We start from the raw sequence: 113,634 nt of genomic DNA on the forward strand, positions 1-113,634 counted from the left end.
TGCGCGGCATCAGCTTGTCCTGGCAGTAGGCGCTGGCGGCGTCGCGCACCATGCGCTCTTCGTCGTTCAGCTGCGCGTTCAGCAGCAGCGGGTCATCCCAGTGAAATTGGGCTTTTTGTTTCATGATGTTTTCTTTCTCGTGTGCTCGCTTCAGTCGGCAGTCGCCGTGAGGCGCTCGGCGTTCTCGTGGCGTTGCTGCTCTTCCATGACCAGTTCGCCCAACATGCGTTTGATGCGGTTGAATTCCGGATCGGCCGGGTCGCGCGGACGCTCCAGCGTGATCGGCACATCGCGCTTGATGGTGCCGGGGCGGTAGGTCATGACGATGGTGCGGTCGGCCAGGTAGACCGATTCTTCGATGCTGTGCGTGACGAACACGATGGTGGTGCCGAATTCTTTCCAGATCTTCAGCAGCTCGTCCTGCAGGTTGCGCCGGGTGAGCGCATCGAGCGCGCCGAAGGGCTCGTCCATCAGCATGACCGGCGACTCCAGCGCCAGCACGCGCGCGATCGCTACGCGCTGGCGCATGCCGCCGGACAGCTCCTTCGGAAAACGCGCGCGGAAATCCTGCAGCTTGAGCATGTTCAGCAGGAAGTCGACGCGCTCCTTGATCTGCGCGGGGGAACGGCCCGCCACTTCCAGGCCGAAGGCGATATTCTTCTCGATCGTCATCCAGGGAAACAGGGCGTACTCCTGGAACACCATGCCACGGTCGGGGCCGGGGTCGACGACCGGCTTGTCGCCGGCCAGGATCCGGCCCGAGGTCGGATGCGAAAACCCGGCAATCGCGTTGAGCAGGGTCGACTTGCCGCAACCTGACGGGCCCAGCAGGCAGATGAACTCACCGCTGGCGATCTCCAGGTTGATATCCCTGAGCGCGACGACCTCGCCGCCCTGGCTGGCAAACACCTTGTTGACTGCGTTGATATGGATGGCTGTCATGCCGTCTCCTTTAATGATTGTCGAGACCGCGATGCCACTTCAGCAAGTGGTTGTTCAGCGCACTCATGCCGGTGTCGATGGCCAGGCCCAGCAGTCCGATGGTGAACATGCCGGCGATAATCTTGTCGGACCAAAAATATTCGCGAGCCTCCAGGATGCGGAAACCGAGACCGTTGTTGACTGCAATCATTTCCGCAACGATCACGACGATGAAGGCGGTCCCCATGCCGATGCGCGCGCCGGCCAGGATGTACGGCGTGGCGGCGGGCAGGATGACGCGCCGGAACATCGTCATGCGCCCGACGCCGAGGTTGCGCGCCGCCCGGATATAGATCGAGTCGACCTGGTGCACGCCGGCGATGGTATTCATCAGGACCGGGAAGAAGGATCCCAGGCTGATCAGGAAGAACGCCGGCGGGTTGCCGAGGCCGAACCAGAGGATCGACAGCGGGATGTAGGCGATCGGCGGAATCGGACGCAGGATCTGCACGAGCGGGTCGAACAGTTTATAGACGCCCCGGTTCGTGCCCATCAACAGGCCGAGCGGCAAGGCCAGCCCAGCACCGATCGCGAAGCCGACCAGCACCCGCGTCAGGCTGCCGTAGGCGTCTTCCAGCAGTTCGCCGGACACCAGCCAGCGCAGGTAGCTGCCATGGGCCGGATCGTAGGCGCTGAGCGGCAGCAGGTACTCGCCCCATTTATGCAGCACGGCCAGCGGCGACGGCAGCACCTGGGGGTTGACCAAGCCCAGCGACGAGGCGGCCTGCCATAGCAGCAGCGCCGCCAACGGGACCGCGGCACCGTGCACCAGGCGCCGGAGCGACAGAACATTCATCCCGTACTCCTTATTTTGCGGCCGATTTCTTGGCTGCCTGCAGCAGATCGAGCTTGACCCAATCCTTCGCGGCCGGCGGGTTCGCCATGCGGCCGACACCATACTTCATCATGTAGTCGGTGGTCAGCTGGACGTGCTCGACCGAGATGTCTTCGGTGAACTTGGCATTCTCCATCGCGTCGCGGTAATCCTCGGAAGACACCTGGTTCTTGAACATCGATTCACGCACATACTTCTCGGCCAGCTTGGGATCGGCGATGAACTTGCGGGTGGCATCCACGAAGCACTGCATGAAGCGCTGGGCGACGTCGCGGCGTTCCTTGTACAGCTTTTCCGACATCACCAGGGCACGGGTCGGCTCTTCCAGTGCGGTGTCGTAGGGCTTGATAATTTCGGTGCCGTATTTCTTGTTGATGGCCTGGGTCGAGTACGGCTCGGACTGGCTCATGGCATCGATATTCTTCGTCAGCAGTGCCTGGTTCAGGTCCGGATAACCCATGTACATGATCTGCACGTCCTTGCCCGGCTTGTCCGACCAGGTCATGTTGTGCTTGGACAGTTCGGCAAACAGCAGGATTTCCTGCGGACCGCCGCGGGTGACGCCGACCTTCTTGCCTTTCAGATCGGTGATCGAATGGATGTTCAGGTCGGGGCGGCCGACGATGCGCACGCCGCCCTTGGCGAAACCGGCGACCAGGTAGACCGGCACGCCACTGGCGCGGCCGGAAATCGCCGCTTCGAGCGCACTGGCGGACACATCGACTTCGCCGGCGATCATTGCTGGAACGATATCGAGGCCTTTCGCGAAGACACGCTCTTCGATCTTGAGGTTGTATTGCGGCGCGATTTCCTTCATGTAGGCAACGGCGCCGTAATGCGCAAACTTCAGGTTGCCCAGCCGCACCAGGTCGGCCGCATGCGCGGCCAAGGGGAATTGCACGGCGGCGGCCGTCGCCAGTGCGACTGCCAGTGTTTTAACGTTAACGAATGCCTTGATACGCTTGGCGAATGCCATTTGTCGTCTCCTTGATGATTGATGTGTTATTCGTACTCTTCGGTACCTTGTTACCGGATTATCAGCACTTTCCATGCCAACCATCAAGCTCTTTATCGCCGGGCCAAATCCTTGTTTTGAAAAGGAAAATCGCGCAAGGCCTGGAGCGCGGCGTGCGCCGTTCCGACAAACCGCACAAGCCGCGCCAAAATTGTCCGGATTGCCGCACAGCGGGGCTCGATCCGATGCATAACTTTTTCACATAGCCTCGGCGCATTCTTTCATCCTTGCAGTTTGCTCTGCGCCTATACTCTCCGCTGCACAATCGAGCGCTGGCTCGCCCTGACGACATCACATGGCTCTGAATTACATCTGGATCGGCTTTTTCCTGGTTGGCTTCCTTGCGGCGCTGGCTCAGTGGATCTTTCTCGGGGATACCGAGATCTTCAAGCGCATCATCGACGGCACCTTCGATTCGGCCAAGATGGGCGTGATGGACATCGCCCTGCCGCTGGCCGGCGTGATGACCTTGTGGCTGGGGATCATGAACATCGGCGAAAAGGCCGGCGCGATCGGCTGGCTGGCGAAACTCATCTCGCCCTTCTTCTCGCGCATCTTCCCGGAGGTGCCGAAGGATCACCCGGCCACCGGCCACATGGTGATGAACTTTTCCGCCAACCTGCTGGGCCTGGACAACGCCGCCACGCCTTTCGGCCTGAAGGCGATGGAAAGCCTGCAGACCCTGAATCCGCACAAGGACACGGCCAGCAACGCCCAGATCATGTTCCTGGTGCTGCATACCTCGGGCCTGACCCTGATTCCGCTGGCGATCATGGCCCAGCGCGCCATCCTCGGGGCGAAAGACCCGTCGGACATCTTTATTCCCTGCATGATCGCGACCTATGTCGCCACCGTCACCGGCATCATCGCGGTGTCGATCCGCCAGCGCATCAACCTGCTCAACGGCGTCGTGCTGGGCTGGCTGGGCGGCATGACGGCCGCCATCGCCGGCTTCATCTGGTACATCACGACCTTCCTGACCAAGCCGGAAATCGAAACCTTCTCCAAGGTCGCCAGCAACCTGATCCTGTTCGCTATCATCGTCGTCTTCATCGTCGGCGCGCTGCGCCGCGGCGTGAACGTCTACGAAAGCTTCATCGAGGGCGCCAAGGGCGGCATCCAGACCTCGCTGACCATCATCCCCTACCTGGTCGGGATGCTGGTGGCGATCTCGGTGATCCGCAATTCCGGCGTGCTGGGCTATATCGTGCAGGGCCTGGAGTGGCTGATCCGGCTGGCCGGCCTGGACACCGCCTTCACCCCGGCGCTGCCGACCGCGCTGATGAAGCCGCTGTCCGGCAGCGGCTCGAAGGCGATGATGATCGACGCCATGAAGACCTATGGCGTGGATTCCTTCGTCGGACGCCTGGCCTGCATCTTCCAGGGCTCGGCCGACACCACCTTCTACATCGTCGCCCTGTACTTCGGTTCGGTCGGCGTGCGCAAGACCCGTTACGCCATTTCCTGCGGCCTGATCGCGGACCTGGCCGGCATCGTCGCCGCCATCGCGGTGGCCTACGTGTTTTTCGGATAATTTTAGTAAAGGACCAGCATGTTCCGCATCCGCTCGCTTGCCCTCGCCGCCGCCCTCGCTGCCCTCGTCCCTGCGCTGCCCGCCCACGCCCAGTTGCCGGAACCGGTCAGGCAAGTGCTGCGCTCGACCGGCATCGCGGAAGACGCCGTCAGCGTGCTGGTGCTGCGCGACGACCGCACCGTGCTGTCCCACCTGGCCGACCGTCCCATGCAGCCGGCCTCGACCATGAAGCTGGTCTCCACCCTGGTCGGCCTGGAGACCCTGGGCCCCGTGTTCCGCGGCCGCACCGAGCTGCGCACGACCGGAGAACTGCAGGGCGAGACGCTGAAGGGCGACCTGGTCCTGCGCGGCGGCGCCGACGTCGACCTGTCCAGCGAGGCGCTGGAAAACATGCTGCGCAGCCTGCGCTACCAGGGCATCCGCAAGATCGAGGGCAAGCTGGTGGTCGACCGCCAACTGTTCAATCCGGCACGTGCCGACCTCGGCGTGCAGCCCTTCGACGAGTCGCCGGAAGCCTATTACAACGTGGTCCCCGACGCGGCCATGATCAACAAGAACATGCTGCAGCTCGACATGCGTTCGACCGGTTCGCGCCTGAAGCTGGCGATGCAGCCGGAGCTGCAGGGCGTGACGATCGGCCACGACATGAAGCTGGTCAACGCCGATTGCAAGCAGTGGGAAGACGGCTGGAAGCTGCCGGAAGCGGTGCCGCAGAAGAAGGGCGGCATCAAGGTGATGCTGCACGGGACTTTCCCGAAGAATTGCAACCAGAGCTATTCGATCAACGTGGTCGACCGCCAGGACTATGTGGAGCGCCTGTTCCGCGCGACCTGGAAGCGGCTCGGCGGCACCATCTCCGGCACGGCCATCGAAGGCGCGACGCCGCCGGACTCACGCCTGCTGGCCGAGCACGTCTCGCGCACGCTGCCGGAAATCGTGCGCGACACCAACAAACCGTCCGACAACCTGCTGGCGCGCCTGATCTTCCTGAGCCTGGGCGCGCTCGAAGCGGACCCCGTACTGGGCAGCCACCCGCTCGCCGTCGGTGCGGAGACGACCCTCTCGCGCAGCGACGCGGCGGTGCGCAACTGGATGCGCGCCCACGGCATCATGGACACCGGCCTGGTGCTCGAAAACGGTTCCGGCCTGTCGCGCACCGAGCGGATCACCCCGGTGCAGATGGGCGGCCTGCTGCAGGCCGGGCTGCGCAGCAACTGGGCGCCCGAGTTCCAGTCCAGCATGCCGATCGTGGGTGTGGACGGCACCATGCGGCGGCGCCTGCAGAACAGCCCGGCGGCGGGACGGGCGCGCATGAAGACGGGCACCCTCAGCAACGTGGTGTCGCTGGCCGGCTACGTGCCAGACGCCAGCGGCAAGCCCCTCGTCGTCGTGGCCATGATCAACAGCAACTCGGTCAGTAACGGGCGCGGGCGCGCCGTGCTCGACACCCTGATCGACTGGGTGGCGCACCTGAACGGCCCGGCCCAGCCGATTTTGACGGTACCGGGACAGCCGGCAGCGAACCAGCCGACGCCGGGTCCGGAGCCGAGCCCGCAAGGCGTGCTGGCGACGCCGCCGGCCCAGCCCGAGCAGCCCTTGCAGCCGGCCCAGCAGCAGCAGCAACCGCAGCAGCAAGGCCAGGACGGCATGCAGCGCCAGCCTGTGCCGCAACCCGTCGGGGCCGGTCGATGAGCGAGGGCGAGCGTTCGCCCGCCGGCCTGCGCATCCGCCGTTTCGCACCGCAGGAGTGGCCGGCCTACCGCGCCTTGCGCCTGCGCTCGCTGGCCGACGCCCCCGGCGCCTTCGGCAGCAGCCTGGCCGCCGAGGAAGCATGGGCGCACGAGCTCTGGATGGCGCGCCTGACTGCCGCCGCCGTGTCCGGGCGTGATTGCCCGCTGGTCGCCGAGTCGGCTGAAGCGACCGACGCGGACGGCGCCATGCTCGGCCTGCTCTGGGCCAAGTGCGACGCCGAGGATGCCGGCATCGTCAACCTGTTCCAGATGTGGGTCGCTCCGGAAGCGCGCGGCCGCGGCGTGGCGGCGGCCCTGCTCGACGAAGCCGTGGCCTGGGCGCGTTCGATCCAAGCCCGCATCGTCCAGCTGGGCGTCGTCTGCAGCAACGAGCCTGCGATCCAGCTCTACCTCCGCAAAGGCTTTCGCAATGTCGGCGTACCCGAACCGATCCGGCCGGGCTCGGCGCTGCTCGAGCAGACCATGCACCTGATCCTGGCGGGCTAAGGCAATACAGCGCTAGTCCGGCTTGCTGCCCCCGGCCGCACTACTACCCTGCGCCGGCGGTGGCGTCCCGGCGCCTGTGCCGGCACCTGTGCCCGCCGCCGTGCTGGCCTGCGCCGTCGCATTCGCGCCCGGTTCCAGCCACGGCGTGCCGGCCAGGTTCGGCTTGGCTTCCACCAGCGAGACGGTGGCGCCCGTGCCTTCGCGGATCGCGCGCACCACGTCCATCATCGTCGACTCGGTGAATTTTTCCGGCGTGCCCAGGAAGACATCGCCCAGGCGCCGCGGCCACTGCATCAGGCCGCCCTCGGGCTTGGTGAACACGGCGACCATGTCGAGGTGGTAGCCGCTCTTGTAGGGGAACAGGCAGGCGACCAGGTTCATGTCCTCGGTGCCGCGCACGCGCGGGGTCGCCTTGGCCGTCCACGCCGCGCCGTCGCAGCTCGGGCCCTTGGCGACGGGAGTCCCCGGCGCGCTGGCCGGATCGGCGATCTTGAAGTGGCCCGGCAGCTCGGTCGCCTCGGCTCCGGGCGGGATCGCCACCACCGCATCCTTGAGGTTGCGGTTGATGCCCTCGGTGGCCGCCCTGGAGACCGTCTGCGCGGGAACATCGGTCTTGATGTCGAACACCCGGTAGTACTCCACCGTCGTGCTGCGCGAGGCCAGCGGGTTGCTGCCGCCCTCGGTGCTGCATCCCGCCAAGGCAGCCGTCGCCGCGGCCGCCACCGCGCAAGCCCTCATCGTGCCTCTCATCTTGCACCCCCTGTTGGTTGGACGTCTGTGACGCTCCGATTGTCAGGGCCGCACATGCAGAGCGAATGAGTTGGCTCAAGCGTGCGGGGGCGCCGTCAGCATGGCGCCACAGGAATGCGGGAATGCGTCAGAGCACGCGGCGGAATGTCTGGCGCACCAGGTTGCGGTCGCCGCAATCGAAGTGCCACCACTCGGTGTTGATGCCGACGAAGCCGGCCTGGAACATGGCCTCGCGCAGCAGGCGGCGGTTCGCCACCTGGGCCGCCGTCAGCGCGCCGGTGCGCAGGAAACCGTCTTCCAGCTTCGGGTGCGAGAGCTCGGTCATGTCGTCGAAGCCGGTGCCCATGTCGAGCTCGCGGCCCTCTTCGTCGAGGATGGTGATGTCGAGCGCCATGCCGTAGGAGTGGATCGAGCCGCGCGCCGGATGCGCGAGATACATCTGCAGGCCGGTGCCTTCGAGGGCGTCCCACAGCTGCTGCTGCACGCGCTGCGGGCGCAGGGCGTCCAGCACCAGCGGCGTGCAGCCGGGGCGGCGGCCGGCCAGCCAGACCACCACGCGCGCCAAAGCCGCGGCGGCATCGACGTGCAGCCAGGCGCAGTCGTAGGGCGAGTACAGGTCGCGGCCGATGAAATTGTTCGGCGTGGCGTAACGCAGGTCGACGGCGATGCCGGCGATGGTGGAGAGGTGGCGGAAATCGGGATCGCCGGCGATGTCTTCGCTGGCAACCGTCAAGGGCCCGGTATTACTGGTTGTCATTCTTCACCGAGGTGGTTTGTCTAATAAAGCGCGGGCGGTCGCGCCGATGCAGTTGGCCAGCTCGCGCGCGCCATGCGATAGCGGCGCGTGGCTTGCGGTCAGCAGGTACAGCTGGACCGGAATCGCCGGCGCCCACTGGCGGCACTGGACCTTGTCGCGCGCCGCCGAGGCCGCCGTGAACGGATCCAGCACCGCGCTGCCGGCGCCCGCCTCGACCAGCGAACGGGCGATCTGGTAGGTCTGCACCACGGTGTGGAACACCGGATGCACGTCCTGGGCTTCGCAGGCCGCCACCACCATTTCGCCGAGCGGGTCGCGGTCGGCCAGGCCGATCAGCTCGCCGGACAAGGCGCTCGGCGTGATCGGTTCGCGGCATTCCTCGTCGCTCCAGGTGCCGCGCGGGGCCATCACCATCAGGTTGCCCTGGGCGATCGGTTCGGCCTCGATGCCGGGATGGCGCGGGTCCTGCAGCGACAGTGCCAGGTCGGCCTCGCCGAGGCGCAGCGCGTTCACGATCTCGCTGGTGTGGAAAGTGGCCAGTTCGCAGCGGGTCTGGGCGAAGTCGCGGCGCCACACCGTCAGGGCGGACGGCAGCACGCTGACCGCGATGGTCGGCGTCGAGACCAGGCGCACGGTCTCGCTGGCGCGGTTCTTCAGGCTGGCGGCCAGGCGGCGGATGCCCTGCAGGTCGCGGTTCAGCTTTTCGGTCTCGGCGAACAGGCGATGCGCTTCCGGCTTCGGATACAGCTTGCCGCGCACGCGCTCGAACAGCGGCATGCCCAGCTGCAGCTCGGCATGCTGGAGCACCTTGGTCACCGCCGGCTGCGAGATGTGGAGCACCTGGGCGGCACCGCTGATGGTGCCGACCTGCATGATGGCGTGGAAAACTTCGATATGGCGCAGGCGCATCGCTTCATTCCTTCAGGGTGAAAGAAGAAGGATACGAAAATCTGGCGCTGCCGCAAAGCATCAGTGCTGATCTTTTACCGGCGGTGTTGCGGGAACGGCATTCGGATCGATGGCCGTGCCCGGTACCGGTGCCGGCACCGGCTCCGCCGGCGGGATCACCGGCGAAGTCATCACCGGCGGCGGCAGGATCTGGGGCAGCGGGCCGGCCGGGTTGGTCAGCGCTTCCAGCAGGGCGGCGGTCTCGACGTCCGGCATGCCGTCGATGTTGGCCGGTCGGTATTTCATCTGAAAGGCCGACAGCACGGCGCGGGTCTGCTCGTCCAGGATGCCGGACTGGACCAGGCCATAACCCCAGGTCGCCAGCTTCTTCTGGTACCAGGCCACGTCCGGCAGCTGGGCCTGGAACACCGGCGTCACGACGGCCACGCGGGTGGCGTCCGGCCAGGTGACCAGGCCGGCGGCGGCCAGCTGCTTCCACGGGAACATCGGACCCGGATCCTGCTTGCGCAGCGGGGCGATGTCGCTGTGGCCGAGCACGTTCTCCGGCGCGATCTGGTTGCGGGTGACGATGTCGCGCACCAGCGGGATCAGGGCGTCGATCTGGTATTGCGGGAACGGCGCGTAGACGCGGCCGTTCGGGGTGTCCTTCCAGCCCGGGTTGACGATCTCGATGCCGATCGAGCTGTTGTTCAGCTGGGTGAAGTTCTTCCAGCTGGAATTGCCGGCATGCCAGGCGGCGTTCTTTTCGTCGACCAGGTTGTAGATGGTCGGATTCGGCTCGTCGGTGAGCAGGTAGTGGGCGCTGACGTCCTGCTGGGTCAGGATCTTGATCGAGGTCGGGCGGTCGCTCACGGTGTAGTGCAGCACCAGGAAGCGCGCGCGCGAGCTCTGGCCCTTGGCCGTGTAGGTCTTGTCATACTGCGGTCCGGTGGCGCAGCCGGCCAGCAGGGCGATCAGGAGGGTGGCGGCAAGGGTCTTCATGGGTCGGTTCGGTCTCGTTGGATGTTCAATATTTGTATTATGCCGGGGTGCGCGGCGGCTCGAGCGCCATGCGCGCCGCGGCGTAATGGGCGCCGCCGGCGGTCTGGGTGAATGCCAGCCCGGCCGGCAGCAGCGCGCGCATCGCCGCCACGATCGATGGGTGCAGCTCGGCCGCGCGGCCCGACACGGCCACCGGACGCGGACCGAAGCGCGTGATGAGGGCCTGCGCCAGGCGCGCCAGTTCGGTGCCGGCATTGCAAAGGATGGCGGCGGCGGCCGGGTCGCGGTCCGCGCTGGCGGCCACCGCGAGGGCCAGCTTGCCGACGGCGCCGCGTTCCTGGCCGTAGATGAACTGGCGCGAACAGGCCCAGTCATCACCGCCGACGTAGTCGAACACGGCCTGCGCCATGCTCGATGCGCGCCAGGCGCCGGGCGATTCGTCTTCGAGCCGCCAGATGTGGCGCAGCGCTTCCTTCGCGATCCAGAACCCGCCGCCACCGTCGTCCAGCACCACGCCGCGTCCGCCGGCGCGGTGGAACTGGCCGCCGGCGTCGATGAAGGCGCCGATCGAGCCGGTGCCGGCGTACACCAGGTAGCCCTCGCCCGGCGCGAAGCTGGCACGGTAGGCGATTTCCATGTCGCTGCAGAAGTGGACGTCGGCCTCCTGCATGTGCAGCAGCTCGGCCAGCCAGCGCTGCAGCAGTTCGCCGTCGCCGCCGAAGCCGGTCAGCCCGGCCTGCACCCGTGACGGCACCCCGTGCAGCAGCACGGCGGCTGCCAGTTCGGCGAAGGTGGTGCGCACGGTGTCGCACCCATGCGGGCTGCCCATCTGCAGGGCCGACAGGCCCGCCACGGTGCCCTCGGCCAGGATGGCGCCGTCCGGCGCCGCGAGCGCCCAGCGGGTCTGGGTGCCGCCGGCATCGATGCCGAGGCCCAGGTCAAGCGTGAAGGATGGGGGTTGGATCATGGTGTGGGCGAAGTGTACCCCCTCCAGGCTGGGCACGCGAATGAAAGGGGGGCGTATACGCATGAGTAAAGGTTATGGAGAGCTCATGCGACGATCAGGACTTTTTCCAGGCGTGTATGCGGGCACTCTCGTTCCCCAGCCGGTCGACCGCACTGATTACCACCAGGTCGGCGGCGCCGAGCGTCGCGTCGTCCGCCACATCCCACTCCGCGCGAGACGCGGGCACCACCGCGAAGCGCCACTGCCCGCCGTAGCGCGACCACACCGCGTACAGCACGTCGGCCTTGCCGGCCGCCAGCTTGAGCCGCACCGCAGCGCCCTTGCGGGTAGCGGCCACCGAAGGCGCTTCCGGCACCGCCTTGCCCAGCCAGGGCGTGGCCGGCACCAGCGCCGGGGTGGCGTAGGAGATGGTGCGCAGCTGGTCGCCGAGGCCCTTGCGGTTCTCCATCAGTGCGGCCATGCTGAAGTGCACGTGGCCGCCGGCCGTCGGGCGCGAGCGGGTGACGGCGATCTGCTCGATGATTTCCTGCGGCGGATAATCCTTGGCGGGCGGGGCGATGCCGACGCGGCTGGTGTACAGGCCCGGCCAGATGTGGCGGCCCCGGGTGTTCTGCCCGAGCCAGTAGTCGAGCAGCACGTCGTAGGCCTGGCCCGGCTGCTTGATCGACCAGTACAGCTGGGGCGTGAAATAGTCGAGCCAGCCGTTCTGCAGCCAGGTCTCGGCGTCCGCGTACAGCTTGTCGTACTGCGAAAAGCCGACGATGCCGGGCGGGCGGCGGTCCGGGCGGCCCAGGCCGAAGGGGCTGATCCCGAAGCGCACCCAGCGCTTTTCCTTGTGGATGCCTTCGTACAGCGCCTCGATCAGGTGGTTCACGTTCTGGCGGCGCCAGGACGGGCGGTCCAGCTTGCCGCCGCCGGCCAAGTAGCGCTGCCAGGCCGGATCGTCCGGGAAGTCGAGTTCCGCCTTCGCGACCTTGCCGTCCAGGGCCGCGCCTTCGGCGCCGGTGACGGTCGGCGCTTCGATCGGGTAGGGATAAAAATAGTCGTCGATGTGGACGCCGTCGATGTCGTAGCGGCGCACCACGTCGAGCACCACGTCCAGGGTCTGCCGGGCGGCGGATTCCTCGCCCGGGTCCATCCACTGGTACTTGCCGTAGGTTTTGACGGCGGCCGGGTTGGTGCGGGTGATGTGGTTCGGCGCGGCCGGCGATTTCGCATTGTTGTGGCGCGCGCGGTAGGGATTGAACCAGGCGTGCAGCTCGAGCCCGCGCGCGTGCGCCTGCTCGACCCAGAACTTCAGCGGATCGTACCACGGCTGCGGCGGCTTGCCTTGGGCGCCGGTGAGGTATTCCGACCACGGCTCGATCTGCGAGGCGTAGATGGCGTCGGCCGAGGGCCGCACCTGCAGCACAATCGCGTTCAGGTTCAGCGCCTTGGCGCGGTCGAGGATCGCGATGGCCTCCGCCTGCTGCTGGGCGGCGCTCAGGTTCTGCTTGCTGGGCCAGTCGATGTTGGCGACGGTCGAGACCCAGGCAGCGCGGAACTCGCGCGGCGCGGGGGGCGGCGTGTTGCCGCCGCCGGCGCCGCCGGCCGCGATGGTGCCGGCGCCCGGGGTCGTGGTACAGGCCGAGAACAGGCCACTCATCGCCAGCGCGCCGGCCACGCCGGCCAGCGCGAACGCGCGTCGTTTCCGATCAGGATACACAAGCACTCCGCATCATAGTCAAACCTTTACAAACCATTTTTTGCGCCACATGGCCCAGGCCACCGCGAACATGCAGGCGTTGAACAGCACCGCGTGCAGCAGCGAGGTGTTCACGGGCCCGATGGGCAGCGCGGCGATCGGCGCATACAGCGTCTTGCCCAGCGAACGCAGGCTGCCGTCCGGCTGGGTCAATTTGATGTAAGCGAACATCTTGGCAATGAAACCCGACAACGCGAAGATGAACAGCGCATTCATGCCGTAGATGACGAAGGGTTTACTCCAGCGCGCCGCGGCCTCGCGCACGCTGGCGTAGGGGTTCACGTCCAGCAGCCAGTAAAAGGCGGAAAACACGATCAAGGCCCAGCCCGTCATCAGCAAGCAATAGGACGGGGTCCACAAGCTCTTGTTTATCGGCATCAGCATGGTATCGAAAATCACGCCGATCCCCAGGCACGATAGGCCGGCCAGCAGCATCCAGACGGTCTGCTCGGTGCGGTTCACCTTCGTTGCGAGCCAGCGTCCGGCCAGCACCCCGAACAGCTGGCTGCACAGGGCGGGCAGGGTCGACACCAGCCCTTCCGGGTCCCAGGTTTTACTCTGCACCCACAGGTGATTGCCCAGCAGGGCGTGGTCGATCCAGGCGCCGAAGTCCTTGCCCGGCTCCAGTACGCCGGCGCCGATGCCGGGCACCGGCACCAGCAGCATCAGCACGCTGTACAGGACCAGGAGTCCCGCGATGATGGCCAGCTGCATGCGCCAACCGCAGTAGACCACGATGGGCGCGGCCAGCAGCGTGCACAGGGCGATCCGCTGCAGCACGCCGGGAATGCGCACCTTCTCGACATTAAAATAGGGCATGAAGTTGAGCAGGAAGCCGATCAGGAAGATCAGCGCGGCGCGCTTGGCCAGTTTCATCAATAGGCGCGGCCGGTCGGCACCCAGAGCGGCCAGCCGCCCCAGCGACAGCGCCATCGCGACGCCGCCGATGAACAGGAAGAAGGGGAAGATGCAGTCGGTGAAGGTCCAGCCGTTCCACTTGGCGTGTTCGAGCTGGGAGTACAGCTGGCTCCAGTCGCCCGGGTTATTCACCAGCACCATCGCGGCGATCGTGAAACCGCGGAAGGCGTCGAGCGAAGCCAGGCGGCCGCTAGCGTCACGCATCTTACTTCTTCCCGAATTCCGGATCGACCTTCACCAGCGCCGCCATGATAAAGGCCGGGATGGTCGCCAGGCAGGTCCAGATGAAGAAGTGCTGGTAGCCCAGCATCTCCTGCAGCTTCCCGCTCCACATGCCCGGCACCATCATCCCCAGCGCCATCAAGCCGGTGCAGATCGCGTAGTGCGCGGTTTTATACGGGCCGTCGCAAACCATGATCATGTACATCATCATGGCGGTGAAGCCGAAGCCGTAGCCGAACTGCTCGATCGCCAGGAAGCCCGAGATCACGGCAAAGCTTTGCGGTTGAAACGAGGACAAGTAGACGAACACCAGGTCCGGCAGATGCACCGCCGCCACCATCAGCCACAGGCAGCGCTTCAGGCCCAGGCGCGAGATCAGCCAGCCGCCGAACAGGCCGCCGATGGTCAGCGCGATGATGCCGATGGTGCCGTAGGCGGTGCCGTACTGCGCGGTGGTCAATCCCAGGCCGCCCTGCTCGACCGGGTCCTTGAGGAAGGGCGCGACCAGCTTCAGCAGCTGGGCCTCGCCCAGGCGGAAGGTCAGGATGAAACCGAGGATCAGCCAGATGTCGCGCTTGCCGAAGAAGCTGCCGAAGGTGGACAGGAAGGCGCGCAGCGGGTTCGCGGTGTTATTCACTGCGTCGGCGGCCTTATGGTCGGCATCCGGCCGCGGCAGCACCGCCTGGTGCCCGGCGAACAGCGCGAAGAACAGCCCGGCCAGCACGAAGAACACGATGGCCCAGGCCTGGTGCACGTCGCCCAGCGACACCGCCAGGGTGCCGGCCAGGATCACCAGCGGGCCCTGCCCCGCCAGCGATGCGAGCCGATAAAAGGTGGAGCGCACGCCGACGAAGGCCGCCTGCTGCTGCTGGCGCAGGCCGAGCATGTAAAAGCCGTCGGCCGAGATGTCATGGGTGGCCGAGGCGAAGGCCATGAGCCACATCACGGCCAGGCTGACCATGAAGAAGGCGGGCAGGTGGAGCGTCGCGCCGACCGCGCCGAGGCTGGCTGCGATCGCCAGCTGAAGCGAGACGGTCCAGCCGCGCTTGGAGCCGAACATGTCGACCAGCGGCGACCACAGCGGCTTGATCACCCACGGAAGGTACAGCAGGCTGGTGTAGAAGGCGATGTCGGTGTTGGAGATCCCCATGTCCTTGTACATGACGACCGACAGGTTGTTGGCGACGATGTAGGGGATCGCCTGGCCGAAGTACAGGGAGGGTACCCACAGCCATGGGTTCTTTGCTTGCGATGTCTGCATAACTCTTTCGTGATCCCAGGCCGGCTACCCGCCGCACAGCATCAGCCAGCGCGTATCAGCTGGACAATGCAGCGCGCACGCTGCCGTTCGCGCTGTCCAGTAAAGCGCGCGCCTGCTCGACCTGGATGTTCTTGGACAAGGCCACGATCGCAACCTTGACGTGGAAGCCGCATTGTTCCAGCGCCTGGCGCGCCGTGTCGTCGTCGGCGCCGGTAGCGAAGGTGGTCAGGCGAATCGCCCGGCGCACCAGCTTGGCGTTGGTCGCCTTCAAGTCTACCATCAGGTTGCCATAAACCTTGTTCAAACGCACCATCAGGGCGCTCGAAAAGGCGTTCAGGGCGATCTTTTGCGAGGTGCCGGCCTTCAGGCGGGTGCTGCCCGAGATGGCTTCCGGACCGGTGTCCAGGGTGACGCCGATCTCCGCCTCGTTCGCGACCGGCGCGTCCGGGTTGTTGGCGAAGCCGACGGTCAGGGCGCCGGCCGCGCGCGCGGCGCGCAGGGCGCCCAGCACGTAGGGCGTGCCGCCCGAGGCCGCGATCAGGAGCACGACGTCGTCGTGGCCCACGTTCACGCTGCGCAGGTCGGCCGCGCCCTGCTCGAGGTCATCCTCGGCGCCTTCGACGGCGACGAACATCGCGTCCGTGCCGCCGGCCAGCAGCGCCACCGCGCGGCCGTGCGGCCAGGAGAAGGTCGGATACAGTTCGACGCTGTCGAGCACGCCCAGGCGGCCCGAGGTGCCGGCGCCGACGTAGATCAGGCGTCCGCCCGCTTCCATGCGCGGCAACGCGGCCGCGACGGCGGCGGCGATGCGCGGCGCCGCGGCGCGAACCGCCTCGACGGCCTTGAACTGGTCGTCGACCAGCACGTTCACCAGCTCGGTGGTGGGGTATTGATCCAGGGAAGCGTGTTGCGCGGCGGGGGTTTCGGTATTCAGCATAGTAAAACCAGTGTAATACCAATCAGAACGGCCTGCCATGAAAGGATCAGCCGTTATCATTCCGAAAAGTTATGTACAGGTGAGGCCTATTCATTGGCACCGCCTGCGGCGACTCCGTATGCTGGACATCATAAAGACAAGGGGATGGAATGAACCACGGCAGACGCAAGGTACTCGGCATGGCTTTGTTAGGCTTGATCGATCCGCTGACGGCGGCCACGCCCGGCCCGGGTGGCGCAGCGGGCGCCATGCCGGCCGCGCTGAAGGCGAAGCTCGACCGGGAACTGGCCGCGATCGCGTCGAACCCGGCTTGCGAACTGGCCAGCCTGTCGGTACTGGCGATCCGCAATGGCCGGATTGCCTACGAAGGCCAGTTCGGCCAGCGAATCATTGCCGCCGGCGGCCTGGCGGGCAAGCCGGTCGACGCCCATACGCTGTTCCGCATCGCCTCGATCTCGAAGATGATGACCACCCTCGGCCTGATGCGCCTGGTCGAGGAGGGCAAGATCGACCTGGATGCCGACGTTTCCGGCTACCTCGGTTTCAGCTTGCGTAATCCGCACTTTCCGGACCAGCCGATTCTTCTTCGCCACCTGCTGACCCACACGGCGTCCCTGCGCGACGAGGCCGGCTATTCCTGGGGCGTGGACACGGCCCTGAAGGACGTGCTGGTGCCCGGCAGCCGGTTGTACGGCGAAGGGAAGATGTGGGCGGCGAACGCCGGCGCGGGCGCGTATTTCACTTACTGCAACCTCGGCTGGGGTGTGATCGGCACCGTCATGGAAAGGGTCACGGGCGAGCGCTTCGACCGCCTGATGCGGCGCCTGCTGGTCGAGCCGCTCGGCCTGCGCGCCGGCTACAACCCGTCCGAACTGCCGGCCAGCGAGGTTGCCGACATCGCCACGCTGTACCGCAAGCGCACCGTCGACACCGAAGTCTGGGATGCGAACGGCCCCTGGATCGCCCAGGCCGACGACTACGGCAAGGCGCCGCCCGCTCCACCGCCCGGCATCGAACGCTACGTCATCGGCAGCAACGCCACGCCGTTCAGCCCGACCGGCGGCCTGCGCATCTCGGCGCGCGACATGGGCACGGTGATGCGCATGCTGATGAATGGCGGGATGCACGAGGAGAAACGCTTTTTGCGGCAGGCGACGCTGGACCGGATGTTCTCGCGCCAATGGACCTACGACGGCAAAGGCGGCAACGGCGACAGCCTCGACGGCCTGTTTAATTGCTGGGGCCTGGGCAACGAGCAGTTCCCGGACGATCCCGCCACCCGCACCCGCCTGGTCGAAGGCGGCGGCTTCACGGCGGTCGGCCACCTGGGCGATGCCTACGGTCTGATGGCGGTATTCGCCGCCGACCTCCAGCACCGCAACGGCATGATCGCGCTGGTGGGCGGCACTTCGACCGATCCGCAGGCGTATCAAGGCAGGTATTCCGCGCTGGCCCGGTTCCAGGAACAGATCCTCACGGCGATGCACCGGCGCGCCATTCTGGTGCGCGCATGACCGGCGGTTATGCCTGCCTGCGCTACATTCATTAGCGAAAGCCGGGGCCAGCCCCTAAGCTCTCACGTCATCATCGAAGAAAATAGTGTGCACGGATGCAAGAAATACTCGTGATCGGCGGCGGGGTGGTCGGCCTGAGCTCGGCCTGGTGGCTGCTCGAGGCGGGCCACAAGGTCACGCTGCTCGAACGTGCACCGCAAGTGGGCACCGGTACCAGCTTCAGCAATGGTGGCCAGCTCAGCTACCGCTATGTGTCGCCCTTTGCCGACGCCGGCGTGCCGCTGAAAGCGCTCCAGTGGATGTTCCAGGAATACGGCCCGCTGCACTTCAAGCCCCAGTTCGACGCCCAGCAGTGGCGCTGGCTGGCGGCCTTCCTCGCCAACTGCCGCGCCGACGCCAACCGGCAGACCACGCATAAGCTGCTGGAGCTGGGCGAACTGTCGCGCCGCTCGATGGTCCGGCTGGAAGCGGTGGTGCCGCCGGAATCTTTCCAGTGGCGCGAATCCGGCAAGCTGGTGGTCTACCGCACCCGCAAGGCCTTCGAGGCCGCCACCGCGAAACCCGATGCCTCCCCCACCCGCCAGGTCTGGAGCGCGGCCGAGTGCGCCGCCCACGAACCGGCGCTGGCCTCCGTCGCCGATCAACTGCAGGGCGGGATCTACAACAGCGGCGAAGCGGTGGCCGACTGTTACGCCTTCTGCGTGGCGCTGGCCGAACGCATCGCCGCGCACCCGCGCTTCACCGGCTTCGTGCACGGCGCCGCCGCGCGCCTCGTCAGCGCCGGCAACAAGATCGCCGGCGTGGAAACCAGCACCGGGCTGGTGAAAGCCGACGCCTACGTGCTGGCGGCGGGCATGCAGAGCCGCGCACTGGCCGCCAGCGCCGGCATCTCGCTGCCGCTGTATCCCCTCAAGGGCTATAGCCTGACGGCGCCGATCCGTCCGGACGACGTGGCGCCGGAAATCAGCGTCACCGACTTCGAACGCAAAGTGCTGTATGCGCGCATCGGCGCTAACTTGCGGGTGGCCGCCATGGTCGACATGGTCGGCGAAGACCTGAGCCTGGACGCGCGCCGCCTGGCCAGCCTGACGCGCCAGGTGCGCGAGACCATGCCGCACGCGGCCGACTACGGCAGCGTCACCCCCTGGGCCGGCCTGCGCCCGGCCACGCCGAACAGCGCCCCGATCGTCGGCCCGTCGCCGTACGCGAACCTGTGGCTGAACGTCGGCCACGGCCCGCTCGGCTTCACCTTCGCCTGCGGCACCGCCAGCCTGCTGGCCGACCTGGTGCAAGGAAAGGCACCGCCGTTCGCGCTGGACGGCCTGACCCTGCGCTAACGCAAACCGGGGTCAGAGCCCGTTTTTGGGCAATTGCTCGGCGGTACCGAGCTTGGGTCATCCGCCGATCAATATGGCGAAGTCTCCGTTCTTGATTTGGCATCGTTGCCGGGATTTGTGCGTGACAGTCAACAACCCCTGATGCGTTAACAGAACGGGAAATTTGCTCTGGCCCCAAATTAAATCAGAACGCGCGTATGGGGTCCCGCCTTCACAGGGACGGCGTAAATTTTTTTCGTGTGGGTTGAATTTATTTTCAGCAAAAGATCTCCGAAGATGAGGCAATTGCATCCAACGTGCCGTCTTCTCTGAAATTCCAAACAGACACGCCCTCTCACCGAGCCCCTGAAATGGCGGATAATTGCCGCCATGCTTACCCCGCCGACATCCGGCTGCCCCTGCGGCAGCAACCTGCCCATCCTGCGATGCTGCGGCCCCTACATCGCCGGCGCCGCGCTGCCGCCGACCGCCGAAGCGCTGATGCGTTCGCGCTACACGGCCTATGTGATGCAGGTCGAGGACTACCTGCGCGCCACCTGGCATCCCAGTACCCGGCCCATTGATCCCATCATCGACAAAAATGAAAAGATTCAATGGCTCGGACTTGAGATAAAATCTGCTTTACGTTTACGTCAACGTAAAGCAGATCTGCCGGAACAGATAGACCAGGACACCGTCGAATTCGTCGCCCGCTTCAGGGTCAACGGCCGCGCGCAGCGGCTGCACGAGATCAGCAACTTCGTGCGCGAACCCGAAACGCCCGGCGGCGTACCGCGCTGGTTCTATGTGGACGGCAGCTTCCCCGAGCAAGGTACTAAATAGAATACGCAGGAGACGCGATGCCCCAGATCGACAGCAAACTCAATTTACGTAGCGAGGATTTCAAGGCCAATACCGCGGCCATGCAAGCCCTGGTCGACGACCTGCGCGCGAAAGTCGCAGCAAGCGCCAAGGGCGGCGGCGAAGTGGCAAGCAGCCGCCACGTCGCCCGCGGCAAGCTGCTGCCGCGCGACCGTGTGCAGATGCTGCTCGATCCGGGTACGCCCTTCCTCGAGTTCTCCCAGCTTGCTGCTTATGAAATGTATGACGGCGCCGCCCCGGCCGCCGGCATCATCACCGGTATCGGCAGGGTCAGCGGCCAGGAATGCGTGATCGTCTGTAACGACGCCACCGTCAAGGGCGGCACTTATTACCCGATGACCGTCAAGAAGCACCTGCGCGCCCAGGAGATCGCCGAGCAGAACAATCTGCCCTGCATCTACCTGGTCGACTCGGGCGGCGCCAACCTGCCGAACCAGGACGATGTCTTCCCCGACCGCGACCACTTCGGCCGCATCTTTTACAACCAGGCGAATCTCTCAAGCAAAGGCATCCCGCAGATCGCCGTGGTGATGGGTTCCTGCACCGCCGGCGGCGCCTACGTGCCGGCGATGAGCGACGAGTCCATCATCGTCAAGGAACAGGGCACGATCTTCCTGGGCGGCCCGCCCCTGGTCAAAGCGGCGACCGGCGAAGTGGTGAGCGCCGAAGACCTGGGCGGCGGCGACGTCCACACCCGCCTGTCCGGCGTGGTCGACCACCTGGCGCAGAACGACACCCACGCGCTGTCGCTGGCCCGCACGATCGTCTCGAACCTGAACCGCGTGAAACCGGTGCAGGGCGCGCTGCGTGAAGCCCAGGAGCCGAAGTACGCCCGCGAAGAGCTGTACGGCGTGATCCCGGTCGACACCCGCAAACCCTTCGATGTGCGCGAAGTCATCGCCCGCATCGTCGACGGCAGCGAGTTCGACGAGTTCAAGGCCCGCTACGGCACCACGCTGGTGTGCGGCTTCGCCCACGTCTATGGCATGAAGGTCGGCATCATCGCGAATAACGGCATCCTGTTCTCGGAGTCGGCGCTGAAGGGCACCCACTTCATCGAGCTGTGCTGCCAGCGCAAGATCCCGCTGGTGTTCCTGCAGAACATCACCGGCTTCATGGTCGGCCGCAAGTACGAGAACGAGGGCATCGCCCGCAACGGCGCGAAGATGGTGACGGCGGTGGCGACCGCCTCGGTACCGAAATTCACCGTGATCATCGGCGGCTCTTTCGGCGCCGGAAACTACGGCATGTGCGGCCGCGCCTTCTCGCCGCGCTTCCTGTGGATGTGGCCGAACGCGCGCATCTCCGTGATGGGCGGCGACCAGGCGGCTTCCGTGCTGGCCACCGTCAAGCGCGACGGCATCGAGGCCAAGGGCGGCCAGTGGTCGCCCGATGAAGAAGCCGCGTTCAAGCAGCCGATCAAGGAACAGTACGAGCACCAGGGCCACCCCTACTACGCCACCGCGCGCCTGTGGGACGACGGCGTGATCGATCCGGCCGATACCCGCATGGTGCTGGGCCTGGGCCTGTCCGCCGCGCTGAACGCGCCGATCGAAGACACGAAGTTCGGCGTCTTCCGCATGTAAGGAGAGAACATGGATACCTACGACAGCCTCGAGATCTCCGTTGCGGACAAGGTCGCAACCATTACCCTGAACCGTCCGGACGTACGCAACGCCTTCAACGAGACCGCCATCGCCGACCTGACGATGGCCTTCGACGAAGCCGGCCAGGACGCGGATATCCGCGCGATCGTGCTGGCCGCGAACGGCCCGGCCTTCTGCGCCGGCGCGGACCTGAACTGGATGAAAAAGATGGCCGGCTACTCCTTCGATGAGAACGAAGCCGACGCCCTGCGCCTGGCCGACATGCTGCGCACCATCTACTTCAGCCCGAAGCCGGTGGTGGCGAAAGTGCAGGGCGACTGCTACGCCGGCGGCATGGGCCTGGTGGCGGCCTGCGACATCGTGGTGGCGAGCGAAGGCGTGAACTTCTGCCTGTCCGAAGTGAAGCTGGGCCTGATCCCGGCCACGATTTCGCCCTACGTCATCAAGGCCATGGGCGACCAGGCTTCGCGCCGCTACTTCCTCACCGCCGAGCGCTTCGACGCTAGCTGCGCCAAGCGCCTCGGCCTGGCCCACGAGGTGGTGCCGGCCGAAGAGCTGGACGCCACCGTCGCCGGGATCGTCAAGGCGCTGGTGAACAACAGCCCGAACGCCGTGCGCGAAGCGAAGAAGCTGGTGCGCGACATCGCCGGGCTGCCGATCGACGACGTGCTGCTGGCCGATACCGCCGGCCGCATCGCGCACATCCGTGCATCCGCCGAGGGACGCGAAGGGGTCGCGTCCTTCCTCGAAAAGCGCAAACCCTCATGGCTGGAATAAAATTTTGAACCGTAATACCTCGTCCGACTGGATCGCGCGCAGCCTGCGCAGCGTCTGGCACCCATGCACGCAGATGCAGCACCACGAAGAGGTGCCGCTGATCGCCGTCAGCCACGCCAAGGGGCCGTGGCTCTACGACCATGAAGGCCGGCGCTACCTGGACGGCATCAGCTCGTGGTGGGTCAACCTGTTCGGCCACGCCAACCCGCGCATCAACGCCGCCCTCAAGCAGCAACTCGACCAGCTGGAACACGCGATGCTGGCCGGCTTCACCCACGAGCCGGTGGTCGAACTGTCCGAACAACTGGCGGCATTGACCGGCCATGCGCTGGGCCACGCCTTCTATGCGTCGGACGGCGCCTCGGCGGTCGAGATCGCGCTCAAGATGAGTTTCCATTACTGGCGCAACGCCGGTTATCCGAACAAGCAAGAATTCGTCTGCCTGCAGGGTTCCTACCACGGCGAGACCGTCGGTGCGCTGGCCGTCACCGACGTCGCCCTGTTCAAGGATGCCTACGGCCCGCTGCTGCGCGCCTCGCGCACCGTGGCCTCGCCCGATGCCCGTAATGCCGTGGACGGCGAATCGGCCCAGGACGTGGCGCGCCGCGCGATCGAGGACGTCGAGCAGCTATTTGCCGAGAACGGCGACACCATCGCCGCCATCATCGTCGAGCCGCTGGTGCAGTGCGCAACCGGCATGGCGATGCACGACCCGCTCTACCTGCAGCGCCTGCGCGAGCTGTGCGACCGCTACCACGTGCACCTGATCGCCGACGAGATCGCGGTCGGCTGCGGCCGCACCGGCACTTTCTTCGCCTGCGAACAGGCTGCCATCTGGCCGGATTTCCTGTGCCTGTCGAAGGGGATCAGCGGCGGCTACCTGCCGCTGTCGCTGGTGCTCAGCAGCGACAGGATCTACGAGGCCTTCTACAGCGAAGACATCACGCGCGGCTTCCTGCACTCGCACTCCTACACCGGCAACGCCCTGGCCTGCCGCGCGGCGCTGGCGACCCTGCAGATCTTCCGGGACGACGACGTGCTGGTCAAGAACCGCGACACGGCCACGCGCCTGATGCTGGAAATGGCCCCGCTGCTGGAACACGAGCGCGTGACCAACTTCCGCCAGCGCGGCATGATCCTGGCGTTCGACGCCGTCGAGCCGGACGCTCCACGCGCTTCGACCTTCGCGCGCCGCTTCTTCAGCACCGCGGTCGAGAACGAACTGCTGCTGCGCCCGATCGGCCGCACCGTGTACCTGATGCCGCCCTATGTGCTGGACGAGGAAGAGATCGCCGGGCTGGCGGCGCGCACCCGCACCGTATTCGAAAAGGTGATCGCCGAATGACCATCGACCTCATCGCGGGCCTCGAGCGCCAGCTGGACGCGCTGGCGGGCCAGAGCCTGACGCGCCGCCGCCGCACCGCCGACACCCCGTGCGCACCGCGCCAGGTGGTCGATGGCCGTCCCATGCTCGCCTTCTGCAGCAACGATTACCTGGGCCTGGCCGCGCACCCGCGCGTGGTCGCGGCCCTGCGCGAAGGAGCGGAACTGTACGGCGCCGGCAGCGGCGCCTCGCACCTGGTGTCCGGCCATAGCCGCGCGCATGCGCTGCTGGAAGAGCGCCTGGCCGCCTTGGAGTCTCCGCACCTGGTCGATGCGAAGGCGCTGTATTTCTGCACCGGCTACATGGCCAACCTGGCCGTGCTCACGGCGCTGGGCAACGATCCGGACGCGGTGATCTTTTCGGAAGCGCTGAACCACGCGTCCCTGATCGACGGCGCACGCCTGGCGCGGGCCGGCGTCACGGTCTACCCGCATGGCGACGTGGCCGCATTGGAAGCGAAACTCGCGGCCAGCAAGGCCACCACGAAAATCGTCGTCACCGACAGCGTATTCAGCATGGACGGCGACCTGGCCCCGCTGCCCGGGCTGCTGGCCCTGTGTGAACGCCACGGCGCCTGGCTGGTGGTCGACGATGCCCACGGCTTCGGCGTGCTGGGAGAGAACGGCCGCGGCGCGCTCGAGCATTGCAAGCTGCGTTCGCCCAACCTGGTCTACGTCGGCACGCTGGGCAAGGCCGCCGGCGTCGGCGGTGCCTTCGTCGCGGCGCATGCAGCCGTCATCGAGCTGATGATCCAGCGTGCCCGCCCCTACATCTACACGACCGCGGCCCCGCCCGCGCTCGCGCATGCGCTGCTGGCCAGCCTCGACATCATCGAGGGCGAGGAAGGCGCCGCACGGCGCGCCCACCTGGCCAGGCTGATCGCGCTGCTCGACCGCGAACTGAAGCTGCAGCGCTGGCAGCGTCCCGTCTCGCACACGGCGATCCAGCCGATCGTCATCGGCGCCAACGACGAAGCGCTGCGGGTGGCGAGCCGCCTGCACGAGCAGGGCCTGTGGGTGCCGGCGATCCGCCCGCCGACCGTGGCGCCGGGCACGGCGCGCCTGCGCGTGACCCTGTGCGCCGCGCACACCGAGGAAGACGTCGCGCAGCTGGCCGCTGCGCTCAACAAGCTCGAACATGAGATGGAAAGGACCGGAACATGAGCCTCAACGATCCTGAACAACCGGGCGGCACTTCCGCCCAGCCCGACATCGGGTTTGCCGAACCGATGACGGCGACCGCGCCGGTGCCCACCGCCGTGCCGGCGCCGCTGGCGGCCGAAGGCGTGCCGATCCGCTTCGCCTGCTTCGTGACCGGCACCGATACGGAAATCGGCAAGACCCTGATCAGCGCCGCGATCCTGCACAAGCTGGTGCAGCACGGCCAGCGCGCCTGCGGCATGAAGCCGATCGCGGCCGGCGCCGAAGAGCGCGACGGCATGCTCCACAACGAAGACGCCGCCATGCTGCGCGCCGCCGGCAACGTCAACCTGCCGCAGCACATCACCACGCCGTTCATGCTGCGCGAGCCCTGCGCGCCGCACATCGCGGCCGAGCTGGAAGGCGTGCGCATCGAGCCGGTGCCGATCATGACCGCCTATGCCGAAATACTGGGAGCGTCCGACGCCACCGTGGTCGAGGGCGTGGGCGGCTTCTGCGTGCCCTTTTCCGACGATTTCGACAGCGCCGACCTGGCGGTGCAGCTCGGCCTGCCGGTGATCCTGGTGGTCGGCCTGCGCCTGGGCTGCATCAACCATGCCCTGCTGACCGCCGAAGCGGTCGTCGCGCGCGGCCTGGTGCTGGCCGGCTGGGTCGCCAACCAGGTCGATCCCGACATGCGCTTCGCCGACGAGAACGTGGCCGCGCTCGAAAAACGCATGCCCGCGCCCCTGCTGGGACGCGTGCCGCGCCTTGAACAACCATCGGCCGCCGATGCGGCGGTCTATATCGAGCTCGCGGGCGTGCCGGGATGGCCGTCCGCACGCTGCTGAAATACCCATAAAGGAAACACCATGTCCCAAGTCGTTACCCTCCACCCGCCCGCTACCCAAGCTTCGCTGCCGAAGGACGCCACCTGGCCGCTGGCCGAGGTCAAGGCCCTGTTCGAGCTGCCGCTGCCGGAGCTGATGTTCCGCGCCCAACAGGCGCACCGCGCCAACTTCCCCGACGGCGACGTCGAGCTGGCCACGCTCCTGTCGATCAAGACCGGCGGCTGCGAGGAAGACTGCGGCTACTGCCCGCAGGCGGCGCGCTACGACACCGGCGTCGAAGCGAAAAAAATCCTCGAACTGGACACCGTGCTGGCCGCCGCGGCCGAGGCCAAGGCCAAGGGCGCGACCCGCTTCTGCATGGGCGCCGCCTGGCGCAGCCCGAAGGAGCGCGACATGGAGAAGGTCGAGGCGATGGTGCGCGGCGTGAAGGCGCTGGGCATGGAAACCTGCGCCACCCTCGGCATGCTGGAAGAGGGACAGGCCGAGCAGCTGAAGCAGGCCGGCCTGGACTACTACAACCATAACATCGACACCTCGCCCGACTTCTATGGCGACGTGATCTCGACCCGCGAATACAACGACCGCCTCGACACGCTCGGCCGCGTACGCAACGCCGGCCTGAAGATCTGCTGCGGCGGCATCGTCGGCATGGGCGAGACGCGCGAACAGCGCGCCGGCCTGATCGCCCAGCTGGCCAACATGAACCCGTATCCGGAATCGGTGCCGATCAACCACCTGGTGCAGGTCGAAGGCACGCCGCTGCACGGCCTGCCGCCGCTGGACCCGATCGAGTTCGTGCGTACCATCGCCGTGGCCCGCATCACCATGCCGAAGGCCCGCGTGCGCCTGTCGGCCGGCCGGCGCGAGCTGGGCGAAGCGGTGCAGGCGATGTGCTTCATGGCCGGCGCCAACTCGATCTTCTACGGCGACAAGCTGCTCACCACCGACAACCCGGAGGCGGATGACGACCGCAAGCTGCTGGAGAAGCTGGGCCTCAGGACGCGCTCGGCGATGCTGGAGTCGGTGCAGAAGGAAAGCTGCGGGTGCTGATCCACTAACTTTATAAACAATATAAAAGACGAGACACCACATGTTCACCAAGATCCTCATCGCCAACCGTGGCGAAATTGCCTGCCGTGTCGCCGCCACCGCGCGCCGCATGGGCATCCGTACCGTTGCCGTCTACTCGGAAGCCGACGCCGGCGCGAAGCACGTCGCGGTCTGCGATGAAGCGGTCTTGATCGGCCCGGCCGCGGCCAAGGACAGCTACCTGCGCGGCGACAAGATCATCGAGGTCGCCAAGGCCACCGGCGCCCAGGCCATCCACCCGGGCTACGGCTTCCTGTCCGAGAACGCGGAATTCGCCGAAGCTTGCGAGGCGGCCGGCCTGGTCTTCATCGGCCCGGCGGGCTCCTCGATGCGCGCGATGGGGTCGAAGTCGGCCGCCAAGCAGTTAATGGAGCAAGCGAACGTGCCGCTGGTGCCGGGCTACCATGGCGACGACCAGGATCCGGAACTGCTGCAGAGCGAGGCGAACCGCATCGGCTATCCGGTGCTGTTGAAGGCCAGCGCCGGCGGCGGCGGCAAGGGCATGCGTGTGGTGGAACGTTCGGAAGATTTCCAGGCGGCCCTGGCTTCCTGCAAGCGCGAAGCGATTTCGTCCTTCGGCGACGACAAGGTGCTGGTCGAGAAATACCTGACCCGCCCGCGCCACATCGAGATCCAGGTGTTCGCCGACAAGCTGGGCAACTGCGTCTACCTGCACGAGCGCGACTGCTCGGTGCAGCGCCGCCACCAGAAGGTGCTGGAAGAAGCGCCGGCGCCCGGCATGACGCTTGAACGCCGCGCCGCGATGGGCGAGGCGGCGGTGGCGGCCGCGCGCACGGTGAACTATGTCGGCGCCGGCACCGTCGAATTCATCGCCAACCAGGACGGCTCGTTCTACTTCATGGAAATGAACACGCGCCTGCAAGTGGAGCATCCGGTCACCGAGATGATCACCGGGACCGACCTGGTCGAATGGCAGTTGCGCGTGGCCTTTGGTGCGCCGCTGCCGAAGCGGCAGCACGAACTGGCCATCCACGGCCACGCGATCGAGGCGCGCGTCTACGCCGAGAATCCGGAAAAGGGCTTCCTGCCCTCGATCGGCACGCTGCGATTCATGGACGTGCCCTCGCATGTGTCGTTCGAACTGGGTGGCTCGGCAGCCGCCCCGGCCGGCGTGCGCATCGATTCGGGCGTGCGCGAAGGCGATGCCATTTCTCCGTTCTACGACCCGATGATCGCCAAGCTGATCGTGTGGGGCGCGGACCGCACCCAGGCGCTGTCGCGCATGGCGCAGGCGCTGTCCGAGTTCCACATCGTCGGCCTGGCCACCAACATCGCCTTCCTGAAGCGCCTGGTGGAGGGACAAGCCTTTGCCAGCGCCGACCTCGACACCGGCCTAATCGAGCGGAACAACGCTTCCCTGTTCCCGCCGGCCGGCCCGGCACCAAAAGGAGCGCTGGCCCTGGCCGCCGTCGCGCTGGCGGATGCCGAACAGGCCTTGTCCGTATCGCGCAATCCGGCCGACCCGTGGACCAGCACCCACGGCTGGCGCATGAACGGCAGCTACCGCCGGGTGCTGGCCTTCAGCGACGACTACAGCGCCGCCCTCGACGCCAAGGCGTATGACGTCGCCCTGGCCTACCACCCGCACGGCTGGGTGCTGGAGCTGGACGGTGTAGCCCACCCGCTGGCGCTGGTGTCGAAGCGCGGCGGAGACTATGCGATCCGGCTCGACGGCACGGCCCTGCACGGCACCGTGCGCCGCGACGGCGAACTGCTGCACGTGTTCAGCGGCGGCCTGCACACCACCCTGCACTACGCCGACCCGATGGCGCATGCCGGTGAGGTGGAAGCGGCGGGGGGCCGCCTGACCGCGCCGATGCCGGGCAAGGTGGTGGCCGTGATCGCGAAGGACGGCCAGAGCGTGAAAAAGGGCGAGCCGCTGGTGATCATGGAAGCGATGAAGATGGAACACACGATCGCGGCGCCGAGCGATGGCCTGGTCGAGGAGATCCTGTACCAGGTCGGCGACCAGGTGGCCGACGGCGCGCCGCTGCTGGCCTTCAAGGCCGCGGCCTGAGGAGGCAGCTTGCGACTCCTCCTGTACCGTGGCGACGGCGTGATCGAGCCGTGGGCACGCGATTTCGCGCAGGCGCTGCCGCAGGCCGAGACGGTGGCGTGGGAAGAGGGACGGCCTCTGCCCCCCTGCGACTACGCCGTCCTGTGGGCGCCCACCCCTGCCCTGCTCGACCAGCTCGCGCAGGTGAAGGCCATCTTCCTGATGGGCGCGGGCGTGGACGCCATCCTGAAATTCGGCGAATCCTTGCCCGACGTGCCGGTGATCCGCCTCGGCGACGCCGGCATGGGCGAGCAGATGGCGGAATACGTGGCATATGCCGTGCTGCGCTACTTCCGCCGCTTCGACGAATACGAACAACAGGCGCGCCAGGGCGTGTGGCATCCGCTCGCGGCGCGCAGAAAAGACGCGTTCACGGTCGGCGTGCTGGGACTGGGCAAGCTCGGCATCCCGGTGGTGCAGGCACTGCGCCAGCTCGGCTTTCCGGTGCGTGGCTGGAGCCGCACGGCCAAGGACCTGCCGGGCGTGGACTGCTACGCCGGCATGGCGTCGCTCGACGATTTTTTACGAGGCACGCGCGTGCTGGTCTGCATGCTGCCGCTCACGCCGGAGACGAACAACCTGCTGGACCGCGCGCGGCTGTCGAAGCTGCCCGAGGGAGCCTACCTGGTCAACGTGGCGCGCGGCGCCCAGGTCGCCGAGCCGGACTTGCTGGGCCTGATCCGCTCAGGCCACATCCTGGGTGCCACGCTGGACGTGTTCCGCAACGAACCGCTGCCCGCGCCGCATCCGTTCTGGAGCGAACCACGCATCACCATCACGCCGCACATCTCGGCGCTCACGGTCCGCGAGGAAGCCGTGCGCCAGATCGCGCACAAGATCAAGCTGCTCGAACAGGGTGAACACGTCGCCGACGTGGTCGACCGCAACCGGGGATATTAATAATGAATCTGCCTGCACAAGTAAAAATCGTCGAAGTCGGCCCGCGCGACGGGCTGCAGAACGAAAAGGAAGCGGTGTCCGCCGCCGTGAAGATCGAACTGGTCGACCGCCTGTCGCGCGCCGGCTTCCCCAACATCGAGGCCGCGTCCTTCGTCTCGCCGAAATGGGTGCCGCAGATGGCGACCAGCGCGGAAGTCATGGCCGGCATCACGCGCCGTCCGGGCACGATCTACTCGGCGCTGACGCCGAACATGCAAGGTTTTGAAGCGGCCCTGGCAAGCAGGGCGGACGAAGTCGTGATCTTCGGCTCGGCTTCGGAAGCCTTCTCGCAAAAGAACATCAACTGCTCGATCGCCGAATCGATCGCGCGTTTCGAGACGGTGGCGAAGGCCGCCAAGGAACACGGCCTGCGCCTGCGCGGCAGCATCAGCTGCGCGTTCGGTTGCCCCTACCAGGGCGAAGTGCCGCTCGAGGCCGTGGCCGACGTGGTGGCGCGCATGCGCGAGCTGGGCTGCGACGAGATCGACATCGCCGACACGATCGGCGTCTCGACCCCGAGAAAAACCCAGGCCGTGATGGAGACGGCGGCGCGCGCCTTCAGGCTGGAGGGCATCTCCGGCCATTTCCACGACACCTACGGCCAAGCCCTGGCGAACATCTACGCCAGCCTGGAAGTGGGCGTGGCGATCTTCCACTCGTCGGTGTCGGGCCTGGGCGGCTGCCCGTACGCGAAGGGCGCGACCGGCAACGTCGCCACCGAGGACGTGCTCTACATGATGAACGGGCTGTGCATCGAGACCGGCATCGACCTCGACCAGGTGGTGGAGGCCGGCCACTTCATTTCGCAGCAACTGGGCCGCAAGGGCGTGAGCCGGGCCGGGAATGCACTGCTGGCCAAGCGCGCGGTCTGATTCGGCGTGATCGTGGGCACCCGTGCCCACCATGTCGCTTGGCGGAAATGAAAAAGGCCGACAGCTTTCACTGTCGGCCTTTTCGTTATACTGGTCGGAGTACAAGGATTCGAACCTTGGACCCTCTGGTCCCAAACCAGATGCGCTACCGGGCTGCGCTACACTCCGAAGACAGCCATCATAACGTCCGCGGAGCCCCCGGTCAAGGAAAGCACTCGTGAACGTGCGCAAATGCGCGCAGTTGAGGCTTTCCGGCACAGAATCGATGGGAGTCGCTTATGAATGCCGTCATCGACCATTTCCCGGGTCCGGGCTTCGATGCCCTTCCCGACCGCAAGCAAACGACACGCATCGCGGCGGGCATCGCCATCTCGCTGGCCGTGCATGCGCTGCTGTTGTCGATCTATCGCCAGCCGCGGCCGGCGGCCTTGCCCGCCACCGTCACCGAAACGCTCACCGTGCGCCTGCAGGCGGCGCCGGAACATCCGCCGGTAGCCGAGCCCGCCCTGCCTGCAGCGCAGCCCGCGCCGCGCAGCAAGCCGCCAGCACACACCCGCCCTGCCCGCCGCATCATCGCCGTGCCGCCGCCGGCGGCGCCATCCGAGGAAGGTTTCAAGGTCGATACCCAGCCCGCCGCGCCGCCCGCCGATGCGGCACCTGAGGCCACGCCGCGCTTCAACCTGGACGCCGCACGCAAGCTCGCGCGCCAGGTGGCGGACGAGCCGGACCCGGCCAAGGTGGGAACGGCGCTGGAACGGCTGCCGCCTCCGCCTTTGCAGACCGAAAACAAATTCGAACGGGCCATCAAGGGAGCGAAGCGGGCGGACTGCAAGGATGGCGTGCCGGGTGGCCTACTGGCGCCGATCTTCCTGGCGATGGACAAGAAGGACAGCGGCTGCAAGTGGTGACCGTGCCCAGTGCTTCAGCATGGGGCTAGCTGGAACGACGGTTCAGGCTTCACCCTTGATCTGCAAGGCCCGCTCGTACAGCGCATTCTTCTTGCGCCCGGTAATCTGCGCCGTCAGATTCGCCGCCTGCTTCACCGAGCACTCCGTCAGCAGGATCTGCAGGATCCGCTCCGCTTCCGCATCTCCCTCGTCGCCGGCCGGTGCCGCGCCTTCGACCAGGACCACGAATTCGCCGCGCTCGCGGTGCTGGTCGGCCTTGACCCAGGCCAGCGCCTCGTTCAACTGGCAGCGGTGGATCTCTTCGAACATCTTGGTCAGCTCGCGCGCGAACACGACCTGGCGCGTCGGCTCGAACACGCTGGCCAAGGCCTCGACGCAGTCGGTGATGCGGTGCGGCGCCTCGTAGAACACGAGGGTCGAGGTTTCAAGCTTGAGCCGGGCCAGTTCCGTTTCGCGCTGCTTGGCCTTGGCCGGTAAAAAGCCGACAAAATGGAAACGGTCGTTCACCAGGCCGCTCGCCGACAGCGCCGTGACCGCCGCCGAGGCGCCCGGCACCGGCACCACGTTCAGGCCGGCGTTGCGCACCGCGTCGACGATGCGGGCGCCGGGATCGGAGACGGCCGGCGTGCCGGCGTCCGACACCAGCGCCACGCGCTCGCCCGCGCGCAGGCGCTGCACCAGCTTGTCGGCCACCTCGCGCTCGTTGTGCTGGTGGGCCGCCACCATCTGCTTGTTCAGGCCGAAGCGCGTCAGCAGGGCGCCGGTCTTGCGCGTGTCCTCGCAGGCGACGACGTCGGCGATCATCAGCACGTGCAGGGCACGCAGGCTAATGTCGGTGACATTGCCGATCGGTGTGGCCACGACGTACAGCGTTGCGGTAGGATAGGACTGCTGGGCTGCCTCGCCCAGGACGGGCAATTGGGCGATCTGGCTGGACTGGGTGACGGTCATGTGGGGATCGAATGCTGATTAAAAATCTCAAAGCGCTGGGTACAAGCCTGGCGATGGTGCTGCTGGCCGGCTGCAGCACGGTAAGCCTCGACGAGCCGCAGGGATTGTGCGCGCCCGGGGGCGCAAACACAAGTCCCAGGAGCGGTGACTATGCCTGCCCGGAGCGCGCGCCCGCGCCGCCACCCAGCTATGTGCCGCCGCCACGCGAGCCGGAAGCCGCGCCGGTCCAGACCAGGCCGATCCAGCTGCCGGGCCGGGAGCCGCTTGAACCGCGCGCCAACGCCGCGCCCGCAGCCGGGAACGCCGGCCAGGTCCGCGTCGCCCTGCTGCTGCCGATGAATTCCAGCGCGCTGGGCGCCGCCGCCGATTCCGTGCGTGCCGGCTTCATGGCCAGCGTCGAGCGCGACGGCGCCGGCGTCGAGGTCGAACTGGTCCCCACCGGCGACAGCGCCGACGATACCCTCTCCGCCTATTCCCGGGCCGCCGCTTCGCACGACGTCGTGGTCGGACCGCTGGCCCGTCCCGCCGTCAGCGCGCTGGCCGCCGGCGGCACCGTGAGCCGCCCGACCGTTGCCCTGAACCATCCCGAACCGCGCGGTAACTTACCGCGAGGCATGGTGGTGGCCGGCCTGTCGATCGAGGACGAGGCGCGCCAGGCCGCCGACTGGGCGGCGCGCGAGCATCCGCACGGACGGGTGCTGATCCTGACCAGCAATGCCCCCTGGGCCCAGCGCGCGGCCGCCGCCTTCGAAGCGCGCTGGAACGAACTCGGCCATACGGGCCAGCGCTTCAGCGTCCCGTCCACCGGCGGCCGGATCGACCCTGGCGTCATCTCCGAGCTGAAGATGCGGCTGGACGTCGATCCGCCCGGGCTGCTGTTCGGCGCGCTCGACGTGGTCGAGCTGCGCCAGGTGCGCGCCCAGACCGGCAACGCCATCCCCTGCTACGTCGGCAGTTCCGGCAATCCCGGCCGCGCGCCCGGCATGGGCCTGCCGGAGCTGGACGGCCTGCGCGTGGTCGACCTGCCGTGGATGATACGGCCGGACAACCGCGCGGTGATGATGTATCCGCGTCCGCTCGACACCGAACAGGCGCTGACCATGAACCGCCTGTACGCGCTCGGCATCGACGCCTTCCTGGTCGCGCGCGAGCTGGCCCTGCGTCCGGGATCTCCCTTCGTCATCGACGGCGTCACCGGCCATCTGGAGGTAGACGCCGGCGGCAACCCGCGCCTGCGGCGCCGCGAATCCATGGCCGTCTACCGGGGCGGCGACTTCGAACCGGTCGACGCGAGCCCCTGAGATGTGGCCGGCCCGCCTGTCACCAAAGCAGGAACTGGGTCGACAGGGAGAAGAATCGGCGCTGGCGTATCTTCAACGCCACGGTTTGGTGCTGATCGAAGCGAACTTCCGGTGTAAATTGGGAGAGATCGACCTCGTCATGCGCGAGGAACAGACCCTGGTCTTCGTCGAGGTGCGCCAGCGCGCCGACCGTTCGCGCGGCGGGGCCGCCGCCAGCATCACGCCGGCGAAAATCCGCCGCATCGTGCGCGCCGCCCAGGTCTATCTGCAGCGCTTCCAACGCCTGCCGCCCTGCCGCATCGACGTCGTCGCGATCGACGGCGGCCAGCTCGAATGGTATCGGAACGCCATCGAATCCCATTGAAGTGTAAGCATTTTTTACCCCACTTGCGCGGTAGACGTTGCCGCTGCACTATAATCTTCGACCATGAATACTCAACGCATCCTCGCTCATTTCCAGGAAAGCGCCGAACTGAAGCTGAAGTCGGGCCAGCTGCTGGCACAACCCATTTCCCAGGCCATCGAACTGATGTTCAATGCCCTGTCCAACGGCAACAAGATCCTGGCATGCGGCAACGGCGGTTCAGCCGGCGACGCCCAGCACTTTGCTGCCGAGCTGGTCGGCCGCTTCGAGCGCGAGCGTTTTCCGCTGCCCGCGATCTCGCTGAGCACCGACACCTCGATCATCACGGCGGTCGCCAACGACTACAGCTTCAACGAGATCTTCAGCAAGCAGGTCCAGGCCCTGGGCCAGGCCGGCGACATCCTGCTGGCGATCTCGACGTCCGGCAACTCCGCCAACGTGCTGGCGGCCGCCGAAGCGGCGCTCGAGCGCGAGATGCGCGTGGTCGCCCTGACCGGCAAGGATGGCGGCAAGCTGGGCCAGCTGCTGACCGATGCCGACGTCCATATCAACGTGCAGCACGCACGCACCGCGCGCATCCAGGAAGTGCATCTGGTGGCGATCCACAGTATCTGCGACGGCATCGATGTCGCCCTGTTCGGAGAAGAAGATGCAAGTTAAGAAAGTCGTTCTGACCGCCGCCGTGCTCGCGTCCTTGATGGCATCGCTGCAAGGTTGCGTGGCCGTGGTGGCAGGCGGCATGGTCGCCGGCGCGGTGGCAAGCACCGATCGCCGCACCCTGGGCGCCCAGACCGAAGACAAGGCGATCGCCGTGAAGGCCGAGACCCGCATGCCGCAGATCGTCGGCGACGCCGGCCACGTCAGCATCAACAGCTATAACCGCAAGGTGCTGCTGACCGGCGAAGTGCGCGATGAGGAAATGAAGCGTGCCGTCGAGAACGAAGTGCGCGGCATCACCAACGTCGACAACGTGATCAACGAACTGGTGATCGCCGGCCCGTCGAGCTATACCTCGCGTTCGAACGACGCCCTGATCACCAGCAAGGTCAAGCTCAGCCTGGCCGACAAGAAGACGGTCTCGGCCAATTCCTTCAAGGTCGTGACCGAGCGCGGCAACGTCTACCTGATGGGCCTGGTGACCCAGCGCGAAGGAAATATCGCGGCCCAGGTGGCACAAGGCGTGTCCGGCGTGATCCGCGTCGTCAAGATGTTCGAATACATCAGCGAAGAAGACCTGCGCACGATGCAGCCGCAGCAGGCATCGCAAACCCAGTAAGCGCAAGGAAAAGGCGGCGAGCCTATAATGGCTTGTCGCCCGTTCACGGATGAGATGAACTCATGACCGCTCCTGCCTCAAACCCTTCCTGGATCAAGCCGGCCGCCATCGGCGCCACCGTGCTCGCGATCGCCGGCATCGGCTTCGCCGCCTTCAGCCAGCAGCCGGCCGCCCCGGACGTCACCTTCATCAGCATCGACGGCCAGAAGATCAGCTCGCAAGATTTGCGCGGCAAGGTCGTGATGGTCAATTTCTGGGCAACCTCCTGCGCCACCTGCGTGAAGGAAATGCCGCAGATGGTCGCGACCTACAACAAGTTCCGCAACCAGGGCCTGGAATTCGTCGCCGTCGCGATGAGCTACGATCCGCCGAACTATGTCCTGAACTACGCCGAGACCCGTAAGCTGCCGTTCAAGGTCGCGCTCGATTCCGGCGGCGACCTGGCCAAGCAATTCGGCGACGTGGCGATGACCCCGACCACCTTCGTCATCGGCAAGGACGGCAAGATCCTCAAGCGCTACCTGGGCGAGCCGGATTTCGCGGCGCTGCACACGCTGTTGCAGAAGTCGCTGAGCGCCAGCTCATAAGTTCGCCCCCCTGAGCTCCCGCAAGTCCTGCCCGTCTGCCTGGCCCAAGCTTGATGCGTTCGCTGGCAAAGGAGATTCTAATGCGTAAGCCATTCAAGTCCGCCCTCCTGCTCCCGCTCCTGCTGGCGGGCTGTACGAGTGCCGACCCCGGCTTGCGCGATACCGTCATCCTGCATTACCAGCACGTTGCGAACGTGCACCGGATCGACTTCAGGACGCCGGTAGTGCTGCGCCGCAACGAGGCCGTCCATTTCGTGCTGCCGCTCGAGTCGCAAGGCTTCTGGGCCGTGTTCGTACTGTGCAGCGTGGACGCCACCGGTCCCGGGGTGCCGGCCTTCTATTACGACGTCGACCGTTTCCGGGTGCAGTTTGACGACCGTCACTTCGGACCGCTGCGTCCCTACACGCTGCGGCTCGAGGATTCGATCGACCTGAACACGCGCACCGATACCGCCGCCATCGTCGACGCCATTACGGCAGAGATCCACCAGGGGCCGCCCAGCCAGGTGTTCCGCCACGGCTTCTATCCGAACCTCGACTACCGCTTCGCGATCTACGTGCCGCAGGGCCTGGCCGACTACGCCGGCGAGGAATTGCCCTTGCGCTACGTGGGTGGCCACACCATGGTGTCGGGAAATGGCACGCCGCCATCCGACATTCCGGTGGCGGGCGGAAACGGCACCGGCATCACTTCGCGCTGCCGGCCTTGAATCATCGGCCCTGAATCATCGGCCTTGAATCATTGAAGGGAGAACAGCATGAGTGCAGCAAACGACACGATGACGGTCGAGCAAGCCTACCGGGCCATGCTGGCCTTCCTCGAACGCGAGGTCGACCTGACCGAATCCAGCGACCTGGCCGACCTGGTGAGCGAATACAAGCTCGGGGCCGACGGGCAGACCCGGGATCCGGCGATCTGGGAAGAATGGCTGGAGGCAGTGGGGAAAGTGGTCAAGCAAGAAAAGGCCGGTTGAGGCACGCAGCGTCTAGACGTCGCTCCCGCGAAGTTTTACCAACGCCCTCTTTCCTTTTTCGACTGCCGCTTGCGCGCCGCCGCGTTCTGCTGCTGCAGCAGCGAATCGACGCGCTCGGAGGCTTCGCGCGCCAATTGCTGGGCCAGCTCGATGCTGGGGAAGAACTCGGGCATCCGATAACCCAGCCAGGCATAGGCCGAGTACATGCGGCAGGTGTCCTCGACTTCCTGCAGGTTCTGCCAGAACAGTTCCTGCGGATGCGGCTGCAGCTTGCAGATCTTCTTCTTCGCCAGCGACTGCGCCCAATGGCTCCAGGCGCTCTCCAGGGTCGGCACCCGGGTCGAGATCGGCACCAGCGACATCGTGAATTTCTCGGCCACGCTCAGGTCGAGGGTGTCGAGCCATTCGGCGCGCTCGTTCTGCTCTTCCGTAATGCGCGGGTAGAAAAAGCCGTCCGGCACGTCGATGTTGTGCACGAAGCGCCGCAACAGCTTGACCAGGGAGGTCTCGCCCGTCACCGAGGCGATCCGGTGTAATTGCTCGAGCGAAGGCGCGACCGCGAAGCCGGTGGCCGGCACCGGCGGGATCTTTTCCTTCATCAGCGAGCGCATGATGTCGTGGGTATCGTCGTCGTAGCCGGCGACAAAACCTTCCTCGTGCACGCCGTAGCGCCCTGCCCGTCCGGCGATCTGCTTGGCCAGCGCGGCCGAGATTTCTTCTTCCTCGACGCCGTTGTACTTCACGGCCGTGGTCATCACGATGCGCTGGATCGGCATGTTCAGGCCCATCGCCAGCGCGTCGGTGCCGACCACGATGTCGGCCTGGCCCTCGCGGAAGCGCTCGGCCTGGGCGCGCCGCACTTCCGGAGACAGATTGCCGTAGACCGTGGCCACCGACAAGCCCGTTTCCGTGATCATGTCGCGCCACATCAGCACGTCGCGCCGCGAGAAGGCGATGACGGCGTCGCCGCGTTTCAGGTTCCTGATCTTGCGCACCGCGCCGGGCTCCATCGACAGCGGCGCTTTCCTCTTTAACACGTGCACCTCGAGCGGACACTCCAGGCGCTCGGCCAGGGCCTCGATCGCGCGCCGCGCTTCGGGCGCGCCGACCAGGTAGACGACGGAGGCCGGCGCACCGCACACGGCCGCGGTCCAGGCGGCGCCGCGGTCGCGGTCGGCCAGCATCTGGATCTCGTCGATCACCGCCACCTCGACCTTCGTCCTGGTGTCCAGCATCTCGACGGTGCTGGCGACGTGGGTCGCGTTCTCGGCTAGGCGCCGCTCTTCTCCGGTGACCAGGCTGACGGCCAGCGGTTCGCCGTCTTCCCTCACCACGCCCTGCAGGCGCTCGTAGTTTTCCAGCGCCAGCAGGCGCAGCGGGGCAAGATAGACGCCGCTCTCGGCCTGTGCCAGGTGTTCCATCGCGCGGTGGGTTTTACCGGAATTGGTCGGCCCGAGCAGGGCGATGAAGCGGCGCGCCATCTTGCTGGCGACCTCGAAGGATTGCGGGTACTCGGCCAGGTTGATGCTTTCCTTGGTGCGCGCGGCGTGGCGCTCTTCCTGGTCGCGTTCGACGGCGTGGTCGAGGCGCTGGCGGATGCGCTCGAACACGTATTCGGCCGGCTCGGACGTTTCCAGTTCCTCCAGCACGTGCAGGAACAGCATCGGATCGAAGCCGGCATCCTCGCAGCGGTCGGCAATGTCTCGCACGAATTCCTCGACGTCCTGGTTCAGGTCGTCGATGGCGTCGCGGGTGGCGCGCTCTTCGATGAGCTCGCGGCGCGCGCCGAGGTCCATTTTTCTCCACTTGCTGGGCTTGGCCAGCACGCCGCGCGCCGGCACCAGGCGGTAATCGACGTGCAGGCCGTCCGCGCGCACCGCGCCACTGAAGCGCAGGAACACGCGCCCTTCCATCTTGACCAGCTCGACGCCGCGCTGGCTCAGCTTCAGGTCGTGTTCGAGGAAGGCGTCATCGTCGCCCAGGTTGGTGTCGGCGGCGTCGTTGGCGGGATAACGGGAATGGTGTTGGCTCATGTTTTTTTATGCACGGGCTTGGGTTGTCGCCAATATAGCGCGCTTGGCGCGCGGGCTACGTTCGGCAAGCCACGTGCGGGATCAATCGGTGAAAAAAGCGTGGGCGGAGGCCGCCCACCCTACGCCGAATCACGGTCCCGTAGGGTGGGCGGCTTCCGCCCACCATGTACTGCTGATCGAGGAAAGACTGGCTTACGCAGCCACGCCCGCCTCATGCGCCTGCTGGTCCGCGTGGTACGACGAACGCACCATCGCGCCCACGGCCGCGTGCACGAAGCCCATCTCGTAGGCCTTCTCTTCGAACATTTTAAAAGTGTCAGGGTGCACGTAGCGGCGCACCGGCAGGTGCGAGTTCGACGGCGCCAGGTACTGGCCGATGGTCAGCATGTCGATGTCATGTGCGCGCATGTCGCGCATGACTTCGAGGATTTCCTCGTCGGTCTCGCCCAGGCCCACCATCAGGCCGGATTTGGTGACGGCATTCGGGTACTTGGCCTTGAAGTCGCGCAGCAGCACCAGCGAGTGCTGGTAGTCGGCGCCCGGGCGTGCTTCCTTGTACAGGCGCGGCACGGTTTCCAGGTTGTGGTTCATCACGTCCGGCAGGCCGTCGGCGAAGATGTTCAGCGCCTTTTCCAGGCGGCCGCGGAAGTCCGGCACCAGCACTTCGATCTTGGTGTTCGGCGACAGCGCGCGCGTCTTCTGGATGCACTCGACGAAGTGGCCGGCACCGCCGTCGCGCAGGTCGTCGCGGTCGACCGAGGTGATCACCACGTAGGACAGGCGCAGGTCGGCGATGGTCTTGGCCAGGTTGCCAGGCTCGTTCACGTCCAGCGGGTCGGGACGGCCGTGGCCGACGTCGCAGAACGGGCAACGGCGGGTGCACTTGTCGCCCATGATCATGAAGGTCGCGGTGCCCTTGCCGAAGCACTCGCCGATGTTCGGGCAGCTCGCTTCTTCGCACACCGTCACCAGGTTGTTGGCGCGCAGGATGTCCTTGATCTCGTAGAAGCGTGACGACGCGGTGACGGCCTTCACGCGGATCCAGTCCGGTTTTTTCAGGCGCTCGTGCTGCTCGACCGGCACGATCTTGATCGGGATGCGCGACGTCTTGCTCGCGCCCTTTTGCTTTTCGCTGGCGTTGTAGGCAGCTGCTGCGGCGGTGCCGGTATCGATTTCGGAAGTCATGTGCTCTTTACCCCGATAGGGTTTCAGTTGGTTTGATCGTTGCGGACAAATGGCCGGCCAGGGCCTGCGCCAGCGCCTGCTGCACATCGTGCAACGGCGCTTCCACGCCCATGGTGCGCATGTCCACCGTGGCCAGCCCGGAATAGCCGCACGGGTTGATCCAGGTGAAGGGAGACAAATCCATCGCCACGTTCAGCGAGACGCCGTGGTAGGTGCAGCCGTTGCCGCGTACTTTCAGGCCGAGGGCCGCGATCTTGGCGCCCTTGCGCGGCCCCTCGGCGATATAGATGCCGGGAGCGCCTTCGACGCGTTCACCCGCCAGATTATACGCCGCCAGCACATCGATGACTGCCTGCTCGATCTTGTGGACGAACTGGCGTGCGTACAGCTTGCCGCCTGGCTTGTTGCGGCGCAGGTCCATCAGCAGGTAGATCACGACCTGGCCGGGACCGTGGTAGGTCACCTCGCCGCCGCGGTCGGTCTGGACCACCGGGATCTGGTGCGCGTTCAGGACATGGCCGCGGTCGGCGCCCAGGCCGAGCGTAAACACCGGCGGGTGCTCGACGATCCAGAGTTCGTCGGGGGTGTCGGGCGTGCGCGCGTCCGTGAAGGCACGCATGGCGGCGAAGACGGTATCGTAATCGGCGCGGCCGAGCTCACGGATGGCAGGGCGGTTCGCTGGCATGGAAACTGTGGGAACGGGAATGGAATGCCTCGACATTATAAGCCAGGCCCATGTCCCGTGCCCGCAGGCCCCCTATTAGTGTTGCTTAGAGAACGATTTTGACCATCGGATGGGACGACAGCTCGGTGTACAGCTTGTCCAGCATCTCGCGGCTGGTTGCACGAACGACCACGGTCAGGCCGGTATAGTTGCCCTTGGCGGAGGGACGCACTTCCATCTTGCCTTCATGAAAAGTCGGGTCGTGCAGGACGATCAGTTCAAGCATGGTCGGGGCGAACTCCTCATGCGTCGCGCCCATCACCTTGATTGGGAAATCGCTGGGATATTCGATGAGGGATTCTTTCGGGTCCATGGCCACTCCTGTAAAACCTGCATTGTAGCCAAAGTCCCCGGATTGCGCCGGCAAGGCCGGCCGCGATCCAGGTAATCGGGCAGCCGGCTTCAGCGTTCCGCCTGGCGGCCGTGCTCGTCGCCATGCTTGCGCTCCTCGGCCCTGGCGGGAGCCGGACGCGACGGCGCGACGGCCTGCGGCGGCGGGGGTGGCGGCGGCGCGGGGCGTGCCACCGGGGGCGGCGCTGCAACCGCAGCAGGTGCCGGCGCTGGCGGCGGCGCGGGACGTGCCACCGGGGCCGGGGCCGCGACCGCAACGGGTGCCGGTGCCGGCGGAGGAGGCGGCGCCGCGCGCTGCGGCGCTTCGCGGCCACGCTCGCCATCGCCGCGGTGCGGATGCTCGAAACGGGCTTCGGCGACTGCTTGCGGCACCGGCGGCGGCGCAGGCTGGGGCGCGCTCATGATGGCGGCATGCTGGACCGGCGCGGGCTGCGCCACCGCCGCCACCGGCGCCGGAGCCGGGCGGCGCTCGTGGCGCTCGCCATCGTCGCGGCGTTCGCGGCGCGGCTCGCCGTTGTCGCGGCCATCGCGGCCGTCACGTCGATCACGGCCGTCGCGGCGCCCCTCGTCCCAGTCGCGGCGTTCCTGGCGCTGCCAGCCCTGGTTGCCCAGCGGGACGGTCGGCGACGGCAGCGGCGGGCTGTTGGCCGACAGCGGCTGCGGCGCCGGCGACACGTGCGGGGTCGGGCTCACGACCGGCTGGGGCTGGGCCGGCGCCGGCATCGGCACCAGGCCGGGCGCCTGCTGCAGCACGGTGACCGGCTGGGCCGGCGCCCGCTGGCGCACGAAGCCGTCGCGCTCGGCGCGCGCGGTCTCGATGCGGTCCGGGCGGCCATCGTGATTACGGTCGAGGCGGCCGGTTTCGAGGCGATCCGGGCGGCCATCATGATTGCGGTCCACACGGCCGGCTTCGAGACGGTCCGGGCGGCCGTCATGGTCGCGGTCGGCACGATCGAACTGCGTGCCGCGGTGCGGCCGGTTGGGCGGCGCCGGCGGTGCGCTGCTCAAAGGCACGCCGTTATGCACCAGCGCCGGCGGCACGGTGGCGATCGGCGCGCGCGGCACGTTGACCCGGCCGCCGGGGCCGAAGCGGTCCTGCGGCACCACGGTCAGGCCTTGCGGCCGGTAGTCGCGCCCGCGGCGCGGATCGGGCCGCACGTGATTGTTCAGCCAGCGCAGGTGATCTTCGGAGGCGCGGTAGGACGGCACGTAGCGGTCGTGCGGTGACAGCGGATACCAGCCGTAGCCGGGGCGCTGGCTGCGGTCGCGGAAAGTGACGTTCCAGCCGGATCCGCCGACCCAGCCGACCAGCGCCGGCGCCCACACCAGGCGCTCGTGGCGGCTGCCGGGCGCCCAGGCCCAGCGCCGGTTCACGACCACCCAGCGTCCGTAGTGGAAGGGCGCATAGCCCCAGGGCGCGTTGTCGACCCAGGTCCAGCCCCAGGGCTCGATCCAGGTCCAGCTGCCGTCGCGGTAGGGCACCCAATCGGAGGAGACGGCGGGTATCCACAGCGGGCCGTATTCGCTGTCGGTGCGCCAGCTGCCGTAGCGGTCGAGGTCTTCGTAGCCGGTCATCTCGGAGGTGACGTAGCGCGCCGAGCGGGCGTTGTCCTCCAGGCGGTCGCGCGCGAACGACCAGCTGTCGAAGGCATCCTGGCGGGCAATCGCGGTGCGCATGTCGTCGTCGCTGACTTCGGCGCGCTTGCCGGCGCGGACCGTCAGCTGGGAGCCGCCGGCCTCGACCAGGGCAATGCCGTCGAACACGTCGACGGTGCTGGTGTCGCGCACGCGCTCGGCGTCTACGCGCACCCGGCCCGGCTGCTGCAGGCGCACGCGCATCTGCGGCGTGAGCAGTTCGAAGCCGCGCAGCACGTCCGCGTTCAGGATGCGCACGCTGGCGCTGCCGTAGTGCAGGCGCAGGCGGATGCCGTCGTCGTCCAGGTTCACGACTTCGAGCGCGGAATCGCCGTCCAGCCGGATCGAGGTCGAACCGACCCGCAGTTCGGTGCGCGCGCCGGGAGCCGTGGCGATCATGTTGCCCGAGGTGACCGGCCAGTTGACCTGGGCCGCGCTCATCTCGCCGCCGACGTTGCCGCCGATGCTGACCGCACCCTGGGCCAGCGCGACGCGGCCGACGCGGGCCGGCGGATCGGCGGCCATGGCCAGCGCGGACAGGGTGGTGAAGGCCAGCACCACGGCCGACTTCAGAATGTGATTCGACATCGCAGTCTCCAGCTGACATTGTTGTATTACATGCTACCCCGGGGTTTTACGCCTGTACAACGCAGCAGGGCGCGAACGGACGACGCCAGTTACAAATCGTTGCGGAATAGTTATTACCGATACACAGCTCAGCGCTTCATGGCTCAGGTATGACGCTTGACCAGGAACAGCAAGCAGCCCATCGCCATCAGCACCGCGCCGAAAAAGCGGTTTTGCATCCTGACCGCGTGCTCGTCGCGGAAGAAGCGCTGCATCGACGAGGCGAGAAAGGCATAGCCGTGCATCACGGTGGTGTCGATGGTGACCATGGTCGCGCCCAGGATCGCCAGCTGCAGCAGCATCGAGCCTTCCTTGGAGATGAACTGGGGCAGCACCGCGACCATGAAGATGATCCCTTTCGGGTTGGTGGCGTTGGTGAGAAAGCCGGTCAGCACGCGCCGGCGGAACGGCGGATGGGCCTCCAGGCCGGCGGTCGGCACGCCGCTCGCCTTGGCCTTCGAGCGCCACTGGCCGATGCCGAGCCAGATCAGGTACAGGGCGCCGGCGATCTTCACCGCGGTGAAGACGGCGCTTGATGCCAGCACCAGCGAACCGACGCCGGCGCCGGCGATGACCAGCACCAGGATCAGGCCCAGCTGCAATCCCAGCACGGTGGCGCTGGCCTTCTTGAGCCCGTAGGCCAGGCCGTGCGACATCGACAGCACGGCGCCCGATCCGGGCGAAATGGCGATCAGGACGCCGGCGATGACGAAAGCGATCCAGGTGGAGAAAGGCATGCTGGGATAAGGCTAGAAAGGAGGGAATGCGGAAATGAGGGGAACGGGCTGGGCGCGCAGCGCGTCGGCATGATACCGGGCTGCGGCCCGCCGGGGGACAGCTTACTTCTTCTTCGGGTTGACGGCGGCCTTCAGCGTGGCGCCGGCAGAGAAGCGCGGGGTCTTCGACGCAGCGATCTTGATCACTTCGCCGGTAGCCGGGTTGCGGCCTTTACGGGCAGCGCGCTTGGTGATCGAGAACGTGCCGAAGCCGGTGATACCGACCGTGTCGCCCTTCTTCAGGCGCTCGGTGATGATGTCGATGATGGTGTTCACTGCTTCGTTGGCAGCGGCACCGGACAGCTCGGTACGCTTCGCAAATTCAGCGATCAGTTCGCCTTTTTTCATAAATCCTCCGGGTTGAAAGAGCCGGAAGATTAGCATAATTAATTGCCATATGTAATCTCTGCAGCAGAGCGTACGCTGGCCGTACGCCCTGTCGTGACGGGCTTCCTGCGATTTGGCAAGGGTCAGGCCGGGACTGCGGAAGCCTCCTGCACAGCCAAGCGGGTGCGCAGGGCGGCGTTGATCAGGGTCTGGTAGCCGGTGCCGGTGCGCTCGGCGCGCGAGCGGAACTCGTCCAGGACCTCGTCGTCGAGGTAGATCGTGATGCGGGTCTTGCGCTTCGGTGGACGGGCGCGGCGGCGCGGCGCGACCGGCAGGTCGAGCTTGGTGAAATTGGCGAGCTTCGTGGTCATGGCTTCTCCTTCGTCGGCAAGGCTGCTGTGCCGCAGCCAATGTTGTCACTATACGTAGGACGCGGGGACGGCTCCGCCGGAAAGCGACGAGATGCAGATTTTCGGGGTTGAAACGCAAATAACGCGCCTGAACCGTGTGAAGAAGTCGTGAAGGCTTCGGTTAAGATGTGGCCATCTTGATATTGGGGGTAGAACAATGGCTGCAGGCAGTTTGCTGGCGTTAATCGACGATATCGCGAGCGTGCTCGACGACGTCGCCCTGATGAGCAAGGTGGCGGCCAAGAAGACCGCCGGGGTGCTGGGCGACGACCTGGCCCTGAACGCCCAGCAGGTCACCGGCGTCAGCGCCGACCGCGAACTGCCGGTGGTGTGGGCGGTGGGCGTGGGCTCACTGAAGAACAAGGCGATCCTGGTGCCGGCCGCGTTGGCGATCTCCGCCTTCCTGCCGCAGGCAATCACGCCGCTGCTGATGGTGGGCGGCGCCTACCTCTGCTTCGAGGGTTGCGAGAAGCTGGCCCACAAATTTCTGCACAGCGGCGCCGAGGATGCGGCCCATCAAGAGGAATTGGCACAGGCGCTGGCCGCGAATGCCGACATGCGCGAAGTCGAGAAGGACAAGATCAAGGGCGCGGTGCGCACCGACTTCATCCTGTCGGCGGAGATCATCGTGATCGCGCTTGGCGTGGTCAACGAGCAGGGCGCTTCCTTCGGCGCCCAGGTCGCGGCCCTGGTCGCGGTGGCGATCGCGATGACGATCGGGGTCTACGGCGTGGTGGCGGCCATCGTCAAGATCGACGACCTCGGCCTGTACCTGAGCCGGAAGAGCGGCAGCGCCGCACGCGCGGTCGGCAAGCTGCTGCTGGCCGCCGCCCCGCGCTTGATGAAGGCGCTGTCGGTGATCGGCACCGTCGCCATGTTCATGGTCGGCGGCGGCATCATCGGCCATGCGGTCGAACCGCTGCATCACCTGGCGCAAGGCGCGGCCCACGCGGTGGCCGGGGTGCCGGTGCTGGGCGGCCTGCTGGCGGCCGTGGCGCCGACCGTGATCGATGCCGTGGCCGGCGTGATCGTCGGCGCGGTGGTGCTGCTGGGCGTGACCCTCATCCAGCGCCTGCGCGGCAAGCACTGAGCGCCGTTCCCGCAGGCGGGAACCCAAGTTCGAGGCGCAGCCGAAACGCAAGCAACTTCTTGGGCCCCCGCCTGCGCGGGGCGACGGTAATTACTCGCTTACGCCATCCTGACAGGCGGAACCTGTTGCGCATTTACATCTATGCAAGCTGAGAAAATTGACAACAGTAAATATGCGGGACAGTATCGTTCCAAAGTGCATCCCAACAAGAAGGAACGATAGATGAAACACCGCTTTGCCCCGGAAAAGACCGTCCTCGCTTTATCGATTGCCTCACTGTTTGCCGGCGCCGCCGCGCAGGCCCAGGAAACCGGAGATGCCGGTGCCAGCGCCACCAGCGGGAATCCTGCCACCGTGGTCGTCACCGGCACCCGGGTGGCCAACCGCACCGCCCTCGACACCGCTTCTCCGGTCGACATCATCTCCGCCGAATCCCTCAAGAATACCGGCTCCACCGAACTGAACCAGGCTTTGTCGACGGCCCTGCCGTCGCTGAACTTCCCGCGCCCCGCGCTGACCGACGGCACCGATACGATCCGCCCGGCCACCCTGCGCGGCATGGCGCCGGACCAGTCGCTGGTGCTGGTCAACTCGAAGCGCCGCCACGCCTCCTCGCTGGTCAACCTGAACGGCAGCGTCGGCCGCGGTTCGGCCTCGGTCGACCTGAACACGATCCCGGCGTCGATGGTCAAGACGATCGAGGTGCTGCGCGATGGCGCCGCAGCCCAGTACGGTTCGGATGCGATCTCGGGCGTGGTCAACGTCCGCCTGCGCACCGACCGCAGCGGCGGTGAAGGCTCCGTCGTGTATGGCGTGCACAAGACCGAATACGACCTGCTGAACGACGCCGCCCCGGCCGGTGGCACCTGGACTGCGCCGAACTCGCGCAAGCGCACCGACGGCCAGACCACCACCGTCAGCGCCTGGAAGGGCCTGCCGTGGGGCGAGACCGGCTACATCACCCTGGCCGCCGAATACAAGAACCAGGAACACACCGAGCGCGCCGGCTACGACATGCGCCAGCTGTATCCGAAGGTCGGCACTGCCTACGATCCGCGCGAGCTGACCATCAACCGCTTCGACGCCTGGTACGGCGAGCCGGAAGTCAAGCAGTCGACCCTGTTCGTGAATGCCGGCAATAACATCACGGCGGACGTGAAGGTCTACGGCTGGGCCAGCTACCAGAAGCGCGACGCCCGTTCGGCCGGCTACTTCCGCATCCCGCAGGACGTGCGCAACATCCCGTCGATCTATCCGGACGGCTTCCTGCCGATCATCGCCCCGACCGTCGACGACTACAGCGCCGCCGGCGGCGTGACCTGGACCGCGGGCGCCTGGGACATGGATGCGTCCATCGTCTACGGCAAGAACAAGATGGATTACGAGATCCAGAACACGCTGAACCGCTCGATCGGCCCGTCCAGCAAGACCGTGTTCGACGCGGGCGGCTACGGCTATGACCAGACGGTGCTGAACCTGACCGGCGTGCGCAAGGTCGACATGGCCGGCCTGGCCTCGCCGCTGAACGTGGCGGTCGGCATGGAAGCGCGCCGCGAAGGCTATGAGCTGCATGCGGGCGAACCGGATTCCTACCGCTACGGCGGCCAGGTACTGGCCAACGGCACCCCGGCCGCGCCGGGCGCCCAGGTGTTCCCGGGCTTCCGTCCGGCCAACGCCACCGACGCCCACCGCAACGCGGTCGGCGCCTTCGTCGACCTGGAAGCGAACGTCACCGACAAGCTGCTGGGATCGGTGGCGGTGCGCGGCGAGCATTACTCGGACTTCGGCAGCAACCTGTCGGGCAAGCTGGCCGGCCGCTACGATTTCAGCAAGGCCTTCGCCCTGCGCGGCTCGGTGCAGAACGGCTTCCGCGCACCGTCACTGCAGCAGCAGAACTTCACCTCGACCTCGACCAACTTCATCAACGGCGTGCCGTTCGAGATCACCACCTTCAAGCCGACCGACGCGGTCGCGGTGGCGCTCGGTTCCAAGCCGCTGAAGGCGGAGAAGTCGACCAACTTCTCGCTGGGCGCGGTGATGCGCCTCGATCCGCTGACGCTGACGGTCGACGCCTACCGCATCAACGTGCGTGACCGCATCATCCTGTCGGAGAACCTGACCTCGACCGCGGTGCGCAACTACATCGTGTCGCAGGGCTTCACGGGCGTGGGCGGCGGGCGCTTCTTCATCAACGGCGTCGACACCAAGACCGAGGGCGTGGACATCGTCGCCAACTACCCGCTGAACCTGGGCGCCAGCGGCCGCTTCGACTTCACCCTGGCCGGCAACTTCAACCACACCGACGTGACCAAGGTGCCGACCACGGCCCAGCTGGCGGCGCTGAACCCGGCGCCGGTGCTGTTCGACCGCGTGAACGTGCTGACGCTGGAGAAGGGCCAGCCGAAGAACAAGATCACGGCCAGCGCCAACTGGAAGCTGGGACAATGGGGCGTGACCGCGCGCGCCACCCGCTACGGCGAAGTGCTGTCCCCGGGCACCACCGAGGCCTTCGACTTCCTGATCCATCCGCATACGATCGTCGATCTCGAGGCACGCTATGCCGTCACGACGAAGCTGAGCATCGCGGTGGGCGCGGACAACCTGTTCGACCAGTACTCGGAGACGCTGCCGCCGTCGCTGAATACGACCAGCAACACGCCGTTCGCGAACTACACGCCGTTCGGTACCGGCGGCCGTTACGTCTACGCTCGCGCGACGTACGCCTTCTAAGCACCTTCGTCGTCCCCGCGCAGGCGGGGACCCAAGTTTGTTTGCGGTACGCTAGCTTGACTTGGGTTCCCGCCTGCGCGGGAACGACGGGTGTTTTGTCGCACTGACCCCATCCCGCACCGCCCACACCAGCGCCCCCGCCGCCATCGCACCGAGCACCCAGCTCGCCCACCCGTAGCCGGTTCGCACCACTGCCGTCGGCAAGGCCGACCAGCCGTATAAAGCCTGCCCCACCAGCACCACCAGCGCACCCAGGTTCATGAAAAGGAACAGGTGCAGCACCCGCTCCGGCTTCGGCAGCACCCGGGTATCGCCCTCGATGAGGACGTCGCGCGCCGACACCAGGATTTCGCCCAGGTACAACAAGGCGATCCACCAGGCCGCCGCGCCGTGCCACTCGAACCAGGCCAGCGAGACGAAGATCGCGAAGAACAGGGCTTCGCGCGCGCTGTGCATGCGCTGCTCCGGGCCGGACCAGCGTTGCGCAGGCAGCCTGGCCAGCAGTTCGTGGTCCAGAAACACGTCCAGCCCGCCGATCAGGCCGTGCAGGATCAAGGCATCAATAAACAGGGGAACGTCAGCGAACGGCACGTTTTTTTCGTCTCGCTTACACTGGCACCGCGACGGTCAGCTGCGCCGGCACAGCATGGCGCCGATGGCCAGGCCGACGCCAAAGGCGCCGTAGACCACCGCCAGGGCCGGACGCGACAGGTGATTCTCGTAGCCGGGTTTCAGGCGCTGGGGCGTGAGCTGGTAGTCGGTGAAGCAGGCCACGGCCGATGCCGCGGTGCCGACGCCCAGCGTGAGCGCGGGGTTCTTACGGTCGAGCAATTCGCCGCACAGGCGCTCGAAGATCACCGACCAGAACATGGCGCTGCCATGGTGGATCAGGTAGCCGGGCAGGGTGTAGCGCGCCGACGGGCCGTGATGCTGCACCGCCTGGTCGCCCCAGATCCAGTGGCTGACGGCGTTGGTGGGTGCGTAGGCACTGCCCGCTTCGCGCTTGCCGAGCGCGGCCAGTGCCGCGGTCGACAGCAGGCTGGAGGTCGCGCCGCCGACCAGGCCGCGCTGAATTGCAGTTTTCCATGGTTCCATATCGTCCTCGATGCAAGAAAGGAGTATGCATGCGGATCCTGTTGACGGGAGCAAGCGGATTCATCGGGCAACACCTGCTGCACGCGCTGCTGGCCGACGGCCATGAGCTCGTGTGCGCGGTGCGCCGGGTGAAAAAAAGCACTGACCCGCGCCTGTCCTTCATCCATGCCGACTTCGCCGACGATACCGATAAATCCGTCTGGCTGGCGCGCCTTACCGGCATCGACGCCGTGATCAACGCGGTCGGCATCTTCCGCGAAAGCGCTGCGCAAACCTTCGAGAAACTGCACGTGCAGACCCCGCGCGCGCTGTTCGCGGCCTGTGCCGAATCCGAGGACGTGCACCTGATCGTGCAACTGTCGGCGCTGGGCGCGGACGAGCAGGCCGACACCGCCTACCACCTGTCGAAGAAGGCGGCCGACGACTACCTGGCCTCCTTGCCGGTGCGCGCCGCCATCGTCCAGCCCTCGCTGGTGTACGGCAGCGACGGCACCAGCGCGCGCGTGTTCAAGGCGCTGGCCTCGATGCCCTTCGCGGTGCGCTTCGGCGACGCGCCCCAGCTGGTACAGCCGATCCACGTCGACGACGTGGTGGCCGCCATCGTCGGCCTGCTGCGCCGGCGCCTGTACCTGGACCAGGGCGACGCACCGGTCGCCGGCACCATGCAGCGCACGTCGCAACGCATCCCTTTGGTAGGACCGCAGGCGCTGCCCTTCACCGACTACCTGGCGGCCCTGCGCGCGTCGATGGGCATGGGGCGCCTGCGCGTGCTGCGCCTGCCGGGGAGCGTCGCGCGCGGGCTGGCGCGCATCGGCCGCTGGCTGCCGGGCGGCCTGCTCGACCCGGAAGCCCTGCGCATGCTCGACCGTGGCAATACGGACGACCCCGGCCCGCTGCTGCGCCTGCTGGGACGGCCGGCGCGCCCGATCGCGTCCTTCGTGCTGGAGCCGCGCGCCGAACGCGCGCGCGCCAAGCTCGACTGGCTGCTGCCGATCCTGCGCGTCAGCATCGCGCTGGTATGGATCGTCACCGCGATCGTCTCGGCCTTCGTGTACCCGGTGGCGGACAGCTACGCGCTGCTGGCGCGCACCGGCATTCCGCCGGCGCTGCGGCCCCTGATGCTGTACGGCGCCGCCGCCTTCGACATGCTGCTGGGCCTGGGCATCCTGTTCCTGAAACGCCGGCGCTGGCTATGGCTCGCACAATTGGGCCTGATCGGTTTTTATACGGTGGTGATCGCGTGGAAGCTGCCCGAATTCCTGGTCCACCCCTACGGCCCGCTGACAAAAAACCTGCCGATGCTGGCCGCCATCTGGCTGCTGTACCAACTCGAAGATGATGAGGAGAAGTGATGGACTACGTCGTCGTGAAATGGCTGCACATCCTGTCGTCGACCTTCCTGTTCGGCACCGGCATCGGGTCGGCCTGGTACATGCTGTTCGCGAACGTCAGCCGCGACGTGCGCGCGATCGCCGTGGTCAGCAAGTACGTCGTCATCGCCGATTGGCTGTTCACGGCCACCACCGCGGTCCTGCAGCCGGCCACCGGCTACTACATGATCAAACTGGCCGGCTATCCGATGAACAGCAGGTGGATCATGTGGTCGATTGCCCTGTACGTGCTGGCCGGGGCCTGCTGGCTGCCGGTGGTGTGGCTGCAGATGCGCCTGCGCGACCTCGCCGCCCAGGCGCTGCGCGAGGGCACCGACTTGCCGCCCCTGTACTGGAAATATTTCTGGACCTGGGCCGCGCTGGGCGTGCCGGCCTTCATCGCCTTCGTCTTCATTTTCTGGTTCATGGTCAGCAAGCCGGTCTAAGCCGGGCGCGCCTATCCTGCGCCGCCAGCGTCCGCTTTTGAGTAAGGTGTTCTTCAACCCATTCTTCACAAGACGGAGGAATCCATGCGCAAGATGATCATGATGGCCATCGCCGGCTATCTGCTGAAAAAAGTGCAGTCGCGTTTCATGAAGCAGACCTACCACGGCAATCCGGTACGCCGCTTCTGAGCAAGGCCAGGCAGGCCGCGGGCCCGTTCCTCCGCCAGGACGGGCCCATTTTTCATCCGCCGGGCCGGCGCACGGGGCGCACCGAACGTGCGCCAGTCAACTGATCCTTGGGTCCACAATATCCGTCCGGCCGTGTGGGCGAGGGCGTCCGCAGGCGCAACAGCGATGGACGGAGGGCAACGATGCGGGCTTACCAGATTCTTCCCGGCGATGGCATCGACGGGCTGCAGTGCGTGGATTTTCCTGACCGTGAGCTGGGCACCGGCGAAGTAAGGGTGCGCGTACATGCGGTGTCGCTGAACTTCCGCGACCTGATGGTTGCGAGCGGCAACTACCTGGTCACCGTCGACGACCCGATCATTCCCTGCTCGGACGGCGCCGGCGAAGTGCTGGAAGTGGGCGCGGGAGTAAGCCGGGTGCAGGTGGGCGACCGCGTGGCCGCCTCCTTCTTCCCGTACTGGCAGGATGGCCCGACGGGACCGGACAAGATCCGCCACGCACTCGGAGGCGACATCGACGGCATGCTGGCCGAGGAAGTCGTGCTATCCGAAGAGGCCCTGGTAAAAATCCCGCCGGGAATGAGCTTCGTCGACGCCTCCACCATGCCCTGCGCCGGCGTGACCGCCTGGAATGCGATCTTCGAATCCAGCAACGGCATCCGCCCGGGCGACACCGTACTGCTGCTGGGCACGGGCGGCGTCTCGGTGCTGGGCCTGCAGCTGGCCAGGGCGGCCGGCCTGCGCACCATCATCACCTCGTCCAGCGACGAAAAGCTGCAGCGCGCCCGCGAGCTGGGCGCCCACTGCACGATCAATTACCGCAGCTTCCCCGAATGGCAGGAGGAGGTGCTGCGCCTGACCCACGGCACCGGCGCGCACGTGGTGCTGGAAGTGGGCGGGCAGGGCACGGTGAACCGCTCGGTGGCGTCGACGGCGATGGGCGGCAGTGTCGCCATCATCGGCGGCGTCAGCGGCTTCGGCGGCGAGGTCAATCCGGGTACCCTGCTGGCCACCGCCAAGCGCCTGGTCGGCATTTTCGTGGGCAGCCGGACTATGCTCGAACGGGTCATGCGCTTCGCCGACACGGTTGGCCTGCAGCCGGTGGTCGACCGCGTGTTCACCTTCGAACAGGCGCGCGAGGCCTACCGCCACATGGAATCGGGCTCGCACTTCGGCAAGGTGGTGATCGCGGTGGCGTGAGGATCCCTTAACGCCGGATTTGCACCAACTCGATCTCGAACAGCTTCGGCCACAGCTTGCCCGTCACGTACAGGCGGTGGTGCTTGCCATCGTACGCGATGCCGTTCAGGACCGCGTCCGGGGAGCTTGTCCCGCGCTGGGCCGGCGGCAGCAGGTTGGTGAGGTCGATCCAGCCGACCACCTTGCCGCTGGCCGGATCGATGCGCGCGATCACGTCCGTGCCCCAGACGTTGGCGAAGATCTCGCCGTCGACCACTTCCAGTTCGTTGAGCTGGGTGATCGGCTTGCCGTCCGCCGTCACGCTGATGCGGCGCCGTTCTTCGAGCGTCTTCGGATCGAGGATGCGGATCTCGGCGCTGCCGTCGCTCATGTAGACGTTCCTGGAGTCCCCGGCCAGGCCCCAGCCTTCGCCCTTGTAGTTGAAGCGGCCCTTCAGTGCGAAGGTCCTGGCATCGAAAATGAAGCCGACATTCGACTGCCAGGTCAGGTTGACGATGGTGTCGCCAACCGGGGTCGAGCCTTCGCCGAAGTATTGGTCGGCCAGGTCCTTCTTCTGCAGCACCTTGCCGGTCTTGAGGTCGACCTTGCGCAGCGAGGACTGCCCTTTCTGGCCGGTGCTCTCGTACAGCTGGCCATCCTTGAAGAACAGGCCTTGGGTGAACGCCTGCGGATCGTGCGGATAGGTGTTCTTGACCACGAAGCCGTAGACCGGGATGGCGGCCTGGGCGACATGCATGCCCGCCAAGTTCAAGCCGGAGATGGCGGCAGCGGCAAGCGCGAAGGATGCGAGTTTGTTCAAGGTGGTGACTCCTGGATCGGTGACGGCATAGTATGCCAGCAACGCGCCACCGCTGAGCCGGTTGACCTCGGCAGTCATCTCACTCGGGCGAGGGCGAGACGCCGCGCTTGTGGGCGGTGGCGCGCCGCACCATGCCGGCCAGGCCGTCGTACGGGCGCGCAGGAAGCGCCAGCCCGGCGTCCTGGCCGTGGTCGGCCAGGACTTCCTCGGCGGCCGTGAAGCCCGACTTGAGCGCGCCTTCCATCGTGCACGGCATATGGGTACGGGTCCAGTCGCCGGCCAGCACCAGACCGGGCACGGGACTGCGCGCCGCCGGACGCTTGCGTTCGAAGCCGGGCGTGGGGCAGGGGATCGCCATCGGGATGCGGTGCACGTCGGCGTGCAGCAGCTTCGCCTGCGCCGCCAGCGGCGCGAACATCGCGATCTCGCCCACGGTCTCGCGCATGATCTCCTCATCCGTCATGCCATGCGCGCGGTGGCTGTAGACGATGTTGCTGGCGATGACGGTCGGGCGGCCCTGCCAGCCCTGGCGGATCTGGCACAGGTCGTAAAAGTCGTAGTTCAGGCGGCGCGGCGACCACAAATGGGAAAAGAAGCGCTCGGTCTGCAGCTCGCGGTCGAACCACAGGTAGCAGGAGATGTAGGGGCTCGGTTCGAAGCTGTCGAAGACCTCGAACGGCGCCTGCGCCGCCAGGCCGGGCGGCAGCAACTCGGACAGCTGCTGCGGCGGCACCGCGCTCACCACGGTCTCGGCGAACAGCTTGCTGCCATCTTCCAGCAGCACGCCATCGGCGCGGCGGTCCGCCAGGATCGCCCTTACCCTGGTGCCGGTCAGGACCCGGCCGCCGGCGTCCTCGATGAGCTTGGTGGCCTGGTCGGTGTACAGCTCGCCCAGGCCGACCGCGCCGAAGCCGAAGTGCAGCTCCTTGTAGCCGGACAGCTGGGCGTGGATGCGCAGCAGCGACGCCGCCGAGCAGCGCTCCAGCGGCACGCTGCAGACCACCATCGCCGCGAAGCGCCACCACCAGTCGATCAGGTCCTCGCTCACGCCCTGCCTGCGCAGGAAATCCAGGGCGGAAATCGCATCGAGCTTGTCCACCTCTTCCTCGCCGAATTCCATGCCGCGCATGGCGGTGCGCGCCATCGACAGGTAATCTTCCAGGTGCAGGCCCGGCGCCCCGAACAGGCTGGGCATCAGGCTCAGAGGCGGCGGCAGGTGCGCGTGCTGCAAGGGCGTAGCGTGCGGCTGGCTGGCGATGGTCAGGACCTTGCCGGGCTGCCAGCAGATCAGGCGGCTGGTGCCCAGGCGCTCCAGGAAGGCCAGCATGTTGTGGTATTCGGAATGAAAGATATGCGGGCCGATGTCGACCACGTCGCCGGTTCCGGCCTCGGCCCAGCTGGACGCCCTGCCGCCCAGGCCCGCTGCCGCTTCCAGCACCGTCACCCGCATCCCCTGGTCGGCCAGCGCCACCCCGCAGGACAAGCCCGCCAGGCCGCCGCCGATCACCACCACCTGATCCTGATTCATGTGCACGCCTTTCCTGTCTGCCGGCGGCCATGTTCGGTGAACCGGGCCGATCCATCGGTTAAGGCGCGCACATAGGCTGGGGCAAACAGGCGGCCGATGTTAAGCTGGCGGCATCATGCAAAAGAAGATCCTGACTTACCTGCAGCTGCCGCCCGGCAGCGAACCGCCCGCGCTCGACCACCTGGCGCCTTTCCTCGCCATCGTGCTGAGCGAAGAAGCATCCGACGAATTGTGGCAGGCAGACATCGCCCGCTGGCTGGTGGCGTCCGGCTGCCGCTATCTGCTGGCCTGGGGCAAGGACTGCGCAGCCTGGCAGGAGATGGTCGACGATGCCAACCTGGAAGCCTTCGATTACGAGGACGTACCCGAAGCAGATGTCGTGATGACGACCCGCCACGAGGACGAGGAGCGCGAGGAAGTGTTCTGGTTCGCCAAGCACCGCGCCGCCCACCCCAGCCACAGCTTCAAGGCCACCGTCATCCTCGACATCTCATCAGCCGGACGCAAGGACGAGATCGAACAGGAGTATGCGGACGCCTGAACCGGCACGCGTGCGCGGCACCGCCGGCCCGGCGCGGTAGGATGGGCCATGGACACGAACACCCTTCTTCGCATCGACGTCTGGAGCGACTACGTCTGCCCGTTCTGCTACCTCGAATTGCCGGCCCTGCAGCGTCTGCAGCAGCAGTTCGGCGGGCGGATCGAGGTCGTCTGGCGCGCCTTCGAGCTGCGTCCCGATCCCAAGCCCACGCTCGACCCCGACGGCAATTACCTGCACAGCACCTGGAACCGCGCCGTCTATCCGCTGGCCGAACAGCGCGGCATGCGCTTGCAGCTGCCGCCGGTACAGCCGCGCAGCCGGCTGGCGCTGGAGGCGGCCGCGTTCGCCGATTCGCACGGGCGCTTCGCCGCCATGCACGAGGCGCTGTTCCGCGGTTTTTTCGAGCAGGGCCGCGACATCGGCGACATCGACGTGCTGTGCGCGATCGGCCAGGAAGCCGGCCTGGAGGCCGGCGCCCTGCGCCAGGCGCTGCTGGAGGGCCGGCATACGGCCGCAGTGCTGGACGACGAAGGGCTGGCCCAGGCGCTGGGCGTCTCCGGCGTGCCGATCCTGTTCCTGCGCCGCGCGGACGCGCCATGGGAACAGGCGCTGCCGCTGCGCGGTGCCGTCCCCTACGACACCATCGAGCTGGCCGTGCGGCAGGTGCTGGGACAGCTGTGACGCTTTGCGTTAGCATGCGCTCTGCAATCTCCCGACATCGCTGTGGAAAGGAATTCGTATGGACAGTATCGACCTCGAAGTGCTGCACGCCTGCGCGCAATGGATCCGCGCCGGATTCCGCTGCGAGTACGTGACCGTGGTGCGCACCTGGGGCTCGAGCCCGCGGCCGGAAGGCGCGACCATGGCGATCCGTGCCGACGGCCTGGTGGTGGGTTCCGTCTCCGGCGGCTGCATCGAGGACGACCTGATCGCGGCGGTGCGCGAGCAGGGCATCACCCGCAGCGTGCCGGAAGTCGTCACCTACGGCATCTCGGCCGACGAGGCGCACCGCTTCGGCCTGCCCTGCGGCGGCACGATCCAGCTGGTGGTCGAGCCGCTGGGGCCGCACAGCCGCATGGACGAGCTGCTGGCGCAGGCCCAGCGCCGCGTGCTGACCCGCCGCACGCTCCGGCTGGACAGCGGCGCCGTCACGCTGTCCGCGGCCTCGCCCGAGGACCAGCTGCGCATGGCGGACGGCAGCCTGGTCAGCATCCACGGCCCGCGCCTGCGCATGCTGATCATCGGCGCCGGGCAGCTGTCGCAATTCCTGGCCCAGATCGCGGTCGGGCTGGAATACCAGGTCACGGTATGCGACCCGCGCGAGGAATACCGCGGCAGCTGGAGCCTGGCGGGCGTGGAGGTGGTGCATGCGATGCCGGACGACGTCGTGCTCGAGATGAAGCTCGACAGTCGCAGCGCCGTGATCGCCCTCACCCATGACCCGAAACTCGACGACCTGGCATTGATGGAAGCGCTCAGGACGGACGCCTTCTACGTGGGCGCGATCGGTTCGCGCGCCAACAATGCGCGGCGCCGCGAACGCCTGCGCGAGTTCGACCTGAGCGAAGAACAGATCGCCAGGCTGCACGGCCCGATCGGCATCTACATCGGCAGCAAGACGCCGTACGAGATCGCGGTCTCGATCCTGGCCGAGCTGACCGCCGTGAAGAACCGGGTCGCGCTGCCGGCCCAGATGTCGGTGGAGGGCGGCAAGGCGCTGGCCCAGTCGCTGGCTGCCTGAGCTGGCAGTCCGCTTCAGGCCGCTTCAGGCCTCATGCAGCAGCAGCACGGCCAGCACCAGCATCGTGGTTCCCGTCAACGCTTCGATCGCGCGCCATACCGCCGGACGGCCCAGCACGAAGGCGCAGCGGCGCGCCAGCAGGCCGAGGGCGCAGAACCACAGCAGCGACGCCGTCATCGCGCCGGCCGCGAAAGCGCCGCGGTGACCGGCCGCCAGGCTGCCGCCGACCGCGCCCAGCAGCACCACGGTATCCAGATAGACGTGCGGATTCAGCAGCGACATCGCCAGCACCGTGCACAAGGCGCGGCGCCGGCTGAGGTGTCCGGCTTCCCCGCTTGCCGGCGTGATGCCGGCGCCGCGCCAGGCACTGGTCCAGCAGCGCAGGCCATACCACAGCAGGAAGACAGCGCCGCCGTAGCGCGCGGCCGCCAGCAGCCAGGTCGAGGAGTCGACCAGCTTGCCCAGCCCCGCCATGCCGAGTGCGATCAGGGTGATGTCGACCAGCACGCAGGCCGCCACCGTCAGCCCCACATGCCGGCCGCTGACCCCGGTGCGGATCACATGCGCGTTCTGGGCGCCGATCGGCATGATCAGGCTCGCGCCCATGCCGAGTCCCTGCAGATACACCTGATGCGACAACATATTCTTGCTTCCTTGATGCGTGAATTGATGCGTGAATGCGCCAAGGATCGCTGCCCTGCGGCGGATCTTCAATTACATTAACGAAATCTAAGCTATCGTAAATTTTTCTAAGCTATGAAAATCGATCCGCGCCGCAGCGAGGCCTTCCTGGCCGCCGTCGACAGCGGCAGCCTGGAAGCGGCCGCGGGCCAGCTGAACATCACGCCCTCGGCGGTGTCGCAGCGCATTTCCGCGCTCGAGCACGACCTCGGCACGCCCTTGCTGATCCGCACTCGTCCCTGCCGCCCGACCGCGCCCGGCATGCGCCTGCTGCAATTCCTGCGCCGCCGCGCCCTGCTGGAGGCCGAGTTCCTGGCCGAGGTGGAAGACGACGAGCTGCCGGTGCGGATCGCGCTGGCCGTCAACAACGACACCCTGGCGACCTGGCTGCTGCCGGTGCTGGCCGAAGAACAGTTGCTGGTCGAGTTCGTGCTGGACGACCAGTGGCACACGTTTACCCTGCTGGAACAGGGCTGGGCCCTGGCCTGCATTTCCGGCGAGCCGGAACCGATGCGCGGCTGCACGGTGACGCCACTGGGCATCATGCGCTACCGGCTGGTGGCGTCGCAGGACTTCGCGCGCCGCTGGTTTCCGGACGGTTTTACGCGCGAGGCCGCCAGGAAGGCCCCGGTGGTCGTGTTCGACCGCAAGGATTCCCTGCAGGCGGCCTTCCTGCTCCAGCATTTCGGGCTGCCGGAAGGGGCGTATCCCTTCCACTATGTGCCGGCCAGCGACCCGTTCGCCGATGCGATCCGGCTCGGCCTCGGCTATGGCATGCTGCCGCTGGAGCAGTGCGCGGCGCTGCTGGACGCCGGCCAATTGGTCGACCTGACCCCGGCGCTGCACATGGACGTGTCCCTGCACTGGCATGCCTGGCGGATCCAGCCGCCGCGCCTGGAACGGATGGGCGCGGCGCTAGTGAAGGGCGCGCGGGCGGTGCTGCTGCAAGCCGAGTAGGATTTTGTTACAAGGCCATGTCCGCCTGCTATGCTTCTGCCGCGTTAAAGATGCAGGCGCCCACGACAGGCGCATGCAACCCATCGATGGAGAAGAAGACATGAAACGCCTGTTCGCCGCCGCCGCCGTTCTGGCGACCTTTGCCCACGCCGCCTTTGCCGGCGAGATCACGCTGTTCGCCGACAACGACTTCCGCGGCGCCCGCGTCACCATCAACCGCGATGCCTACAACCTGGCCGACATCGGCTTCAACGACCGCACTTCCAGCGTGGTCGTGCGTTCGGGCGTGTGGCAGCTGTGCGAGCACAAGGACTTCGGCGGCTACTGCGCCGAGTTCGGCCCCGGCGAATACCGCGAACTGCCGCGCTTGAACGACAGCATCTCGTCGGCACGCGAAATCACGCGCGGCGGCCGCGGCTACGACCGTGACGACCGCTACGGTGGACCGGGTTGGCGCGGCGACCGTGACGAGCGCCGCGGTGACTGGCGGGACGGCCGTGACTGGCGTGACGAACGCGGCGGCGGCCCGCGCGGTGAGGCCGTCCAGCTGTTCTCCGGTCCGCGTTTCGAAGGCGCCACCGTCGGCCTGTCCGGCGACGTCCGCGCGCTCAACGAGGTCGGCTTCAACGACCGCGCTGTCTCGATCGTCATCAACGAGGGCCGCTGGGAATTCTGCGAGCACGGCGACTTCCGCGGCCAGTGCGTGGTGCTCGGCCCGGGCCGCTATCCCTTCCTGGAGGGGATGAATAACCGGATCTCGTCGATGCGCCGGGTGCGCTGAACCTCGGCAAGCGCGTCTCAGGCCGCCACCGCCAACAGCTCCAGCTTGAGCTCCTTCATCCCCGACGGCACATAGATGGAAACCGACTGCGCCTGGAGCATGCGCTCGACCATCTGGCCCTTCGTATCGAGCACGAAGTAGCAGGTATCGGGCCGCACCGGCACCGCGGCCGGCAGCTGCGGGGCGTACTGCAGGCGCACGCCGGGCAGGGCGGACAGCACGCATTTCTCGACGTCGTCCGGGGCGCCGACCTTGAAGCGCAGCGGCACCGTGTCGACCAGTTCGAGCGCCGGAATATCGGCCGATACCGCGATGTAGAAGGTGGTCTTGTCGTCGATCTTGCCCGAGTCGAGCATGCCGTGGTGGTAGCACGGCCGCACTTCGTTCAGGACGATGGCGAAGTACTTCGAGGAGATGACGGTATCGAGCAGCTCGCGGATGATCTGGTGGACCTTGGCGAAGGCCGGGCCCGGGTCGGCGTGGTGGTAGGGCGGCAGGTCGGAAAGCAGCCAGCTCTTCGAGAAGGTCATCAGGGCACCGGCGGTGGCGAGCAGCTGTTCGTACAGGCGCTCCGGATGCAGGTCCGGGTGGTGCAGGTAATGCGTCAGCGCCGCGCACGCGGTGCTGGCCGTGTGCAGCAGCCAGAACGAGGACATGTCGCCGGAGCGGAATTCGATCACGTTGCGGCTCGGCTCGCGGTGGTGGCCGTACAGGGCGCCAACCTTGGCCTGCAGCGCGTCCAGCAGGCGGCGCAGCTGCAGGAAGACGATCGGTGCGGCCCCGATCGACAAGCTGGGCGGCACGAAGGAGGGATCGAGCTCGAAGCCGCCGGCCGCGGCGCGGCGCAGGCGCAGCAGCGGGAAACAGGTATAGGCGTCGCGCGGCTCGAATTCGGCCACCAGGCGCACGGTCTTCTTCAGGTAGGCCAATTGGGCGGGAGACGCCTGGGTGTAGAGATCGGGCGTCTCCTGGTTCGCCTGCACGAAGCGGGCCGTGTTGCTGTCCTGGCCGGGCTGGGCGAAGTTGCCGCTGAAGGGTTTCAATCCCGGCAGGGCGGCGTAATACATGACGGTCTGCTGATGCGACTGGAACTGCGGCTGGGATTGCAGCTGGCCCAGGTCGACCGTGGGCGGCAGCTCGTCGGGGCCGGGCGCGTCGACCAGTTCGCCGTCCTGGAAGCGCAGCGACAGCGCCAGGATGCGCAGCACGTTGTTGCCGATGGCGTCGCGGTCGATGTCGAGCCGTTCCACGCCCCATGCATAGGGGTGGACCGCGTCGATGCTCTTGTGCAGGCGGTGCTCGTGGTATTGGTCCTGGCGCTGGAAATGCTGCGGACGCAGCAACAGGCCCTCGCCCCACAGTAGCTTGCTGTTCATGGTCGCATTCCTCCTGTCGAGTCCACCACCATAGCTTTTTCGTGCAGGCATTTTTACTGCAACCCCGTCGTGCCTTGTTTTCGCTCAACGTTTGAGTAGCGCCGTACCAACTGAACTATTTTTTCGGCCCCGTCTATGTAAGACTTTCGGCTCGATCACGCGAGGGGATACCGATGAAGGGTTTCACGCCTGGGTTGTTCGACCGCCTGCTCGGGACGCCAACCCGCAGCGCGGCTGCTGCCAGCGGCGCGACGGTGTCGCGGATCTCGGCCGAGGATTTGAAGGACGCGGTCGCGCGCGACCTGGAGGCCCTGCTCAACACCCGCGCCGTGATCCCGGAAGAGCTGCTCAAGCATTACCCGGAATGCGGCCGCTCGATCCTGAACTATGGTCTGAACGATTTCGCCGACCGTTCGCTGTCCAGCCCTTCCGACCGCGCCCACATCTGCGCCTGCCTGGAAAAGGTCATCGCGCGCCACGAGCCGCGCCTGCGCAACGTGAAAGCCTCGCTCGAGATCAGGGAGGGCGCGGTGAACCGCCTGAATTTCTCGATCACGGCGCTGCTGGTAGCCAGCAGCTCGCAGGAGCCGGTCAACTTCGACGCCGTGCTGCAGCGCTCGACCCTCCAGTACAGCATCAGCAAGGCAGGGCGTCCGGGACCGGCAGCCGGCACGCCGGCGGGAGCCTGAGATGGAGCGGATGCTACCCTACTACGAGCGCGAACTGGGCTACCTGCGCCGCAACCTGCGCGACTTCGCCGAACGCTATCCGAAGATCGCCGGGCGCCTGCTGATCGGTGGCGAGGTGTGCGAAGACCCGCACATCGAGCGCATGATCGAATCGTTCGCGCTGCTCAACGCCCGCATCGCCAAGCGCCTCGACGACGATTACCCCGAGTTCACCGAGGCGCTGTTCGAGGTGCTGTATCCGCACTACCTGCGGCCCTTCCCCTCGTGCTCGATCGCGCACATGGATGTCGGCGCCGCCGCCAAGCAGCAGACCGGCGCCAGCACGATCGCGCGCGGCACCCAGCTCACCACGCGGCCGGTACGCGGCGCCGCCTGCGCCTTCCGCACCGTCTATCCGGTCAGCGTGGCGCCGCTGGCGCTGACCGAGGCATCTTTCAGTGCGATCATCCGCTGCCCCGAAGCCGTGCGCCTGCCGGGCGGCGCCGGCGCGGGCCTCAAGCTCACCATCGCCGCCACCGGCGAGCAGGCGCCGGGCCAGCTGCAGCTGGCGCGGCTGCGCGTGTTCATCGACGGCGAGCCCTCGTTCTGCGCGGCCCTGCGCGACGCGCTGTTCATGCGGACCGTCGGCGCCTGGGCCGAAGCCGACCGCAGCGGACGCTGGGTGCCGCTGGCGGCGGTTCCGCTCCACACCGCCGGCTTCGACGACGACGATGCCCTGATCGACGTGCCGGCGCGCTCGCACCCCGCCTATCGGCTGCTGACCGAATACTTCTGCTTCCCCGAGAAATTCAACTTCTTCGACATCGACCTGCCCGCACTGGCAGCAAGCCTGCCGGCCGGGACCAGGTCGCTCACCCTGCACCTGGCCTTGTCGGGCCTGCGCGTAGACTCCAACACGGCGCGCATGCTGGAGACGCTGTCGACGCATAAGCTCCTGCTCGGCTGTACCCCGGTGGTCAATCTGTTCCGCCAGAAGGGGGAGCCGATCCGGCTGACCCACACCAGCGCCAGCTACCCGGTGCTGGCCGATGCGCGCCGCGCCTTTGCCTACGAGGTGCAGTCGATCGACTCGGTCTCGCTGGTGCGGCAGACGCCGCAGGGCGAAACCATCGTCGCGTACCAGCCCTTCTATTCGCTCAAGCACGCGCAGGCGCCGGAAAGCAGCGGCCATTACTGGGCCATGCGGCGCGACGAGACGCTGCTCGATAACAGCCCCGGCTTCGAGACCCAGATCACGATCGTCGACGTCGACTTCGACCCGGCCGCGGTCGAGACCGACACGCTGAACCTCGACCTCACCTGCACCAACCGCGACCTGCCCTCGCAGCTCGCCTACGGCCAGCCCGGCGGGGATCTGTTCCTCGAAGGCGGATCCAGCGTGAAGTCGATCGCTTTTCTCCGCAAGCCGACCAATTCCTGGCGCTTCGAGCATGGACGCGGCACCCACTGGCGCCTGATCTCGCACCTGTCGCTGAACCACCTGTCGCTCACGGCGGACGGCATCGACGCCTTCCGCGAGATGCTGGCGCTGTACGACCTGCCGCGCTCGGTCTCCTCGCAGCGCCAGATCGCCGGTGTCATTGGCATCGAACGGAAGGCCGCCAGCGCCTGGCTGCCGGGGAACCCGTACACCTGCCTGGTGCGCGGGGTCGAGGTACGTCTCACCATCGACGAGGAAGCCTTCATCGGCAGCGGCATCCACGCCTTTGCCCACCTGATCGAGCGCTTCCTGGCCCTCTACGTGCATGCCAACAGTTTTACCAGGCTGACCATCGTCTCGCACAAGACCGGAGAGGAGTTACTCGCATGTTCGCCAAGAAGCGGCGATTCGAGCCTGCTGTAATCGAGCGCCTGTTCAAGGAACCCTGGCGCTTCGAGTACTTCCAGGCGGTGCGCCTGCTCGAACTCTGGCTCAGGCGCCAGGGACATGCCGCGCCCGACCCGGTGGCGGGCGTGCTGCGCTTCCGGAACTCGACCTCGCATCGCTTCCCGGCCAGCCAGCTCGAAGCCATCCATGCCGAGACGCGGGACGGCGAAGGACTCAAGTATGTCCACGTCACGCCCGCTTTCATGGGCCTGCTGGGCTGTACCGGAGTGCTGCCGGCCCACTACAACGAGCGCATCGCCGAGCACGAGCTGCGCGACAAGGACGAAGGCCCGCGCGCCTTCCTCGACACCTTCTCGAACCGCTCGCTGGCCCTGTTCTACGAAGCCTGGAGAAAATACAGGCTGCCCTTCAAATACCAGTCTGACGGCAGGGACGGCTTCCTGCCCCTGCTGCTCGGCCTGGGCGGCTTCGGCAACCCCGCGCTGCGCCGGCGCCTGGCACATGGGACGCACGGCGCGGTGCAGGACGAATCGATCGGCTACTTCGCCGCCGCGCTCCGGCACCGGCCCGCGTCAAGCGCCCAGTTGGCGCGCGTGCTGAGCGAATATTTCGGCCAGCCGGTAACGGTTGAACAGTTCGTCGGCCAGTGGTACGAGGTGCCGCCCGGGCAGCAAAGCACACTCGGCGCCCCCACCGCCGTGCTGGGCGCGGGCGCGCTGGCGGGCGTGCGCGTGTGGCAGCGCGACCTGCGCCTGCGCCTTGTGGTCGGGCCGCTCGACCGCGCCAGCTTCGACGCCTTCCTGCCCGGCGGCCTGGCGGCGCGCGCGCTGCGCTCGATCCTGACCCTGTTCACCGGCGTGACGCTCGAGTACGAGGTGGAACTGGTGCTGCGCGCGGCCGAGGTGCGCGAGGTGGCGCTGAAGGACGGGGCCACGATCGGCCGCCTGGGCTGGGATGCGTATCTGGTCGAAGGCGTCCAGGAGCGCGACCGCCGCGACGTGCGCTACGAGCTGCACACCTTGTAGGCGGCGTCGCCGAACAGGCCTTGACCGTCCCAGCAGCGCCGTCCCGCGGCCGCATGTGCCGGCACCGCCTTGCCCGCATGGCCCGGTCCGAGCCTGGCGACCAGGCGCGGGAAGGCCCGGCAATAGGTCGGCTGCACCCCGGCCAGCAGCGCCAGCCGGGCGTAGGTGAGCACCATCCCGTCCGGCACCGTGCGTAGCACCTGTGCGACCCGCTCGCGCCAGTCGTCATCCCAGGCCGGCATTACGCAGCCCAGGTCGAGGATGCGGTCGCCGGGATCGATCGCGCCGCCGGCCAGCACGCGGGCGAGGATGCCGCGGCGGCGGCCGATGCGCGCCGACACGCCGGGCAGGTAGCCGTCGAGATAGCCGCAGGCCTCGCACTGGAACATCAGGCGCAGCAGGACCGTGCTGCCGACCTGCAGCACGGTGCCGGAATGAAGCGTCGCGGTGTCGAAATCGACCAGCAGGTTCTCGCCCAGCGCGTGTGCGGGCAGTGTTAAATCGGCATAGACCGAAGCGCTGGCCAGCAACACCTGGCGCGGCGACAAGGGGTTGGCGTGGCGGTCGCCGGCCAGGCCGGTGCCGGCGATGGCCTCGATATAGGGCGCCGGCGTGCTAGAAGGACTGTGCGCGGCGCGCAGCGCCAGCGCCAGTACCCGTCCCGCCTCGACACCCTTGCTCATGCGTGTCTCAGTGTGCCATCACATTCAGCACGGCCAGGCTCATCGCCTGCGCCGCCGTCTTGATCGACGGTTCCGGCACCGGCGCATAGAAGGGCGAGTGGTTGAAGGCGATCGGCGTGCCGCCGGGACGCTGGGCCTCCGACACCGCCTTCGGGTCGTAGACGCCGGTGAAGAAGAACATCGAGGGCACGCCCTGGTTGGCGTACAGCGAAAAATCCTCGCTGGCCGTCATCGCCGGCATGCGCTGGGCGTTGGCGGCGCCGAAGGCATCGCGGAACACGGCCTCGGTCCTGCGCACCAGCTCCTCGTTGTTGACGATGGCGGCCCCGCCCGCGATCAGCTGCACGTCGGGGACCGGCGCGCCGGCCATGGCGGCCGAAGCGTTCGCCACCCGGCGCACGCCGTCCAGCAGTTTCGCCCGCACCTCCGGGCTGTAGGAGCGGATGGTGCCGCGCACCTGCACCGTGTCCGGAATGATGTTGCCGACCGTGCCGCCATGGATCGCGCCGATCGTCACCACGCCGAACTCCTTCGGATCCTTCTCGCGGCTGACCACGGTCTGCACATCGGTCACGAAGCGGGCCGCGATCGCGATCGGGTCCAGCGCCTTGTCCGGCGCCGAGCCGTGCCCGCCGCGGCCTTTGAAGACGATCTCGATGGCATCCGAGTTCGACGACACCGGACCGTCGTTGAAACCGACGGCGCCATAGGCCAGCGGCCAGGAATGCAGGGCGAAGGCATAGTCGGGCTTCGGGAAGCGCTTGAACAGGCCGTCGTCCAGCATGGCCCTGGCGCCGGACACGGTCTCCTCGGCCGGCTGGCCGATGAACACCAGCGTGCCCTTCCACTGCGACTTCAGTTCATGGAGTGTGCGCGCCGCGCCCAGCCAGCTGGCCATGTGCACGTCGTGCCCGCAGCTGTGGGTGGCCGGACCGCGGCTGGCATAGGGCAGGCCGGTCTTCTCTTCCATCGGCAAGCCATCCAGTTCGGTGCGCACCAGCACCGTCGGCCCGGCGCCGTTGCGCAGCACGGCCACGATGCCGGTCTTGCCGACCTTTTCGGTCACCTCGAAGCCCAGCTTGCGCATCTCGGCGGCCAGTTTATTCGCGGTGCGCACTTCCTGGAACGCGATCTCGGGATGCGCATGCAAGTCCTTGTAGATGCCATCCAGCCACGGGTACATGGCGTCGACGCGGGTGGCGACCTGGGTTTTCAAAGGAGCGGCCTGCTGGGCTTGGGATGCGAGAGAGAACAGCGACAGCACTGCTGCGGCGGCGAGCCGGAGGGTGGGTTTGTTCAAGCGGAGCCTCGTCAACAAAGAATATGGATGAGGCAAGACTAGCACACAAAAACGTCGTCCCCGCGGAGGCGGGGACCTAAGCTTTGCCAGCGTTTCGATAACGCGAACAGAACTTGGGTCCCCGCCTGCGCGGGGACGACGGGTTGGTGCGACTGACTTAAGCGACCGAAGCCAGCGCCTGGTTGAAGGTCGCGCTCGGACGCATCACGGCTTTCACCTTGGCGTTGTCCGGCTGGTAGTAGCCGCCGATGTCGACCGGCTTGCCCTGGACTTCCAGCAGCTCGGCGACGATCTTCTGCTCGTTCTCGGCCAGGGCCTTGGCCAGCGGCGCGAAGTGGGCTGCCAGTTCGGCGTCCTCGGCTTGCTGCGCCAGTTCCTGGGCCCAGTACATCGACAGGTAGAACTGGCTGCCGCGGTTGTCGAGTTCACCGGTCTTCGGCGACGGCGACTTGCGGTTGTCCAGCAGCTTGCCGGTGGCGGCGTCCAGGGTCCGGGACAGGATCTTGGCCTTGTTCGAACCGGTCTTCAGGCCCAGGTCTTCGAGGCTGACGGCCAGCGCCAGGAACTCGCCCAGCGAATCCCAGCGCAGGTGGTTCTCTTCGACCAGCTGCTGCACGTGCTTCGGTGCCGAGCCGCCGGCGCCGGTTTCGTACATGCCGCCGCCCGCCATCAGCGGAACGATCGACAGCATCTTGGCGCTGGTGCCCAGTTCCATGATCGGGAACAGGTCGGTCAGGTAGTCGCGCAGGATGTTGCCGGTCACCGAGATGGTGTCCAGGCCGCGGGCCACGCGCTCCAGGGTGTAGCGCATCGCGCGCACCTGCGACATGATCTGGATGTCCAGGCCGGTGGTGTCGTGATCCTTCAGGTAGGTCTTGACCTTCTTGATCAGTTCATTCTCGTGCGGACGGTACGGATCCAGCCAGAACACGGCCGGCATGCCCGAGTTGCGGGCGCGGGTGACGGCCAGCTTGACCCAGTCGCGGATCGGGGCGTCCTTCACCTGGCACATGCGCCAGATGTCGCCCTTCTCGACGTTCTGCGACATCAGCACTTCGCCGGTGGCGATGTCGGTGATGTTGGCGACGCCGTCTTCCGGGATCTCGAAGGTCTTGTCGTGCGAACCGTATTCTTCCGCCTGCTGTGCCATCAGGCCCACGTTCGGGACGGTGCCCATGGTTTTCGGGTCGAATGCGCCGTGCCATTTGCAGAAGTTGATGATCTCCTGGTAGATGCGGGCGAAGGTCGATTCCGGAATCACGGCCTTGACTTCCTTCAGGCGGCCATCGGCGCCGTACATCTTGCCGCCGGCGCGGATCATGGCCGGCATCGACGCATCGACGATCACGTCGTTCGGCGAGTGGAAGTTGGTGATGCCCTTGGCCGAGTCGACCATGGCCAGCGCCGGACGGTGTTCCTGGCAGGCGTGGATGTCACGGATGATCTCTTCGCGCTGCGACTCCGGCAGGGTGGCGATCTTGTTGTACAGGTCGGCCATGCCGTTGTTGACGTTCACGCCCAGGCTGTCGAACAGCGCGCCGTGCTTTTCGAACGCTTCCTTGTAGAAGGTGCGCACGCAGTGGCCGAACACGATCGGGTGCGAGACCTTCATCATGGTCGCCTTGACGTGCAGCGAGAACATCACGCCGCTGTTCTTCGCGTCTTCGATCTGCTTCTCGTAGAAGTCGAGCAGGGCCTTGCGGCTCATGAACATCGAATCGATGATCTCGCCGTCCAGCAGCGCCACCTTCTGCTTCAGCACGATGGCCTGGCCGCTCTTGGTCAGCAGTTCCATCTTGACGTCGCGGGCGCGGTCCAGCGTCATCGACTTTTCGCCATGGTAGAAGTCGCCGTGGGTCATGTGCGACACGTGGGTGCGCGACGCCGGCGACCATTCGGCCATCGAGTGGGGGTTCTTGCGGGCGTATTCCTTGACGGCCTTCGGCGCGCGGCGGTCGGAGTTACCTTCGCGCAGCACCGGGTTCACGGACGAGCCGATGCACTTGCCGTAGCGGGCCTTGATGTCCTTCTCTTCGTCGGTCTGCGGGTTCGCCGGGTAGTCGGGAATGTTGTAGCCCTTGCCCTGCAGTTCCTTGATTGCATTGACCAGCTGGGCCACCGAGGCGCTGATGTTCGGCAGCTTGATGATGTTGGCGTCCGCCTCGAGGGTCTTCTTGCCCAGCTCGGACAGGGCGTCAGGTACGCGCTGCTCCGGCGTCAGGCGCTCGGGGAACTGGGCCAGGATACGCGCCGCGACCGAGATGTCGCTTTCCTGGATCTTGATGCCGGCAGGCTTGGTAAAGGTGCTGACGACGGGCAGGAAGGCGTGGGTAGCCAGCAGGGGCGCCTCGTCGGTTAAGGTGTAGATGATGGTCGGATCACTGCTCATACGCTTTTTCCTCGGTGTTCGCGAAGGTTTCGAATACTAATACTAAAAAGATATCGCCTGTCTCGGCTTGCGGGTTCAACGCACCCGTTAGGGGTCGATCCTAACCGATCCGGTGGCCGCAACATAGTGTCGCTAAAACTTTGCGGACTCGATCGTCCGCAGAGGAAGGCGGCCAAGTCTTATATAAGACAGAAGACAAGCGTCATATTATGCACCGCTTTTGTGCCGCTTACCATCTTTTCGAACGGCGCCAAGGGAGCGCCGCCCGCCGCAGGCTTGCGGCATGCTGTACTTACATAAGGTTGGCGACACGAATCGGAGGCCGCGATGCTGTCCAGGACCATTGGTTTACCGCTGCCGCTCCTGTCATTGTTCCTGCTCGCCGCCTGCGGTGGCGGCGGTGGCGGTGGCGGCGCCACGCCGGATGCCGGCACACCAGTCGTCCAGCCGCCAGCGCCGCCGCCCGGTTCCCTCACGCTGGCGCTGGCGCCGTTCGCCAGCGGCCTGTCCAGCCCCACCTTTCTGACCGCGCCGCCGGGTGATGCGCGCCAGTTCATCGTCGAACGCGCGGGCCGCATCCTGGTCATGCAGGGCGGCACGCTGCTGCCGCAAGCCTTCCTCGACCTGCGGGCGGTCACCGACGTCACCGGCGAAGGCGGGCTGTTGTCGATGGCCTTCGATCCCGGCTATGCCGGCAATGGCCGCTTCTATGTCTACCGTACGAATGCGAACCACGACATCGTGGTCGAACGCTACACGGTCTCGAGCGATCCCGACCGGGCCGATCCGGCGTCGAAGCTGACCGTCCTGCAAATCGCGCACCCGGTCTTCACGAACCACTTCGGCGGCCTGCTCGCCTTCGGCCCGGACGGCTACCTGTACCTCGGCACCGGCGACGGCGGCTCGGCGGGCGATCCGAACGGCAATGCGCAAAACCCGGCTTCCCTGCTGGGCAAGCTGCTGCGCCTGGACGTGCGCAGCGCCAGTGCGGCCGTGCCCTACCTGATCCCTGAAACGAATCCCTACCGTAACCAGAGCGGCAGCCGCCCCGAGATCTGGGCGCTTGGCCTGCGCAACCCCTGGCGCTTCGCCTTCGATGCCGGCCAACTCTACATCGCCGACGTCGGCCAGGACCAGCGCGAGGAAATCGACCTGGAATCCGCATCGCAGGGCGGGTTGAACTATGGCTGGAACCGGATGGAGGGCAGTGCCTGCTACCAGGCGCAGACCTGCGACCGCACCGGCCTGGCGCTGCCGGTTCTCGACTACGGCCACGACGGCGGCGCGTGCTCGATCACCGGCGGCTATGTCTACCGCGGCAGCGCGATCCCGGAACTGGCCGGGCACTATTTCTATTCCGATTACTGCGCGGGCTTCCTGCGCAGCTTCCTGGCGGTCGACCGCGCCGTCACCGCGCCGCGCGAGTGGAGCGTCAGCAAGCCCGGCCAGGTCCTGTCCTTCGGCCAGGACGGGCAGGGCGAGCTGTATGTGCTCACGCTGAACGGTATCTGGAAGATCGTCAGGGGCTCGTAGGTAGTTCAGGCCGGGCGTTTGCCGGGTGGTGGAAAAATCATCCCCCGATCTGCCTGAACGGATCCAGCGCCATGTCGATCAGGCGGCGCTTGCGCACCACGATCTCGGCGGCGGCCGTCATGCCGTAGCGCAGCGGATACGCCGTGTCGCCGACCGTATAGTGGTCGCGGTCGAGCGTGATGCGGCCCTCATACACCGGCTGCCTGGTCGCGGGCGAGGCCTTGGTGGCCGGAGAAATGAACTGCAGCGTGCCGCCGATGAGCCCATAGCGCTGGTAGGGAAAGGCGTTGAACTTCAATTGCACCGGCAGGCCCTCGCGCAGGAAGGCGCGGTCCTGCTCGGCGATCTCGATTTTCAGGATCGGCCGCGTGTTCTTCGGCGCGATGCCGCCCAGCGGGGTGTTGGCCTGGATCTTGTCGCCCGGCTGGGTCGACGTCACTTCCGTGATCACGCCGTCCACCGGCGCCAGGATGCGCAAAAAATTGTCCTTGTCAATGTTCTCGAACCGGATGCGCGAGGCCGCGTCGGCCACCAGGCGCGCCGTCTGCACCTGCAAGCGCAGCTTTTCCTCGACGTTGGTAGCCTCGCGCGTGGCCGCCTCGTACTGCAGGCGCAGGCTGGCCAACTGCTGGCCGCTGGTCTCGAGCTGCGCCTGCGCCTGCGTGGTTTCCAGGCTCTGGCGCGCGCTCAGCTCGCCGAGGCGCGACTGCGCCACCCGCACCGCGTTCTCGGCCGCCTGCAGCGCGTTCTTCTTGCCCTCCACCTGCAGCTGCGAGACGCCGCCGCCGCCCGGCAGCGCGAACAGGCGCGCGTACTTGGCCGCCTCGTCGCGAGCGGCGGCGCTGGCGCGGCGCGCATCCTCGAGATTCGTGCGCGCTTCCTGCGCCTGTGCGCGCTGGCCTTCGCTCAGCTTGCTGGTGCCCTCGGCCACGCGCCGCTGGTGCTGGCGCTCTTCAAGGTCCATCGCTTCCTTGAGCGCCGCCACCCGCTGGTCCAGCAGCGCTTTCTTTTGCGGAAATTCCTTCCACTCGCGTTCGGCGTCCTCCAGCTTCAGGCGTGCCTCCAGTGCGTTGCGCGCCGCCTCGATCGCGCCGCGCGCGTACAGGCGCGCCACCACGTCGCCTTTCAGCACCGGCTGGCCCTCGGCGATGTAGATGTTCGCCAGCTCGCCGTCGATCGGCGCATACAGGCGCCGCACTTCGGAAGCCGGCACCAGGGTGCCGGGCGCGCTGACCAGCACGTCTGCGCGGCCGAAAAAGGACCAGGCCAGCCCCGCCAGTACCAGCGCGACCATGAGCTGGATGGCCAGGCGCGTGGTGCGCCACGGCTCGGCGGTCAGGATGCCGATCCCCTCGTCGCTGTGGTCCTCGAGCGCGCCGACCAGCGGCCGCAGCGCCAGTTTTCCGGGCTTATTGCTGGTTGCCATCCGCATCTCCTCCATTTCCTCCCACCAGCGCCAGCTTGCGCAGGTCGCTCACCGCCTGGGCATACGTGTCGCGAAACGCCGGCACGGTGGACGACATGGTCGCGAACGCGCGCTGGTGGGCCTGCTGGCCGTCCTGCCATTGCCGCAGCAGCTGGCGGATGCGCGCCTGGTCGGCCGGAGTGCGGATCGGCGCATCGGCGCCGCCGCGCGCATGGACGAACTGCTCCACTTCGCCGATCCACGCGAGCTCGGCCACCAGCGGCGCGGCATCGGGATTATTCCGGCTCATCTGCCGCATCTGCGCCACCGCCTGCGCGGCGCGCTCGAAACGCCCTCCCTTCAGGTGCGCGATCCACGGCGGCAGCGCGGATTTCAGCAGCGCCTCGGTGCCCAGCGCCCTCAGCTCGGCATTGTTCGGATCGCGCGCCAGCAGATCCGACGCCAGCATGCTGGCTTCCGCCATCTCGCCATGCTCGACCAGGTCCTGCACCTCGCGCTGCGGCGCGCCGGCCCGGTAGAAGACCAGCACGGCCAGCAGCAGCAGCGCGGCGGGCAGCGCGATCCAGCGCCGCAGGCGCGCCTGGTCGGCGTCGCCGGCCGCGCCCAGCGCCTCGAGCAGGCCGGCCGCCATCATCGCTGCTTTGCCACGTGGGCGATTGCCGCCCGAGCGATTGCGCGGGCCCTGTCCGGCGGCAGGCGGTCCCTCCGCCGGATTGACCTCGTCCTCCTGCGCCGCGGCGCGGTCGACGCAGAAGATGTCCAGGAACGAGCCGGCCGAGGCGACGAAGGTGGTGTGGTCGGCCTCGTCCGCCCCCGCGGCCTCGCCCGCCGCAGCCGGGCGCGCAAAGCGGGTGACGGTCGGCTCGGGCATGAAGTTCTCTGCAGGCTGCTCGGCAAACTGCTCCCATTGCAGGCCCACGCGATACACGAAATGGTGGCCGCCGAAGGCCAGCACGTCGCCGTCCTCGAGCGCGTGCGCATGCTCGTCGAGCCGGACCGCGCCGATGAAGGTGCCGTTGGTGCTGCCCAGGTCCTCGACCCAGGGCACGCCACCCTTGAGGAAGATGTGCGCGTGGCGGCGCGACAGGTAGCCGACCTGGTGCGGCTCCTTGTCCTTGTAGCGCGCGAAGCTGTCGTCGACCTTGCTGATCAGGAAAGGAAAGCTGGTGACGACGATCGTCTCGAGCCCCAGGTCGGCGCGCTCCGGTGTCAATGTCAGGCTGGCCAGCCGCGCGGGCGGCGTCGACACCGGCGCCGCGGCCTGCAGGCGTATGCGGTAGGCCAGCACGCGTGCGAGCCCGATCTCATCGCCGTCGCGCAGGCGCACAATGGCCTGGCGCAGCGGTTTGCCGTTGACGGTGGTGCCGTTCTTGCTGCCCAGGTCGGCCAGCCAGGCCTCGCCGTTTTCGATGAACAGGCGCGCATGGCGGCGCGACAGGTCGGCCACGAGTTCGGGCGGATAGCCGGCGAAGGGCTGCTCGGTACGGCCGATGGCGAACAGGCTGTCGCCGATGGCTAGCTGCCCGAGCTCGGGATGGGTCAGCGCTTCGAGCACGACCGCGACACGCTGGGCTGCCGGCGCCTGCATGGTGATGGCCAGTGCGTCGTCAGGCGCCATCGGGGCCGCCTGCCTTGGCCGCTTCAGTTGCGCGCGGCATTCGCCACCTCCAGCGCCGGCCAGCCGCCGCCCAGGGCTTTATACAAGGTCACCGTGTCGGACAGGATCTGCTGCCGGTTGGCCAGCAGCGCCAGCTGCGCGGACAGCAGCGAGCGCTCGGTCTCGAACACCTCCAGTTGCGACGCCACCCCCTCCCTGCGCTGCGCGTCGGTGGTCGTGGCCACCAGTTGCAGCTGGTCGACCTGCTGCTGCAGCTCGCCGCGCTGCTGCTTGTGCGCCTCGAGGTTGACCAGCGCGTTTTCGACATCCTCGAACGCCGCCATCACGGCGCTGCGGTACTCCTGCTCGGCCACCCTGGTTTGCGCCTCGCTGGTCTGCACGCGTGCCTTCACGCCGGGGTCGAAGATCGGGAAGTTGATGCTGGGGAGCAGGCCGAAAGTGAAGGACTTGAGCAGGGAGCTCAGCGCGAAGCTCGCGGTGCCGCCGCGCCCGGTCAGGCTGATCGACGGCAGCTGCGCCAGCCTGGCCTGGCCGCTCAGGTGGTAGGCTTCCAGCACCCGGTACTCGGCGGCGACGATGTCGGGCCGGCGCTTGAGCAGCTGCGACGGCAGCCCGCCCGGCACCTCGGGCACCCGCACCCGCTCCTGCAGGTGCCCGCCCGGCACCCGGTACTCGCCGGCCGGCACGCCGATCAACGTGTCCAGGGCGTTGGCCGCCAGCGCGCGCAGGCGCCGCAGCTCGACCAGGTCCGTGCTCAGGCGCTTGACCTCGGCCGACTGCTGCAGCACGCGCGTATGCGGAACCAGGCCGTTCTTCTCCATCGCCTGGTAGGTCGCCAGGATTTCCCGGTTCTTTTCCAGGGCCTTCTGCTGCTGGTCGATCTGCTCGTCGAACTGCAGGATCTGGAAATAGGTCGTCGACACGTCCGACACCAGTTTCAAATAAGCCGCGCGCCAGTCGGCCTCGGTGGCGGAGAACTCGGCCTTTTGCGCCTGCACGCCCTTCTCGACCTTGCCCCAGATGTCGATGTCCCAGTTGGTCTGGGTGGCCAGGTTGAACTGCTTGGTGAACTTCTGCCCGGTACTCTTTTCGAAGCTCGCGCCCGCTCCCGCGTCCAGCGTCGGCAGGGCGCCGGCGCGTGCTTCGCCGATCTGCGCGTTGGCCACGCCGATGCGCGCCGCCAGTACCGCCAGGTCGACGTTGCCGGCGATCGCACGGCCGACCAGCTGGTCGAGGGTAGGGTCGCCGAAGCCGCGCCACCAGTCCGGGACGATCAGCTCGGTGCGGGAGAGCGGCAGACTGGCCGAATTCGACCACGTGGCCTTGGCCGGCGTCTGCGGGCGCTGGTAGGGCCGCATGCCGACGTCGGCGCAGGCGGCAAGCAGCAGGGCGGCTGCCATGGCAGAGAGGCGCAGGATCATCATGCTGCCCACGCCCTGGCCTCGACGAACACCTGGAACAGCTCGCCGTCGATATGCCCGGCATTGCACTCTTCCCGCATCAGGTCCAGCGCCAGCGCCACCGGCACCGCCTTCTTGTACGGGCGGTCGCCCGCTGTGAGCGCGTCCCAGATGTCGCAGATCGTCAGGATGCGCGTCTGGACGCTGATCTGCGGCCCGCGCAAGCCCATCGGATAGCCCGAGCCGTCGAGCTTTTCGTGGTGGCCGTGCGCGATCGCCGGCACGCCGCTCAGGTCGCGCGTCCACGGAATCAACACCAGGAAGGAATACGAATCCACCACGTGCTCCTCGATCTGGCGCCGTTCGTCCGGCGTCAGGCAGCCCTTGGCCAGGCTCAGCGCGGCCACCTCGTGCTCCTCGAGCAGGGCCAGGGGCTGGCCGTCCGGGTCGTGGCAGGGGTAATGGACGATGTCGCGCAGGTCGGGCAGCGCGCTGCCGCGCGAGATGGCCGGCTCGTTGGCGCTGCGGATCGTGGCCAGGAAGCCGTCGAGCCGCCCGGCTTCCTCCACCAGGTAGGCATCGATGGCGTCCTTCTCGCTGCGGAACCTGGCCGCGCTCCAGCCTTCGTCGAGGTGGCGCTGCGCCAGCCCATGGTAGGCCTGGCGCTCCATGCAGGCGCGCGCGTAGCGGAAGCGCTGTTCGAGCAGACGCATGTCGGCGTGGTGCAGCTTTTTTTCCTTGCGCAGCACGTGCTCGCGCACGCCGACCTTGCCGAAGTCGTGCAGCAGCGCGGCGTAACGGATCTCGCGCAGCTGCTCCCGGCTGAACGCGACGTGGCGCAGCGCCGGGGTATCCGCGCGGTCGAGCGCGACGGCCAGCGACTCGGCGTAGCTGGCCACCCGGAACGAGTGGCCGGCGGTGACCGGGTCGCGCTCCTCGATCGCCTGCACCGAAGCGCGCACGAAGCCGTCCAGCAGGCGCTCGATGTCGGAGTACAACTGAAAATTCTTCAGCGCGACCGCGGTTTCGGCGCAGACCCCGGTCAGGAGTTCGAGGTCGGCTTCCTGGAAGGCGTGCGGGTCGGACGAGCTGTCGACCTGGATCAGCCCCAGCACTTCATCGCCGACGATCAAGGGCGCGCATATGGCGCTGCGGATCGCCTGGGCGACGATCGAGTCCTGCGCCGCGAAATGGCGGTCCGACAGCGTATCGCTCGAGAGGATCGCGCGCTTCCTGCCCAGCACCTCGTCGACGATCGTGTGCGACAGCCGGGCCTGGCGCGGGTCCTCGACGGTACCGTCGCGGCGCCGCGCCGCCACCGGCACCGGCGGGTCGCGTTCGTTCTGGCGCAGCAGGATGAAGGCGCGTTCGGCCCGCGGGAACAGGTCGAAGATGAAATTCATGATCTTGTCGCTGAGCGTCGCGCGGTCGGTCACGACGCCCAGCGCGATGCTGACCTGGGCCATGGCGTGCAGTTTCAGCACCGATTGTTCGAGCTCGCCGCGGCTCGCCTCGCGCGGCGCCGGCGTGGCCATCGTCGTCGGTGCGTACTGGGTAGCGTCGACGCTTTTCCTGATCACGGTCGGCATGCTGGCGGCACCCGGCGCGACCAGCGAGCGGAACACCAGCTGGGTGGACGCCAGCGACAGCTCGTCGCCGTCGTCGAGTTCGCGCCACGAGCCGGGCAACAGGCGCTCGCCGTTGACGAAGCTGCCGTTCGACGAGTGCAGGTCTTCGACCGACCAGGCGCTGCCGCGGCGGCGCAGGCGCGCGTGGCGGCGGCTGATGGTGTGCAGCGGAATGCACACGAACTGATCCGAGGGCAGCGCATCCTGGCGATCGCGGCCGATCACTACCTCGTCGTGCAGCGGAAAAAGCTGCGGCTTGGCCGCCCGGTTGCCGAGCAGCTCGAGATAGGCGCTGACTTCTGATTCCATCGACATGCCGGCCCTCCCCCCACGCACGCATCGGCCGAATTGATAAGACAGCGGCGCGGCGCCGCGGTTCGCGGCCGGGCGCATTTGACGGCTTATTTGACGGCTTATTTGACGGTAATCGTGATCTTCCTGGACTGCACCGAGGGATCGAAAGTGCGGTGCTGGTCGTCGCCCATCACCAGTTGCAGCGTGTGCCTGCCGGGCGGAAGTTCGATCGTGGTTTCGGTCTCGCCGGTGCCGAAGTGCAGGTGCTTGCGGTCGTTCGGGATCTCGACGCCCGGCCCGGGGGCGTCGGTGTCGACCAGCAGGTGGTGGTGGCCGGTGTTCGGAAATTCCACCCCTTTCGGCGCCACGCCCATGTTGCGCAGGCCGAACCAGACGCGGATCGGTTTGCCCGAGGGCAGTACCTGGCCATCGTTGGGCCAGCCGATGTACAGGTAGGCATCGGGCGGGGCCGGGGTCGCCGCCACGGCGGCGCCCAGGGCGGCGCTCAGTGCGGTAACCAGGATGAAGGCAGCGAGTGGCTTGCGCATGGGGCTCACTTGACCGTGATGGTGATCTTTTTCGAATGGATGGGCGGATCATGGGGGATATGGTCCTTGTCGGCCAACAGCAATTGCAGCGTATGGCGGCCGGGCGGCAGCTCGATGCGCGCCTCGGTTTCGCCGGCCCCGAAGTGCAGGTGCTTGCGGTCGCTCGGCACCGGCTCGTTCATGTTCTCGGGCAGGTCGGTGTCGATCAGCAGGTGGTGGTGGCCGGTGTTGGCGATATCCGTCCCCTTGGGCGCGACGCCCATGTTGCGCAAGCCCATGCGGACCCAGAAGGCGCCGTGGATGACCATGCCGTCGCCGGGCCAGATGAAATACACCTGGGCATTGTCGGGCGCGGGGGTGCGGGCAAGCACCGGCACGGACGCCAGGATTGCCGCGCTCAGCATCAGGAGAATCATTTTTCGCATTCCGGCAGCATCCTGCAAGACCGGCCCGCGCCACCTGTGGCAGCACAAAGGTGCGGCCGGCACCATCGCCGCGCCTGGTGGTCTAAGCGGTTTGTTCCGAACTTTGCGGGAGGCGCCCGTGCAGACCAGACTCCCGATCCTGTGCGTCCTGGCAGCGGTGGTGGTAATCGCAATGACGGCGCCGGCCGGGGCCGCCGTGGTGCCGGCGCGCACGCAATCTGGGGATGTGCAGCTGGCCGGCGTCGTGCCCAAGAACAGTGCCGAGCAGTTCGAACTGGCGTTCTGGAATTCGATCAAGGACAGCAAGCAGGCCGGCGATTACGAGGCCTACCTGCACGCTTATCCCAAGGGGCGCTTCGCGGTGCTGGCGTGGGCCCGCATCCAGCAGCTGAAAGCCGCGCCGCCGCAAGCTTCGGCACCGGCACCGGCACCGGCGACGGCGCCGCGGGCGGCCGCCGTGGCGCCCAGGCCGGCCGAGGCCGCGCCCAAGCCCCAGCAGGGCAAACAGCAGGGCAAGGCGGGCGCGGTGCCGGCACCCGCCGGCGGCGATGACCAGGAAGTGCAGCCCGCGCCGGGCGTCACCGGCGCCGTAGCCACGGTCAAGGATTGCGACGCCTGCCCGCTGATGGTGGCGCTGTATCCGGTGCCGTTCACGATGGGCAGCAACGGCAGCGACCCGAGCGAGCGGCCGGCGCACAAGGTGGCGCTGCGCACGCCGTTTGCGATCGGCAAATATGAGGTCACGGTGGGCCAGTGGAACCAGTGCGTCAAGGCCGGCGTATGCCCGAGCGTGCCGTCGTCGGCCAACGCGGCCGAGAACCTGCCGATGCGCGACGTCAGCTGGGACGAGGCGCAGCTCTACCTCAAATGGTTGAGTACGGTAAGCCGCAGGCCCTACCGGCTCCCGACCGAGGCCGAGTGGGAATACGCGGCGCGCGGCGGCACCACGACCCGCTACTGGTGGGGAGACCAGATGAAAGGCGGGAATTCCAGCTGCGAAGGCTGTGGCGAGCCCTGGAAGGCCGATGGTCCGCCACCGGTCGGCAGCTTCGTCGCCAATCCCTTCGGCCTGCTCGACATGAACGGCAGCGTATGGGAATGGGTACAGGACTGCTGGCACAGCTCGTACAAGGGCGCTCCCGCCGACGGCAGCGCCTGGACCGACGGCGCGTGCCAGTCACGCGTCATCCGCGGCGGCTCCTGGCGCGAGGACGGCAGCTACATGCTGTCCACCACGCGCTTCAAGTACGACGCCAGCGTGCGCCAGTCGCAGAACGGGTTCCGGGTGGCGCGCTCATTGAAGTAAGTTGAAGCTGGTTCCTAGCGTTTGGCGTGCGTGGTGATCTGCAAAAAATCGACGCCGACCGCGCCCGCGCCGTGCGACTTGCCGATCCGCGCCAGCCGCTCGTCCAGCGCGTTCAGGTAGGCCGGCCCGGCTTCCGGGTTCGGCCGCACGCCGTCGAACAAGGGTACCGGGGTGGCCAGCAACACCAGCATTTCGGTACCGAAGGGTGCGCCGATCATCCAGTTGCCCAGGTTGCCGATGGTGGCCGTGTAGCGCGGCGGCGCCAGGGTTTCGCGCTCCACCGCGTTGGGCAACAGGTGCACGACGGTCCCGCCGAGCACGAAGTAATCGACCGCCACATAGGACTGGTAGTTGGGGGTGCTCACGTCGACCATCAGCGTATCTCCCTCCTTCAGGTCGGTGCCGTTGCGGCCGCCGCTGCCCGGGTTCAGGTGGATCGACGCGCCGGCCACGCCCGAGGCCATGCGATGGGCTACCCAGTAGCGGCCGAGCACGCGCATCAGCCCGCACTTGTCGTCGCCGACCTCGTGCAGCGCCAGGTCGACCCGGCTGACGCCAGGCAGCGCCGTCAGCACGGTCTTCAGGCGCGCCTGCCCGACGCTGCGCGCCAGGTAACCCTGCACGCGCACTGCATGTCCATCGATCGCGGGGACGAGCGCGGAACACGGCAACTGCGCCAGGGCGGTGGAGACGGCCGCCAGGCTCGGGGCAGCCGGCACGGCAGGCCGGGACCGGGCGGCAGGCTGCGGCGGCGCCTGGGCCTGAGGCGGCGCGCTTGCCGTGCCCGCGGCGGCGGGCGAGCCGGACGGCCCCGGCGCAGCCTGCTCGTCCGCGCGCCGCAGGAAGGGCAGGCGCAGCGTCACCAGCACCAAAACCATGGTGGCCGCCGCCGCAAGGCCGGCGCCGAGCAGGACCCGCGGCTGGCGCCATCCGTTCTGCGCGCCGATCTCCTGCAGGAACCGGTTGACGGTGGGGGTGCGAGCCTCGCGCTGGAACGCCAGCGCGCAGCGCAGCGCGCGCCACTGGGCGTGGCCGAGGCCGGGCGGACGCTGCGGGCGCAGGCCGGCGTCGCGCGCCTGGGTGGCGGACAGGCGGTTGAACGGGTGGCGGCCGGTCAGCAGCTCATAGGTGATGCAGCCGAGTGCGTAGATGTCGTCGCGCGGATCGGGCTCGCGGTTTTCCAGCATCTCGGGGCTGGCGTAGGCCGGCGTCAGGGCGCCCAGGCTGCCGGGGTCGAAGACCGTCACATCGGGCGCTTCCTCGGCCTTCTGGAACACCCGCGCGATGCCGAAGTCGATCACCTTGACGCCGCCGGTGTCGGTCAGGATCACATTGGCCGGCTTGAAGTCGCAGTGGACGAAGCCACGCTCGTGCGCGTACGCGAGCGCCATGCCCATGCCGCGCACGATCTTCATGGCCTCGTCGAACGGCAGGGCGCGGAAGTCCGGCGCGCGCAGCAACTGGCCGAGCGACTTGCCGGACAAGTATTCCATCGTCACGTAGACCATCGCGCCGTCACGGTCGAAGTCGTACACCGACACGATGTTCTCGTGCGCCAGGGCCTGCGCCTTGCGCGCTTCGCGCTGCAGGGCGATCAGCGACTTCGGGTGACCCTGGAACTGCACGTTCAGCACCTTGATCGCGATGTAGGGGTGACGGTCCGACGCCTCCAGCTTGCGCAGGTCGAGCGCCTTGTAGACGGTGCCCATGCCGCCGAAGCCGATGCACTCCTCGAGCACGAAGCGGCCGTTGAGCGTATCGCCGACGCCCTTCATGCGCTCGACCGGCGGATTGGCGCCGCCGCCCACGACGCCGGCCGGCTGGGTCGGCGGCAAGGGCTTGGTCTGGACATAGGTTTCCTCGTCGCCCACGCGCTGGCCGATGCGCTGGCGCGCTTCGATCGCATGGGCGATGCGGCGCTCGATCTCGCCATAGACCTCGGCCGGCAGCGGGGAGCGGTGATGCGCCTCGTTGAGCATGTTCAGCAGGCTCGATACGCTCTCGGGCGTGCTTGCCAACAGGCGGTCGATGCGCGCGAACATCTCGGCCTGCCCGAGGGAGCCGCTCTGGTACAGGCGAAGGGTATCGGCGAGGCTTTCCATGTCCCTTCCTCTGACACTGGCGCGGGGTGCGAATTCACTGCACAGCCGCTGTGTTGTGACCGGCCAAACAGTGTGTCGAAAAGTGTTGGAACAAATCCGCCAATCGACCGCTGTTCAAGCGTGGAACCCCGGGTTTTGGGGCTGGCACGGTTCTCGCAAAGCCTAGGGTGAGCACGACGAAACCGGCTCACCAACCCAACCACTCTTGAGGAGAACCACCATGAAAACCCTGATCATCAAGGACCTGGCCGTGACCTGCGAACTGGACCGTAACGCCATGGCGCGCGTGCGCGGCGGCTACCAGATGCGGCAGCAATCCCATGGCCTGGCGCCGATGCCAAGCTACAGCCCGACCTTCGACTCGTCGATCGACGCCCGCCAGAGCCTGCAACAGATGCAGGACGTGGTGAACGCGACCGCCAACGGCTCGGCCTTCATCGACGGCGTGACCGTGCACAACAATACCGACCAGTTCGGCCAGAACAACATCGCGGTATATCGCTAAGCAAGCGGGAACCAAGGGAGAAGCAATATGTCATCCATCCAGGTACGCGACCTCGCGCATGCAAGCCGGCTCGACTGCCGTTCGATGGCAAGCGTGCGCGGCGGCAGTGCAATCGGCAGCCCAGGCATGCCGAACGTGACGGTCAACATTGCGCTCAAGCAGCAGATCGCGCAGGTCCAGGACATCGGCGTGAACGTCCTGAACAACAACGGCGTGATCGGCGCCGGTTTCGAGGGGCCCGGCATCGAGCTGAGCCCGCTGCAGTGGGCGAAGAACGAGGCCAGCCTGCCGAAGTTCTGAACCTGCCTGCCCATCCACGCCAGCCCGGCCGTCCCTGAGATGGCCGGGCTGGCATCGTCATTCAGGAGGCACACATGGCTACCATCGTTATCAAGGATCTGTCCGACAACCTCGACCTGGACCGCAAGGCGATGCAGGCGATCACGGGCGGTGCGCGGCTGCGCTCGCGGATGCGGGCCGCCGGCGTTGCACCCGTGTCCGCACCGCGGATCGTCGACTTCCATACCGGGCTTGCTTCACGGAGGGAATCCGTCAAGCCAGCAAAATAAACCGTTTATATTGTTTAAGCTTTTTATCGATGCCGTCCAGTCCGCAAGACTGGACGGCTTTTTTTCGCTTTCAAATCAGGTGTTCGTCCAAGTCCAACAGTGGGCGCATGCAGTGTTGGCCGGCTCCCACCAGCTTCCCCGGCAATGACCCGGAAACGAATCCAGACCGGCAACAAAAGCCGGATTCTAGGCCCATTCGCGGCCTGGCACGCATTCTGCTCATATCCCGGTGAGCGCAAAAACAAAGTGCTCTTCCAACCAATCACCGATTCAAGGAGAACTGACATGAAAACCCTGATCATCAAAGACCTGGCCCTGACCAAGGAACTGGGCCGCAGCGACATGGCGGCCGTGCGCGGCGGACATGGCACGAGCATGCCGTGGATGCCGGAGTACAGCCCGAAATACGACTCGTCGATCAAGGCCTCGCAAGACCTGATGCAGCTGCAGGACGTGCAGAACCTGACCGCGAACGGCTCGGCCTTCGTGTCCGGCGTCCACGTCACCAACAACACCGATCAATTCGGCCAGAACAACCTTCTGATCGCCTGACACAAACTAGCGAGCAAGGAGCACACCCATGTCATCGATCGTGATTCAAGACCTGGCCCGTTCGCGCGAACTGGACAAGCGTTCCATGTCCGCGATCCGGGGCGGCAGCGCGGGGATCGGCAACTTCGGACCGAACGTCAGCGTGAACCTGAACCTGGACCAGCGGATCGGGCAGGTGCAGGACATCAAGCTCAACGTCCTGAACAACAACGGCGTGATCGGCCCGGGCTTCGTCGGCCCCGATGTGACCCTGAACCCGCTGCAATGGGCCGCCAACAACGCCGCAATCCCGCTGTAACAGTCGACATTCCATTTTATTCATTGAAGGAGCATCATCATGAAAACCTTGACCATCAAAGACCTGGCCCGTACCCACGAACTCGACCACCACGCAATGGCTGCCGTGCGAGGCGGCCACAGCGGAGGCTATAGCGGCAGCCAGGCCCCGTGGTACCCGTCGCCCGAGCCGAAGAAGTCCGGCCCGTCGCTGGACGCGACCCAGGACCTGACCCAGCTGCAGAAGGTCGTCAACGCGACCGCCAACGGATCGGCCTTCATCGACTGCGTGGATGTGACCAACAATACCCACCAGTACGGCCAGAACAACATCCTGGTTGGCTGACCCTGGCCGGTGGAGGCCGCAGGTAATCGATACTGCGCGGCCTCCACCAACATCGTGTGAACCAATACCGCAATCGACTTGTCTTCCCACTGTCCCGAAGGCGCATCAGGAGAAGCACCATGGCCCGCATCAGGATTAACGATCTTCGCTCCGACCGCCCCCTCGACGCGCGGGCGATGGCGCGCATCCGCGGCGGCGACGGCGCGGCCTGGTGTTTTGGGTGGATCCAGCCCTACCTGCCTGCGCAATCGCGTGGCATGCAGCCGGTCATCAACTTCTACCAGATCAACAACTACGCGGACCAGCTGATCAACCAGGTCCAAATGGTCAGCGTGAACAATTCGGCGCCGAATGCGGTCCTGACCGTCGGCGTGGATGGGCGGAGCATCAACAACGGAACGATTTGATGGGCGGAGAAACGCAACTGCGCTGGACCTCGGCGGCGCGCACCGACACCGGACTGGTGCGCAGCAATAACGAGGACATGGTGCTGAACCGGCCGGAACGACGCATGTGGGCCGTGGCCGACGGCATGGGCGGACACGCCTACGGCGAAGTCGCGAGCCGCATGACGGTCGAGGCGCTGGACGCGCTGCCCGCAGGCGAGCCGCTGCAGCAGGCGGTCGCGCAGGCGCGCGTATGCCTGATCGAGGTGAACGGCGCGCTGGTAGCGGAGGCGGCCGCGCGCCAGGTTCCCGTGATCGGCACCACGCTGGTGCTGCTGCTGGCATCCGGCCGCAGCGGCGCCTGCATCTGGGCCGGCGACAGTCGTATCTACCTATGCCGCGGCGGCAGCCTGCACCAGCTTACGCGCGACCACAACCAGTTCGAGGAACTGCAGGCCAGGAACCATCTTTCGCCGGCGGAGGCGTCTGCCTGGCCGGGCGCCAACATGATCACGCGCGCACTCGGCGCCGCCACGACGGTGGAGCTGGACGAGATCCAGGTGCAGATCAGCGACGGCGACATTTTCCTGCTCTGCAGCGATGGCCTGAGCAATGCGGTCGGCCAGGACGCCATGTTCGGCGCGCTGCTAGGAGGCGACTGCGCGCAGGCGGCCGAGGCCCTGATCCAGCTGGCCCTAGCTGCGGGCGGGCGCGACAACATCTCGGTGGTGGTGGTGCGCGCGGATGATGTCGAGCCGGATCAGACGGTGCTCAATCCTTCTTTGTAAGTTAGCTTATGCGCGGGGATGACGTTCTAGGGGCGTTGCCGAAAATCCTTCGAATGCAGGCCATGCTTCTTCAGCAGGATCTGCAGGTGCGAGCGGTTCATGTCCCAGCGCCGCGCCAGCTCGGCCACCGTGCCGCCGACGTCTTTCAGGCCACGCTCCAGGCAGGCACGCTCGGCCTCGTCGCTGGCAGCGCGCTTGGCTTCGGCCAGCGAAGCCGGTGCGGCTTGAGGGGCTGCCGCAGCACCGGCTGCCGCAGCATCGGGCATCTGTTTCGGCGAGGCCGGCGTAGAAGGAGAAGGGCGGATATCTTCCGGCAGCTGCGCCAGGTCGGCGCTGTCGCCGGCCAGGCAGGACAGGCGGTAGACCAGATTGCGCAGTTCGCGGATGTTGCCGGGGTAGGCGTACTCGAGCAGGAAGCCGCGCAGCCGCGGGCTCAATCCGACCGGGGGCCGCTTCAGCACCTCGGCCGCCTCGTCGCCGTAATACGCCAGCAGCAGCGGGATCTCGTCTTTTCTCTCGCGCAGCGGCGGCAAGCTCACGTGGATCACGCTGAGGCGATAGAACAGGTCTTCGCGAAAATGGCCCAGCTCGATCAACTTGCGCAGGTTCTTATTCGTGGCGGCGACGATGCGGGCGTCGACGGCAATCGTCTCGTCCGCGCCGACGCGCTGGATCTCGTGCGACTGCAGCACGCGCAGCAGTTTGACTTGCCCCTGCAGCGGCAGCTCTCCGATCTCGTCCAGGAAGATCGTGCCCCGGTGCGCGCTCTCGAACTTGCCCTTGCGGTCGGTGGCCGCGCCGGTGAAGGCACCGCGCTTATGGCCGAACAGTTCCGATTCGATCAGGCTCTCGGGAATCGCACCGCAGTTGACGGAAATATACGGTTTATCGGCGCGCGCGCCATTGGCGTGGACCACCTTGGCCATCAATTCCTTGCCCGTTCCGCTTTCTCCGTCGATCAGCACCGGCAGGTCGGTGGGCGCCGCCTTTTCCGCGATCTCGAGCGCGTCGAGCAGGCGCGGGTTGTCGCCGAAGGTGCCTTCGAACACGAAGCTGCGCGCCATCAGGGCTTGCCTGCGTTCGCCCGGTGTCTGCGGCGGCTGTGGCGGCCGGGGTGCCTGCACCGGCCGGTCCGCGCCCTGGTTGCCGAGCGCCTGTACGAAACGTTCCGTGTGCGACAGCTGCATCACCTCGTCGCGCACGGCATTGGCCTGGCGCAGCAGCTTTTCGATCTCGGGCCGGTCGAGGCTGTTCGCCCAGCGCAAGGTCGAGCGCAGGATTTCGAGCCGTTCCAGCAGGCCGGCATACGACATCGACGAGCCGCGCGGAGCGAGATCCTGGTTGAACAGTTTCATGCCGCCGCCAACTGTTTTTGGACTAACTCGTAATACATGCCGCGCCGCGCCAGCAGTTCCTCGTGTCGGCCCTGCTCGGCGATATGGCCTTCGTACAGCACCACGATTTTATCCGCCCGCATGATCGTGCTGAGCCGGTGGGCGATGATCACGGCCGTGCGCCCGGCCAGGATGTCGTGCATGTTGGCGATGATATTGCTTTCCGACTGGGTATCGAGGGCCGAGGTGGCTTCGTCGAACACCAGCAGGCGCGGATCGTGGTACAGGGCGCGCGCGATGCACAGGCGCTGCACCTGGCCGCCCGAGAGGCCGACGCCGCGCTCGCCCACCACCTGTTCGTAGCCCAGCGGCATCTTGCTGATGAAGGCGTGCGCATCCGCCATCTTGGCGACCTGCTCGATACGTCTCCGGTCAGGGCTCTCGTCGCCGCTGGCGATGTTCTCGGCGATGGTGCCGGAAAACAGCAGATTGCTCTGCATGACGTAGCCGACCTGGGCGCGGTAATACGCCTTGTCGATCGTGGCCATGTCGTAGCCGTCGACCAGGATCTTGCCGTCCGTGGGCGCATAAAAGCCGACCAGCAGCTTGGCCAGCGTGGTTTTGCCGGAGCCGCTGCGGCCGACGATGGCGATCAGCTCGCCGCGCCGGATGTCGACGCTGATGTTTTCGAGCACATAGGACGTGTCGTCGCCGCCGTAGCGGAAATACACGTTCTCGAGTTTCAGATCACCCTGCAGGTCGGGCAGCACCACCCGGCTGGCGGCTTCGCTCGGCTTCTGTTCCGGCTCGATGTCGAGCACGTCGCCCAGTCTCTCCATCGCCACCCCGGCGTCGGCCAGCCGGCTCCACAGGGCCACCAAGCCCATCAAGGGCGCGAGGACGCTGCCCATCAGGGCATTGAAGGCGATCAGCTGGCCGATCGTCAGTTCATGGTCGAGCACCAGGCCGGCGCCGGCCCACAGGATCGCAATCGTGGTGCCGGCATTCAGCAGCTGGCTGGCGAGGCCCACCAGGATGTTGAACTGCTGGGCGCGGTACTGGGTGTCGAGCGCCTTGACGTATTTCTTTTCCCACTTCAGGCGTACCGGACGCTCGCTGCCCATGCCCTTGATGGTTTCGACGCCGCCGAGCGCCTCCATCAGGAAGGCGTGGGCGTCGGTCGAGGCGTTGAACACCTCGCGCGCATACTGCTTGATGTGCGGGGTAGTCAACATCGTGAGCGCCGTGATCGGGATGATGAAGGCGATCAGGATCAAGGTCAGCTTGACGTTGTAGACAAACAGGATGCTGAAGTAAATAAAGACCATCAGCAGGTTCAGCATCGTGGTGACGGTGGACTCCGTCAAAAACGCGCGGATGGTCTGGTTTTCCTGGAAGCGCGCGATGATGTCGCCGGTCTTTCGCTTGGCAAAGAAAGAGAAGGGCAGCGACATCGTGTGCTTGAAAAAGCCCGCCATCATCGAGAAGTCGAGGTTGCGCACCATGTAGTTGGCCAGGTAGGCGCGCACGGTCGCCATCAGCTGCGAGAACAGGTTGGCGATGACCAGCCCGGCGATCAATACGTGCAGCAGGCTGAGGTTCTGGTGCACGACCACGCCGTCGAGGATGTTCTGGATGATCAGGGGCGGCACGATGCCGAGCATCTGGATCACGAAAGTGGCCAGGAACAGGTGCAATAGAATCGTCCTGTAGGGCCGCAGGTAGGCGACGAAGCGCAGCCACGGCGAGCGCTCGACGGCCGCTTGCGCCATATCCTGGCCCGGCGTGAAGACGAGACAAGTGCCGCTCCAGCCGCGCTCGAATTCCTCGACCGAGAGTTTGCGGAAGCCCAGCGCCGGGTCGGCCATCCAGACCTGGCGCGGCGAGATGCCATACACGATCACGTAGTGGTAGCCCTCCCAGTGCACGATGAAAGGCAGCTCGAAGCCCTGCAGCGCGTCGAAGGTGCACTGCACCCCGCGGCTTGAGAAGCCGAGGGTCTCGCCGGCGCGCGCCAGGCTGTCCAGGGTCGCGCCCTGGGTAGTGACGTTGGCCAGTTCGCGCAGTTTTCCCAGGGTGACTTGCAGGCCGTGGTGGCGGCACAGCATGGCCAGGCAGGCCGCGCCGCAGTCCATCTCCTCGGCCTGTTCCACCAGCGCGAAGCGGCGGATCACGTGTTCGCCGAACTCCGGCTTCGATTCGAGGTCCAGGCGCAGCGGGCGCTTGCGCCGTTCGGCCAGCTTCTTTTGCCGCTCCAGCTCGCGCTCCATGAACCGGATGCGGTCTTCCAGCGCCTCGCGCAGGCCGGCATTGCGCTCGAGAATGGCGTGCGCGGTCTTCTCGGGAATCACGAGCAGGGTGGCGGGCGTCACCGCCACCGCCGACGCCATCTGCTCCTGGCGCATCAGGCAGGCTTTCTCGCCGAAGGTCTCGCCGGCCTGCAGCGTGGCCAGGGTATAGTCGTCGGCGCCGTCATGGTAGCTGAGGCGGACCTGGCCCTGGCGCAGCACGTACAGGCGGCGGTCGTCGCGCCCATCCTGCTTGAGGATCTCCTTGCCGGCGGCGACGCGCTTGACGCCGACGCTGCGCACGAACTCTTCCAGCTCTTCCTTGCCGACCTTGCCGCGCAGGTCGAACAGGCGCGCCACCAGGCCGCCGGCCGAGCTGATCGCGACATAGCTGGTGACGAAGTCGCGCGCCACCTGGTTGCGCGCCAGGACCGGTTCGATCGCCGTGCGCGGGATGAACCACAATTCCGTCTTGAGCGAGGCGCGCGCCGACAGTTCGTGGTGGACCTCGCGCAGCATGGCGATGTCGCCGATGACTTCGCCGGCCTTGCGCACGCCGATGCTGACTTCCTTGCCGTGCTCGTCGGAGAACACGCGCACCGAACCCGACTTGACCACATACAGGCCCTCGGCCGGCTCGCCGGCCTTGCAGACCGTGTCACCGAAGGCATAGTGGCGCACCTGGATCGCTTCCGCCAGCTGTTCCAGTTCCTCGTCGGAGAAGGGAGACAGGATGTCGACCGATGACAGGAATCCGGCGGGAGACTGGGCCTTGGACTGGGTTTCCATACCTGGCTGCCGGGCTCAGCACTTACCGCGCCGGGCACGCTTCGATCACGTGCTCCTGGGCGCGCGCCATCAGCCATTCCTCGCGCAGCAGGCGGCGGATCTCGGCGGCGGTGTCGGCATCGAGGGCGGCCGGGTGCCTGGCGTTGACGCAAAAGATTTCGTAGAACGCGCCCTCGGGAGAAGGGAAAGGCCCGAGCAATTCGCCTTCGCGCGCATTGAACACGCGCGCCTCGATGTCGCCCTTGAGCGAGCCGCGCAGCACCTTGCCGATCACGCCGCCCTGCCCTCGGGTATCAGTGTCGATCGAGTGTTCGCGCGCCATCCCGGCAAACGCTTCCGGCTCTTCCTGCAGCACCGACATCATCTCGCGGGCAGGCCCTTCGCCATCCAGCACGATGTGGCTGACCTCGACGCTGTCGAAGCGCGGCGAATTGAGCGAAAAGTACTGCGCGACGGCCGCTTCGCTGCAGACCTGTTCCATCATTTTTTCCTGGTACAGGCTGTCGACGATCCATTCCTCGAATTCGTCCAGGGAGACGCCGAGCGCGTCGAGGTAATGGTTGGTGTCGGCGGCGCGGTGCAGGCCGAGCGCGCGGCGGAATTCGTCGGCGCGCTCCTGGATCTGCTCGGGTTTCAGCTGTAAGCCAGCTTGTCTGGCGGCGCGTGCGCTCAGGCGGTCGCGCACCATCTGCTCGACCAGTCCTTCGAATTGCCCGCTCAGTTTCAGCGTACGGATGAAATCGTCGGTGGTGATGACTTCGTCGTCGATGCGCACGATCCCCGCCATGGTTGTGCTCCTGCCGCCGGGTGGTGTTCGGGGCAGGAGTTAGAGCGTGCGTCCTGGCTGAAGGTTCGGGCGGCGTAGTCTGCGGCGCTTATGCCACACAAGGCCAAATGAGCTTTCATCAGCGACGCACCGTGCTAAGCTGGCTAAATGGTCCCTGAATGTATCGTCATGAAAGGAGATCCACCGTGAAGCTACTCACCGCAGTGGCTGCCCTCGCGCTGGCCGGCTGTGCCACACACCAAGGTCCCGCCGACAATGCGCAGGTACCGAGCACGGAAAAGTGCGCACGGACATCCGAACGCGAGATCGCGGCCCTGTTCGATCGCTGGAATGCCTCACTGCAGACCGGCGATCCGTACCAGGTGGTCGCCAACTACGCGGAAAAATCGATCCTGTTGCCGACGGTGTCCAACAAGCCGCGCCTGACGCCGGCGGAAAAGAACGATTACTTTCAGGAATTTCTGAAAAAGCGCCCGTCGGGAAAGATCGATATGCGCTTCGTCGAGATCGGGTGTAATTCGGCCGTCGACGCGGGGCTGTATACCTTCACCTTTGCCCAGACGGGCGAGGTGGTGCAGGCCCGCTATACCTATACCTACCGGTGGGACGGGTCGAAGTGGCTCATTACGAGCCACCATTCGTCGGCGATGCCGGAGAAATAAGCGAACGGGACCGATTTACTTGCCGTCCAGCTCCATTCCGGTCGTCGCCAGGATGATCGACAGGGCAGTCGACATCGCCTTCACCATCGGCGCCTTCTCGACATCGATCCACTCGTCCAGCGAGTGCGCGCGGCCGAATTTGTCGGGGGCCATGCGGCCGATGGTGATGGCGGGGATGCCCAGGCTCATCGGCATGTTCGAATCCGTCGAGCTCCACCCGTAGCTCACTTTGTAGCCGGCCGCCTCGATTGCGGTCTTTGCTACCTGCACCAGCGGCGAGGCCGCGTCGGTATGACCGGCCGGGCGGTCGCCGATCAGCTTGGCGTCGACGGTGATCTTGCCCTCCTTGGTCGAGCGCGCGAGGTTTTCGCCATCGGCCGCTTCCTGGACGATCTTCAGCAGGCGGTCCTCGACCTTCTTGAGTTCAGGAAGGGACTCGGAGCGCATGTCCACCTCCATCCAGCCGGAAAGCGGAATCGAGTTGACCGAGGTGCCGCCGCCGATCAGGCCGACGCTGTACGTGGTCTTGGGCGAGGCCGGGACCGGGGTCCGCGAGAACTCGGCCATGGCGTGGCCCAGTGCGAACATCGGGTTGACCAGTCCGAATGCTTTAAAACTGTGTCCGCCCGGCCCCTTGAAGGTGACGCGGTAGCGCTTGGAGCCGACGCCGCCATTGGTGATCGTGTCCACGCCGCCCGATTCGACCGAGAAGAAGGTCTTGATCTTGTCCTTGTACTGGCCCTTGGTGAACAGGTGGCGCACGCCGCGCAGGTTGCCCGGGCCTTCCTCGCCGACCGTGCCGACGAACAGGATGTCGTCATGCGTCTTGATGTGCGCCGCGTCCATCGCGCGCATGAAGCCCAGCAGCACGGACAGGCTCATCGTGTCGTCGCCGATACCCGGCGCCAACAGTTTGCTGCCCTGGCGCTTGACCTTCACGTCCGTGCCGGCCGGGAACACGGTATCCAGATGGGCCGAGACCACGACGAACTTGCCGTCGCTTTTGGTGCCCTTGCGGATGCCCAGCACATTGCCTTCCTCGTCGATCTGGACACCTTGTAATCCGGCCGCCTTGAACATCGCTTCGTAGGCCTTGGCGCGCGCTTCTTCCTTCAGCGGCGGGGAGGGGATCTCGGCGAGCTTGATGCCGTCGTCGACGATGCGTTCATGCTCCTTGTCCAGCGTCGCCGCAGCCGTCTTGAATGCCGGGCTGGCCAGCAAACGCTCGACGTCCGCGCTGCGGCCGGAAGGTGCGGCGCTGGCGCACAGGGTGGTGAATGCGGCACCGAGTGCAAGCGCCAGGGTGGAAAGACGTGCTGCGAACTGCATGGATGATCCCCGTCTGATGTTGCGTTTATGAAAGAGAACAATCCTAGCATAGGTCGGCTGATTCTTGCATTACAGGCAACTGCTTAAGACCATCCGCAGCATTCACGCCACACAAGTTCAAGCGCGCCATCATCGACCGCGCACGGTTTTATGCTGGTCCAGCGTATTGATGAGTGATCCCTGATCTGTGAAACCCATGCAAGGAGATCCGCCATGAAACTGCTGCCCCTGATTGCAGCCCTCGCGCTGGCCGGCTGCGCCTCGCAGCCGGAGAATCCCGGAAAGAAATACACCCATGTGCCGCGCACGGAAAAGTGCAAGCCGACGTCGGAAAAGAAGATCGCGGCCTTGTTCGACCGTTGGAATGAATCACTGGAGACGGGCGACCCGCACAAGGTCGTGGCCAACTATACGGAGGACGCGATTCTCCTGCCCGCGGTGTCGGATCAGCCCAGGCTGACGCCGGCGGAAAGAGAGGAGTATTTTCGAGCATTTCCTGCTCAATGAACCGTCCGGCAAGATCGACCTCCGCCGCATCTACCTCGGGTGCAACGTCGCCGTCGATGCCGGACTGTACACGTTCACCTTTGGCAGGACAGGGCAGGTGGTTCCCGCCCGTTATAGCTTCAGCTACCGATGGGATGGGGAGCAATGGCTCATTACGAGCCATCACTCGTCGGCGTTGCCGGAAAAGGAAGACTGATTACTCCACCGTCACCGACTTCGCCAGGTTGCGTGGCTTGTCGACGTCGGTACCGCGCGCCAGCGCCGTGTGGTACGCCAGCAGCTGCAGCGCCGCTACGTGCAGGATCGGCGACAGCAGGCCGTAGTGTTCCGGCAGGCGGATCACGTGCAGGCCGTCGCCCGAGGTGATCTGGGTGTCGACGTCGGCGAACACGTACAGCTGGCCGCCGCGGGCACGCACTTCCTGCATGTTCGACTTCAGCTTTTCCAGCAGGGCATCGTTCGGCGCGATCGTTACCACCGGCATTTCTTCGGTCACCAGCGCCAACGGACCGTGCTTCAGCTCGCCTGCCGGGTAGGCTTCGGCGTGGATGTACGAGATTTCCTTCAGCTTCAGCGCGCCTTCCAGGGCGATCGGATAGTGGATGCCGCGGCCCAGGAACAGGGCGTTTTCCTTGCGTGCGAATTCCTCGGCCCAGGCGATGACCTGCGGTTCGAGCGCCAGCACCGAGCTCAGCGCGACCGGCAGGTGGCGCATCTGCTTCAGGTAAGTCGCTTCTTCCTCGTCGCTCAGGCGGCCATTCACTTGTGCCAGCGTCAGGGTCAACAGGAACAGCGCGGCCAGCTGGGTGGTAAAGGCCTTGGTCGAGGCCACGCCAACTTCCACACCGGCACGGGTGATGTAGGCCAGCTTGCACTCACGCACCATGGCGCTGTGGGCGACGTTGCAGATGGTCAGCGTGTTGGTCATGCCCAGGCTACGCGCGTGCTTCAGCGCGGCCAGGGTGTCGGCGGTTTCGCCGGATTGCGAAATGGTGACGACCAAGGTCTGCGGATGCGGGACGCTGTCCCGATAGCGGTATTCACTGGCGATCTCGACGTTCACCGGCAGCTTGGCCACCGATTCGATCCAGTACTTGGCGGTGAGACCCGCGTAATAGCTGGTGCCGCAGGCCAGGATCAGCACGCGGTCGATTTCCTTGAACACGCGGAAAGCCTGGTCGCCGAACAGTTCCGGCATGATGCCGGTGACGCCCTCCAAGGTATCGCCGACCACGCGCGGCTGCTCGAAGATTTCCTTCTGCATGTAGTGGCGGTATGGGCCCAGCTCGGCGGCGCCGGTGTGGGCGTGCACGGTCTTGACTTCGCGCTCGGCCGGACGGCCTTCGGCATCGACGATCCAGTAGCGGGCCAGTTGCAGGTCGACCACGTCTCCCTCTTCCAGGTAGATGATCTGGTCGGTGGTGCCTGCCAGCGCCATCGCGTCCGAGGCGACGAAGTTCTCTCCTTTACCCAGGCCGACGATCAGCGGCGAGCCCTGGCGCGCGGCCACGACGCGGTGCGGCTCTTCGCGGCAGAACACGGCGATCGCGTAGGCGCCGTGCAAGCGTTTCACGGCCTGCTGCACGGTCTCGAACAGGTCGCCGTTGTACATGTGGTCGACCAGGTGGGCGATGACTTCGGTGTCGGTCTGGCTCATGAATTTGTAGCCGAGATCGGTCAGATCGCGGCGCAGCTCGTCGTGGTTTTCGATGATGCCGTTATGGACCAGGGCGATGCGGGCGTTCTCTTCGGTCGGCGAGAAGTGCGGGTGCGCGTTCTGGGTGGCCGGGGCGCCGTGGGTGGCCCAGCGGGTGTGGGCGATGCCGGTGAAGCCCTGCAGGCCGGTTTCCTTGATCTGGGACTCGAGATCGGCCACGCGCGAGGTGCTGCGCGAACGCGACAGGCGGCCGTCGACGTGCAAGGCAACGCCGCAGGAATCGTAGCCACGGTATTCAAGGCGCTTCAGACCTTCGATCAGGATAGGGGTGATGTTGCGCTGGGCTACTGCTCCGACGATACCGCACATGATGGGCTCCAATGAAAGTTAACAATTTTCACTAATGTAGATGAGACGAAATGAAATAAGCTATCTAAATCCACCTGTTTTTGATAGATTATTTCATGATCATATCAATGTGAAATATTCTTTCAAATATCAAAGAAAACTTTATAAAAATGTCGAATGAACCCGAAATCTTGGACGATCTCGATCGTCGCATCCTGAATACCTTGCAAGTTGATGCCTCTCATACCAACGCCGAGTTGGCGGAATTGGTACATGTGTCGCAGCCGACTTGCCTGCGGCGCGTCAAACAGCTGACCGCAAATGGCGTTATCGAACGGCAAGTTGCGATCGTCTCGCCGGACAAGGTCGGTGCGCGCCTGACTGCCATCGTGGAAATTTCGCTGGACGTGCAGGCAGCCGACCGCATGCAGGAGTTCGAGCGTGCCGTCGCGGACGAGGCTGCCGTGCTGCAGTGCTACCGGGTCGCGCCCGGCCCCGACTTCGTGCTGGTGGTGCAGGTGGCTGACATGCCGGCCTACCACGCGCTGGCGCACCGCCTGTTCACCACGCACAGCAATGTGCGTAACGTGAAAGCGTATTTTTCGACCTTCCGCAGCAAGTTCGAAACCCGTATCGTGGTCTAGCAAACCCCATCACGCACAGCTTATCCACAGTGGCCTGTGAATAATGTGGATAAGCTGTTTACCTGTAAACTTTACCGCCGAACAGGTAATCCACATACTATCCACAGGCCCATGTGGATAAATTGTGACATTGCTGAATTTATGAGCAATCGGCCTTGCGGCTGGCCGCGACGGCTACTTGGCGAGCGTCGATATCCATCTCATGCACTGTGGATAACTCAGGAAGCAGGGAGGCCGCCAGCTTGCGCTGCGCTCGCCGTCATTCGATAAAACCTACGCAAAAACAAGCCTTAACAAAGAGAACAGGCCCGCCGGATGACCGTGCGGGCCTGTGGATGACTTTGTGGACAGGCGTGTGGATGAGCGGTTGGCATCCCTGTGCAAAGCCGGTGGACCAGGCTGTGCTTATGTTGTGATCTTCCTGTGGCTTTGCTGTGGACAGCGGATTACTTTTTCTTGACCGGACGGGTCCAGTTCTCGATCGTCAGCTGCTTCGGACGAGAAATGGTCAGCTTGCCGGCCGGCGCATCCTTGGTCAGCGTGGTGCCGGCCCCCAGGGTGGCGCCCTTGCCGACCCTGACCGGGGCCACCAGCTGGGTGTCGCTGCCGATGAAGGCTTCATCCTCGATCACGGTGCGGAATTTATTCGCGCCATCGTAGTTGCAGGTGATGGTGCCGGCGCCGATGTTCACGCGCGAGCCGACGTCCGCATCGCCGACATAGGCCAGGTGGTTGGCCTTGCTGTGGGCAGCGATCTTGCTGTTCTTGACTTCGACGAAGTTGCCGATGTGGACATCTTCGGCCAGTTCGGTACCCGGGCGCAGGCGCGCATAGGGGCCGATTTGCGATTTGTCGCCGACCACGGCGTCTTCCAGATGGCAGAAGGGCTTGATCTGGGCGCCGGCGCCGACCCTGGCATTCACCAGCACGCAGTTGGCGCCGATCGTCACGCCGTCGGCCAGTTCGACCCGGCCTTCGAACACGCAGCCGACATCGATCGACACGTCGCGGCCGCAGATCAGCTCGCCGCGCACGTCGATGCGGGCCGGATCGAGCAGATGCACGCCCTTTTCCAGCAGGGAATTTGCGATGTTCAGCTGATGACGGCGCTCGAGTTCGGCCAGCTGCACCTTGCTGTTCACGCCGGCGACTTCCCACTCGGCCGACGGATGCGCCGACACCACCGGCACGCCGTTGGCAACGGCCTGGGCCACGATGTCGGTCAGGTAGTACTCGCCTTGCGCATTGTTGTTCTTCAGCGCGCCCAGCCAGCCGTTCAGGTGGCGGGTCGGGATCACCATGATGCCGCTGTTGATTTCCCGGATCGCGCGCTCTTCCTCGTTGGCATCCTTCTCTTCGACGATGCGCACGATCTCGCCATTCTCGCGGATAATGCGGCCCAGGCCGAAGGGGTTGTTCTGCACCACGGTCAGGATCGCCAGCTTGTCGTTGCCGGCCGCCTCGACCAGGCGCTGCAGGCTGGCCACGGTGGTCAGCGGCACATCGCCGTACAGCACCAAAGTCGGCGCGTTTTCGTCGATCTGGGGCAGGGCCTGCATCACGGCGTGGCCGGTGCCCAGCTGCGGCTGCTGCAGGGCGGTGTCGATGACGATCCCGGCATCAACTCCCCATTCGTGAACCGCACTCGGCACCGCTGCGCCGCCGTGTCCGTAAATTACGCATAATTTAGTCGGGTTAAGGTTGCGTGCCGTGTCGATGACATGTTGCAACAGCGGCTTCCCGGCCAGTGGATGCAAGACTTTTGGCAGGGCGGATTGCATGCGCTTTCCCATGCCGGCGGCGAGGATGACTACGTTCATATAGGCCGTTCTCAATAGAAAATGTAGTTGATTAATATGAAAAATTTTAACACGCCTCAATCCCTGTTCCAGCGCGCACGCTTGCTGTTTCTGGTCGCCTTGATGGTCGTTGTCGCAGGTTGCAGCACGATCCGCTTCACCTACAACCATGGCGACACCTTGTTGTACTGGTGGTTGAATGCATACCTCGATCTTGATAGTGATCAGTCCGACTGGGTGAAGAAAGATATCGATAACCTGTTCCAGTGGCACCGTACGACCCAGCTGCGCGATTACGCCGGCCTGTTGACCAAGATGCAGCGCCAGATGGGCGACGGCAATGTCACTCAGGATGAATTACTGTCGGACTACCGCGACATCAAGGCGCGCACCGAGCTGCTGGCCTTCAAGGCACTGCCCCAACTGGCCGACCTGGCAATGTCGATCAAGCCCGACCAGATCGGCCAGATGGAACAGAAATTTGCCAAGAATAACGACAAATTCCGCCGCGAGTTCATGAGCGGCAGCGTGGAAGACCAGCACAAGGCGCGTTTCAAGAAGGCGATGGACCAGCTCAACCTGTGGTTCGGCGGTTTCAACCACGACCAGGAAGCCCAGCTGCGCCGCGCCTCGGATGCGCGGCCGCTGGACAACGAGATCTGGCTGCAGGAACGCATGCTGCGCCAGAAGAAGATCGTGTCCCTGCTGCGCCGCGTGCACGACCAGAAGCTGAACAAGGAACAGACCATGTCGGCCGTCCACGACACGCTGCGCGAATTCTTCGACCGCATGGATGCGCCGGACCGCAAGGCCTTCTTCGACGCTTATGTGGATAACACCTCGAAGTTCATCCTGACGGCAATCAAGCTGACCACGCCGGACCAGAAGGCGCATGCGCAGAAGCGGATGCAGGGCTGGATCAACGATTTCAACGCGCTGGCCCAGGGCAAGTGATATAGTCCGCCCCCATGCAAAAGAAGTCCTCACACAAACCTTCGTTCCCCCGCCGTCCCGGCCCGCCGCAACAAGTCCGCATCATCGGCGGCGCCTGGAAGCGCACCCCGCTGCCCGTGCTCGACGCCCTCGGCCTGCGCCCGACGCCGGACCGCGTACGCGAAACCGTGTTCAATTGGATCAGGCACCAGATCGACGGCGACTGGGACAGCCTCGATTGCCTCGACCTGTTCGCCGGCAGCGGCGCCCTCGGCTTCGAAGCGGCCAGCCGCGGCGTTCGCTCCGTCACCATGATCGACAGCTTCGGACCCGTGGTGCGCCAGCTGGAGGCCATCAAGGAAAAGCTCAAGGCGGACAAGGTCAAGATCCTGCGCGCCGATGCGCTCGCGGTCGCGCGCGACCTGGCCCAACGCGGCCAGCGCTTCGACCTGATCTTCCTCGATCCGCCTTATCAACAGGATTTCCTGAGCCAGGCCCTGCCGCTGTGTGCAGGGCTGCTGAAGGAAGGCGGCCTGGTGTATGCAGAGTCGGGCGCGGCCCTGCCGTTTGCCGAAGGCGAGGAGGGTAGTACGCCCGAGTGGTTATCGCCCTGGCAGCTGGTGCGCGGCGATAAAGCCGGCATGGTTCACTTTTGCCTGCTGAAGTTGCACTAAAAAACCGCAAAACCTCCCCACAGCGAGGCGGCTGCCGAATTTTCAGGCATAATGCGCCCTTATTCAGGTGCATTCTCCATGGGAGCCGCAATGGTTGTAGCCGTTTATCCGGGAACTTTCGATCCGCTGACCCGCGGCCACGAGGATTTGGTGCGTCGCGCATCGGGTCTGTTCGACACCCTGGTCGTCGGTGTCGCCGACAGCAAGAACAAGAAACCGTTCTTTTCGCTCGACGAACGCCTGGAAATCGCCAACGAAGTACTCGGTCACTATCCGAACGTGAAGGTCGAGAGTTTTTCCGGCCTGCTCAAGGATTTCGTGCGCCAGCACGATGCGCGCGTGATCGTGCGCGGCCTGCGCGCCGTGTCCGACTTCGAGTACGAATTCCAGATGGCCGGCATGAACCGCTATCTGCTGCCCGACGTCGAGACCCTGTTCCTGACCCCGTCCGACCAGTACCAGTTCATCTCCGGCACCATCGTGCGCGAGATCGCCATGCTGGGTGGCGACGTCTCTAAATTCGTGTTCCCTTCGGTCGACCGCTGGCTGCAGAAGAAGATCGCCGCCATGGCCGCCGCACCGAAGGCCTGAACTTCAATACAGGTTGTAAAAGTATGGCCTTGCTGATTACCGACGACTGCATCAATTGCGACGTATGCGAGCCCGAGTGCCCGAACGACGCGATCTCGATGGGCGTGGAGTATTACCAGATCGACCCGCACAAGTGCACCGAATGCGTCGGCCACTTCGACGAACCCCAGTGCGTGGCACTGTGCCCGGTCGCCTGCATCCCCTTCAATCCGGAGTGGCGCGAAACCCGCGAAGAACTCCAGGCCAAATACGAAAAGCTGACCGCCGCCAAGGCGGCCGCCTGAGCTTCCGGCGGACGGCATAGTCCAATAAAGGCAGCACGGTCCTCGCGCTGCCTGTTCTTCTCCTGCACATAAAAACGCTGCCCTCGGTGGCTGCCGGTGCTCGTCCATGCGCGCGCCCCGGTGAAGTCGCTTGTGCGCACGCAGCATCGAAATAGTCCCGAATATTTAGTTATGGCAGATAACTTGATGCTATATTTATTATCAAAAAAATAGCACGCCCATACTATTTCCTTGGGCCAGGAGACAAAATGATCAGAGATATGCCAATCGCGTCAAGGAAGACATGAGCGAAGCCACGCGCAGCATGCTCAACGTGTTGATCATGAGCGATCCGGACCAGATCAAGAAAGAGCTGGCCACCACCGAAGAACGCAGCGCCAGGGCCAGCGCGGCGGTGGCGGAACTGGCCAGGCATACCAGCGACACCGGAGGCGCCGGGATCCTGAAGGCGATCGCCGTCATCCAGGACAAGTTCCTGCCGGCCCAGGCCAAGTTCGTCGGCCTGGTCAACGAGGACAAGAAGGACGAGGCCATGGTCAAGTTCATGTTCTCGCTGCGTCCCCAGCAAGCGCGCTACTTCGAACAGCTCGACCAGTTCGTCGCCTACCAGAACGCGGCCATGACCCGCGCCGGCCAGGAAGCGGCCGCCGTCACGCAGCGCACCGAAATGCTGATCGCGATACTGGCTGCCGCGGCCTGCCTGCTGTCTCTGGGAGTGGCCAGATGATGGAAGCGCTGCGCCACATGAACGACAGCCTGATCCGCATCGTCGGCGAGGTACGCACCAGCACCGAATCGATGTCGGGCGTGTCCGGCGAGATCGCCAGCGGCAACCTCGACCTCTCGGCGCGCACCGAAACCCAGGCCGGTTCGCTGGCCCGGACCTCGAGCTCGATGCGCGAACTGACCGGAACCGTGCAGCAGAACGCCGGCAATGCGCGCCAGGCGAACGTCCTGGCCGCCCAGGCGTCCGAAGTGGCGGCACGCGGCGGCTCCGTCGTGCCGCACGTGATCGCCACCATGGGATCGATCACGGATTCGTCGAAGAAGATCGTCGACATCATCGGCGTGATCGACGGGATCGCGTTCCAGACCAATATCCTGGCCCTGAATGCCGCGGTGGAAGCGGCCCGCGCGGGAGAACAGGGACGCGGCTTTGCCGTGGTGGCGTCGGAAGTGCGCAACCTGGCGCAACGTTCGGCGGCGGCGGCGAAAGAGATCAAGTTGCTGATCAGCGATTCTGTGGATAAAGTGCATGAAGGCAGCCACCTGGTCGAGCAGGCCGGGGTGACGATGGCCGAGGTGGTCGAGAGCGTGCGCCGCGTGACCGACATCATGGGAGAAATCACGGCCGCCAGCGTCGAACAGAGCGCCGGCATCGCCCAGGTCAGCCAGGCCATCGCCGAGATGGACCAGACGACGCAGCAGAATGCGGCGCTGGTCGAAGAGGCGGCCGCGGCGGCGGCGGCAATGCAGGAACAGGCGGCGCGGCTGGCGCGCGCAGTCAGCGTTTTCAAACTCGACCAGGCCGCGGCGCCCAGGCCGATCCTGCCGCAGCAACCACAACAGTTCATTACAGTTCATTCCTGAGGAGATACACATGACTTCCACCATCACCAGCACCTTCGCCCGCAGGCTCGTCGTCAAGGGCATGATGGCCGGCGCCCTGCTGGCGGCCGCCGTCAGCCTGCCGGCCCAGGCATCGGTCGACGTCAACGGCTACAAGTTCGAGGACACGGCCAAGGTCGCCGGCAAGGACCTGAAACTGAACGGCGCCGGGATGCGCACCAAGTTCGTGGTCAAGGTCTATGCTGCCGGCCTCTACCTGCCGGAAAAGAAGACCGTGGTGGCCGACGTCCTCAAGCAGGAAGGCCCGCGCCGCGTGACCCTGCAGATGGCGCGCGATATCTCGTCGGAAGATTTCGGCAAGGCCTTCATGGATGGGCTGAACGATAACGTGGACAAGGCGGACAAGCAGAGGATCGTGGCCCAGATCGGCAAGTTCGGCGAGATGTTCGCCACCATCGATGGCCTCAAGAAGGGCGACAACCTGCACATCGACTGGATCCCGGGCAGCGGTACCCAGATCGAGCTGAACGGCAAGAAGCTGATCGAAAACGTCCCTGATATCACCTTCTATAACGCCATCCTGCGCATCTGGCTGGGCGACAAGCCGGTCGACCGCTCCTTGAAGCCGGCCCTGCTCGGCGAAGCCCGGTAATTCTTTCCTCGGCGTCCTGGTTTGACGCGGCCCCGGGCAACCGGCGCCGCGTTTTTTTTCGCCCGCATTTTTTGACTGCGCAGCTGCCGATTTTTAGGATGAGGCGGGACCCTATAGGCGTTTCGGACGCCTCTGGCGGCGCATGCATTCGATATGATCGAAGTAACGATAACTCATCCATATCAAGTGACTTTGATTGAACTTCTGTCTTTGTATCGACAACTCATCGATAAAGTTCTTCAATTTGCCTCTTTCATACTCTCTTTCTTAAAATATTGAGATTCGATAGAAGCTGGCACCAAACAGGAAATCCAAGCCATACTTCTCTCAAATACCACCCAAAACTCATCAATATGCATTGATCATGGACACTTCTGCATATTCGAATTTATGCATGATGCATACCATATCGACTAAATGTTAAATCGGTAGCTTAAAAAATCCCCAGAAAACCCGATCGACCGGAAGTCGACGGCGGTTCTTCATTCCCGCTCGTCGCCTGCAGGGTGAACGGATCGAAAAGACGAAAAAAAACGGCGCCCGGTATCCGGGCGCCGTTCAAGGGGAAAGACGGGGTAAGACTGATCAGGAATGCAGCGCACGCGCCAGGCGCAGCTTGCGGCGCGCGGCCAGTTCGTCCTTGGTGGGACGAGGGCGCACCGCCAGCACCAGCGCACGGGCGATGCCGATCAGGAGTGGACGGAAGAACATCAACAGGCCGCCCAGCAAGATCAGCTGAACCATGCTGGTGAATAGCTGCATGAACGGCATGGCCGTCATCGGTGCTTGGAACAGGGTGGCAGTGAAAGACATGGCTGGATTAAGGCTGAATTAAGCGTAAAACATGTTTAATGTTGAGGTTGCATGTAACTATAGTGCAACGCAACATATAAATCTAATCACGTTTCCTGATAGGTCTTATATTGATCGTGAATGGAAATCGGGTACACTTGAAGACACTACAAAAACGCAGCCCCGAACGGACCCCATGAGCTTCCTCACGCTTGACCTCAACCTGCTTCGCGTCTTCGACGCCGTCATGACCGAGCAAAACCTGACCCGCGCCGCCGGCCACCTGGCGATGACCCAGCCGGCGGTATCGAACGCCGTCAAGCGCCTGCGCGAAAGCCTCGGCGACGAACTCCTGATCCGCACCGCCTACGGCGTGAAACCGACTCCGCGCGCCGAAGCACTGTGGCCGGCCGTGCGCCAGGCTCTGGCCGCGCTGGAAGCGGCCGTGATGCCGGAAACCTTCGATGTGTCCAAGGCCCAGGCGACGTTCCGCCTCGCGATGGCCGATGCGACGGCTGCGCTGTGGCTGCCGTCACTGGTGCGTTCGATCGAAAAGGAAGCGCAGGGGGTGAACATCCGCATGGTGCCGCTGACCACGCGCGAGCCGCGGCCGATGCTGCTGCGCGGCGACATCGACCTGGCCGTCGGCTTCTTCCCCGGCGTGGCGGCCCAGCTGTCGTACGAAACCGGCTCGCCGATCCGCCACGAGCGCCTGTATTCGGGTGAATATGTGGCGGTGATGCGCAAGAATCACCCGCTGTCCCAGGGCAAGCTGGACCTGGACAGCTACTGCAAGGCGAACCACCTGCTGGTGAGTTTCTCGGGCCGCGCCCACGGCCTGGTCGACGAAGCCCTGGCGCAGCTCGGCCGCGAACGCCGCACCCTGCTGACCGTGAACCAGTTCTTCACCGCCGGCCGGGTGGTCGCGAATTCGGACCTGGTGACGGTGCTGCCGCGCCACCTGATCGCCTCGACCGGCGCCGCCGACTCGCTGATATGGCGCGAACTGCCGTTCCAGCTGCCGGCCGTGCACCTGGACATGCTGTGGCACGAACGCGACGGCCGCAGCCCGGCCCACCGCTGGCTGCGCACGAATCTCGAACAGCTGTCGGTGACGGCACAGAAGACGCTGCCGCACAAGTCGGAAATGACGGAAAAGATGGAGAAGATCGCCTGATCGCCATCGCCCCCGCGAAGGCGGGGACAGGCCAGTGCTTGCCTATTTGATCGGCAACTTGGTCGTATTCTTGACTTCTTCCATCACCGCATAGGTGTGCGTCTCCCGCACCCCCTTCTGCAGCAAGGTTTTACCGAGGAATTCGCGGTAGGCCGCCATATCCTTCACCCGCGCCTTGACCAGGTAGTCGAAACCGCCGGCCACCATGTGGCACTCGAGCACCTCGGGAATCAGCTGGACGCTCTGCTTGAAGGCGTCGAAGACTTCCGGGGTGGTGCGGTCCAGCACCACTTCAATGAACACCAGCAGCGACACGTCCAGCAACACGGGATTCAGCTGGGCCGTGTAACCCATGATGTAGCCGGACTCGTGCAACTTGCGCACCCGTTCCAGGCAGGCCGCGGGCGACAGGTTGACGCGTGCGGCCAGTTCGACGTTGCTGATGCGCCCGTCGTTCTGCAGCTCGGCAAGGATTTTCTTGCTGATCTTGTCCAGCATGTTTTTCTCTCTCCACTATAAATATTATTTGGTCAAATTCTCTCACCAAAAACTATCTATTGCTAGTCTTCTGTAAAAACAGAATTAATCCAGAAGATTTCCCTCTACAATCGAATCATGTACCTACATACCCGCCCGCGCCGGCCGTTTGCCAACGGTCCGGCGCGTTCTGCATGAGCGGTATGCAACCCTTATCTTTTTTTGCAGAGATTTCATGAACATTGCCGCCACCCCGGCCATCACCTTCGTTCCCTTCGACGCCCTGCAGGCGGAAACCAAGCGTGAGCAGAGCCCGCTGCGCGCCGCGATCACCGCGGCCTACCGCCGCGACGAAACCGCGGCCGTCGAATGGCTGCTGGCCCAGGGAGCCGCGGTCTCCGCCGACGCCGCCACGCTGGCGCACCGGCTGGTGTCGAGCGTGCGCGAAAAACGTACCCGCTCCTCGGGCGTGGATGCGCTGATGCACGAATTCTCGCTGTCGTCGGAAGAGGGCGTGGCCCTGATGTGCCTGGCCGAAGCCCTGCTGCGCATCCCCGACGCCGAGACTGCCGACCGCCTGATCGCCGACAAGATCAGCCGTGGCGACTGGAAAAAGCACCTGGGCGAATCGCCGTCGCTGTTCGTGAACGCCGCCACCTGGGGCCTGCTCATCACCGGCAAGCTGGTCTCCGGCAGCAGCGAGAAGGGCCTGGGCGCGGCGCTGACCCGCCTCATCGCGAAGGGTGGCGAACCGCTGATCCGCAAGGGCGTCGACATGGCCATGCGCATGCTCGGCAACCAGTTCGTGACCGGCCAGACCATCGACGAAGCCTTGAAAAACAGCCGCGAGAACGAAGGCCGCGGCTACCGCTATTCCTACGACATGCTGGGCGAAGCCGCCCTGACCGAGCTGGACGCCGACAACTACTACGCTTCCTACGAAGCCGCGATCCACGCGATCGGCCGCGCCTCGAACGGCCGCGGCATCAAGGACGGTCCGGGCATCTCGATCAAGCTGTCGGCCCTGCACCCGCGATATAGCCGCGCCCAGTACGCCCGCGTGATGGGAGAACTGCTGCCGCGCGTACGTAAACTGGTGCTGCTGGCCAAGCAGTACGACATCGGCATCAACATCGACGCCGAGGAAGCCGACCGCCTCGAAATCTCGCTCGACATGCTGGAAGCGCTGGCTTTCGACGCCGAGCTGGCCGGCTTCGAGGGCATCGGCCTGGTGGTGCAGGGGTATCAAAAACGCTGCCCCTTCGTGATCGACTACGTGGTCGACCTCGCGCGCAGGAGCGGCCGCAAGTTCATGGTACGTCTCGTCAAAGGCGCCTACTGGGACGCCGAGATCAAGCGCGCCCAGGTCGACGGCTTGCCCGGCTACCCGGTCTACACGCGCAAGGTGTACACGGACGTTTCCTACCTGAGCTGCGCGAAAAAGCTGCTGGCCGCCACCGACCTCATCTACGCCCAGTTCGCGACCCACAACGCGCACACCCTGTCGGTGATCTACACCTGGGCCAAGGCCGACGGGGTGAACAACTACGAATTCCAGTGCCTGCACGGCATGGGAGAGACGCTGTACGACCAGGTCGTGGGCGCCGACAAGCTGGGTAAAGCCTGCCGCATCTACGCGCCGGTCGGCTCGCACGAGACCCTGCTGGCCTACCTGGTGCGCCGCCTGCTGGAAAACGGCGCCAACTCCTCGTTCGTGAACCAGATCGTCGACGAGAGCGTGCCGATCGACACCCTGCTGGCCGATCCGTTCGCGCAGGCCCGCGCCGCGAAATGCCTGCCGCACCCGCGCATTCCGCTGCCGCTCGACCTGTACGGCGCCGACCGCAAGAATTCCGCCGGTCTGGACCTGGCCAACGAAGACGTGCTGCGCGAACTGGCGGCCGAACTTGGCGCCCCGCGCCACTACCTGGCCGCGCCGCTGGTCGACGGCCCTTTGGAAGCCGTGGGCGCCGTCAACGTAATCAACCCGGCGCAGTCGGCCGATATCGTCGGCCAGGTGACCGAGGCGACGGTCGCCGACGTCGATACCGCGCTGCAGGCCGCCTCGAACGCCTTCCCGGGCTGGGAGGGAATGGGCGCCAGCGCCCGCGCCGACATCATCGCGAAAGTCGGCGACCTGTTCGAGCAGCACATGGCCGAGCTGATGGCCCTGGCCGTGCGCGAAGCCGGCAAATCGCTGCCGAATGCGATCGCCGAGATCCGCGAGGCGGTCGATTTCCTGCGCTACTACTCGGAAGAAATCCGCATCAGCGGCGATGCACACGCGCTGGGCGCAGTCTCCTGCATCAGCCCGTGGAATTTCCCGCTGGCGATTTTTACGGGCCAGGTCGCCGCCGCGCTGGCCGCCGGCAACGTGGTGCTGGCCAAGCCAGCCGAGCAGACTCCGCTGATCGCGCACCGCGCGGTGCAGTTGTTCCACGACGCCGGCGTGCCGGCGGGTGTGTTGCAACTGCTGCCGGGCCGCGGCGAGACCGTGGGCGCCGCCCTCACTGCGGATCCGCGTGTAAAAGCCGTGATTTTTACGGGCTCGACCGAAGTGGCTCAACTGATCAACCGCACGCTGGCAAAGCGCTCCGCCGACGAAGGCTGCGACATCCCCTTGATTGCCGAAACCGGCGGCCAGAACGCCTTGATCGTCGATTCGTCGGCGCTGCCGGAGCAGGTGGTACAGGACGTGCTGTCGTCAGCCTTCGACAGTGCCGGCCAGCGCTGCTCGGCCCTGCGCGTGCTGTTCCTGCAGGACGACATTGCCGATAAAACCATCAAGATGCTGAAGGGCGCCATGCAGGAGCTGCGCGTGGGCGTGCCGGACCGCCTGGCCACCGACATTGGCCCGGTCATCGACCGCGAAGCGCAGCAGAACCTGCTGGCCCACATCGAGGCTACCCGCGCCAGCGCCAGGAGCCACTTCGCGCTGGAACTGCCGGCCGGGTTGGAGGCGCAGGGCACCTTCGTGCCGCCCACCGTCCTGGAAATCGGCTCGATGGCGGAGCTGCAACGCGAAGTCTTCGGTCCGGTGCTGCACATCGTGCGCTACCGCCGTGCCGACCTGGCCAAGGTGATCGACACCATCAACGGCACCGGCTACGGCCTGACCCTGGGCGTGCATTCGCGCATCGACGAGACCATCGATTTCATCGTGTCGCGCGCCCATGTCGGCAACATTTACGTGAACCGCAACATCGTCGGCGCCGTGGTCGGCGTGCAGCCCTTCGGCGGCGAGGGCAAGTCCGGCACCGGTCCGAAAGCCGGCGGTCCGCTCTACCTGAAGCGCCTGCAGAAGGATGCGGCGCCGCTGCTGCAACACGCGCGCCAGAGCAATCCGGCGCTGGACGCCCTGATGGGCTGGGCGCAGGGCAATGGTCACGGCGACGTCGCGGTGCTGGCCGAGCAGTACGCGACCACCACCCTGGACGGCATCCGCCTCGAGTTGCCGGGTCCGACGGGCGAGCGCAACGTGCTGGGCTTCGTGCCGCGCGGCGCCATCCTGTGCGCGGCGGGCAGTACGAAAGGCTTGCTGAACCAGCTGGCGGCGGTGCTGGTGACGGGCAACCGCGCCTTGGTGCTCGCGGATGCGCGCGACGAGGCGCTGGCCAGCCTGCCGGCGGAAGTCAGGGCACAGGTGCGCTTCATCGGCGAAGCCGAGCTGGATGGCCTCGAGATCCAGCTGGCCCTGGTCGAATCCGGTGTACAAGGCAATCTGCCGGCGAAACTGGCGGCCCGGACTGGCGCCATCGTCGGCATCGTCGATACCCGGCCGGGTGAGCCGGTCGCCCTATGGCGGCTGGTGGCCGAACGGGCCGTGTGCGTCAACACGACCGCGGCTGGCGGTAACGCAAGCCTGATGACGCTGAGCTTGTAAGCATAAGAAGAAACGACCGGGGCACATGCCCCGGTTTTCACGTGAGCAGTCGTTTAAGTTGTTCAACTTGGAGACAGACATGCTAGTAGGCGTTCCCAAAGAAATCAAAAACCATGAATACCGGGTCGGCCTGACCCCGCCCAGCGTCCACGAACTGGTGGCGCGCGGACACCAGGTGCTGGTGCAGACCGGCGCCGGGGCCGAGATCGGGTTATCCGACGAACAATATATCGCGGCGGGCGCCAGTATCGCCGCCGGCGCGAAGGAAATCTTCGAGCGCGCCGACATGATCGTGAAGGTCAAGGAGCCGCAGCCGCAGGAATGCGCGATGCTGCGCGAAGGCCAGGTCCTGTACACCTATCTGCACCTGGCGCCGGATCCGGAACAGACCGCGGCGCTGGTGAAGTCCGGGGCGGTCTGCATTGCCTACGAAACCATCACCGGCGCGGGCGGCGGCCTGCCGCTGCTGGCGCCGATGAGCGAGGTGGCGGGGCGCATGTCGATCCAGGCCGGCGCCAGCCACCTGGAAAAATCGAAGGGCGGCATGGGGCTGCTGCTGGGCGGGGTGCCGGGCGTGGCTCCCGGCCACGTGGTGATCATCGGCGCCGGCGTGGTCGGCACGAATGCGCTGCAGATGGCGGTCGGCACCGGCGCCCGGGTCACGGTGCTGGACAAGAACGTGGACCGCCTGCGCCAGCTCGACCTGGTGTACGGCAACCGGATCGCGACCCTGTACTCGAACGCCCACGCGATCGAGGAAGCGGTGGTATCAAGCGACCTGGTGATCGGCGGCGTGCTGGTGCCGGGTGCGGCGGCGCCCAAGCTGGTGACGCGCGCCATGGTCGCGCGCATGAAGCAGGGGGCGGTGGTGGTCGACGTCGCGATCGACCAGGGCGGCTGCTTCGAGACCTCGCATGCGACCACGCATGCCGATCCGACCTTCGTGGTCGATGGCGTGGTGCACTACTGCGTGGCGAACATGCCGGGCGCGGTGGCCCGCACCTCGACCTTTGCGCTGAACAACGCCACCATCGGCCACGCCGTCGCGCTGGCGACCAAGGGCTGGCGCCAGGCATTGCGCGACGATCCGCACCTCAAGAACGGCCTGAACGTCTGCCAAGGCAAGCTCACGTATGCGGCCGTGGCGAAGGACCTGGGCTACGACTACGTGCCGGCGGATACCCTGCTGGCCTGAAGCTGGGCACAGAACTGCCTGACGATATAAAAGGCATAACGCGCGGCCACCGACTTCACGAAACGCATGAAGTCGGTGGCCGCGTTTTCATTGGCGTTGTCCGAAATCGTGCGGATCACGCCGAACGGGATACCCAGCTCGAAACATACCTGCGCCACCGCGGCGCCTTCCATCTCCACCGCCAACAAGCCGGGTAAAACCTCGCCAAGGGCCCTGATGCGGTCCCCGTGGCTGACGAACTGGTCCCCGCTAGCGACCAGGCCACGGTGCACGCGCGGCGCCTGCAGCGCGAACAGGGCCCTTTCCTGGGCATCGATGGCTTCGTCCAGCTCCAGCTCGAGGAAGCGCTGGGCGGCGTAGGCGAGTTCCAGCGTCATCTGGCGGTCGCTCGCAAAATGGCTCAGGCCCGTCAGCGGCACTTCGTAGCGCGGAAACAGCGGACTCGCATCCATATCGTGCTGGACCAGGGATTCCGCCACCACGACGTCGCCGACGCGCACCGAAGCATCACCGGAACCGGCCACACCCGTGAACAGGATGTGCGTAACTCCGAACTTCTCCACAAGCATGGTGGCTGTCATGGCGGCGGCAACCTTGCCTATACGCGATAGAACGCACACAGCGTCGATTTCCCAGAGTTTCCCACCCCAGACCTCACGCATGCCGTGCATGAGCTTGTAGGGCCTCTCCATGGCTTCTACGAGGCCCTGCTGTTCTTCGTGCAAAGCACTGATGATTCCTAATCGCATGTTTTTTTGTCCTGGATGGCCTTGGAGCTTTAATAAAACAAGATGTATATAAAAACTGGTAGTAGATAGTAAACGACGGTTCTGCTGTGGATAAGACGAGATTTGTCTACAGCGTCAAAGGTTTACGTGCTTCCGGATGAGCTGGAAAAGCATTGTATCCAGCTTGAACCGATCTTGGACAAAAACGCTTCGGCCAGCAAAAAAGCGGCTTCTGCACATTTGCCACTGTGGATATGCAGGCGTTTTTCCACAGACGACCCGGTTTACCGGGCAGCTTGGTGGTCAACTGATGGTCGACTGGTGGCTGAGTAGTGAGCGAACTTAGCCTTTTGCCTACAGATCGGCTGTCAGCATGACGCCGTCGTCCTTCCTTGCGCCGATCTCGGCTGTTCCACTTTCTTCCTGAAGACAAAAAAACAGTCGAGCAGTGTTGGCGCGTGTTCGTCTGCAGCCGTGTTTGTCTTCGCGGTCGGCGTGCCTGGACCAGTCTGGCGTCCAGCACTTCGGGTTTTCCACGCGCAGCCGCTTTCTTGTATTAGTTAATTTAAATAGATATTTATATTGGTAGTAATAGTAAACGTCAGCTCTTCTGTGGATAAGTCGAATTTTCTCCACAAGCTCAATGGTTTAGCTGGGTTTGAAGCTGCTGCACAAAGCTTGTTTCTGGCGGGGACCGAAACTGGACAAAAAACCGGCTGCGGCCAAGTGGCCCGGTTTCGCACATTCGATCCTGTGGATATTCATGGGCTTGTCCACAGAGGCGGGCGGTTTGCCAGCGTTGGGAGCGTTTTCGGGCCGGCAAGCAGGGTCGACGTCGTGCTCTGGCCTGGGCCAGCAGCGTTGTCGGAGTCGGAAATTTTTTTTTGCGCAGCAAGACGGCAAACAGAAGCACCAGCGCTTCCTCGGCCCTTGCCGTCGAAGCCGATGCGTCGCCAGGCGTCAGCCCGACCGGAGTCGGAAAATTTTTTTCTCCAAGCCGCGAATTCGAACCGGGTCCTCAGGTTTACAACTAAAGTTTAAATACAGAATAGTGGTAATAGTTAACGGGGGCACTCTTCTGTGGATAAGCCAGGTTTTGTCCACAAGATCAGGCGTTTACCTTCCGTATAAGCCGGTGGGCTTGCCTTGTATGTGCCTAGTGGAAAAAATGGATAAAAAATCGCACTGTGCGAAAAGTCCGGCTTTCGCACAATCCGTACCTGTGGATATGCAGAAGCTTATCCACAGTCCCGAAGCCTTGACGATCTGGTAAGCTTGCTAAAGCGAAGCATCACCGTATCCGACAAGGAGGGGGTAGCGTGGAATCGGCAGGGGATTACGACTACATCATCGTGGGCGCCGGCACCGCCGGTTGCGTGCTTGCGAATCGTCTTACCAGGAACCCGGACGTCCAGGTATTGCTGATCGAGGCCGGCGGCAAGGACGATTATTTGTGGATTCACATTCCGGTCGGCTATCTCTACTGCATCGGCAATCCGCGCACCGACTGGCTGTTCCGCACCGAAGCCGATCCCGGCCTGGCGGGGCGCTCGCTGATCTACCCGCGCGGCAAGGTGCTGGGCGGTTCTTCGTCGATCAACGGCATGATCTACATGCGCGGCCAGGCCGGCGACTACGACCGCTGGGCCGAGGTCAGCGGCGATCCGTCCTGGCGCTGGGAACGCGTCCTGCCCCTGTTCCGCCAGAGCGAAGACCACCACCAGGGCGAAAGCGATGTCCACGGCAGCGGCGGCGAATGGCGCGTCGAGCGCCAGCGCCTGTCCTGGGAAATCCTGGACGCTTTCCGCGAAGCCGCCAGCCAGAACGGCATCCCGAAAATCGAGGATTTCAACGGCGGAGACAATGGCGGCTGCGCCTATTTCGAAGTCAACCAGCGCCGCGGCATCCGCCTGAACACGGCCAAGGCTTTCCTGAAGCCTGCTTCGCAACGGCCAAATCTGACCATCATGACCGGCTGCCACGTCGAAAAGCTGCTGATCGAGGCGACCGAGCAGGGCAAACGCTGCCGCGGCGTGCAATTCACGGGCGGCGGGCGCGCCTTCAGCGCCACCGCGCGCCGCGAAACCCTGCTGGCCGCCGGTGCGATCGGCTCGCCGCACATCCTGCAATTGTCCGGCATCGGCCCGGCCGCCAGCCTGGCCAGGCACGGCGTCAACCCGCTGGTCGATTCCCCGGGCGTCGGCGAAAACCTGCAGGACCACCTGCAGCTGCGCATGGTCTACCGCATCACCGGCGCGCCGTCGCTGAACACGACCGCCGCGAACTGGCTCGGCAAGGCCAAGATCGGGCTGCAGTACATGCTGTTCCAGAGCGGTCCGATGTCGATGGCACCGTCCCAGCTGGGCGCCTTCGCCCGCTCCGACGACAGCCAGGCCACGCCCAACCTGCAATACCACGTGCAGCCGCTGTCGCTGGAAAAATTCGGCGACCCGCTGCACGGTTTCCCCGCGTTTACGGCCAGCGTCTGCAACCTGCGCCCGACCTCGCGCGGGCACGTGCGCATCGCCTCGAACGACAGCTACGCGGCGCCGAAGATCACGCCGAACTACCTCAGCACGCCCGAGGATAAACAGGTGGCGGCCCATGCGCTGGCGCTGACGCGCCGCATCGTCGCATCGAATGCGCTGGCGAAATACCGTCCCGAGGAATTCAAGCCGGGCCCGCATTACCGCAGCGACGAGGAATTGGCCGAGGCCGCCCGCCTGATCGGTACCACGATCTTCCACCCGGTCGGCACCTGCCGGATGGGAAAAATCGACGACCCGATGGCGGTGGTCGACAGCGAACTGCGTGTAAAAGGCGTGCGCGGCCTGCGCGTGGTCGACGCCTCCGTCATGCCCTTCATTACCTCCGGCAACACGAACTCGCCAACCCTGATGATTGCCGAGAAGACGGCGCAGCTGATCGCTGGACAGGAGAAATAAGCGGCCTGGCTGGGCAAAAATGCACAACGGGTTTGCGTTCGCGCAGTATGCAACACCGGCACCAGCACGAACGATGTGTTGTATCGTGGCGAAACCTAAAAGTGTGTAAGATTTGGAAACAATGGAGACGCAATGACGGACGTCATTCTTGAGACACGCAAGCTGACGAAGGAATTCAAGGGATTCACGGCCGTCAGCGGCGTAGACCTGCAGGTGCAGCGCGGCCATATCCACGCCTTGATCGGCCCCAACGGTGCCGGCAAGACCACCTGTTTCAACCTGCTGACCAAGTTCCTGGTGCCGTCCTCGGGCCAGATCCTGTTCAACGGGCGCGACATCACGGGCGCGAAACCGGCGCAGATCGCCCGCATGGGCGTCATCCGTTCGTTCCAGATCTCGGCCGTGTTCCCGCACCTGACGGTGCTGCAGAACGTGCGCATCGGCCTGCAGCGCGCGCTGGGTACCGGTTTCCACTTCTGGCGCAGCGAACGCAGCCTCGACCAGTTGAACGAGCGCGCGATGGCCCT

General features: G+C 65.8%; 104 protein-coding genes, 1 tRNA gene and 3 pseudogenes (1 of these 108 only partly in view). 60 read left to right on the forward strand and 48 right to left on the reverse strand.

The features are described 5' to 3' along the window. The 4 genes and pseudogenes from ACI48D_RS05860 to ACI48D_RS05875 form a co-directional block, all read right to left on the reverse strand. A pseudogene (locus ACI48D_RS05860) lies at positions 1–124 on the reverse strand (acyl-CoA dehydrogenase); the annotation flags it as partial. A gap of 26 nt (positions 125–150) precedes the next feature. After that, on the reverse strand, positions 151–942 hold the full coding sequence (locus ACI48D_RS05865; protein WP_435570283.1) for an ABC transporter ATP-binding protein: 792 nt from the start codon (positions 940–942) through the stop codon (positions 151–153). 10 nt (positions 943–952) lie between these two features. Further along, the gene (locus ACI48D_RS05870; RefSeq protein WP_435570284.1) at positions 953–1,777 is read right to left on the reverse strand and encodes an ABC transporter permease; all 825 of its coding nucleotides are present in this window, start codon (positions 1,775–1,777) and stop codon (positions 953–955) included. 10 nt (positions 1,778–1,787) lie between these two features. After that, on the reverse strand, positions 1,788–2,792 hold the full coding sequence (locus tag ACI48D_RS05875; RefSeq protein WP_435570285.1) for an ABC transporter substrate-binding protein: 1,005 nt from the start codon (positions 2,790–2,792) through the stop codon (positions 1,788–1,790). Positions 2,793–3,126: 334 nt separating this feature from the next. Between ACI48D_RS05875 and ACI48D_RS05880 the strand changes: the two genes are divergently transcribed. Genes ACI48D_RS05880 through ACI48D_RS05890 form a run of 3 tightly spaced genes read left to right on the forward strand, consistent with a single transcriptional unit; the run spans position 3,127 to position 6,602 of the window. Next, the gene (locus ACI48D_RS05880) at positions 3,127–4,365 is read left to right on the forward strand and encodes a nucleoside recognition domain-containing protein (protein WP_435570286.1); all 1,239 of its coding nucleotides are present in this window, start codon (positions 3,127–3,129) and stop codon (positions 4,363–4,365) included. Positions 4,366–4,383: 18 nt separating this feature from the next. Further along, positions 4,384–6,057: a D-alanyl-D-alanine carboxypeptidase/D-alanyl-D-alanine endopeptidase gene (gene dacB / locus ACI48D_RS05885; RefSeq protein ID WP_435570287.1), complete on the forward strand. Its 1,674-nt coding sequence runs from the start codon at positions 4,384–4,386 to the stop codon at positions 6,055–6,057. Then, the gene (locus ACI48D_RS05890) at positions 6,054–6,602 is read left to right on the forward strand and encodes a GNAT family N-acetyltransferase (RefSeq protein WP_435570288.1); all 549 of its coding nucleotides are present in this window, start codon (positions 6,054–6,056) and stop codon (positions 6,600–6,602) included. The genes dacB and ACI48D_RS05890 overlap by 4 nt, the downstream gene beginning before the upstream one ends. A gap of 12 nt (positions 6,603–6,614) precedes the next feature. Here the strand turns inward: ACI48D_RS05890 and ACI48D_RS05895 are convergent, their stop codons facing one another. The 9 genes from ACI48D_RS05895 to murQ all read right to left on the reverse strand — a co-directional run bounded on the left by ACI48D_RS05895 (position 6,615) and on the right by murQ (position 16,048). Further along, positions 6,615–7,340: a hypothetical protein gene (locus tag ACI48D_RS05895; protein WP_435570289.1), complete on the reverse strand. Its 726-nt coding sequence runs from the start codon at positions 7,338–7,340 to the stop codon at positions 6,615–6,617. A 139-nt stretch (positions 7,341–7,479) separates the two neighbouring features. Next, positions 7,480–8,109: a M15 family metallopeptidase gene (locus ACI48D_RS05900; RefSeq protein ID WP_435570290.1), complete on the reverse strand. Its 630-nt coding sequence runs from the start codon at positions 8,107–8,109 to the stop codon at positions 7,480–7,482. 3 nt (positions 8,110–8,112) lie between these two features. After that, complete coding sequence (locus ACI48D_RS05905; protein ID WP_435570291.1) at positions 8,113–9,018, reverse strand: LysR family transcriptional regulator; 906 nt, start codon at positions 9,016–9,018, stop codon at positions 8,113–8,115. 60 nt (positions 9,019–9,078) lie between these two features. Continuing rightward, positions 9,079–9,999: an N-acetylmuramoyl-L-alanine amidase gene (locus ACI48D_RS05910; protein ID WP_435570292.1), complete on the reverse strand. Its 921-nt coding sequence runs from the start codon at positions 9,997–9,999 to the stop codon at positions 9,079–9,081. 37 nt (positions 10,000–10,036) lie between these two features. After that, a complete protein-coding gene (locus ACI48D_RS05915) occupies positions 10,037–10,966 on the reverse strand; it encodes an N-acetylglucosamine kinase (RefSeq protein WP_435570293.1) in 930 nt (309 codons plus the stop codon). A 94-nt stretch (positions 10,967–11,060) separates the two neighbouring features. Continuing rightward, positions 11,061–12,671 (reverse strand): glycoside hydrolase family 10 protein, encoded by a 1,611-nt coding sequence (locus ACI48D_RS05920; protein WP_435570294.1) that lies wholly within the window; start codon positions 12,669–12,671, stop codon positions 11,061–11,063. A gap of 18 nt (positions 12,672–12,689) precedes the next feature. After that, positions 12,690–13,832, reverse strand: a complete 1,143-nt coding sequence (locus ACI48D_RS05925) for an acyltransferase family protein (RefSeq protein ID WP_435570295.1) — start codon at positions 13,830–13,832, stop codon at positions 12,690–12,692. Position 13,833: 1 nt separating this feature from the next. Continuing rightward, on the reverse strand, positions 13,834–15,111 hold the full coding sequence (locus ACI48D_RS05930; protein WP_435570296.1) for an MFS transporter: 1,278 nt from the start codon (positions 15,109–15,111) through the stop codon (positions 13,834–13,836). A gap of 55 nt (positions 15,112–15,166) precedes the next feature. Next, positions 15,167–16,048, reverse strand: coding sequence for an N-acetylmuramic acid 6-phosphate etherase (gene murQ, locus ACI48D_RS05935; RefSeq protein ID WP_435570297.1), 882 nt, complete (start codon positions 16,046–16,048; stop codon positions 15,167–15,169). Positions 16,049–16,197: 149 nt separating this feature from the next. On the opposite strand from murQ, the gene ACI48D_RS05940 reads away from it, so the two are divergent. The 12 genes from ACI48D_RS05940 (at position 16,198) to ACI48D_RS05995 (ending at position 30,495) form a co-directional block, all read left to right on the forward strand. Next, entirely contained in the window at positions 16,198–17,562 is a 1,365-nt protein-coding gene (locus ACI48D_RS05940) for a serine hydrolase domain-containing protein (protein ID WP_435570298.1), read from the forward strand. 95 nt (positions 17,563–17,657) lie between these two features. Next, the gene (locus ACI48D_RS05945) at positions 17,658–18,899 is read left to right on the forward strand and encodes a D-amino acid dehydrogenase (protein WP_435570299.1); all 1,242 of its coding nucleotides are present in this window, start codon (positions 17,658–17,660) and stop codon (positions 18,897–18,899) included. Between the two features lie 369 nt (positions 18,900–19,268). Beyond that, positions 19,269–19,721, forward strand: coding sequence for a YchJ family protein (locus ACI48D_RS05950; RefSeq protein WP_435570300.1), 453 nt, complete (start codon positions 19,269–19,271; stop codon positions 19,719–19,721). A 17-nt stretch (positions 19,722–19,738) separates the two neighbouring features. After that, positions 19,739–21,346, forward strand: a complete 1,608-nt coding sequence (locus tag ACI48D_RS05955; RefSeq protein WP_435570301.1) for a carboxyl transferase domain-containing protein — start codon at positions 19,739–19,741, stop codon at positions 21,344–21,346. A 9-nt stretch (positions 21,347–21,355) separates the two neighbouring features. Continuing rightward, on the forward strand, positions 21,356–22,144 hold the full coding sequence (locus tag ACI48D_RS05960) for an enoyl-CoA hydratase/isomerase family protein (protein ID WP_435570302.1): 789 nt from the start codon (positions 21,356–21,358) through the stop codon (positions 22,142–22,144). 4 nt (positions 22,145–22,148) lie between these two features. After that, entirely contained in the window at positions 22,149–23,489 is a 1,341-nt protein-coding gene (gene bioA, locus ACI48D_RS05965; protein ID WP_435570303.1) for an adenosylmethionine--8-amino-7-oxononanoate transaminase, read from the forward strand. A 2-nt stretch (positions 23,490–23,491) separates the two neighbouring features. Beyond that, entirely contained in the window at positions 23,492–24,691 is a 1,200-nt protein-coding gene (gene bioF / locus ACI48D_RS05970; protein WP_435570443.1) for an 8-amino-7-oxononanoate synthase, read from the forward strand. Between the two features lie 47 nt (positions 24,692–24,738). Further along, positions 24,739–25,518 (forward strand): dethiobiotin synthase, encoded by a 780-nt coding sequence (gene bioD, locus ACI48D_RS05975; RefSeq protein WP_435570444.1) that lies wholly within the window; start codon positions 24,739–24,741, stop codon positions 25,516–25,518. Between the two features lie 21 nt (positions 25,519–25,539). Beyond that, on the forward strand, positions 25,540–26,568 hold the full coding sequence (bioB, locus tag ACI48D_RS05980) for a biotin synthase BioB (protein WP_435570304.1): 1,029 nt from the start codon (positions 25,540–25,542) through the stop codon (positions 26,566–26,568). Between the two features lie 40 nt (positions 26,569–26,608). Next, on the forward strand, positions 26,609–28,645 hold the full coding sequence (locus tag ACI48D_RS05985; RefSeq protein WP_435570305.1) for an acetyl-CoA carboxylase biotin carboxylase subunit: 2,037 nt from the start codon (positions 26,609–26,611) through the stop codon (positions 28,643–28,645). Positions 28,646–28,654: 9 nt separating this feature from the next. Then, complete coding sequence (locus ACI48D_RS05990; RefSeq protein ID WP_435570306.1) at positions 28,655–29,584, forward strand: 2-hydroxyacid dehydrogenase; 930 nt, start codon at positions 28,655–28,657, stop codon at positions 29,582–29,584. A 2-nt stretch (positions 29,585–29,586) separates the two neighbouring features. Further along, entirely contained in the window at positions 29,587–30,495 is a 909-nt protein-coding gene (locus ACI48D_RS05995; protein ID WP_435570307.1) for a hydroxymethylglutaryl-CoA lyase, read from the forward strand. Positions 30,496–30,586: 91 nt separating this feature from the next. Here ACI48D_RS05995 and ACI48D_RS06000 read toward each other — a convergent pair. Continuing rightward, a tRNA-Pro gene (locus ACI48D_RS06000) sits at positions 30,587–30,663 on the reverse strand. A 110-nt stretch (positions 30,664–30,773) separates the two neighbouring features. Here ACI48D_RS06000 and ACI48D_RS06005 point away from each other — a divergent pair. Beyond that, a complete protein-coding gene (locus ACI48D_RS06005) occupies positions 30,774–31,403 on the forward strand; it encodes a hypothetical protein (protein WP_435570308.1) in 630 nt (209 codons plus the stop codon). 42 nt (positions 31,404–31,445) lie between these two features. Here the strand turns inward: ACI48D_RS06005 and rsmI are convergent, their stop codons facing one another. Continuing rightward, the gene (rsmI, locus tag ACI48D_RS06010; protein ID WP_435570309.1) at positions 31,446–32,354 is read right to left on the reverse strand and encodes a 16S rRNA (cytidine(1402)-2'-O)-methyltransferase; all 909 of its coding nucleotides are present in this window, start codon (positions 32,352–32,354) and stop codon (positions 31,446–31,448) included. 11 nt (positions 32,355–32,365) lie between these two features. Here rsmI and ACI48D_RS06015 point away from each other — a divergent pair, with 11 nt between their 5' ends. The 7 genes from ACI48D_RS06015 to ACI48D_RS06045 all read left to right on the forward strand — a co-directional run bounded on the left by ACI48D_RS06015 (position 32,366) and on the right by ACI48D_RS06045 (position 36,856). Further along, entirely contained in the window at positions 32,366–33,655 is a 1,290-nt protein-coding gene (locus ACI48D_RS06015) for a penicillin-binding protein activator (RefSeq protein WP_435570310.1), read from the forward strand. 1 nt (position 33,656) lies between these two features. After that, positions 33,657–34,019 carry a YraN family protein gene (locus ACI48D_RS06020; RefSeq protein ID WP_435570311.1) on the forward strand — a complete coding sequence of 121 codons (363 nt, stop codon included), beginning with the start codon at positions 33,657–33,659 and terminating at the stop codon, positions 34,017–34,019. A gap of 63 nt (positions 34,020–34,082) precedes the next feature. Further along, positions 34,083–34,679 carry a phosphoheptose isomerase gene (locus ACI48D_RS06025; RefSeq protein WP_435570312.1) on the forward strand — a complete coding sequence of 199 codons (597 nt, stop codon included), beginning with the start codon at positions 34,083–34,085 and terminating at the stop codon, positions 34,677–34,679. After that, positions 34,669–35,295 carry a BON domain-containing protein gene (locus ACI48D_RS06030; RefSeq protein ID WP_435570313.1) on the forward strand — a complete coding sequence of 209 codons (627 nt, stop codon included), beginning with the start codon at positions 34,669–34,671 and terminating at the stop codon, positions 35,293–35,295. Before ACI48D_RS06025 ends, ACI48D_RS06030 begins: the two co-directional genes overlap by 11 nt. Before the next feature lie 62 nt (positions 35,296–35,357). Next, positions 35,358–35,882: a peroxiredoxin family protein gene (locus tag ACI48D_RS06035; protein WP_435570314.1), complete on the forward strand. Its 525-nt coding sequence runs from the start codon at positions 35,358–35,360 to the stop codon at positions 35,880–35,882. Positions 35,883–35,962: 80 nt separating this feature from the next. Further along, positions 35,963–36,592 (forward strand): hypothetical protein, encoded by a 630-nt coding sequence (locus ACI48D_RS06040; protein ID WP_435570315.1) that lies wholly within the window; start codon positions 35,963–35,965, stop codon positions 36,590–36,592. Between the two features lie 48 nt (positions 36,593–36,640). After that, positions 36,641–36,856: a hypothetical protein gene (locus tag ACI48D_RS06045; protein WP_435570316.1), complete on the forward strand. Its 216-nt coding sequence runs from the start codon at positions 36,641–36,643 to the stop codon at positions 36,854–36,856. Between the two features lie 35 nt (positions 36,857–36,891). On the opposite strand, the gene ACI48D_RS06050 is transcribed toward ACI48D_RS06045, so the two are convergent. From ACI48D_RS06050 to ACI48D_RS06085, 8 genes are all read right to left on the reverse strand, one after another. Continuing rightward, on the reverse strand, positions 36,892–38,889 hold the full coding sequence (locus ACI48D_RS06050; RefSeq protein WP_435570317.1) for a helicase-related protein: 1,998 nt from the start codon (positions 38,887–38,889) through the stop codon (positions 36,892–36,894). Positions 38,890–39,081: 192 nt separating this feature from the next. Further along, positions 39,082–40,074, reverse strand: coding sequence for a lipoyl synthase (gene lipA, locus ACI48D_RS06055; RefSeq protein WP_435570318.1), 993 nt, complete (start codon positions 40,072–40,074; stop codon positions 39,082–39,084). A 7-nt stretch (positions 40,075–40,081) separates the two neighbouring features. Next, on the reverse strand, positions 40,082–40,759 hold the full coding sequence (gene lipB, locus ACI48D_RS06060) for a lipoyl(octanoyl) transferase LipB (RefSeq protein WP_435570319.1): 678 nt from the start codon (positions 40,757–40,759) through the stop codon (positions 40,082–40,084). Positions 40,760–40,844: 85 nt separating this feature from the next. Beyond that, positions 40,845–41,111 (reverse strand): DUF493 family protein, encoded by a 267-nt coding sequence (locus ACI48D_RS06065; RefSeq protein ID WP_435570320.1) that lies wholly within the window; start codon positions 41,109–41,111, stop codon positions 40,845–40,847. 89 nt (positions 41,112–41,200) lie between these two features. After that, entirely contained in the window at positions 41,201–43,372 is a 2,172-nt protein-coding gene (locus ACI48D_RS06070) for a DUF6600 domain-containing protein (RefSeq protein WP_435570321.1), read from the reverse strand. 143 nt (positions 43,373–43,515) lie between these two features. Then, on the reverse strand, positions 43,516–44,148 hold the full coding sequence (locus ACI48D_RS06075) for a LysE family transporter (protein WP_435570322.1): 633 nt from the start codon (positions 44,146–44,148) through the stop codon (positions 43,516–43,518). Between the two features lie 102 nt (positions 44,149–44,250). Then, positions 44,251–44,535, reverse strand: a complete 285-nt coding sequence (locus tag ACI48D_RS06080) for an HU family DNA-binding protein (RefSeq protein ID WP_435570323.1) — start codon at positions 44,533–44,535, stop codon at positions 44,251–44,253. Between the two features lie 122 nt (positions 44,536–44,657). Next, complete coding sequence (locus ACI48D_RS06085; RefSeq protein ID WP_435570324.1) at positions 44,658–44,885, reverse strand: BrnA antitoxin family protein; 228 nt, start codon at positions 44,883–44,885, stop codon at positions 44,658–44,660. Between the two features lie 196 nt (positions 44,886–45,081). On the opposite strand from ACI48D_RS06085, the gene ACI48D_RS06090 reads away from it, so the two are divergent. Beyond that, positions 45,082–46,014 carry a DUF808 domain-containing protein gene (locus ACI48D_RS06090; protein WP_435570325.1) on the forward strand — a complete coding sequence of 311 codons (933 nt, stop codon included), beginning with the start codon at positions 45,082–45,084 and terminating at the stop codon, positions 46,012–46,014. 222 nt (positions 46,015–46,236) lie between these two features. Then, on the forward strand, positions 46,237–48,744 hold the full coding sequence (locus ACI48D_RS06095; protein WP_435570326.1) for a TonB-dependent receptor plug domain-containing protein: 2,508 nt from the start codon (positions 46,237–46,239) through the stop codon (positions 48,742–48,744). A 51-nt stretch (positions 48,745–48,795) separates the two neighbouring features. On the opposite strand, the gene ACI48D_RS06100 is transcribed toward ACI48D_RS06095, so the two are convergent. Next, on the reverse strand, positions 48,796–49,335 hold the full coding sequence (locus tag ACI48D_RS06100; RefSeq protein WP_435570327.1) for a hypothetical protein: 540 nt from the start codon (positions 49,333–49,335) through the stop codon (positions 48,796–48,798). A 36-nt stretch (positions 49,336–49,371) separates the two neighbouring features. Further along, a complete protein-coding gene (locus tag ACI48D_RS06105) occupies positions 49,372–49,839 on the reverse strand; it encodes a hypothetical protein (RefSeq protein ID WP_435570328.1) in 468 nt (155 codons plus the stop codon). A 29-nt stretch (positions 49,840–49,868) separates the two neighbouring features. Between ACI48D_RS06105 and ACI48D_RS06110 the strand changes: the two genes are divergently transcribed. The 3 genes from ACI48D_RS06110 to ACI48D_RS06120 all read left to right on the forward strand — a co-directional run bounded on the left by ACI48D_RS06110 (position 49,869) and on the right by ACI48D_RS06120 (position 53,043). Next, entirely contained in the window at positions 49,869–51,191 is a 1,323-nt protein-coding gene (locus ACI48D_RS06110; RefSeq protein WP_435570329.1) for an SDR family oxidoreductase, read from the forward strand. Then, positions 51,191–51,655: a DUF2269 family protein gene (locus tag ACI48D_RS06115; RefSeq protein ID WP_435570330.1), complete on the forward strand. Its 465-nt coding sequence runs from the start codon at positions 51,191–51,193 to the stop codon at positions 51,653–51,655. Before ACI48D_RS06110 ends, ACI48D_RS06115 begins: the two co-directional genes overlap by 1 nt. A 371-nt stretch (positions 51,656–52,026) precedes the next feature. Then, positions 52,027–53,043 carry a zinc-dependent alcohol dehydrogenase family protein gene (locus tag ACI48D_RS06120; protein WP_435570331.1) on the forward strand — a complete coding sequence of 339 codons (1,017 nt, stop codon included), beginning with the start codon at positions 52,027–52,029 and terminating at the stop codon, positions 53,041–53,043. A gap of 7 nt (positions 53,044–53,050) precedes the next feature. Here the strand turns inward: ACI48D_RS06120 and ACI48D_RS06125 are convergent, their stop codons facing one another. After that, on the reverse strand, positions 53,051–53,842 hold the full coding sequence (locus ACI48D_RS06125) for a glutaminyl-peptide cyclotransferase (protein ID WP_435570332.1): 792 nt from the start codon (positions 53,840–53,842) through the stop codon (positions 53,051–53,053). A gap of 79 nt (positions 53,843–53,921) precedes the next feature. Then, complete coding sequence (hpnE, locus tag ACI48D_RS06130; protein WP_435570333.1) at positions 53,922–55,370, reverse strand: hydroxysqualene dehydroxylase HpnE; 1,449 nt, start codon at positions 55,368–55,370, stop codon at positions 53,922–53,924. A 115-nt stretch (positions 55,371–55,485) separates the two neighbouring features. On the opposite strand from hpnE, the gene ACI48D_RS06135 reads away from it, so the two are divergent. From ACI48D_RS06135 to ACI48D_RS06145, 3 genes are read left to right on the forward strand one after another with little or no spacing between them, the layout of a single operon-like run. Further along, positions 55,486–55,911, forward strand: coding sequence for a DUF7684 family protein (locus tag ACI48D_RS06135; protein WP_435570334.1), 426 nt, complete (start codon positions 55,486–55,488; stop codon positions 55,909–55,911). 48 nt (positions 55,912–55,959) lie between these two features. Then, positions 55,960–56,592 (forward strand): DsbA family oxidoreductase, encoded by a 633-nt coding sequence (locus tag ACI48D_RS06140; protein ID WP_435570335.1) that lies wholly within the window; start codon positions 55,960–55,962, stop codon positions 56,590–56,592. A 58-nt stretch (positions 56,593–56,650) separates the two neighbouring features. Beyond that, entirely contained in the window at positions 56,651–57,652 is a 1,002-nt protein-coding gene (locus ACI48D_RS06145) for an XdhC family protein (protein ID WP_435570336.1), read from the forward strand. Positions 57,653–57,676: 24 nt separating this feature from the next. On the opposite strand, the gene ACI48D_RS06150 is transcribed toward ACI48D_RS06145, so the two are convergent. Continuing rightward, positions 57,677–58,294: a LysE/ArgO family amino acid transporter gene (locus ACI48D_RS06150; protein WP_435570337.1), complete on the reverse strand. Its 618-nt coding sequence runs from the start codon at positions 58,292–58,294 to the stop codon at positions 57,677–57,679. Between the two features lie 114 nt (positions 58,295–58,408). Here ACI48D_RS06150 and ACI48D_RS06155 point away from each other — a divergent pair, with 114 nt between their 5' ends. Then, positions 58,409–59,290, forward strand: coding sequence for a LysR family transcriptional regulator ArgP (locus ACI48D_RS06155; protein WP_435570338.1), 882 nt, complete (start codon positions 58,409–58,411; stop codon positions 59,288–59,290). Positions 59,291–59,363: 73 nt separating this feature from the next. After that, positions 59,364–60,071: a beta/gamma crystallin-related protein gene (locus ACI48D_RS06160; RefSeq protein WP_435570339.1), complete on the forward strand. Its 708-nt coding sequence runs from the start codon at positions 59,364–59,366 to the stop codon at positions 60,069–60,071. A gap of 17 nt (positions 60,072–60,088) precedes the next feature. Here ACI48D_RS06160 and tssK read toward each other — a convergent pair whose 3' ends face one another. Further along, positions 60,089–61,447 (reverse strand): type VI secretion system baseplate subunit TssK, encoded by a 1,359-nt coding sequence (tssK, locus tag ACI48D_RS06165; protein ID WP_435570340.1) that lies wholly within the window; start codon positions 61,445–61,447, stop codon positions 60,089–60,091. A gap of 173 nt (positions 61,448–61,620) precedes the next feature. Here tssK and tssE point away from each other — a divergent pair, with 173 nt between their 5' ends. The 3 genes from tssE to tssG are packed head-to-tail and all read left to right on the forward strand — an operon-like array spanning position 61,621 to position 64,989. After that, complete coding sequence (gene tssE / locus ACI48D_RS06170; protein WP_435570341.1) at positions 61,621–62,136, forward strand: type VI secretion system baseplate subunit TssE; 516 nt, start codon at positions 61,621–61,623, stop codon at positions 62,134–62,136. Between the two features lies 1 nt (position 62,137). After that, entirely contained in the window at positions 62,138–63,979 is a 1,842-nt protein-coding gene (gene tssF / locus ACI48D_RS06175; RefSeq protein ID WP_435570342.1) for a type VI secretion system baseplate subunit TssF, read from the forward strand. Then, positions 63,943–64,989, forward strand: coding sequence for a type VI secretion system baseplate subunit TssG (gene tssG, locus ACI48D_RS06180; protein ID WP_435570343.1), 1,047 nt, complete (start codon positions 63,943–63,945; stop codon positions 64,987–64,989). The genes tssF and tssG overlap by 37 nt, the downstream gene beginning before the upstream one ends. Here tssG and ACI48D_RS06185 read toward each other — a convergent pair. The 3 genes from ACI48D_RS06185 to ACI48D_RS06195 form a co-directional block, all read right to left on the reverse strand. Then, a complete protein-coding gene (locus ACI48D_RS06185) occupies positions 64,968–65,672 on the reverse strand; it encodes an MOSC domain-containing protein (protein ID WP_435570344.1) in 705 nt (234 codons plus the stop codon). The two genes, tssG and ACI48D_RS06185, sit on opposite strands and share 22 nt — an antisense overlap. A 7-nt stretch (positions 65,673–65,679) precedes the next feature. After that, complete coding sequence (locus ACI48D_RS06190) at positions 65,680–66,972, reverse strand: amidohydrolase (protein WP_435570345.1); 1,293 nt, start codon at positions 66,970–66,972, stop codon at positions 65,680–65,682. Between the two features lie 157 nt (positions 66,973–67,129). Beyond that, on the reverse strand, positions 67,130–69,361 hold the full coding sequence (locus ACI48D_RS06195; protein ID WP_435570346.1) for an NADP-dependent isocitrate dehydrogenase: 2,232 nt from the start codon (positions 69,359–69,361) through the stop codon (positions 67,130–67,132). 327 nt (positions 69,362–69,688) lie between these two features. Here ACI48D_RS06195 and ACI48D_RS06200 point away from each other — a divergent pair, with 327 nt between their 5' ends. Continuing rightward, on the forward strand, positions 69,689–70,894 hold the full coding sequence (locus tag ACI48D_RS06200; protein WP_435570347.1) for a PQQ-dependent sugar dehydrogenase: 1,206 nt from the start codon (positions 69,689–69,691) through the stop codon (positions 70,892–70,894). Between the two features lie 37 nt (positions 70,895–70,931). Here ACI48D_RS06200 and ACI48D_RS06205 read toward each other — a convergent pair whose 3' ends face one another. The 6 genes from ACI48D_RS06205 to ACI48D_RS06230 form a co-directional block, all read right to left on the reverse strand. Then, entirely contained in the window at positions 70,932–72,320 is a 1,389-nt protein-coding gene (locus ACI48D_RS06205) for an HlyD family efflux transporter periplasmic adaptor subunit (protein ID WP_435570348.1), read from the reverse strand. Then, positions 72,304–73,938, reverse strand: a complete 1,635-nt coding sequence (locus ACI48D_RS06210; protein WP_435570349.1) for an FHA domain-containing protein — start codon at positions 73,936–73,938, stop codon at positions 72,304–72,306. The genes ACI48D_RS06205 and ACI48D_RS06210 overlap by 17 nt, the downstream gene beginning before the upstream one ends. 23 nt (positions 73,939–73,961) lie before the next feature. Beyond that, a complete protein-coding gene (locus ACI48D_RS06215; protein ID WP_435570350.1) occupies positions 73,962–75,362 on the reverse strand; it encodes an efflux transporter outer membrane subunit in 1,401 nt (466 codons plus the stop codon). Then, positions 75,359–77,281 carry an HD domain-containing phosphohydrolase gene (locus ACI48D_RS06220; protein WP_435570351.1) on the reverse strand — a complete coding sequence of 641 codons (1,923 nt, stop codon included), beginning with the start codon at positions 77,279–77,281 and terminating at the stop codon, positions 75,359–75,361. Before ACI48D_RS06220 ends, ACI48D_RS06215 begins: the two co-directional genes overlap by 4 nt. A gap of 98 nt (positions 77,282–77,379) precedes the next feature. Continuing rightward, complete coding sequence (locus ACI48D_RS06225) at positions 77,380–77,808, reverse strand: DUF4399 domain-containing protein (protein WP_435570352.1); 429 nt, start codon at positions 77,806–77,808, stop codon at positions 77,380–77,382. A gap of 5 nt (positions 77,809–77,813) precedes the next feature. After that, positions 77,814–78,224, reverse strand: coding sequence for a DUF4399 domain-containing protein (locus ACI48D_RS06230; protein WP_435570445.1), 411 nt, complete (start codon positions 78,222–78,224; stop codon positions 77,814–77,816). Positions 78,225–78,351: 127 nt separating this feature from the next. Between ACI48D_RS06230 and ACI48D_RS06235 the strand changes: the two genes are divergently transcribed. Further along, positions 78,352–79,539 carry a formylglycine-generating enzyme family protein gene (locus ACI48D_RS06235; protein ID WP_435570353.1) on the forward strand — a complete coding sequence of 396 codons (1,188 nt, stop codon included), beginning with the start codon at positions 78,352–78,354 and terminating at the stop codon, positions 79,537–79,539. A gap of 14 nt (positions 79,540–79,553) precedes the next feature. Here the strand turns inward: ACI48D_RS06235 and ACI48D_RS06240 are convergent, their stop codons facing one another. After that, positions 79,554–81,641 (reverse strand): protein kinase domain-containing protein, encoded by a 2,088-nt coding sequence (locus ACI48D_RS06240; RefSeq protein WP_435570354.1) that lies wholly within the window; start codon positions 81,639–81,641, stop codon positions 79,554–79,556. 220 nt (positions 81,642–81,861) lie between these two features. Here ACI48D_RS06240 and ACI48D_RS06245 point away from each other — a divergent pair, with 220 nt between their 5' ends. From ACI48D_RS06245 to ACI48D_RS06280, 8 genes are all read left to right on the forward strand, one after another. Further along, positions 81,862–82,146 carry a hypothetical protein gene (locus ACI48D_RS06245; RefSeq protein ID WP_435570355.1) on the forward strand — a complete coding sequence of 95 codons (285 nt, stop codon included), beginning with the start codon at positions 81,862–81,864 and terminating at the stop codon, positions 82,144–82,146. 27 nt (positions 82,147–82,173) lie between these two features. Continuing rightward, positions 82,174–82,446, forward strand: coding sequence for a hypothetical protein (locus ACI48D_RS06250; protein WP_435570356.1), 273 nt, complete (start codon positions 82,174–82,176; stop codon positions 82,444–82,446). Positions 82,447–82,520: 74 nt separating this feature from the next. Further along, on the forward strand, positions 82,521–82,715 hold the full coding sequence (locus tag ACI48D_RS06255) for a hypothetical protein (protein WP_435570357.1): 195 nt from the start codon (positions 82,521–82,523) through the stop codon (positions 82,713–82,715). Between the two features lie 285 nt (positions 82,716–83,000). Beyond that, positions 83,001–83,267, forward strand: a complete 267-nt coding sequence (locus ACI48D_RS06260) for a hypothetical protein (RefSeq protein WP_435570358.1) — start codon at positions 83,001–83,003, stop codon at positions 83,265–83,267. A 28-nt stretch (positions 83,268–83,295) separates the two neighbouring features. Then, positions 83,296–83,565, forward strand: a complete 270-nt coding sequence (locus tag ACI48D_RS06265) for a hypothetical protein (protein WP_435570359.1) — start codon at positions 83,296–83,298, stop codon at positions 83,563–83,565. 39 nt (positions 83,566–83,604) lie between these two features. Continuing rightward, complete coding sequence (locus tag ACI48D_RS06270; RefSeq protein WP_435570360.1) at positions 83,605–83,889, forward strand: hypothetical protein; 285 nt, start codon at positions 83,605–83,607, stop codon at positions 83,887–83,889. Between the two features lie 119 nt (positions 83,890–84,008). After that, positions 84,009–84,296 carry a hypothetical protein gene (locus ACI48D_RS06275; RefSeq protein WP_435570361.1) on the forward strand — a complete coding sequence of 96 codons (288 nt, stop codon included), beginning with the start codon at positions 84,009–84,011 and terminating at the stop codon, positions 84,294–84,296. Further along, positions 84,296–85,063, forward strand: coding sequence for a PP2C family protein-serine/threonine phosphatase (locus ACI48D_RS06280; RefSeq protein ID WP_435570362.1), 768 nt, complete (start codon positions 84,296–84,298; stop codon positions 85,061–85,063). The genes ACI48D_RS06275 and ACI48D_RS06280 overlap by 1 nt, the downstream gene beginning before the upstream one ends. Before the next feature lie 26 nt (positions 85,064–85,089). Here ACI48D_RS06280 and ACI48D_RS06285 read toward each other — a convergent pair whose 3' ends face one another. Genes ACI48D_RS06285 through ACI48D_RS06295 form a run of 3 tightly spaced genes read right to left on the reverse strand, consistent with a single transcriptional unit; the run spans position 85,090 to position 90,261 of the window. Next, positions 85,090–86,418, reverse strand: a complete 1,329-nt coding sequence (locus ACI48D_RS06285) for a sigma-54 interaction domain-containing protein (RefSeq protein ID WP_435570363.1) — start codon at positions 86,416–86,418, stop codon at positions 85,090–85,092. Then, entirely contained in the window at positions 86,415–89,474 is a 3,060-nt protein-coding gene (locus ACI48D_RS06290) for a peptidase domain-containing ABC transporter (protein WP_435570364.1), read from the reverse strand. The genes ACI48D_RS06285 and ACI48D_RS06290 overlap by 4 nt, the downstream gene beginning before the upstream one ends. Positions 89,475–89,496: 22 nt before the next feature. Beyond that, complete coding sequence (locus ACI48D_RS06295; protein WP_435570365.1) at positions 89,497–90,261, reverse strand: peptidylprolyl isomerase; 765 nt, start codon at positions 90,259–90,261, stop codon at positions 89,497–89,499. A gap of 158 nt (positions 90,262–90,419) precedes the next feature. On the opposite strand from ACI48D_RS06295, the gene ACI48D_RS06300 reads away from it, so the two are divergent. Next, positions 90,420–90,923 (forward strand): DUF4440 domain-containing protein, encoded by a 504-nt coding sequence (locus ACI48D_RS06300; protein ID WP_435570366.1) that lies wholly within the window; start codon positions 90,420–90,422, stop codon positions 90,921–90,923. Between the two features lie 15 nt (positions 90,924–90,938). On the opposite strand, the gene ACI48D_RS06305 is transcribed toward ACI48D_RS06300, so the two are convergent. Then, on the reverse strand, positions 90,939–92,252 hold the full coding sequence (locus tag ACI48D_RS06305) for a M20/M25/M40 family metallo-hydrolase (protein ID WP_435570367.1): 1,314 nt from the start codon (positions 92,250–92,252) through the stop codon (positions 90,939–90,941). Positions 92,253–92,465: 213 nt separating this feature from the next. Between ACI48D_RS06305 and ACI48D_RS06310 the strand changes: the two are divergent. Next, positions 92,466–92,955: pseudogene (locus tag ACI48D_RS06310) on the forward strand (SgcJ/EcaC family oxidoreductase). Here ACI48D_RS06310 and glmS read toward each other — a convergent pair. Further along, the gene (glmS, locus tag ACI48D_RS06315) at positions 92,956–94,785 is read right to left on the reverse strand and encodes a glutamine--fructose-6-phosphate transaminase (isomerizing) (protein ID WP_435570368.1); all 1,830 of its coding nucleotides are present in this window, start codon (positions 94,783–94,785) and stop codon (positions 92,956–92,958) included. Between the two features lie 149 nt (positions 94,786–94,934). Here glmS and ACI48D_RS06320 point away from each other — a divergent pair, with 149 nt between their 5' ends. After that, positions 94,935–95,408 (forward strand): Lrp/AsnC family transcriptional regulator, encoded by a 474-nt coding sequence (locus ACI48D_RS06320; RefSeq protein WP_435570369.1) that lies wholly within the window; start codon positions 94,935–94,937, stop codon positions 95,406–95,408. A gap of 446 nt (positions 95,409–95,854) precedes the next feature. Here the strand turns inward: ACI48D_RS06320 and glmU are convergent, their stop codons facing one another. Next, positions 95,855–97,228, reverse strand: coding sequence for a bifunctional UDP-N-acetylglucosamine diphosphorylase/glucosamine-1-phosphate N-acetyltransferase GlmU (gene glmU, locus ACI48D_RS06325; protein ID WP_435570370.1), 1,374 nt, complete (start codon positions 97,226–97,228; stop codon positions 95,855–95,857). Between the two features lie 36 nt (positions 97,229–97,264). Here glmU and ACI48D_RS06330 point away from each other — a divergent pair, with 36 nt between their 5' ends. The 6 genes and pseudogenes from ACI48D_RS06330 (at position 97,265) to ACI48D_RS06355 (ending at position 101,910) form a co-directional block, all read left to right on the forward strand. Continuing rightward, positions 97,265–98,161, forward strand: coding sequence for a DUF6279 family lipoprotein (locus ACI48D_RS06330; RefSeq protein ID WP_435570371.1), 897 nt, complete (start codon positions 97,265–97,267; stop codon positions 98,159–98,161). Positions 98,162–98,175: 14 nt separating this feature from the next. Next, positions 98,176–98,814: a 16S rRNA (guanine(966)-N(2))-methyltransferase RsmD gene (gene rsmD, locus ACI48D_RS06335; RefSeq protein WP_435570372.1), complete on the forward strand. Its 639-nt coding sequence runs from the start codon at positions 98,176–98,178 to the stop codon at positions 98,812–98,814. A 90-nt stretch (positions 98,815–98,904) separates the two neighbouring features. Then, complete coding sequence (gene coaD, locus ACI48D_RS06340) at positions 98,905–99,405, forward strand: pantetheine-phosphate adenylyltransferase (RefSeq protein WP_230025540.1); 501 nt, start codon at positions 98,905–98,907, stop codon at positions 99,403–99,405. Positions 99,406–99,428: 23 nt separating this feature from the next. After that, positions 99,429–99,689 (forward strand): YfhL family 4Fe-4S dicluster ferredoxin, encoded by a 261-nt coding sequence (locus ACI48D_RS06345; RefSeq protein WP_435570373.1) that lies wholly within the window; start codon positions 99,429–99,431, stop codon positions 99,687–99,689. A gap of 322 nt (positions 99,690–100,011) precedes the next feature. Beyond that, a pseudogene (locus tag ACI48D_RS06350) lies at positions 100,012–101,279 on the forward strand (methyl-accepting chemotaxis protein). A 10-nt stretch (positions 101,280–101,289) separates the two neighbouring features. Beyond that, entirely contained in the window at positions 101,290–101,910 is a 621-nt protein-coding gene (locus ACI48D_RS06355; protein WP_435570374.1) for a chalcone isomerase family protein, read from the forward strand. Between the two features lie 585 nt (positions 101,911–102,495). Here the strand turns inward: ACI48D_RS06355 and ACI48D_RS06360 are convergent. Next, on the reverse strand, positions 102,496–102,723 hold the full coding sequence (locus ACI48D_RS06360; protein ID WP_435570375.1) for a hypothetical protein: 228 nt from the start codon (positions 102,721–102,723) through the stop codon (positions 102,496–102,498). 175 nt (positions 102,724–102,898) lie between these two features. Between ACI48D_RS06360 and ACI48D_RS06365 the strand changes: the two genes are divergently transcribed. Further along, entirely contained in the window at positions 102,899–103,879 is a 981-nt protein-coding gene (locus ACI48D_RS06365; RefSeq protein WP_435570376.1) for a LysR family transcriptional regulator, read from the forward strand. Between the two features lie 42 nt (positions 103,880–103,921). On the opposite strand, the gene ACI48D_RS06370 is transcribed toward ACI48D_RS06365, so the two are convergent. Then, positions 103,922–104,377 (reverse strand): Lrp/AsnC ligand binding domain-containing protein, encoded by a 456-nt coding sequence (locus ACI48D_RS06370; protein ID WP_435570377.1) that lies wholly within the window; start codon positions 104,375–104,377, stop codon positions 103,922–103,924. A 214-nt stretch (positions 104,378–104,591) separates the two neighbouring features. Here ACI48D_RS06370 and putA point away from each other — a divergent pair, with 214 nt between their 5' ends. Then, on the forward strand, positions 104,592–108,239 hold the full coding sequence (gene putA / locus ACI48D_RS06375) for a trifunctional transcriptional regulator/proline dehydrogenase/L-glutamate gamma-semialdehyde dehydrogenase (RefSeq protein ID WP_435570378.1): 3,648 nt from the start codon (positions 104,592–104,594) through the stop codon (positions 108,237–108,239). Positions 108,240–108,318: 79 nt separating this feature from the next. Continuing rightward, entirely contained in the window at positions 108,319–109,434 is a 1,116-nt protein-coding gene (gene ald / locus ACI48D_RS06380) for an alanine dehydrogenase (RefSeq protein WP_435570379.1), read from the forward strand. Here ald and ACI48D_RS06385 read toward each other — a convergent pair. Next, on the reverse strand, positions 109,404–110,183 hold the full coding sequence (locus ACI48D_RS06385; protein WP_435570380.1) for a 5'-methylthioadenosine/adenosylhomocysteine nucleosidase: 780 nt from the start codon (positions 110,181–110,183) through the stop codon (positions 109,404–109,406). The genes ald and ACI48D_RS06385 overlap by 31 nt on opposite strands. Before the next feature lie 1,298 nt (positions 110,184–111,481). On the opposite strand from ACI48D_RS06385, the gene ACI48D_RS06390 reads away from it, so the two are divergent. Both ACI48D_RS06390 and ACI48D_RS06395 read left to right on the forward strand, forming a co-directional pair. Continuing rightward, entirely contained in the window at positions 111,482–113,107 is a 1,626-nt protein-coding gene (locus ACI48D_RS06390) for a GMC family oxidoreductase (protein ID WP_435570381.1), read from the forward strand. 132 nt (positions 113,108–113,239) lie between these two features. After that, positions 113,240–113,634, forward strand: the 5' portion of a protein-coding gene (locus ACI48D_RS06395) for an ABC transporter ATP-binding protein (protein WP_435570382.1). 373 nt of this gene lie beyond the right edge of the window; only the first 395 of its 768 coding nucleotides appear in the window; its start codon is at positions 113,240–113,242; its stop codon lies off the right edge, out of view.

The sequence above is a fragment of the Massilia sp. LXY-6 genome, from assembly GCF_051233485.1.
Classification (GTDB): domain Bacteria; phylum Pseudomonadota; class Gammaproteobacteria; order Burkholderiales; family Burkholderiaceae_D; genus Telluria.

Bases quoted from the DNA above. Each gene is read 5' to 3' on its own strand.
- ACI48D_RS05865 (WP_435570283.1), bottom strand. From the start codon at position 942: ATGACAGCCATCCATATCAACGCAGTCAACAAGGTGTTTGCCAGCCAG.
- ACI48D_RS05870 (WP_435570284.1), bottom strand. From the start codon at position 1,777: ATGAATGTTCTGTCGCTCCGGCGCCTGGTGCACGGTGCCGCGGTCCCG.
- ACI48D_RS05875 (WP_435570285.1), bottom strand. From the start codon at position 2,792: ATGGCATTCGCCAAGCGTATCAAGGCATTCGTTAACGTTAAAACACTG.
- ACI48D_RS05880 (WP_435570286.1), top strand. From the start codon at position 3,127: ATGGCTCTGAATTACATCTGGATCGGCTTTTTCCTGGTTGGCTTCCTT.
- dacB (WP_435570287.1), top strand. From the start codon at position 4,384: ATGTTCCGCATCCGCTCGCTTGCCCTCGCCGCCGCCCTCGCTGCCCTC.
- ACI48D_RS05890 (WP_435570288.1), top strand. From the start codon at position 6,054: ATGAGCGAGGGCGAGCGTTCGCCCGCCGGCCTGCGCATCCGCCGTTTC.
- ACI48D_RS05895 (WP_435570289.1), bottom strand. From the start codon at position 7,340: ATGAGGGCTTGCGCGGTGGCGGCCGCGGCGACGGCTGCCTTGGCGGGA.
- ACI48D_RS05900 (WP_435570290.1), bottom strand. From the start codon at position 8,109: ATGACAACCAGTAATACCGGGCCCTTGACGGTTGCCAGCGAAGACATC.
- ACI48D_RS05905 (WP_435570291.1), bottom strand. From the start codon at position 9,018: ATGCGCCTGCGCCATATCGAAGTTTTCCACGCCATCATGCAGGTCGGC.
- ACI48D_RS05910 (WP_435570292.1), bottom strand. From the start codon at position 9,999: ATGAAGACCCTTGCCGCCACCCTCCTGATCGCCCTGCTGGCCGGCTGC.
- ACI48D_RS05915 (WP_435570293.1), bottom strand. From the start codon at position 10,966: ATGATCCAACCCCCATCCTTCACGCTTGACCTGGGCCTCGGCATCGAT.
- ACI48D_RS05925 (WP_435570295.1), bottom strand. From the start codon at position 13,832: ATGCGTGACGCTAGCGGCCGCCTGGCTTCGCTCGACGCCTTCCGCGGT.
- ACI48D_RS05930 (WP_435570296.1), bottom strand. From the start codon at position 15,111: ATGCAGACATCGCAAGCAAAGAACCCATGGCTGTGGGTACCCTCCCTG.
- murQ (WP_435570297.1), bottom strand. From the start codon at position 16,048: ATGCTGAATACCGAAACCCCCGCCGCGCAACACGCTTCCCTGGATCAA.
- ACI48D_RS05940 (WP_435570298.1), top strand. From the start codon at position 16,198: ATGAACCACGGCAGACGCAAGGTACTCGGCATGGCTTTGTTAGGCTTG.
- ACI48D_RS05945 (WP_435570299.1), top strand. From the start codon at position 17,658: ATGCAAGAAATACTCGTGATCGGCGGCGGGGTGGTCGGCCTGAGCTCG.
- ACI48D_RS05950 (WP_435570300.1), top strand. From the start codon at position 19,269: ATGCTTACCCCGCCGACATCCGGCTGCCCCTGCGGCAGCAACCTGCCC.
- ACI48D_RS05955 (WP_435570301.1), top strand. From the start codon at position 19,739: ATGCCCCAGATCGACAGCAAACTCAATTTACGTAGCGAGGATTTCAAG.
- ACI48D_RS05960 (WP_435570302.1), top strand. From the start codon at position 21,356: ATGGATACCTACGACAGCCTCGAGATCTCCGTTGCGGACAAGGTCGCA.
- bioB (WP_435570304.1), top strand. From the start codon at position 25,540: ATGTCCCAAGTCGTTACCCTCCACCCGCCCGCTACCCAAGCTTCGCTG.
- ACI48D_RS05985 (WP_435570305.1), top strand. From the start codon at position 26,609: ATGTTCACCAAGATCCTCATCGCCAACCGTGGCGAAATTGCCTGCCGT.
- ACI48D_RS05995 (WP_435570307.1), top strand. From the start codon at position 29,587: ATGAATCTGCCTGCACAAGTAAAAATCGTCGAAGTCGGCCCGCGCGAC.
- ACI48D_RS06005 (WP_435570308.1), top strand. From the start codon at position 30,774: ATGAATGCCGTCATCGACCATTTCCCGGGTCCGGGCTTCGATGCCCTT.
- rsmI (WP_435570309.1), bottom strand. From the start codon at position 32,354: ATGACCGTCACCCAGTCCAGCCAGATCGCCCAATTGCCCGTCCTGGGC.
- ACI48D_RS06015 (WP_435570310.1), top strand. From the start codon at position 32,366: ATGCTGATTAAAAATCTCAAAGCGCTGGGTACAAGCCTGGCGATGGTG.
- ACI48D_RS06020 (WP_435570311.1), top strand. From the start codon at position 33,657: ATGTGGCCGGCCCGCCTGTCACCAAAGCAGGAACTGGGTCGACAGGGA.
- ACI48D_RS06025 (WP_435570312.1), top strand. From the start codon at position 34,083: ATGAATACTCAACGCATCCTCGCTCATTTCCAGGAAAGCGCCGAACTG.
- ACI48D_RS06030 (WP_435570313.1), top strand. From the start codon at position 34,669: ATGCAAGTTAAGAAAGTCGTTCTGACCGCCGCCGTGCTCGCGTCCTTG.
- ACI48D_RS06035 (WP_435570314.1), top strand. From the start codon at position 35,358: ATGACCGCTCCTGCCTCAAACCCTTCCTGGATCAAGCCGGCCGCCATC.
- ACI48D_RS06040 (WP_435570315.1), top strand. From the start codon at position 35,963: ATGCGTAAGCCATTCAAGTCCGCCCTCCTGCTCCCGCTCCTGCTGGCG.
- ACI48D_RS06045 (WP_435570316.1), top strand. From the start codon at position 36,641: ATGAGTGCAGCAAACGACACGATGACGGTCGAGCAAGCCTACCGGGCC.
- ACI48D_RS06050 (WP_435570317.1), bottom strand. From the start codon at position 38,889: ATGAGCCAACACCATTCCCGTTATCCCGCCAACGACGCCGCCGACACC.
- lipA (WP_435570318.1), bottom strand. From the start codon at position 40,074: ATGACTTCCGAAATCGATACCGGCACCGCCGCAGCAGCTGCCTACAAC.
- lipB (WP_435570319.1), bottom strand. From the start codon at position 40,759: ATGCCAGCGAACCGCCCTGCCATCCGTGAGCTCGGCCGCGCCGATTAC.
- ACI48D_RS06065 (WP_435570320.1), bottom strand. From the start codon at position 41,111: ATGGACCCGAAAGAATCCCTCATCGAATATCCCAGCGATTTCCCAATC.
- ACI48D_RS06070 (WP_435570321.1), bottom strand. From the start codon at position 43,372: ATGTCGAATCACATTCTGAAGTCGGCCGTGGTGCTGGCCTTCACCACC.
- ACI48D_RS06075 (WP_435570322.1), bottom strand. From the start codon at position 44,148: ATGCCTTTCTCCACCTGGATCGCTTTCGTCATCGCCGGCGTCCTGATC.
- ACI48D_RS06080 (WP_435570323.1), bottom strand. From the start codon at position 44,535: ATGAAAAAAGGCGAACTGATCGCTGAATTTGCGAAGCGTACCGAGCTG.
- ACI48D_RS06085 (WP_435570324.1), bottom strand. From the start codon at position 44,885: ATGACCACGAAGCTCGCCAATTTCACCAAGCTCGACCTGCCGGTCGCG.
- ACI48D_RS06090 (WP_435570325.1), top strand. From the start codon at position 45,082: ATGGCTGCAGGCAGTTTGCTGGCGTTAATCGACGATATCGCGAGCGTG.
- ACI48D_RS06095 (WP_435570326.1), top strand. From the start codon at position 46,237: ATGAAACACCGCTTTGCCCCGGAAAAGACCGTCCTCGCTTTATCGATT.
- ACI48D_RS06105 (WP_435570328.1), bottom strand. From the start codon at position 49,839: ATGGAACCATGGAAAACTGCAATTCAGCGCGGCCTGGTCGGCGGCGCG.
- ACI48D_RS06110 (WP_435570329.1), top strand. From the start codon at position 49,869: ATGCGGATCCTGTTGACGGGAGCAAGCGGATTCATCGGGCAACACCTG.
- ACI48D_RS06115 (WP_435570330.1), top strand. From the start codon at position 51,191: ATGGACTACGTCGTCGTGAAATGGCTGCACATCCTGTCGTCGACCTTC.
- ACI48D_RS06120 (WP_435570331.1), top strand. From the start codon at position 52,027: ATGCGGGCTTACCAGATTCTTCCCGGCGATGGCATCGACGGGCTGCAG.
- hpnE (WP_435570333.1), bottom strand. From the start codon at position 55,370: ATGAATCAGGATCAGGTGGTGGTGATCGGCGGCGGCCTGGCGGGCTTG.
- ACI48D_RS06135 (WP_435570334.1), top strand. From the start codon at position 55,486: ATGCAAAAGAAGATCCTGACTTACCTGCAGCTGCCGCCCGGCAGCGAA.
- ACI48D_RS06140 (WP_435570335.1), top strand. From the start codon at position 55,960: ATGGACACGAACACCCTTCTTCGCATCGACGTCTGGAGCGACTACGTC.
- ACI48D_RS06145 (WP_435570336.1), top strand. From the start codon at position 56,651: ATGGACAGTATCGACCTCGAAGTGCTGCACGCCTGCGCGCAATGGATC.
- ACI48D_RS06150 (WP_435570337.1), bottom strand. From the start codon at position 58,294: ATGTTGTCGCATCAGGTGTATCTGCAGGGACTCGGCATGGGCGCGAGC.
- ACI48D_RS06155 (WP_435570338.1), top strand. From the start codon at position 58,409: ATGAAAATCGATCCGCGCCGCAGCGAGGCCTTCCTGGCCGCCGTCGAC.
- ACI48D_RS06160 (WP_435570339.1), top strand. From the start codon at position 59,364: ATGCAACCCATCGATGGAGAAGAAGACATGAAACGCCTGTTCGCCGCC.
- tssK (WP_435570340.1), bottom strand. From the start codon at position 61,447: ATGAACAGCAAGCTACTGTGGGGCGAGGGCCTGTTGCTGCGTCCGCAG.
- tssE (WP_435570341.1), top strand. From the start codon at position 61,621: ATGAAGGGTTTCACGCCTGGGTTGTTCGACCGCCTGCTCGGGACGCCA.
- tssF (WP_435570342.1), top strand. From the start codon at position 62,138: ATGGAGCGGATGCTACCCTACTACGAGCGCGAACTGGGCTACCTGCGC.
- tssG (WP_435570343.1), top strand. From the start codon at position 63,943: ATGTTCGCCAAGAAGCGGCGATTCGAGCCTGCTGTAATCGAGCGCCTG.
- ACI48D_RS06185 (WP_435570344.1), bottom strand. From the start codon at position 65,672: ATGAGCAAGGGTGTCGAGGCGGGACGGGTACTGGCGCTGGCGCTGCGC.
- ACI48D_RS06195 (WP_435570346.1), bottom strand. From the start codon at position 69,361: ATGAGCAGTGATCCGACCATCATCTACACCTTAACCGACGAGGCGCCC.
- ACI48D_RS06200 (WP_435570347.1), top strand. From the start codon at position 69,689: ATGCTGTCCAGGACCATTGGTTTACCGCTGCCGCTCCTGTCATTGTTC.
- ACI48D_RS06205 (WP_435570348.1), bottom strand. From the start codon at position 72,320: ATGGCAACCAGCAATAAGCCCGGAAAACTGGCGCTGCGGCCGCTGGTC.
- ACI48D_RS06210 (WP_435570349.1), bottom strand. From the start codon at position 73,938: ATGGCGCCTGACGACGCACTGGCCATCACCATGCAGGCGCCGGCAGCC.
- ACI48D_RS06215 (WP_435570350.1), bottom strand. From the start codon at position 75,362: ATGATGATCCTGCGCCTCTCTGCCATGGCAGCCGCCCTGCTGCTTGCC.
- ACI48D_RS06220 (WP_435570351.1), bottom strand. From the start codon at position 77,281: ATGTCGATGGAATCAGAAGTCAGCGCCTATCTCGAGCTGCTCGGCAAC.
- ACI48D_RS06225 (WP_435570352.1), bottom strand. From the start codon at position 77,808: ATGCGCAAGCCACTCGCTGCCTTCATCCTGGTTACCGCACTGAGCGCC.
- ACI48D_RS06230 (WP_435570445.1), bottom strand. From the start codon at position 78,224: ATGATTCTCCTGATGCTGAGCGCGGCAATCCTGGCGTCCGTGCCGGTG.
- ACI48D_RS06240 (WP_435570354.1), bottom strand. From the start codon at position 81,641: ATGGAAAGCCTCGCCGATACCCTTCGCCTGTACCAGAGCGGCTCCCTC.
- ACI48D_RS06245 (WP_435570355.1), top strand. From the start codon at position 81,862: ATGAAAACCCTGATCATCAAGGACCTGGCCGTGACCTGCGAACTGGAC.
- ACI48D_RS06250 (WP_435570356.1), top strand. From the start codon at position 82,174: ATGTCATCCATCCAGGTACGCGACCTCGCGCATGCAAGCCGGCTCGAC.
- ACI48D_RS06255 (WP_435570357.1), top strand. From the start codon at position 82,521: ATGGCTACCATCGTTATCAAGGATCTGTCCGACAACCTCGACCTGGAC.
- ACI48D_RS06260 (WP_435570358.1), top strand. From the start codon at position 83,001: ATGAAAACCCTGATCATCAAAGACCTGGCCCTGACCAAGGAACTGGGC.
- ACI48D_RS06265 (WP_435570359.1), top strand. From the start codon at position 83,296: ATGTCATCGATCGTGATTCAAGACCTGGCCCGTTCGCGCGAACTGGAC.
- ACI48D_RS06270 (WP_435570360.1), top strand. From the start codon at position 83,605: ATGAAAACCTTGACCATCAAAGACCTGGCCCGTACCCACGAACTCGAC.
- ACI48D_RS06275 (WP_435570361.1), top strand. From the start codon at position 84,009: ATGGCCCGCATCAGGATTAACGATCTTCGCTCCGACCGCCCCCTCGAC.
- ACI48D_RS06280 (WP_435570362.1), top strand. From the start codon at position 84,296: ATGGGCGGAGAAACGCAACTGCGCTGGACCTCGGCGGCGCGCACCGAC.
- ACI48D_RS06285 (WP_435570363.1), bottom strand. From the start codon at position 86,418: ATGAAACTGTTCAACCAGGATCTCGCTCCGCGCGGCTCGTCGATGTCG.
- ACI48D_RS06290 (WP_435570364.1), bottom strand. From the start codon at position 89,474: ATGGAAACCCAGTCCAAGGCCCAGTCTCCCGCCGGATTCCTGTCATCG.
- ACI48D_RS06295 (WP_435570365.1), bottom strand. From the start codon at position 90,261: ATGGCGGGGATCGTGCGCATCGACGACGAAGTCATCACCACCGACGAT.
- ACI48D_RS06300 (WP_435570366.1), top strand. From the start codon at position 90,420: ATGTATCGTCATGAAAGGAGATCCACCGTGAAGCTACTCACCGCAGTG.
- ACI48D_RS06305 (WP_435570367.1), bottom strand. From the start codon at position 92,252: ATGCAGTTCGCAGCACGTCTTTCCACCCTGGCGCTTGCACTCGGTGCC.
- glmS (WP_435570368.1), bottom strand. From the start codon at position 94,785: ATGTGCGGTATCGTCGGAGCAGTAGCCCAGCGCAACATCACCCCTATC.
- ACI48D_RS06320 (WP_435570369.1), top strand. From the start codon at position 94,935: ATGTCGAATGAACCCGAAATCTTGGACGATCTCGATCGTCGCATCCTG.
- glmU (WP_435570370.1), bottom strand. From the start codon at position 97,228: ATGAACGTAGTCATCCTCGCCGCCGGCATGGGAAAGCGCATGCAATCC.
- ACI48D_RS06330 (WP_435570371.1), top strand. From the start codon at position 97,265: ATGAAAAATTTTAACACGCCTCAATCCCTGTTCCAGCGCGCACGCTTG.
- rsmD (WP_435570372.1), top strand. From the start codon at position 98,176: ATGCAAAAGAAGTCCTCACACAAACCTTCGTTCCCCCGCCGTCCCGGC.
- coaD (WP_230025540.1), top strand. From the start codon at position 98,905: ATGGTTGTAGCCGTTTATCCGGGAACTTTCGATCCGCTGACCCGCGGC.
- ACI48D_RS06345 (WP_435570373.1), top strand. From the start codon at position 99,429: ATGGCCTTGCTGATTACCGACGACTGCATCAATTGCGACGTATGCGAG.
- ACI48D_RS06355 (WP_435570374.1), top strand. From the start codon at position 101,290: ATGACTTCCACCATCACCAGCACCTTCGCCCGCAGGCTCGTCGTCAAG.
- ACI48D_RS06360 (WP_435570375.1), bottom strand. From the start codon at position 102,723: ATGTCTTTCACTGCCACCCTGTTCCAAGCACCGATGACGGCCATGCCG.
- ACI48D_RS06365 (WP_435570376.1), top strand. From the start codon at position 102,899: ATGAGCTTCCTCACGCTTGACCTCAACCTGCTTCGCGTCTTCGACGCC.
- ACI48D_RS06370 (WP_435570377.1), bottom strand. From the start codon at position 104,377: ATGCTGGACAAGATCAGCAAGAAAATCCTTGCCGAGCTGCAGAACGAC.
- putA (WP_435570378.1), top strand. From the start codon at position 104,592: ATGAACATTGCCGCCACCCCGGCCATCACCTTCGTTCCCTTCGACGCC.
- ald (WP_435570379.1), top strand. From the start codon at position 108,319: ATGCTAGTAGGCGTTCCCAAAGAAATCAAAAACCATGAATACCGGGTC.
- ACI48D_RS06385 (WP_435570380.1), bottom strand. From the start codon at position 110,183: ATGCGATTAGGAATCATCAGTGCTTTGCACGAAGAACAGCAGGGCCTC.